We start from the raw sequence: 115,343 nt of genomic DNA on the forward strand, positions 1-115,343 counted from the left end.
TAAACAAAACATTAATAGTTCTAAAACAATTCACTTGTTATTTTAAATTAATAAATTTGTGTTTTACAACACTTAATAATTCTATGAAGAAATTTTTTAAAATTTTAGCAGTTATACTTATTTTAATAATTGGATTTTTAACCATCTATTATTTTGCTAATAATGAAGATTTACCTGAAGGTAAAAAAGGAAAAGAAGCAGAAGCCTTAGCCATAAAAATGTTTAATGCAATAAATCATGAAGCTTTTGAAAATACCGAAATCATTGAGTGGAATTTTAGAAATGCTCATTTTTACAAATGGTTCAAACAGAAAAATAGTGTTGAAGTAACTTGGGATAATAATAAAGTGAATTTAAACACAAAAGATGCTTCTAAATCTGAAGTTTATGTAGATGATAAAAAATCAGACAATAAAGAATTAATTGCAACAGCACAGTCTTATTTTAATAACGATTCATTTTGGTTAATTGCACCTTACAAAATTTTTGACGCTGGCACAGAAAGAAGCATCGTAAATTATGAAGGTAAAGATGCTTTAATGGTAACCTACACTTCTGGAGGCTCTACTCCTGGAGATTCTTACTTATGGATTTTAGATGAAAACTATTTGCCTACTTCTTATAAAATGTGGACCTCAATTATACCAATTGGTGGTGTAGCAGCAACTTGGTCTAATCTAAAAAGAACTGAGGCTGGTATTTTACTGCCTAAAAGCCATACCTTGTCTTTATTTGGTTTAGAGATTCCTATAGGGAATGCTAAAGCCTACAATAAGCAAGCAAATGATTTAGCAAATAAAATTTTAACTGCCATAAAACACGAAAATTATAAGAACACTAAATTTTTAGAATGGAGTTTTGGAGGCAGAAGAAATTTTAAATGGAATAAAGAGAGCCATATTGTTGATGTTTCTTGGGAAGATTTTCGTGTGAACTTAAATCCTGAAGATTTAGACAATAGCACCGTTTACTTTGAAGGCGAAAAGCAAGAAGATACAGATGAAAAAATTGTGAAAAGAGCTTGGGATATTTTTAATAATGATTCTTTCTGGTTAGTTGCTCCTCATAAATTATTTGATGATGGTGTAATTAGAACTTTAGAATCTATTGATGGTGAAACAGGTTTAAGAGTAACATACACTTCTGGAGGAACAACTCCTGGAGACAGTTATGTGTGGCTTTTAGATGAAAACTTTATTCCTAAAAGTTATAAAATGTATTTAAAAAATGGCAGAATGAACGGTACACCTGCAACTTGGGAAAGTTGGATTACCACAGAAAGTGGTACCTTATTGCCTACAAATCATACTTTTTCTAATGGTGCTACTTTAAGCATGGGAGATGTAAAAGGTTATAATTAATGACATCAAAAATAATAGCAAACGGAATTTTAAGAGCATTGGGTATAATACTTGGTATTGTGCTGCTAATTCTCTTTTTAATAGAAATTCAATCTGTTATTACTTACATTATAATTGCAGCAGTTTTATCTTTAATTGGGCGTCCAATAATTTTATTTTTAAGAAAAAAACTAAAATTTCCAAATACGCTAGCTGTTGTAACCACAATGATTCTGATGTTAAGCTTATTAACAGGAATTGTAGTATTATTTATACCTCTTATTATAGAACAAGGTAAAAGTTTATCACTATTAGAGGTTGATCAATTGCAATACAATGTACAATCTATCTTTAATCAAATCACAGCCTATTTCTCATCTAAAGGTATAGATGTTTTAAAGGAATTAAAAAGTATCGACTTTGCAAATCAATTTAAAACGATTCCCAATATTTTTAATAGCATCTTAGGAACTTTAGGTAACTTAAGTGTTGGCTTATTTTCGGTTTTATTTATTTGTTTTTTCTTTATGAAAGATAGTAGATTGTTTAAAAAGGGAATATTAACCTTAATCCCTAATAATAGCGAAAATAAATTTTCTCATTCGTTAGAAGTTATAAATAACCTTTTATCGAGATACTTTATAGGTCTAATTTTTCAGATAACTATCTTATTCATCATCTATACAATTGTACTTTTATTTTTCGGAATTTCAAATGCAGTCGTTATTGCATTTTTGTGTGCTTTGCTAAACCTTATACCTTATGTTGGGCCAATTATAGGAGGTTTGTTAATGTTTACTCTATCTATGACCAGCAATATTGGTAATGATTTTCAAGCATTTATTTTACCAACATCTTTAAAAATTATGGTGTTTTACTTTCTAGCACAAGTATTAGATAATTTTGTAAGTCAGCCTGTGATTTTCTCAAAAACCACAAAATCTCATCCTTTAGAAATTTTTTTGGTAATTATTATTGGAGGCTTGTTATTTGGTGTTATAGGTATGATTACAGCTGTACCTTCTTACACTGCTTTAAAAGTTATTTTAAAAGAATTTTTATCTGAAAATAAGATTGTAAAATCCTTAACCAAAAACATTTAATTACTATTGAATTTAAATATCTTAGAGGAAAACGTACAACAATATATTACTGATAATTTAAAATCAGAGATTACAAAACTAATCTTAAAAGGAAGCCCATTTGAAGACATTTCATCTCAAGAATTAGCAAATCAGGTTATTGCAAAACAAAAATCCGAAAAGAAATTACCTACTTGGTTTAACACAAGCAAAATTTATTATCCTCCTAAATTAAGTATTGAGCAAACTTCATCAGAAATTACTGCTAAATACAAATCAGCAATTATAGAGGGATCTTCGATAATAGATATTACTGGTGGTTTTGGAGTAGACTGTTTTTACTTTGCTAAAACATTTAATAAAGTAACTCATTGTGAAATTAATGAAGAGCTATCTAAAATTGTATCACATAATTATAAAGAATTAGATGTTTCTAACATTACAACAATTGCAGGTAATAGTTTTGAATTTCTCAAAAATACAAAGCAACATTATGATTGTATTTATATAGATCCAAGTAGAAGAAGTGATGTAAAAGGTAAGGTGTTTTTGCTTAAAGATTGTTTGCCTTATGTACCTCCAAAAATAGATTTCTTTTTTACTAAAGCAAATAACATTTTAATTAAAGTATCACCAATCTTAGATATTACAAATACAATTAATGACCTAAAAAATGTAAAAGAAGTACATGTAGTTGCTGTAAATAATGAAGTTAAAGAGTTACTGTTTTTACTAGAAAAAGACTATAACAATACTATAAAAATTAAAACAATTAATTTTCAGAAAGACCAACTTCAAAGTTATGATTTTGCTTATAAAGATGAAGTACAAGCAAGTTATTCAGAACCATTAGATTATTTGTACGAACCCAATAGTGCCATTTTAAAAGCTGGTGCATTTCAACAAATTGCAAAGCATACAAATAGTTTTAAATTACATCAACATTCGCATCTTTTTACATCTAAAATGTTAATAACTTTTCCTGGAAGAGCATTTAAAATAGATACCATTTTAAAATACGATAAAAAGAAATTAAAGAAATTGTTACCAGAGAATAAGGCGAATTTTACGACTAGAAATTTCCCAAAAACAGTAGCACAGCTAAGAAAAGAGACTAAAATTAAAGATGGTGGAGCTATTTATGTGTTTTTCACAAAAATCAATAAAAGTGACCTAATAACTATTATTTGTAGTAAAATTTAAGCTAAAATTGTTAATTTGTTAACATTCCTTAATTTTTTTGTTCTTAATTGAAATAATTATTTATATTTGTAACCACTTTATGTGTTTTATTTTTAGGGGTATAAGACACTAAAGCCCAAGTCTCGATTTCGATATCGAGACTTTTTTTTTGCTAGTACTTTTTCATTAAGTTTGTATAGAAAGATATATTCTTCATACCTATGCAATCTACCCTATATCAAGGTCTAAAAGTTTCAAAATCAAACTACACAAAAGTTGATGATTTCCTTGTTGTAGAAGCTCCACTCCAAATTAATATCAATAACGAGCCATATACAGTAGTTATGAGAACTCCTGATGATGACTTTGAGTTAATTAGAGGCTTATTGTTTGCCGAAGATATTTACAAACAGAAAGCACCTTTAGCAATGAATATTCTTAAACAAGAAGATAATATTCCCAAAATAGTTGATGTTTCTATATCTAAAGATCATTTAGGCAAAGGTTATTTGAATAAAAGAACGTTACTATCTGTCTCATCTTGTGGTATTTGTGGTAAAAAGGAGTTAAATGACATTAAAGTAACTGGTAATAATTTAGAGAATAGGTATCAATTAACTGCGAATCAACTACATAAAATGTATGAAGTTATGCATACACTTCAAAAGACTTATAACAAATCTGGAGGAAGCCATGCAGCTGCATTGTATTCTAAAGACAATAATCTTCTTACATTAAAGGAAGATATTGGTAGACACAATGCTGTTGATAAAGCTATTGGCAATTTACTCATAAATGAAAACTTAAAAAAAGCGCATTACTTGCTTGTTAGTGGAAGAGTTTCTTACGAAATAGTCACAAAAGCTTTTATTGCAAAAATACCCGTAATTGTTGCAGTTTCTGCATGTTCAAGTTTAGCTGTAGATTTTGCCAAAGAATTTGGTATTTGCTTAATTGGCTTCACTAGAGAAAACAAACTAACCATCTATTCCAACACAAACGCAATTAATCTTTTAGCACATGATTAAAAAAACAAATGCTCAAAATCCAGAAAAATATACAGGAATAGAATTAAAAGAAATTCCTCATTCAGCAGTTGGCTTTAAGGCCATAAAATCTTCTATAAATCATGTAAAAAATGAAGCAGGACTATTTAGAGGAATGAGCTTATTAAAAAACTTAAATCAAACCTATGGTTTTGATTGTCCTGGCTGTGCATGGCCAGACCCTGATGAAAAAAGAGCCTTTCTAGCTGAATATTGTGAAAATGGTGCAAAAGCAGTTGCTGAAGAAGCAACAAGAAATAAAGTTTCCCCACTATTTTTTGCAACTTACTCAGTGAGTAATTTGGCCAAACTTTCTGATTATGAAATAGGAAAAAAAGGTCGAATTACACATCCTGTTTATTTACCTGAAGGCGCAAACCATTACAAAGAAATTTCTTGGAAAGATGCTTTTAAGCTTATTGCAAGTGAACTTAATAGTCTAGATTCTCCTGATGAAGCCATTTTTTACACCTCAGGAAGAACGAGTAACGAAGCTGCATTTTTATATCAATTATTTGTAAGACAATTTGGTACAAACAATTTACCTGATTGTTCTAACATGTGTCATGAGGCAAGTGGTGCAGCACTTTCTGAAACATTGGGTATTGGTAAAGGTTCTGTTACATTAGATGATTTTAATCATACAGATTTAATAATTGTAATGGGGCAAAACCCTGGCACAAATCATCCTAGAATGTTAACTGCATTAGGTGATGCCAAAAAGAATGGAAGTAAAATTATAACCATTAATCCTTTACCTGAAGTTGGATTAATGAATTACAAAGACCCTCAAAATCCTTTAAAATGGGTAGGTTCAGGACAAGATTTAACAGATTTGTTTTTACAAGTTAAAATTAACGGAGATGTAGCTCTTCTAAAAATCATTTTAAAATTAATGATTGCTAAAGAGGAAGAAGATACAGGTTCTGTTTTTGATTATAAATTTATAAAAGAAAAAACCCATGGAGTTGAAGCTTTAATAGACGATTTAGAAACCTATTCAATTGATTATCTATTGCCTCAAACAGGGTTAACTTTAAAAAAAATTAAAACGGCTGCAGACCTAATTATAAACAATAAAAAAATTATCATTTGTTGGGCAATGGGTTTAACTCAGCATAAAAACTCTGTAGACAACATTAGAGAAATTGTAAATATTTTACTTCTAAAAGGTAGCATTGGAAAAAAAGGTGCAGGAACATGTCCTGTGCGTGGACATTCTAATGTACAAGGAGATAGAACTATGGGCATTTGGGAAAAAATGCCAGATACATTCTTAGATAAAATTGATTCTGAGTTTAACTTTAAATCTCCAAGAAAGCATGGTTTTGATGTTGTAAATTCTATAAAAGCCATGCATCAAAAAAAGGCCAAAGTATTTTTTGGTATGGGTGGTAATTTTGTGTCTGCAACTCCAGATACAGAATATACAGCAGAAGGTTTACGAAATTGCAATTTAACTGTTCACGTTTCTACAAAGCTAAATAGAAGTCATTTAATTCATGGTAAAAAGGCTTTAATTTTGCCCTGTTTAGGAAGATCAGAAAAAGATTACCAAACTTCTGGAGAGCAATTTATATCTGTAGAAAATTCTATGGGAATTGTTCATAAATCTCAAGGCCATTTAGAACCTTGCTCTGAAGATTTGTTAAGTGAACCTGCAATTGTTGCTGGTTTAGCCAAAGCAACTCTAAAAAACTCAAAAGTAAATTGGGATGAACTTATATCTAATTATGATTATATAAGAAATAAAATAGAAGCTGTTATTCCTGGCTTTAATAACTATAATAAAAGAGTTCGAGAAGATGCTGGTTTTTACTTACCCAATAATGCAAGAGCAAATAACTTTAAGCCCACAGCAACAGGTAAGGCAAATTTTACGGTAAATGCTACTTCTGATTTAAAGCTTACAGAAGATCAATTTATAATGATGACTATAAGAACTCACGATCAATACAACACCACAATTTATGGTTTGAATGATAGGTATAGAGGAGTATTAAACGAGAGAAGAGTTATATTTATGAATAGTTCTGATATGGAAAAATACAATATTAAGAAATTAGACATCGTAGATTTAAGAAGCCACTTTGATGATGAAATTAGAGAAGCCAAGGGTTTTATAGCAATTCCGTACAACATTCCAAAACAATGTTCTGCAACGTATTTTCCTGAAGCAAATGTATTAGTACCTATACAAAGCACAGGTAGAACTAGTAATACACCAACATCAAAAACTGTAATTATTACAATCCATAAAAGATAAAATGAAGAAAATTCTAAGTTTATTTCTATTCCTATTTTTAAGTTATCATAGTTATGCACAAACTATTGAAATTCCTAAAAAACAAACTCAGAAAGCGTTTGCGAAATTAGATTTTTTGTCAATAAAAATGCCAGAAACTAGCATTCCTAATGAAAAAAACATGGGCTTTTCTGGTATTCATTATAATTTAATGTTGAACGATTGGGCTTATGCTGGTCTTGGTATTTATGGAGCTGTAACTGGTGAAAGAGGTGGCTTTTTTACTTTAGGCGTAAATGCAGGAATTAAAAAATATTTAAGTCCTAAGTTTTATGTTGATGCTGGTTTTCATTTTGGAGGTGGTGGAGGTGCTGCTGCTCCTGATGGTGGAGGCGCATTTATTTTACCTCACGCAAATCTTGGTTATGATTTTGAACACTTCTCTATAAATTCAGGTTGGAGTTATGTTGACTTTTTTGATGGTGGTTTAATCCAAAATCACCAAATTAATTTTAGTCTAGAAATACCCTTAAATTACGATTATGCCTCTTACAGAGCTTCTGAAACCGAATACAATTTTAACAGTCTTAAGCAGTCTGATTGGAATGTAAACTCAAAGAGAACCTCTTTAATGCTGCATTTAAATACCTTAAAAATAAAAGGAGAAACGCAAGGTATTAATAACGGAAAAACTATAAAATTAGCAGGTTTTGAATTAGGTACCTATTTCACCAAAAACTGGTTTGCATTTCTAAAAGTTGATGGTGCCTTTGATGGTATTAAAGCAGGTTATATGGATGTATTTTTAGGTGGTGGCTATCACCTATCATTCAATAACAACAGCACAAATATACTTGCCAAATTTGGAGCAGGTGCTGGTGGTGGAGGTGGAATCGATTCTCAAGGAGGTTTCTTAATTTATCCAGATTTATCTCTTGAACAACGTATTTTTAAAGACATCTATATCTCCGTAAATAAAGGGTTTGTAATGTCTCCTAATTCACATTTTTATACATCTTCACTAGGAGTTGGTTTAAAGTATTATGTGGAAAGAAATGGTACTAATTCTGATAAAAAATTCAGCTCAGGTAAATTTAAAGGACTAGAAATTATTACAAAACATGATATTTATTTCAATGCAGATAGAGATTCTAATCCTACAGAAGATTTACACCAAATCTCGCTTCAAATTAATTTAAACCTAAATAAAAACATATACATCACTGGGCAAACGTCATTTGCCAATTTTGGAAACGCAGGTGCTTATGCTGAAGGAATTGTAGGTTTAGGCGTACAAACTAATTCATTTATGAATGATAAAGTATCTATATTTCTACAAGCTTTGGGAGGAGCTGCTGGTGGAGGAGATATAAGTACAGGACAAGGATTAATTGTAAAACCAAGTGTAGGTTTTAATTACCAATTAAATGATAATTTAAGTTTTAGAAGTGCTGCTGGTTATGTAAAAGCTAAAGGTGGATCTTTAAGTAGTACAGCTTTTAATTTCGGATTAAAATATCATATATCATTTTTAAAAATGAAGAAGTAAAGTAAATCTAATTATGAAAAAACCTTTTTTAAACCTTATATTTTTTATCCTATTTCTAAATTCATTAATTATAGAAGCTCAAAACATACAAATTATACCTCAGCCAAACACCATTATATATGGTAAAAAATCATTTATAATAAATGAAAACACTAAAATTGTCTCATCAAATGATGCTAAATTGATAGAACAGGATTTAGCAAATTATATTAGAAATGAGTTTAATCTATCGTTAAAAACTGCCAAGCAAGGTTTTGCGAAAAAGAATTTCATCACTTTTAAAATAGATGAAAACTTGCAAAATGAGGCTTATGAATTAACTGTAGAAGATGATAAAATTACTGTTTGTGCTAAAAACAAAGCTGGTTGGTTTTATGGCAAACAGACCTTAATACAATTACTTTCTTACAACTCACATTATTCGAAATATGAAAATCAAATTAAAGTAAAGAGTATTAAAATAAAAGATGCTCCAAGATTTAAATGGAGGGCTTTTATGTTAGATGAAGCTAGATATTTTAAAGGTAAAGAACAAGTGAAATTACTTTTAGATGAAATGGCTTTTTTAAAAATGAATACGTTTCATTGGCATTTGGTAGATGATCAAGGTTGGCGAATTGAAATTAAAAAATATCCAAAATTGACAGAAATTGGATCTAAAAGAAAAAGCACACAAATTGGCCCTTTACAGTGGGAAAGCCCAATACAATCTGCAGAGCCTCATGAAGGTTTTTATACCCAAGAAGATATTAAAGAAATTGTGGCTTATGCCCAAGCAAGAAACATTACTATTGTTCCAGAAATAGAAATGCCTGGTCATTCAACTGCTGCAATAGCTTCTTATTCTTGGTTAGGAACTTCTAAAAAAGAAATAGAAGTGCCCATAAAATTCGGAGTTGGAAAAGATGTTTACGATGTTACAAACCCAAGAGTAACACAATTTCTAAAAGACGTATTAGATGAAGTTATGACATTATTTCCATCAAAAGTTATTCACATTGGTGGAGATGAAGTAAAATACAACCATTGGAAAAATTCGTCCTCTGTTCAGCAATACATGAAAGAGAAAAAATTAAAAACACCTGCTGATTTACAGGTTTATTTCACTAATTCAATATCTAATTACCTACAAAGTAAAGGTAGAAGAATGATGGGTTGGAACGAAATTATGGGGCATAATTTACATGAATATCAGGATGAAAATGACACCAAGACTTCTCAAAAATTAGCAAAAGAAAGTATTGTACATTTCTGGAAAGGAGATGTTGAGTTGGCAACAACTGCAGCAAAAAACGGGTATGAAATTGTAAACTCTTTACATTCTTCTACCTATCTAGATTATAGATATAAAAATCTCCCTTTATCAAAAGCATATGCTTTTAACCCAATTCCTAAAGATTTAGATATAAAATATCATAATAAAGTGATTGGTTTAGGTTGCCAAATGTGGGGGGAATGGATTCCTACAAATGGAGAAATGCATTATAAAGTTTTTCCAAGAATAGCTGCTTATGCAGAAATAGGTTGGACCGATTTAGAAAATAAAGATTTTAGTGCTTTTAAAATAAGTCTTAAAAATTTACAAGATAGATGGGCATCTAAAGGCATATTCTATGCACCTAATGAATTTGTAGAAAAAAAATAATTTAACTTGAAAGAAATAATTTCTATTGCTCCAGGAAGAACTTGTTTATTTGGCGATCATCAAGATTACATAGGGTTACCAATAATTGCATGTGCAATTGATAAACACATTACCATTAAGGCTGTTAAGAATAATAAAGAAAATTTTGTTATTGACTTGCCAGATATCAATCAAAAAAGAACAATTTCTATTCATCAACAACAAAACGAATTAGAACAAGGAGATTTTTTGCAATCTAGTTTACAGGTTTTAAAAAGATACAATTGCATACCCAATTGTGGCTATGATGTTTTAATTACAGGAACTATTCCAATAAATTCAGGAACTTCTAGTTCATCTGCATTAACAGTAGCTTGGATTCAGTTTTTATTAAAAGCATTTGGGCCAGAAGAACTTTTATCACCAGAAAAATTATCTCAATTAGCCTACGAAGCTGAAGTTTTAGAACTTAATGCTCCAGGAGGTAAAATGGATCAATACAGTATAGGTTTAGGAAATATCATTTATTTAGAAACGGGTGAAGATTTTTCTTATCAAGTTTTAAAAAATCCTATTCCTGGTTTAATTATGGCAGATTCTGGTGTACCAAAAGAAACCACTGCCCTATTACATCGCTTAAAAACTAATTCTTGGAAAGCCATTAAAGAGGTTCAAAAACATATTCCTCATTTTACCATAGAAACTGCAAATCTTGCGCATCTAGATGAATATTTTAACTATTTAAGTGATGATTTAAAACCCTATTTAGAAGCAGCTCTTGGCAATTACACTGTTACCAAAACTGCACTATTAGAATTTAAAAAAGAAAGGTTAAATCTTAATTTAATAGGTTCTTTAATGAATAAGCATCACTATTATTTAAAAGAGCTTCTCAAAATTACAGTACCTAAAATTGATAAAATGATAGATGCTGCATTATCAGCTGGAGCTTTAGGAGCCAAAATAGTTGGTTCTGGTGGTGGAGGAAGTATTGCAGTTATTTCTGATGAAACCAATAAAAATAAAATTATAGCAGCTTTGAATAATGCTGGCGCTAAAAGTGTTTACTTTGCTAACGTTGATCCTGGAGCAAGATTAATTAAATAATATGCATAACAATTTAATAATTTTAGCTGGTGGCATGTCTTCAAGAATGAAGAAGCCATCAACCTCAAAAAACATCAACAAAGAAAAAATTAACGAGGCTAATTCTCGAAGTAAAAGTTTAATTGGAGTTGGAAAAGAAAACAGACCATTAATGGATTACTTACTTTACAACGCTAAAAAAGCAGGCTATAAAAACATTTATATTGTTATCAATAAAAATGGGAATCTTTTCAAAACTTTTTATGGCACTAAATCAGCCAACAATGAATTTAAAGGATTAAACATTTCATTTCCGATTCAAAAAATACCAGACTTTAGAGAAAAACCTTTTGGAACAGCAGATGCAGTTTATCAAGCAATAGAACAATTTCCTAAATTAAAAAAAGAATCATTTACAGTTTGCAATAGCGATAATCTATATTCAATTAAAGTTTTAGAATTATTGAGAAATTCTGAAAGTGTAAATTCACTTATTTCATATGATAGAAAAAGTTTAGAATTTTCATTAGAAAAAATATACTCTTTTGCTATTATGAATTTGGATAAGCAGAATTACTTGAAAGATATTATTGAAAAACCCACAAAAGAGGAAGCTGAAAATTATCAAGACAAAGATGGCAAGATAAGAGTAAGCATGAATATCTTTAAATTAGATGGGCCAATAATTTTTGAGTATTTAAAAAATTGTCCCATTCATCCAAAAAGAAATGAAAAAGAATTACCAACTGTTGTATTAAATTGCATCAAAGATCATCCAAAGAGTTTTTTAACAATTCCTGTTTCTGAACATGTTCCAGATTTAACCGCAAAAGACGATATATCAATAGTTAAGAAATATATTGATGAAAATTACCCTACAAATTTAGCTTGGTAATTATGCTCTATCCAATAGCTGACCTTCTCCCTTTAATTGGATTGTAATCCGTGTAAATAAATATATAAGTTATTAACAATTAGTCTTTTGAATACCGTTTTTCTATAAAATATATTATATTGCAACACTTTTTAACCCCTTAACCCCTTAATTATGGATAAAGAAACCATAAAACAATTGTGCGTGCTTGCATTCACTTCAGTAATACTCTATTTCTCAGGATTTCATTTAATTTCTATTGGAAACTTAAAAAACCTATCAGATGGTTTTGTAGTGATCGTTTTCTTTTTAGCTTTTTTCCCTTTTTTGGGCAATTTTGCTTCATTAACGTTTAAATGTTTCAAAAAAGTTTTAGGCTAAGAATTTTAAATTTGTAACTATAAAATTATTTTTTGTACATTTACTTTAAATTGTAATCCCCCACAACAATGAGTAAACTTATCATTAAACAAGCGATAGTCGTTTTAGTTACAGCAACAGCCTTATATTTTTCTGGATTTCATTTAGCATCTAATGAAGGTATTGAGAATCTTTTAGACGCATTTATGGTTATGTTATTTTTCATAACCCTGTTTCCATTTATAATTAATTCAGTAAAATTAGTCTATAAATTTTTTAAATCGCTTTACAATATAATAGCAGTGTAGTTCACTAATAGTTATTTATTTAATCTAGAAGTGTTTAATAGTTTATTAGTAGAATTCACATAACTATTATAAAGCGAGTTGTATTTCACCAAATCATTAAATTGATATTTGTTGGTGTTATTTTTATGTAGTAAAATATCGCCATTTGTAAGCTCTGTAGTACTTCTTGCATCACTCAATTCAGGAATTTCTAATATAGCATCCTTATTATTTGCTATCACAATACTTTGAGATGCCAATAATTTGGTATTACCTGTCTGTCTGTCTAATACTTTAATATCTGCTTTAACAACATTATATCCTCTAGATTTTTTTTCAACTGTAGACTCCACATAAAACATAATTTTTGATGAAGGCCTACATTCAAAATATTCTTTATTTAAAGCTTCAATTACATCAATCTGATCTAGATTAATTCCGTTTTTAGAAGTTTTAGTTTCAATTGTAGTGAAGGAAAATATTCCAACAAGTAATAAGAATAGGGTTGAGATTTTTTTTATCGTTTTCATAAATAGGGTATTTATCTGCAACAAATTTACCCTATAAATTAGCTGAAATTAGAAATTTTCGCCAAGTGGCTTTTAAATGCAGTCGAATTGAGACGAATATAAAGATGAAGCTATTGAATAAAACAAAAAACCACACTATTTATAGTGTGGTTTAAGTGAGCCCTGAAGGATTCGAACCTTCGACCGCCTCCTTAGAAGGGAGGTGCTCTATCCAGCTGAGCTAAGAGCCCGTAGTTTTTATGTTTCTACGAAAACAAAGTCGGGGTGGCAGGATTCGAACCTGCGACCTCCTCGTCCCAAACGAGGCGCGATGACCGGGCTACGCTACACCCCGAGTGCAATTTGCGGAGAGACAGGGACTCGAACCCTGGCGACCAAAAAGGTCGACAGATTAGCAATCTGCTGCATTACCACTCTGCCACCTCTCCAAAAAATTCCACTATTAAATAGTTGAATTAAATTGCGAGTGCAAATGTAATATTAGAATTACAATTTACCAAGATTTTTTAATGTTTTTATTAAGTTTTTTTATTCTGGATATTCTACCCTTAAATGATAGATGTTCATCAACTTTTTCTTGATCACTTTTTTAATCAATTTAATTTCCCTGAAAGTAATATCTGAGTTTACAAATTGGTTATCGGACATTTGTTTATCAATAATTTTATCAATTAAATCGCTAATAGACTGAGCTGTTGGATTTTTGATACTTTTCGATGCGGCTTCTGCTGCATCACACATCATTAAAATAGCAGTTTCCTTAGAAAATGGTATAGGACCTTTGTATTTAAACTTTTCAATATCAACTTCGGTATCTGGATTTAGTTCTTGCTCTTTTTTATAAAAATAGTAAGTAGAACTTGTACCATGGTGCGTTCTGATAAAATCAATAATTCTATCTGGTATATTATTTTTCTTAGCTAACTCTACCCCTTTAATAACATGATCTGTAATTATTTTACTGCTATCTCTAGGTGATAAATCATTATGTGGATTTACACCTGTAGATTGGTTTTCTATAAAATACATCGGATTTAGCATTTTACCTACATCATGATATAACGCTCCAGTTCTTACCAACATGGAATTAGCACCAATTTCATTGGCTGCAGCCTCTGCTAAATTAGCTACTTGCATAGAGTGCTGAAATGTTCCTGGAGCTTCTTCATTCAATTGTCTTAAAAGCTTTGTATTGGTGTTAGAAAGCTCTAATAAGGTAACATCAGATACCAGTCCAAAAACCTTTTCATAAATATAAATTAATATAATTGAAAGAAATGAAAGCAATCCGTTCATGGCAAAAAGCACAAAATAATCCCAATTAATTTGAGATACATTACCTTCTTTAATTACTGAAAAGGCAAAGTAGGTTAACATATATATACCTGTTATTTGAGCTACAGATATAAATAGATTGGCTCTTTTGTATAGTTCAGAAACTGTAAGTATGGTTACAATACCTGCAATGATATGTAGATAAATAAACTCAAAACTATTTGGAACTATGTATCCCAAAAGCAACACTGTTAATACATGACTAAATAAACCCAATCTAGCATCAAAGAAAGCCTTAATAATAATTGGTAAAATACTTAAAGGAACTATATACAAATAATCGGAGTTATATTTAATTACCAAAGTTTGTATAAAAATTATGGCAAATACATTAAAAAAGATAAATGTTACTTTGTTGTTATTTTCATAAATTTCAATTCTATATTTATGTAAAAAAAGCAATAACATTAATAGGGCCAGAGATACTAAAATGGTATATCCTAAAACAATCCAATTGTAATTAGAATCTGTCCAGATTTTAGATTCTGATTCACTTTTTAAGGAATTTAAAATAGCCAACTTTTTACCCTCTACTATATCACCTTTTAAAATGATTAATTCACCTTCTGAAACTTTACCTTTTGTGTAAGAAATATGGTCAATATCATTTTGAATTATTTTCTCTGTAAACTCTTTATCATAAGACACGTTAGGTTTAATAACGCTTGCCAAAATATTTAGTAATAAGTTCTGGTTATAGGATAATTCTTTCGATCCAATTTCAGTATTAATCAATGCTAAAACTTCTTTTGAGTTGAATAGGTTTTTAAACAAAATATCTTGCACTTCATTTTCTTTTTTAAGTGCAACAATTTCATCTAACTCCGAAACTCTGTCTTCACTAATTACCTCTAAATATCCATAGTTATAAACCTCTTCAATAATGTTCTCTCCTACTCTTTTTAGTGATAATCTTTTGGCTTCTGTTAAGGAGTCATTCAATTTTAAACTTAAAATTTTATCATTAAACGAAGCCCTAACTTGGTTTACAACCTCTGCATCATATTGAAAATACAATTTGGCATTTACCTCTATTTGCTTTTTTTCAACGTTAATTTCTTCATCTGTTTTTTGTATAGCAAAATCGAAAGTAGCATATAAGTTATCATACTTCCATAGCTGACCATTGCTAAAATCATATTTAAACTGCCCCCCTTTTGGAAACAAATAAACAATGGCAACAGTAGTTATTAGAAATAGAATAACTTTATAAATAATTGTGTTATTTCTATATATTTTATTGATGAAATCACTCATAAGTAACAGTGTTATTATAACAAACTTACAGTAAAAAAATGAAGCCCAAAAATTAAGATTTCTTTTTGATTTAAAATGGTTATTTTCGCAAGACAAAGAAACGATTTAAAGAAAAAAATATATAGTATGAAAGAAGTAGTAATTGTATCTGTAGCAAGAACACCTATTGGAAGTTTTATGGGAAGTTTATCTTCTATTCCAGCTACAAAATTAGGTGCTATTGCCATTAAAGGTGCTTTAGACAAAATAAATTTAGATGCCAATTTGGTTCAAGAAGTATTTATGGGTAATGTAGTTTCTGCAGGTTTAGGACAAGCTCCTGCAAGACAGGCAGCAATTCATGCAGGTATTCCAGATTCTGTACCTTGTACTACAGTAAATAAAGTTTGTGCATCTGGTATGAAATCTATTATGCTTGCAGCCCAAACAATTGCTTTAGGTGATGCTGACATTGCTGTAGCAGGTGGAATGGAAAACATGAGTTCTATACCTCATTATCAACATGCTAGAAACGGATCTAAATTCGGACCAATTACTATGGAAGATGGCATGCAAAGAGATGGTTTAGTAGATGCTTATGAAAAGGTTGCTATGGGTGTTTGTGCAGATGAATGTGCTGCAGAATATGAATTCTCAAGAGAAGATCAAGATGCCTTTGCAATACAATCTTACAATAGATCTGCTGATGCTTGGGCTTCAGGTAAATTTGATGATGAAATTGTACCTGTTTCAATACCACAAAGAAGAGGTGAGCCTATTCTATTTTCTGAAGATGAAGAATATAAGAATGTTAAGAAAGAAAAAATACCTGCTTTAAGACCTGCTTTTACAAAAGAAGGAACTGTTACTGCTGCGAATGCATCAACAATAAATGATGGTGGGGCTGCTTTGGTTTTAATGTCTGCTGAAAAAGCGCAAGAATTAAATTTAACACCAATTGCAAAAATTAAAAGTTATGCAGATGCTGCTCATGAACCTAAATGGTTTACTACAGCTCCTGCAAAAGCATTACCAAAAGCATTGGCTAAAGCTAATTTAAGCATAGATGATGTTGACTATTTTGAATTAAACGAAGCTTTTTCTGTAGTTGGCTTAGCAAACATGAAAATATTAGGTATTTCTGATAAAAACACTAACGTAAATGGTGGTGCTGTTTCTTTAGGGCATCCTTTGGGTGTTTCTGGAGCAAGAATTGTAATTGCTTTAACTTCTATTTTAAAGCAAAATGACGCCAAAATTGGTGCAGCTGCAATATGTAATGGTGGTGGAGGTGCTAGTGCTCTAATTCTAGAAAGAATTTAATTTATAAAAGATAGTTTTTGTACGGAATTTGTAATTTAAGTATTGTTCCTTTAAGGAAAGAACCAACAGATCAATCAGAAATGGTTAGTCAGGTTTTGTTTGGTGAATTTTTTACAATACTTGAAAAAGATAAAAACTGGAGTAAAATTAAATTGGCTTTTGATGATTGTGAAGGTTTTGTTGACAATAAACAATTTCAGGAAATTGAATATGCTGAATATCAAAATTTACAAGAGGCTAAGCCAGTTTATTCTGGAGAGATTATCGATTTTATTTCAAATTCAGCTAGAGAATTCTTTACAATCCCTTTAGGAGCAAACCTGCCTAATTACAACAATGAAAGTTTTATTTTAAATAAAGAAAATTATCAATTTGAGGGTGCTATTTTAGACCAAGTAGCAAGTAAAGAAGAAATATTGCAAAAGGCGTACGTGTATTTAAACACACCCTATTTGTGGGGTGGTAAAACTCCTTTTGGTATAGATTGTTCAGGATTTACGCAAATGGTCTACAAATTATGTGGTTACAAACTTTTAAGAAACGCAAATGAACAAGCTACACAAGGTGAAGTTTTAAGTTTTATAGAAGAAAGTGAGCCAGGAGATTTAGCCTTTTTTGACAACGAAGAAGGTGAAATTATACACGTTGGTATAATATTGAATAATTATACTATTATCCACGCTCATGGCAAGGTTAGAATTGACACTTTAGATCACAGTGGAATTTTTAATGCTGACCTTCAAAAACATACGCATAAGCTAAGAGTAATTAAAAAGATTATCTAAAATAAAAAAAACCGAAACTTTAAAGTTTCGGTTTTTTTATACATTGAGATCGAAAATTACATTCCTCTCATTTTCTTATAGATTGGTCTTAAAGCATCTGCTTTCTCTTCCATTCTTAAAATATCATAAATATTTAAAAGAGATTTTACAGTATCTTCAGAACGACTAATACTATCAGCCTTTTCTAAAAAAGGTAAAGCTTCTCTATATAATTCTTTTTGCTTTCCTTGTAATTCATCATACTTTTTAAAGTTTGATAAATTTTCGTTCATTTCATCTACAATTGCCTGCTCACCAGATAAAATTGCAACAGCTAAATTCATATAAGCATCTCCATATTCAGGATCTAATTCAATTGCTTTTTTGTAGTAACCAATTGCTTCTTCTTTTTTACCTTCATTTTGATTTACAACTCCTAAGTTGAAAAATAATGTTGGGTTATTTGGATCTAACTCTATAGCTTCTTTCATTAAAGTTCCAAACTTCTGCATATCTTTCAGCTGTATATATAATTGAGCTTCATTTAAAATTAAGTTTAAATCTTTAGGATCGTTTTCTCTTGCTTTTTTGATTGCAACAATTGCTTCATCCGTTTTACCTTGAGCAATTAAAATGTAACCAATATTTTTTACAATATCTGCTTGTCTTGATTTTGTTGGCACATCTTCTGGAGCAATATAATCGCCAGATTTTACCATTAAATCTCTTTGCGTCTTTCCTCCTAGATTTTCTTTAACTCCTGTTTCTTTGTTAGTTGCCATATACTGCATAGTAACACCTGTATAACCTAACTCTTGAAGCTTGTTATAATAAGCTAAAGAAGAATCATAATCTTTTTGCAAAGAAGCACTTACTGCTGCATTATAAAGAAAAGTAGTATCTGAAGGACTTAGTTGATACGTTAAATAAAAGTTTTCAGTAGCAGTTTTATAATCTTTAGTTTCATTATAAGCTTTTAGTGCTTTTTGAGATACAAACTGAGTAAGCTCAATAACTTTATTTTTAGCTTCACTTGTATATCTAGATTTTCTAGTTGCTTTCTCAAAATCAAATAAATTATTGTAAGCTTCTACTGCCTTTTTAACATCAGTTTTACCATAAACTTGCCCTTTTAGAAAGTAATATTTTCCCTTATACTTATCTTCCATAGAACCTTCCATACTTTCTATAGACTGAATAGCAGTTCTAGCTGTAGCTATATCATTCTTTTTAAGTGCTTTTTCAGCAACTTTTAGTTCGTTTTTTTGCGCAGATACTCCAATCGTCATCAATCCTAAAGAAAGCGCTAATATTTGTTTTTTCATTTTGTTTCTGTATTAAATTTGTTTTCTATTCTTGATTATCACTTGTATTATTTTCAATATTCGTGCCATTTTCAGTTTCATCTGCAGACTCTTCTTCTGCTTCTTCTTCATGAACAACTTTGGCTACTGCAGCAATACTATCATCATCTTTAATATTAATTAAACGAACACCTTGTGTTGCACGCCCCATAACTCTTAAGTCTTCTACTGCCATTCTAATTACTAAACCAGATTTGTTAATAATCATTAAATCGTTAGAATCATCTACGTTTTTAATGGCTACTAAATTACCTGTTTTTTCAGAAATATTTAACGTTTTTACACCTTTACCTCCTCTGTTTGTAATTCTATAATCTTCTAGGCTAGAACGTTTACCATATCCTTTTTCAGAAACCACTAAAATGTTACTTTCCATATCATTTACAGCAACCATACCAATAACTTCATCGTTTTCATGTTGCAGAGTAATACCCCTTACACCAGATGCAGTTCTACCCATTGGTCTTGTTTTAGCTTCTTCAAATCGAATTGATTTACCTGAAGCTAGAGCTAACATTACTTGGCTATCACCAGTTGTTAATTTAGCTTCTAAAAGTTCATCACCTTCCTTAATAGTAATTGCATTAATTCCGTTTGTTCTTGGTCTAGAATATTGCTCTAAGGATGTCTTTTTAACTTGACCTTTTTTAGTGGCCATAATTACGTAATGGCTGTTGATGTACTCTTCGTTCTTTAAATCTTGTGTAACTAAGAATGCTTTAACTGAATCATCTTGCTCAATATTGATTAAGTTTTGCATTGCTCTTCCTTTCGTGTTTTTACCACCTTCTGGAATTTCATAAACTCGCATCCAAAATACTTTACCCTTTTGAGTAAAGAACATCATATATTGATGATTGGTACCTACAAATAGATGTTCTAAGAAATCCTCATTTCTAGTAGTAGCGCCTTTTTGACCTCTACCTCCTCTATTTTGAACTTTGTATTCATCTAGATTTGTACGTTTTAAGTAACCTGCATTAGAAATGGTTACTACCACTTTTGTATCTGGAATCATATCTTCAATACGCATATCACCACCAGCATACTCTATAGTAGATCTTCTTTCATCTCCATATTTCTCTTTGATGTGTAATAACTCGTCCTTAATTATTTGATAACGTCTAGGCTCGTTGGCTAAAATATCTTTTAAGTCAGCAATCGTAACCATAATTTCATCAAACTCAGCTCTTAATTTGTCTTGCTCTAGACCCGTTAATTGACGTAAACGCATTTCTACAATTGCCTTAGCTTGAATTTCTGTCAATTCGAAACGCTCAATTAAACTAGCTCTTGCTTCATCTGCATTAGAAGATGCTCTAATAATTTTAATTACTTCATCAATATTATCTGATGCAATTATTAATCCTTCTAAAATATGTGCTCTAGCTTCTGCTTTCTTTAATTCATATTCTGTTCTACGAACAACAACCTCATGCCTGTGTTCAACGAAATAATGAATAAGTTGTTTTAAATTTAATTGTTCAGGTCTACCATTAACTAACGCAATATTATTTACACTAAAAGAAGTTTGTAATTGCGTATATTTAAATAATTTATTTAAAACGATGTTAGGAATTGCATCACGTTTTAACACGTAAACAATTCGCATACCATTTCTATCAGATTCATCTCTAATATTGGCAATACCAGATATTTTTTTCTCGTTAACCAAGTCAGCAGTTTTCTTAATCATGTCTGCTTTATTCACTTGGTAAGGAATTTCAGTAACAATGATACACTCACGCCCTTTTACTTCTTCAATAACCGCTTTTGCACGCATTACAATACGTCCACGACCTGTATGAAAAGCATCTCTTACTCCATCATAACCATAAATAATTCCACCTGTTGGAAAATCTGGTGCAGTAACATGTTGCATTAACTCATCAATCTCAATATCTCTATTTTCTATATAGGCTACAGTACCATTAATAACTTCTGTTAAGTTATGAGGAGCCATATTTGTAGCCATACCTACTGCAATACCAGAAGCGCCATTTACCAATAAGTTAGGTATACGAGTTGGTAACACAACAGGCTCCTGCAAAGTATCGTCAAAATTTAAAGAATGATCTACAGTATCTTTTTCAATATCTGCCAACATTTCTTCAGAAATTTTCTGCATTCTAACCTCAGTATAACGCATTGCTGCAGGAGAGTCACCATCTACAGAACCAAAGTTTCCTTGCCCATCAACCATCATATAACGCACACTCCAATCTTGTGCCATTCTTACCATAGAGTCATATACAGAAGTATCTCCATGAGGATGATACTTACCTAAAACTTCACCTACAATTCTTGCAGATTTTTTATACGCTCCAGTTGCCTTAATTCCTAATTCGTGCATACCATATAAAACCCTTCTATGAACTGGTTTTAAACCATCTCTAACATCTGGTAATGCTCTAGATACAATTACAGACATTGAATAATCAATGTATGCAGATTTCATCTGTTCTTCTATGTTAATTGGAATTAACTTTTCGCCTTCTGCCATATATATTTTATTATTATTTAATCAAAAATTTAAAACAAGGCAAGATACTGTTTCTAATGCTTTTTACAAAGATTATAACGTCTCTAAACCCTCTTAGTTATCAACATTTTTTGATAATTTTTAACACTATTATACTTGTTTGATTTCCAATTGTTTTCTACCTTGTAATGGTAGTCAAACTGTCAGTTTTAAAGCATTGGCATCTTTTTTGTAATAATCTCAAAAAAAAAGGACTAAATTTACAACACATCAATTTTAGATAGAAAGAAATATGGACGATAATTTTTCACCAAAAGTTAGAGATGTAATCACTTTTAGTAAAGAAGAGGCTTTAAGATTAGGGCACGAATTTATTGGAACTGAACACCTTTTACTAGGATTAATAAGAAAAGGCGAAGGTAAAGCTATTGAGATATTAACAGCGTTTGATGTTGATTTAACTTTGCTAAGAAAAAAATTAGAACAATTAAACCCTGCAAACCCAACGTTTGTAGAGAGTACAGATAAACCTAGCTTGCGTTTAACAAGACAAGCTGAAAAAGCGTTAAAAACAACTTTTTTAGAGGCTAAGTTATATCAAAGTGATGCTATAGATACAGCACATTTATTGTTGTGCGTTTTAAGAAACGAAAATGACCCAACAACTAAATTAATTCAGAAATATCATGTAAACTATGATGAAGCAAAAGCTTTATACAAACAATTACATGTAGACGAAGTTGATGCTGATTTACCAGTAAACCCTATTGCAGAAACACCTTCTGATGATGAATATGCTTCAGAAAAATCGAATCCTTTTGATCAGCCCCAGAAAAGCAAAGCTTCAAAAAAATCTAAAACTCCAGTTTTAGATAATTTTGGTAGAGATTTAACAGATTTGGCGGAAAATGGGAGGCTAGATCCTGTTGTTGGGCGTCAAAAAGAAATAGAGAGAGTTTCTCAAATTTTAAGTCGTAGAAAGAAAAACAACCCAATGTTAATTGGAGAACCAGGTGTTGGTAAATCTGCTATTGCAGAAGGTTTAGCTTTACGAATTGTAGATAGAAAAGTATCAAGAATTTTATTTGATAAGAGAATAGTATCTCTAGATTTAGCTAGTTTAGTTGCTGGAACAAAGTACAGAGGTCAGTTTGAAGAAAGAATGAAAGCCTTAATGAACGAATTAGAAAAGAATGATGATATTATTCTTTTTATTGATGAAATTCATACAATAGTTGGTGCAGGTGGTGCTACAGGTTCTTTAGATGCATCTAACATGTTAAAACCAGCTTTAGCAAGAGGTGAAATACAATGTATAGGTGCCACAACTTTAGATGAGTTTAGAACAAATATTGAGAAAGATGGTGCTTTAGAACGTCGTTTTCAAAAAGTAATTGTAGACCCAACCTCTGTTGAAGAAACTATTCAGATTTTACAAAATATAAAAGGGAAATACGAAGAACATCATAATGTAGATTTTACAGACGATGCTATTGAAGCATGTGTAAAATTAACTAATAGATATATGACTGATAGATATTTACCAGACAAAGCTATTGATGCTTTAGATGAGGCTGGATCTAGAATTCATATTACCAATATCGTTGTTCCGAAACAAGTTTTAGAGTTAGAATCTCAATTAGAAATAATTAGAGATAAGAAAACGAAAGCTGTGAATGGCCAAAAGTACGAAGAGGCTGCTAAGTTGAGAGATGATGAAAAGAATATGGAGGCTGCTTTAAACTCTGCTCAAAAACAGTGGGAAGATGATTCTAAATTAAATAGAGAAATCGTTACCGAAGATAATGTTGCAGAAGTAGTTTCTATGATGACAGGTATTCCTGTGAATAGAGTTGCAGAAGCAGAAAGCCACAGGCTACATGAACTACCTTCTTTAATTAAAGGTAAGGTTATTGGACAAGATGAAGCTGTTACGAAAGTTGTTAAAGCTATTCAAAGAAATAGAGTTGGTTTAAAAGACCCGAACAAACCTATTGGTTCATTTATTTTTTTAGGTCAAACTGGTGTTGGTAAAACACAACTAGCAAAAGTACTGGCTCGTGAATTATTTGATTCTGATGATTCTTTAATTAGAATTGACATGAGTGAATACATGGAAAAGTTCGCAATTTCACGTTTAATTGGTGCACCTCCAGGTTACGTTGGTTATGAAGAAGGAGGACAATTAACAGAAAAAGTGCGCAGAAAACCTTATTCAGTTATCCTATTAGATGAAATTGAAAAAGCGCATCCAGATGTGTTTAATATGTTATTACAGATTTTAGATGATGGTCATATTACAGATAGTTTAGGTAGAAAAATTGATTTTAGAAATACGATAATTATCATGACATCTAATATTGGTGCTCGTCAATTAAAAGACTTTGGTGGTGGAGTTGGTTTTGGAACTGCTTCTAAAAAAGAACAAGCAGACGCACATGCAAAATCGGTAATTGAAAGTGCATTGAAAAAATCTTTTGCACCTGAATTTTTAAATAGAATTGATGATGTAATTGTTTTCAACGCTTTAGAAAGAGAAGATATTCATTCAATTATCGACATTGAGTTAGACAAATTATTAAATAGAATCTCTGATTTAGGGTATACTTTAAATCTAAGCGAAAAAGCTAAAGATTATATAGCAGACAAAGGATTTGATAAAAAGTATGGAGCAAGACCTCTTAAAAGAGCTATCCAGAAATATATTGAAGATGCTTTGGCTGAAGAAATTGTGAATTCTAAATTAACTGAGGGTGATACAATAGCCATGGATTTTGATGAAGCTAAAGACGAGCTTACCATTAAAATTAAAAAAGGCAAGAAAAAACCTGAAACAAGAACAGAAAGTGAATCTTAAAATAAAAAATCCCAAATTGTAAAATTTGGGATTTTTTTTATGCTTGACCTGTTGGCCCAAAATTCATCGGAATTGGAGGTTGCTCATAATCTTTGATATCTCCATTTTGTTGCTCGAACTTTTTAATATTATCAGCTAACGCTTTAGATAATCTTTTTGCATGTTGTGGAGTTAATATAATTCTAGACTTCACTTTTGCCTTAGGCACCCCAGGCATTATATTTATAAAGTCTACAATAAACTCAGATATTGAATGATTTATAATTGCCAAATTTGAGTATGTTCCTTCAGCTACATCTTGGCCTAATTCAATATTTAATTGGCCGTCTTTATTATTATTTTCTTCCATCAGTTTTAATTATTTAAATAAAAGTACAAAAAATAAAAAAGTTGAATTGAATACTGTAAAATAATTACAATAAACAATTCAACTTTAAATTATAAACGTTTAAACGTTATGTATTAGAAACTTTGTTCTATTTCATCTTTTGGTCCAACAATTACTTTATCATAAGATCTCATTCCTGTACCTGCTGGTATTTTCTTACCTACAATTACATTCTCTTTCAATCCTTCTAAAGTATCTATTTTACCATTTACAGCTGCCTCATTTAATACTTTTGTAGTTTCTTGGAAAGAAGCCGCAGAAATAAATGATTTCGTTTGTAAAGATGCTCTTGTAATACCTTGTAATACTTGTTCTGCTGTTGCTGGTCTTGCATCTCTTGCAGTAACTAAGTTATTGTCATTTCTTCTTAATAAAGAATTCTCATCTCTTAATTGACGTGCAGTGATTATTTGACCTGGCTTTAAATTCTCAGAATCTCCAGCATCTTCAACAACTTTCATTCCGTAAATTGCATCGTTTTCTTCAATAAAGTCATTCTTGTGAATCAATTGATTCTCTAAGAAAAGAGTATCTCCTGAATCTATAATTTTAACTTTACGCATCATTTGACGAACAACAACTTCAAAATGTTTGTCGTTAATTTTCACACCTTGTAAACGATATACTTCTTGTATTTCATTTACTAAGTATTCTTGTACTGCAGATGGCCCTTTAATTCTTAAAATATCAGAAGGTGTAGTAGCACCATCAGATAATGGCATACCAGCTTTGATAAAGTCATTTTCTTGAACTAAAATTTGATTAGAAAGCTTTACTAAATATTTGCTAATCTCACCTGTTTTAGACTCAACAATAATTTCTCTATTACCTCTTTTAATTTTTCCGAAAGAAACAACACCATCAATTTCTGAAACTACAGATGGGTTAGAAGGATTACGTGCTTCAAATAATTCTGTTACACGTGGTAAACCTCCTGTAATATCACCTGCTTTACCAGATTTTCTAGGAATTTTAACTAATGTTTTTCCACTTTCTACAACATCTCCATCATCAACCATTAAGTGAGCACCTACTGGTAAACTGTAAGAACGTAATGCATTACCATCTTCATCTTCAATAATTAAAGATGCAATGATTTTTTTGTTCTTAGAATCTGTAATTACTTTTTCTTGGAAACCTGTTTGTTCATCAATTTCTACAGCATAGTTCATACCTTGCTCTAAATTGTCGAACTTAACTCTACCATTAAACTCAGAAACAATTACACCATTAAATGGATCCCATTGTACAATAACATCTCCTTTTTTGATTGATTTTCTATCTTTATCAAAAATGATAGAACCATAAGGTAAAATATTTGTACTCTGAGTGATATCAGTTTTCTTATCAATAATTTTAATTTCAGCAGTTCTCGAAATTACGATATCTACTTCATTACCTTCATTATCTTTACCAACTACAGTTCTTAAATCATCGATAACAACTTTACCATCAAATTTGGCAATTAACTTATTCTCTTCTGATATGTTACCTGCAACCCCACCAACGTGGAATGTACGTAATGTTAACTGTGTACCTGGCTCTCCAATAGATTGTGCTGCAATTACACCAACTGCCTCACCAATTTGTACTTTGTTACGCGTTGATAAACTTAAACCATAACATTTTGCACAAATACCTCTAGAAGATTCACAAGTTAATGCAGATCTTACTTCTACAGAATCAATACCTGATGCTTGTACAGCATCTGCTAATTGAGAAGTAATAGATTGATTTGCTTCTAATAATAATTCTTCTGTAACTGGGTGATAAACATCGTTTAAAGAAATACGACCTTCAATTCTGTCTGATAAAGACTCTACAATCTCATCGTTTTTCTTTAATGGAGCAACTTCTAAACCTCTTAATGTACCACAATCTTCTTCGTTAATAATAACGTCTTGAGATACATCTACTAATCTACGTGTTAAGTAACCAGCATCTGCCGTTTTTAAAGCGGTATCTGCTAATCCTTTACGAGCACCGTGAGTTGAGATAAAGTATTCAAGAATTGATAAACCTTCTTTAAAGTTAGAAAGAATTGGGTTCTCGATAATTTCTCCACCTCCAGCAGTAGATTTTTTCGGTTTTGCCATTAATCCACGCATACCTGTTAACTGACGAATCTGTTCTTTAGATCCACGAGCTCCAGAATCAAGCATCATATATACTGAGTTGAATCCTTGTTGGTCTTCACGTAAATTTTTCATAGACAATTCAGTTAATCTGTTGTTGGTAGAACCCCAAACATCAATTACCTGATTGTAACGCTCTTTCTGCGTTAACATACCCATATTATAGTTACCTACAATACCATCTACTTCTTTGTTTGCTTCATCAATCATGGCTTGCTTTTCTTTAGGAATAATAATATCACCTAATGAGAAAGACAATCCACCTTGGAATGCAAACTTATAACCCATATTTTTAATTTCATCTAAGAAAGCACCTGTTGTAGGAATATCTGTAGCTTTTAAAATACCACCAATAATTCCACGTAAGTTTTTCTTAGTTAAAACTTCATTTATATATCCAGCTGCAGCAGGAACTTTTTCATTAAATAAAACTCTACCTACAGTAGTTTTTATAATCTTAGTTACTTGCTCTCCATTTTCAATATCTTGAGTTCTAACTTTAATAGATGCATTTAAATCTACTTTTTCTTCATTGAAAGCTATTGTAACTTCTTCTGGAGAATAGAAAGTTAAGCCCTCTCCTTTAATTGGCATTTCTGGAGTAGATATTCTTTCTTTGGTCATGTAATATAATCCAAGTACCATATCCTGAGAAGGTACAGTTACTGGAGCACCATTTGCAGGGTTTAAGATATTATGAGAAGCCAACATTAATAATTGTGCTTCTAAAATAGCTTCTGGTCCTAATGGTAAGTGAACAGCCATTTGATCTCCATCAAAATCCGCATTAAATGCAGAACATGCTAATGGGTGTAATTGTATAGCTTTACCTTCAATTAATTTTGGTTGGAAAGCTTGAATACCTAGTCTGTGTAAAGTAGGAGCCCTGTTTAATAATACTGGGTGACCTTTAATTACGTTCTCTAAAATATCCCAAACAACTGGTTCTTTTCTATCAATAATTTTCTTTGCAGATTTAACTGTTTTTACAATTCCTCTTTCAATTAGTTTTCTAATTACAAATGGCTTGTAAAGTTCAGCTGCCATATCTTTTGGCAATCCACATTCAGACAATTTCATTTCTGGTCCAACAACAATTACAGAACGTGCAGAATAATCAACACGCTTACCCAGTAAGTTTTGACGGAAACGACCTTGTTTACCTTTTAATGAATCTGATAAAGATTTTAAAGGTCTGTTAGATTCAGTTTTTACTGCTGATGATTTACGTGTGTTATCAAATAATGAATCTACTGATTCTTGTAACATACGTTTTTCATTACGTAAAATAACTTCTGGAGCTTTTATTTCAACCAATCTTTTTAAACGATTGTTTCTAATAATAACTCTTCTGTATAAATCATTTAAATCTGAAGTTGCAAAACGTCCTCCATCTAATGGAACTAAAGGTCTTAATTCTGGTGGTATAACCGGAATTGCCTTCATAATCATCCACTCTGGATTATTTTCTCTATTCTTTTGAGAATCTCTAAATGCTTCAACAACGTTTAAACGCTTTAAAGCTTCTGTTTTTCTTTGCTTAGAAGTTTCAGTATTTGCTTTATGTCTTAATTGAAATGATAATTCATCTAAATCAATTCTAGCTAATAAATCAATTAAACATTCAGCACCCATTTTAGCGATAAACTTGTTTGGATCTGAATCGTCTAAATATTGATTTTCTTGTGGTAACTCATCAACAATATCTAAATATTCTTCTTCAGTTAAGAAATCCATTTTTTGTAATGGCTCTCCTTCCACATTTTTTGCAATACCTGGTTGAATTACTACGTATCTTTCGTAGTAAATAATCATATCTAACTTTTTAGAAGGTAAACCTAAAAGGTAACCCATTTTGTTAGGTAATGATCTAAAGTACCAAATATGAGCAACAGGCACTACCAAATTGATATGCCCAACTCTATCTCTACGTACTTTCTTTTCTGTAACTTCTACACCACATCTATCACAAACAATACCTTTGTAACGAATTCTTTTGTACTTTCCACAGGCACATTCATAATCCTTAACAGGACCAAAAATACGCTCACAGAATAAACCATCTCTTTCTGGTTTGTGTGTACGATAATTTATAGTCTCTGGCTTTAAAACTTCACCTTTAGAAACTTCTAAAATAGCTTCTGGTGATGATAAACCAATTGAGATTTTGTTAAACTTTTTTACAGTGTACTTTTCTTGTTTTCTTGCCATGTCTTTTAATAAGTATTCAGTTGGCAGTATTCAGTTTTCAGTAACGAATGCTACTGAAAACTGGTTACTGAAAAAATTTATTCTTCTAATCTAACGTCTAATCCTAAACCTTTAAGTTCATGCATTAATACGTTAAACGATTCTGGTAAACCTGGTTCTGGCATAGCTTCCCCTTTAACTATACTTTCGTATGTTTTAGCTCTACCCATTACATCATCAGATTTTACAGTTAAGATTTCTCTTAAGATACTTGATGCTCCATATGCCTCAAGTGCCCAAACTTCCATCTCTCCAAAACGCTGACCACCAAACTGTGCTTTACCTCCTAATGGTTGTTGTGTAATTAAAGAATATGGTCCTATTGAACGAGCGTGCATCTTATCTTCAATCATGTGCCCTAACTTAATCATATAAATGATACCAACTGTTGCTGGTTGATCGAAACGTTTTCCAGTTCCTCCATCATATAAATAAGTGTGTCCAAATCTTGGTACTCCTGCTTCATCTGTAATTTCATTAATCTGATCTAAAGATGCTCCATCAAAAATAGGTGTTGCATATTTAGTTCCTAATTTCTCACCTGCCCAACCTAGAACAGTTTCATAAATTTGACCAATGTTCATACGTGAAGGTACCCCTAATGGATTCAATACAATATCTACAGGTGTACCATCTTCTAAGAACGGCATGTCTTCTGCTCTTACAATACGTGCTACAATACCTTTGTTTCCATGACGTCCAGCCATTTTATCACCCACTTTTAACTTACGTTTTTTAGCGATGTAAACTTTAGCTAATTTTAATATTCCTGCTGGTAATTCATCTCCAACTGAAATTGTAAATTTCTGACGTCTTAAAGAACCTTGTAAATCATTAACCTTAATCTTATAGTTGTGAACTAATTCACCAACTAAAGCATTTAAGTCACTATCAGTTGTCCAAGAACCTGTTAAGTGAACATAATCGTCTACTGAGTTTAACATTTTAAGCGTATATTTTTTACCTTTTGGTAAAACTTCTTCTCCTAAATCGTTAAAGACCCCTTGAGATGTTTTTCCACTAATTAAAGTAAATAACTTCTCAATTAACTCGTCTTTTAAACCTTCGAATTTAGAAACAAAAGATTGTTCTAAAGTAGCCACTGCTTCTTTATCTCTAATTCTTTTGTTTTTATCTTTTACAGCTCTTCTAAATAATTTTTTATCAATTACTACACCTCTTAATGATGGAGAAGCTTTTAATGATGCATCTTTTACATCACCTGCTTTGTCACCAAAAATTGCACGTAATAATTTTTCTTCTGGAGTTGGGTCAGATTCTCCTTTTGGTGTAATTTTACCAATTAAGATATCACCAGGATTTACTTCTGCTCCAATTCTAATCATTCCATTTTCATCTAAATCTTTTGTAGCTTCTTCAGAAACGTTAGGAATATCATTAGTTAACTCTTCAGTTCCTAATTTTGTATCTCTAACATCTAAAGAATACTCATCAATATGAATAGATGTAAATATATCTTCACGAACTACTTTTTCAGAAATCACAATTGCATCCTCAAAGTTATACCCTTTCCAAGGCATAAAGGCTACTTTCATGTTTCTACCTAAAGCTAATTCTCCTTTTTGTGTTGCATAACCTTCACAAAGTACTTGACCTTCTTGAACTCTATCACCAGTTTCTACAATTGGCTTTAAGTTAATAGATGTACCTTGATTGGTTTTTCTAAATTTAATTAAGTCATAAGATACTTCATCAGAATCAAAACTTACTAGTCTTTCTTCATCTGTTTTATCATACCTAATTGTAATTTTATTTGCATCTACATAAGTTACTTCACCTTCACCTTCTGCATTAATTAAAATACGTGAATCTTTAGCAACTCTTCTTTCTAATCCAGTACCAACAATTGGCGATTCTGGTCTTAATAATGGCACTGCCTGACGCATCATGTTTGATCCCATCAATGCTCTGTTGGCATCATCATGCTCTAAGAAAGGAATTAAAGATGCAGAGATAGAGGCAATTTGGTTTGGTGCAACATCCATATAATCAATCACTTCAGGATTAACTACTGGGAAATCACCTTCCTCACGTGCAATAACTCTATCTAAAACAATGCTACCATCTTCTTTAAGTTCTAAATTAGATTGCGCAATTTTCTTACCCTCTTCTTCTTCAGCACTTAAATAGATTGGCTCTTCACCTTCAACAATTCCATTGTTTACTTTTCTATAAGGAGTTTCGATAAATCCTAAATTATTCACTTTCGCAAAAACAGAAAGCGAAGAAATTAGACCAATGTTTGGTCCTTCAGGTGTTTCAATCGGACATAAACGACCATAATGTGTATAGTGTACATCACGAACCTCGAAACCTGCTCTTTCTCTTGATAAACCACCTGGCCCTAATGCAGATAATCTACGTTTGTGGGTAATCTCAGCTAATGGATTTGTTTGATCCATAAATTGAGATAATTGATTGGTACCAAAGAAAGAATTAATTACCGATGATAATGTTTTTGCGTTAATTAAATCAATTGGAGTAAACACTTCATTGTCACGTACATTCATACGCTCACGAATTGTTCTCGCCATTCTTGCTAAACCAACACCAAACTGACCTGCTAATTGCTCACCCACAGTTCTTACACGTCTGTTAGATAAGTGATCAATATCATCTACTTCTGCCTTAGAGTTAATTAACTCAATTAAATATTTAATGATAGTTATAATATCTAATTTTGTCAATACCTTTTGATCTATAGGCTCATTTAATTGAAGTTTGGTATTCATTCTAAAACGACCAACTTCTCCTAAATTATATCTTTGTTCAGAGAAGAATAATTTATCGATAATACCTCTTGCAGTCTCTTCATCTGGCGGTTCTGCATTACGTAATTGTCTATAAATATGCTCTACAGCTTCTTTCTCTGAGTTTGTAGGATCTTTTTGTAAAGTATTGTGAATTATAGCATAGTCAGCCATATGATTATCTACTTTATGTAGTAAAATCGTCTTAGCTCCTGCCTCTATAATTTCATCTATATGTTCTTTTTCTAAAACTGTATCACGATCAAAAATAATTTCATTTCTCTCAATAGATACAACTTCTCCTGTATCTTCATCTACGAAATCTTCATGCCAAGTTTTTAAAACTCTAGCAGCCAATTTACGACCTAATACTTTTTTAAGACCTGCCTTAGAAACCTTAACTTCCTCAGCAAGGTCAAAAATTTCTAAAATATCTTTATCTCTTTCAAAACCAATTGCTCTGAATAAAGTAGTTACAGGTAATTTTTTCTTTCTATCAATATAAGCATACATTACTTGATTGATATCTGTTGCAAATTCTATCCAAGATCCTTTAAAAGGAATTACTCTTGCTGAATACAACTTAGTTCCATTTGCATGGAATGATTGACCAAAGAATACACCTGGAGATCTGTGTAATTGCGAAACCACAACACGCTCAGCACCATTGATTACAAAAGTACCTGAATTTGTCATGTAAGGTATTGTACCAAGATAAACATCTTGTACAATTGTTTCAAAATCTTCGTGTTCTGGGTCTGTACAATATAATTTAAGACGTGCTTTTAAAGGAACACTGTGTGTAAGACCTCTTTCTATACATTCTTGGATTGAATATCTTGGTGGGTCTACAAAGTAGTCTAAAAATTCTAATACAAATTGATTTCTTGTATCTGTAATTGGAAAGTTATCCATGAAGGTTTTGTATAAACCTTCTTCTCCTCTTTCTTCTGCCTTAGTTTGAAGTTGGAAAAAATCTTGAAAAGATTTTACCTGAATATCCAAAAAGTCTGGATATTCTTTAATCATTTGAGAAGTAGCGAAGTTGATTCTTTCAGTAGTGTTTTTCGTTGCCAAAAGAGAATATTTTTTTTGATTAAAATATGAATTAAAATAAAGAACGAATATATACACAAAATGGTTTAGGCCTAAAAACCTTAGTTCTTAGTACCTAAACCTAAATTTGTTTTCTCGATTTCGATATCACTGTTCGAAACTCGAGAAGTAAAAGCTTATTTAAGCTCTACCTCTGCTCCTGCTTCTTCTAAAGATTTTTTAAGACCTTCAGCCTCATCTTTAGATACACCTTCTTTGATTGGAGCTGGTGCGCTATCTACGATACCTTTAGCATCTTTTAATCCTAAACCAGTTAATTCTTTAACTAATTTTACAACTGCTAATTTAGAAGCACCTGCTGCTGTTAAGATAACATCAAATTCAGTTTGCTCATCAGCTGCATCATCACCACCACCTGCTGCTGGTCCTGCTACTGCTACTGCTGCTGCTGCTGGCTCAATACCATACTCATCTTTTAAAATAGTAGCTAATTCATTAACTTCTTTTACTGTTAAGTTAACTAATTGTTCTGCGAAATCTTTTAATTCTGCCATTTTAATTGTTTTTAAAATTTTGTGTTTTATTATAGTTTATTTGTGCGCTTATTCTTTTTCAGATAAAGTTTTAATAATACCTGAAAGTGTTTGTCCTCCTGATTGTAATGCTGAAATAACATTCTTAGCAGGTGACTGTAATAATCCAACGATTTCACCAATTAACTCTTCTCTAGATTTAATATCTACTAAAGCATCTAATTGATCATCACCAATGTAAATAGATTCTTCTGCAAAAGCTCCTTTTAAAATAGGCTTCTTAGATTTCTTTCTAAATTCCTTGATTAATTTTGCTGGTGCATTAGCTGCCTCAGCAATCATCATTGATGTATTACCTTTTAATGTTGTTGGAAGATCACCAAAATCTTTATCTGATGCCTCCATTGCTTTCGCAAGTAATGTATTTTTAACAACTGATAACTGAACTCCTGCTTTGAAACATGCTCTTCTTAAATTAGAAGTAGTTTGTGCATTTAATCCAGAAATATCTGCTAAATAAAGTGTATTTGTATCTGCTAATACTGCTGTTAAATCTTGTATTACTTGTGATTTCTCTTCTCTAGTCATAATTATAAGTTTTAACGTATTAAACAGTTTTCACTTCAACAGGTATACTAGGACTCATAGTACTAGACATAAAAACGCTTTTTACATACGTTCCTTTTGCTGTTGTAGGTTTCAATTTAATAATTGTTTGGATTAATTCATTTGCATTCTCTTCAATCTTCTTAGCATCGAAAGATACTTTTCCAATTGCAGCATGAACAATACCAGTTTTATCTACCTTAAAGTCGATTTTACCAGCTTTAACATCTGTTACTGCTTTAGCAACATCCATAGTTACTGTACCTGTTTTTGGGTTAGGCATTAAACCTCTAGGACCTAAAATTCTTCCTAATGGACCTAATTTACCCATTACACTAGGCATTGTAATAATTACATCAACATCTGTCCAACCTCCTTTAATTTTCTGAAGGTATTCATCCAACCCAACGTAATCAGCACCTGCTTCTTTAGCTTCTGCTTCTTTATCTGGAGTTACTAATGCTAAAACTTTTACATCCTTACCAGTTCCATGAGGTAAAGTTACTACACCTCTAACCATTTGATTAGCTTTACGCGGATCTACTCCTAAACGAATCGCTAAATCTACAGAAGCATCAAACTTTACATTAGTAATGTCTTTGACTAGCGCTGAAGCAGCTGCTAAATCATAAGATTGAGTATTATCAACCTTAGCGTAAGCTTCCTTTTGCTTTTTTGTTAATTTTGCCATTTTACTACTTTTTATAAAGTTATGCTGGTGCATTCCCTTTTACCGTTAATCCCATAGAACGTGCTGTACCTGCTATCATTTTCATTGCTGAAGTTACTTCAAAGGCATTTAAATCTACCATTTTGTCTTCTGCAATTACTTTAATCTGATCCCAAGTAACTGATGCTACTTTCTTCCTATTTGGTTCTCCTGAACCTTTTTTAATTTTGGCCGCTTCTAGTAACTGAACTGCTGCAGGAGGAGTTTTTACAACAAAATCAAACGATTTGTCTTTGAAAACAGTAATAACCACAGGTAAAACTTTACCTTGCTTATCTTGCGTTCTTGCATTGAACTGTTTACAAAACTCCATAATGTTAACACCAGCAGCTCCTAAAGCGGGTCCAACCGGCGGCGATGGATTCGCTGCGCCTCCCCTTACTTGTAATTTAACTACTTTACTAACTTCTTTTGCCATTTTAAAAATGTTTAATGATTTATTTTAAGTTGGAAGCCAAAAAATAAATCGATATATATCTGTGTAACAATTATATCTTTTCTACTTGCATATAACTTAACTCTAATGGTGTTTTTCTTCCGAATATTTTCACCATTACTTCAAGCTTACGCTTTTCTTCATTTACTTTTTCTATAGTACCATCAAAACCGTTAAATGGACCATCTACAACCTTAACAGTTTCTCCAACATTATAAGGAATTGCAATATTTTCATCCTGTACAGAAAGTTCATCTACTTTACCTAGCATTCTATTAACTTCTGACTTTCTCATAGGAACAGGTTCACCACCTTTTACCTCACCAAGAAATCCAATAACTCCAGTAATCGCTTTGATAACATGCGGAACCTCACCAGATAAATTAGCCTCAACCATAATGTAACCAGGGAAATAAACTCTCTCTCTATTCACCTTCTTACCATTCCTGATTTGAACAACCTTTTCAGTAGGGACTATAACTTGATTAACATAATCTGATAAACCTACTCTAGAAATTTCTGTTTCTATATAATTTTTTACTTTATTCTCTTGTCCTCCAATGGCTCTAACAACATACCATTTCATTACCGAATCAGCCATAGTTAATTATTAAAATAATTTAAAAAAGTTATCTAACCCTGTTTGAAAAACATAATCAATACCTGCAACAGCTAAAGCAAACACAATAGTAAATACTGCCACTGTAACTGTAGTTTTCTGCGCATCCTCCTTAGAGATCCATGTCATATGGTTGCTAAGCTCATCAAAAGAGTCTTTGATATATTGAATAAAGTTCATATTACTATATTTTTATTTGCACGGGCGGAGAGATTCGAACTCCCGACAGCTGGTTTTGGAGACCAGTGCTCTACCGCTGAACTACGCCCGTTTCTTATTCATTGATAAAGGTATTCCGTAAAAAACGGAATACCTTTATAATTTTGAAATAATAAAACTAATAAATTTATTAGTCTAATAATTCAGTTACTTGACCTGCACCTACAGTTCTACCACCTTCACGGATTGCAAAACGTAAACCTACATTTAATGCAATTGGTTGAATCAAGTCAACTGTGATTGTTAAGTTATCTCCTGGCATTACCATCTCAATACCTGAAGGTAAATTAATAGTACCTGTTACATCCGTAGTTCTAACATAAAACTGTGGACGATAGTTATTATGGAATGGAGTATGACGTCCACCTTCTTCTTTCTTAAGAACATAAACCTCTGCCTTAAACTTAGCATGAGGAGTTACAGAACCTGGCTTACAGATTACCATACCTCTTTTAATATCTTCTTTAGCAATACCTCTTAATAAGATACCAGCGTTATCTCCAGCCTCTCCTCTATCTAAGATTTGACGGAACATTTCGATACCAGTAATAGTAGATGACATTTTTTCAGCACCCATACCAATAATATCAACAACATCACCTGTATTTGCAATACCAGTTTCGATACGACCTGTAGCAACAGTTCCACGACCAGTAATTGAGAATACATCCTCAACAGGCATTAAGAAATCTTTATCAACTTCTCTTAACGGCTCTTCAATCCAAGCATCAACTTGCTCCATTAATTCTAAAACAGTATTAACCCATTTTTCCTCACCATTTAAAGCTCCTAAAGCAGAACCTGAAACTACAGGACCATTATCTCCATCATATTCATAGAAAGATAATAATTCTCTTACTTCCATATCTACTAACTCCAGTAACTCTTCATCATCCACCATATCAACTTTGTTTAAGAAAACAACGATACGAGGAATACCTACCTGACGACCTAATAAGATATGCTCTCTAGTTTGTGGCATTGGACCATCTGTTGCAGCAACAACTAAAATAGCACCGTCCATCTGTGCAGCACCTGTTACCATGTTCTTTACATAATCCGCGTGACCTGGGCAGTCAACGTGAGCATAGTGACGATTAGCTGTTTGATATTCAACGTGAGAAGTGTTAATTGTAATACCTCTTTCTTTTTCTTCTGGTGCATTATCAATCTGATCAAAAGATCTAGCTTCAGAGAATCCTGCATCAGCTAATACTTTAGTAATAGCCGCAGTTAAAGTTGTTTTACCGTGATCTACGTGTCCGATAGTACCAATATTTAAGTGTGGTTTCGAACGGTCAAAAGTTCCTTTTGCCATAATTATTGATTTTAATTCTTAGTTTAAATATATTTAGTGTCTAATAATACTTTTTAAATGAGCCAATGATGGGATTTGAACCCATGACCTCATCCCTACCAAGGATGCGCTCTACCAACTGAGCTACACCGGCTTTGTTGATCTTTTAGAGCGAAAGACCGGGTTCGAACCGGCGACATTCAGCTTGGAAGGCTGACGCTCTACCAACTGAGCTACTTTCGCAAAAATGTAAATTGTGGGGAGAGCAGGATTCGAACCTGCGAAGACATAGTCAACGGAGTTACAGTCCGTCCTCGTTGGCCGCTTGAGTATCTCCCCTCAAACTTACTATTTTAATGAACTTTTGTTTCTTTTATTAGAGCCGATGGAGGGACTCGAACCCACGACCTGCTGATTACAAATCAGCTGCTCTAGCCAGCTGAGCTACATCGGCTTTTAGTTGAAAAAAACAACCCGCTATTTCTAACGGATTGCAAATGTATAAAGTTTTTTTAAATTCCAAAACTTTTTATTATTATTTTTTTATTTTTTTATGAAATTAAAGAATCTCTTAATTTCTCTTTCGATTTCTTTAACTGCCTCTTTAAATTATCAACCGCTGAATTGATGCCTTCTTCAAAGGTTTTTGTTTCTCTTTTTACCATTAATTCACTTCCAGGAATATTAATTTTAACTTCTGTAATTTTATTTTCTTTATCGCTTGTATTTTGAACTTTTAGAAAAACTTCTGCATCAACAATTTTATCATGAAACTTTACAAGGCTCTCTACTTTTTTCTCAGCGAAACTGATTAACTTACTATCTGCATTGAAATTGACTGATTGGGTAAATACTTTCATAATCTATTCATTTTTTTTGCTCTTAGGATGAGCTTGGTTATACACTTGTTTAATCGCATCTAAACTATTGTGAGTGTAGACTTGAGTAGAAGCTAAAGAGGAATGCCCTAACAACTCTTTAACAGAATTTAAATCTGCCCCCTCATTCAGCAAATGAGTTGCGAAAGAGTGCCTCAGCATATGTGGACTCTTTTTTACTTTTGAGGAGACTTTACTAAAGTAGGAATTTATAACTCTATAAACAAGGGTTTCATATATTTTGTTTCCTTTCTCTGTAATGAATAAGTATTCCGAATTATTACTTATATTCTTTCTGTGACCCAAGTAAAGATTCAGAGTCTTTAAAACTGAATTTAAAATTGGCACCAACCTTTCCTTATTTCGCTTTCCTAGGACTTTTAAAACGTTGCTGCCACTATTTATGTCTTTTAATTGAATATTTATCAACTCAGCCCTTCTAATACCTGTAGAATAGAAAATTTCTACCATTAATTTATTTCTAATAGAAACAAAACTATTTTCTGTATTTGACTCCAATACAGTTGCTACCTCTTTTTGAGAAAAAGGCACCTGCACTTTTTTTGCAACTTTTAAGGCTTTATGCTTTTGCAGTGGATTACTTTTTATCTGCTCTGTTTTTTGGAGAAACTTATAAAATGATTTTAACGAACTAATTTTTCGGTTAATTGTTCTATTTGAAATCTCCTCTTCAACCAAACTTACAATCCAACTTCTTATTTGCGAATAATTTACTTCTAGCAAATCCTCTTGATCAAAATTTATTCGGATAAAACTTTTAAAAGAATTTAAATCTTTTTGATAGGCAATTACAGTATGTTTTGAGTAGTTTTTCTCATGAGATAAATAATCTAAGAAGGCTTTAATCAAAATTATTCTTTTTGTGTAGAGGATAAATTTACAAAAATAGAAGCATAAAAAAACTCGTATCAAAAGAATTGATACGAGTCTAGTTTTATTTGAGGTTAATTGACTAACCTACTTCTTCTTGTGTTCTTAATCTTTGAACGTAAGAAGCTTTTATTCTTTGAGCTCTTTTAGCTACTGAAGGCTTTGTAAAGTTTTTTCTGTTACGTAAGTTCTTCATCGTCTTTGTTCTGTCGAATTTTCTCTTATAACGTTTTAAAGCTCTATCTATATTCTCTCCTTCTTTTACAGGTATAATTAACATAAGTTGGCACCTCCCTTCATAAGTATCTTAAATATTTTAATTGCAGTTAAACTGCTGATTTGTAATTTTTGGACTGCAAATGTACTTATAAAAAATGAAATACAAATTTTTATATGACTTTATTTTAGAGTTGCAATTTGCGCTAGGGATTGAAATGGCATCCTTTTTTGTTTTTCTCAAAAAAGATATAATGAAAAGCCCGACCTTTAGGTAACGCTCTAATAAATAAAAAAGCACTCCTATTTTCTTTTACCAAAAATCTGAGTGCTTTCTTAATATTATCCGAAAACAAACTAGCTCACAAAAAAAACTATCTTGCTGGTTTATACTCCTTTTTATCAATTACCATTTTTGCGATAATCTTAGGATTATTTTCGCAAAAAGCTAATTTAAAATATTACGTTGCTGGTTTGTATTCCTTTTTATCAATTACCATTTTTGCGATAATCTCTTTTAAAATTTCTGATGTACCACCACCAATTGGACCAAGTCTACTATCTCTTAATAAACGAGCCATAGGATATTCTTCCATATAACCATAACCTCCTAACAATTGAAGAGCATCGTAAATAACTTCATCTGCTATTTTTGTAGACAGTAATTTAGACATACTAGCTTCTTTAACCACGTAAGTACCTTGATCTAATCTTTTGGTAATAGAATAGTTATACTCTCTACACATATCTACTTTACTCGCCATTTCTGCAACTTTATGTCTTAAAGCTTGAAACTTGTCTAAGGATTTACCAAATGCGATTCTTTCTTGCATATATTGCATTGCATAATCTACTGCAAACTCCGCTCTTGCATGTGCATTAACACCCATTATTAAGCGTTCTAATGCAAAATGTTGCATAATATAAGGGAAACCCAAACCTTCTTCTCCCATCAAATTTTCAGCAGGAATTTCTACATTATCAAAAGCGATTTCTCCTGTATCTGATGCTCTCCAACCTAATTTATCTAATTTGGTTGCTGAAATTCCTTTAGAATCTCTATCTACAACAAAAATACTTATTCCTTTATACTTATCTGAAGGATCTGTTTTTGCAGCTACAATTAAGTAATCTGAATAAACTCCGTTTGTTATGAATGTTTTAGATCCGTTTAAAATATACTTATTTCCTTGTTTAACAGCAGTAGATCTCATACCTGCTACATCTGAACCACCAAATGGTTCTGTAATACATAAACAGCCAATCTTATCTCCTTCTACACTAGGCACCAAATACTTTTCTTTCTGTTGCTGATTACCTTCTTTATTCAAATGTGTCATGGCTAAATATTCATGAGCCCACATTGCAGCAGCAAAACCACCTGAGTTAATTTTTTGTAATTCTTCTAGAAAAATCACAGTATAAAATAGATCTAAATCCATACCTCCAAACTCTTCTGGGGTAGACAAACCAAAGTAACCCATTTCACCAAACTTCTTCCAGATGAAACGCTCTATAGAACCTGTTTTCTCCCATTTTTCTATATGAGGCACAACTTCTTTTTGTAAAAAATCTTTGAAACTAGCACGAAAAGCTTCATGCTCTTCAGTAAAATACATACTGCTCATTTGAAGTGAATTTTTAATTATTATTCAGCTATCAAATATAAGACTATTCTATCATATTTATCTAAAGGAAACCCTTTGATATTTTTTAATTCTGATATGTTTTGAAGCTCTGCAACTTCATCTCTATAATTAAATATTTTCTTACACAACTCATAATCTATATACGGATTTTTGAGTAACTGCTTGAACTCAACAGTATTTACATTCTGTTTTTTAATTACAGGTAATTCAATTATTTTAAAAACGGCTAATACTTTATCTGCGATTTCTGGCTCTAAACCCCAAACTTCATACAATTGAGATGGGTATGAAAAACCTTGTAATTTAGAACGATACTTAATAATTCTTTCTGAGAATGATGGCCCAATTCCGTTTATAGACCTTAAATCTTCAGCTGTTGCTTTGTTTATATCATTAGTAGACAATTTGTAAGCAACTGTTTTATCAGTTGAATTAGCATTATTAGACCTATTTTTATTTTGATTTTGCTTTAGTGCGTTATTTCTTTTTACCACCCAATCTGGAAATTTAAAATAGGGTGAAATTTTGTTTAATAAGGAATCCGAAACTTTAGTAATCTTTTGAAAATCTTCTTTTGAATTTATAAATTTATTCGATTTTCTAAAAGCGTGCAACCTATCAATCTCTTCTAGAGACATGCCCAATTGTTCGCCTTTAAAATCTGAAATATAATTTGGATTAAAAGGATATATTTTAGGCTTTCTATTTTCAATTTCAACAATTTTTAAACTATCAATTCTATGTTGAAAAGCAATTAAATCATTATCATTTATAGTTACCTTTTCTTCAGACGAAAAAGGTTTAAAAAATATGAAGACCTGTAGAATTGCTATTAAAACAACTAAAAGAAAAATCCCATTTCTTTGGCTTTTGTTATACCAGAAATGGGATTTAAATATTTTCATAAAACTAAACCTTATGCTTCGCTACTTTTAATAGCATTCATGTATTTTTTTAGCTCTTCTTTTACTTTAGGAGCTAATATTATTAGACCTATCATGTTTGGAACCATCATTGCAAAAACCATAGCATCAGAGAAACCAATTACTGATCCTAAACTTGCTGCAGCACCAATTACTACGAATATACAAAAGATCACTTTATAGGTATATTCCATTTTTTTAGATCTACCAAATAAATAAACCCAACCTTGAAAACCATAGTAAGACCATGAAATCATTGAACTAAATGCGAACAATACAACAGCAACTGTTAATACATATGGAAACCATGATATAGATGATGCAAATGCACTTGACGTTAATAAAATTGCTTGAGCATCATTTGCTGGTGGATTTAATGGATCTACAAAACCAGTAATAATCAATACTAAAGCTGTCATTGTACAAACAACAACAGTATCTATAAATGGCTCTAATAATGCAACCATACCTTCACTTGCAGCATACTTTGTTTTTACAGCTGAGTGTGCAATAGATGCAGAACCAATACCTGCTTCATTAGAGAAAGCTGCTCTTCTAAAACCTTGAATTAAAACTCCAACTGCACCACCTGCAATTCCTTCAGGGCTAAATGCTCCATTAAAAATTTGACCAAATGCAGCTCCAATCATATCATAGTTTGCAAAAATTACAAATAATGCAGCACCTACATAAATAGCTACCATGAAGGGTACAATTTTATCTGTAACTTTAGCAATTTTCTTAATACCACCAATAATTACAATACCTACTAAAACAGCCATGATTAAACCAAACAACCATCCTTTACCTGCTAAAACAGACTCATTACCTCCTGTTATATTTTGTACTAATTGAAATGCTTGATTTACTTGAAACATATTACCACCTCCAAATGAACCACCAATTACGAATATGGCAAATGCACCTGCTAAAATTTTACCTAATACTTTAGATTTTAAACCTTTAGTTAAGTAATACATTGGTCCACCATAAACGGTTCCATCTGCAGCAATATCCCTATATTTAACCCCTAAAGTACATTCTACAAATTTAGAAGCCATACCTAAGAAACCAGCAATTATCATCCAAAAAGTTGCTCCTGCTCCACCAATTGAAACTGCAATTGCAACTCCAGCAATGTTACCTAAACCAACTGTAGCAGAAAGTGCTGCTGTTAATGCTTGGAAATGAGAAACCTCTCCATCATGACCTTCAACTCTTACAGTGTCAGGGTTATCACCTGTATCTGTGGTAGACACATTACCATCTACTTCTATTGCTTTTGCTTCACCTTTTCCTTCTAAACCATCGTATTTACCTCTTACAATATTTACAGAAGTAAAGAAACCTCTAAAGTTGATAAAATTGAAATAGAAAGTAAAATACATAGCTCCTAATATTAGAGGGAACAATACCCAATAAATGCTAATTGTATCTGTAAATGGAATTTGATAAAAAATAAAGTCTACGAACCATCCTGTTGCGCTACCAAAAGCTTCATCAATTTGCTGATCTAAGCCTTTTTCTTGGGCGATTGTAAATAATGGAACTGCTAAAAAAAGTAATGAAAGAAATTTTTTCTTCATAATATATCTATGTTAGATTTTGAATTAGTAAGGCGCAATATCTTAAAAAATTGAAGTTTTGACAACTTTTATACGTTAAATATGATTTTTACATTAAGGTTTCTTTAAATCTCTGTAAATCGTCTTTAAATGTCTTTGGATAGAAGTTGAGTTCTTTATTTGTTTTTGATAAATCAAACCCTGTTTTAATTGGTCTATTTGCAGTTTGATTTAATGTTGCAGTAGAAATTGATTTTATATAAGAATCATCTAAATTAAAAACTGCTGCAATTTGCTTTGCAATATCAAAAATACTTAACAATTCTGAAGATGAGATATTAAAAATACCTGTTGCATTCTTATCCATAGAAATTTTACAAGCCAAAGCTAAATCTTCTACATAGGTTGGGGTTCTATATTGATCATCTACAATAGTTATTTCTCTTTTGTTTTCTAGAGACTCTTTAACCCAAAGCACAATATTACTTCTGCTCATATCAAACACTTTACCATACACCAAAATGGTTCTTAAAATGGTATAATTAATGTTCGATTTTTCTAAAACCTGTTCTGACTTTAATTTAGACAAGCCATAATAGCTTAATGGATTAGGTTCATCTATTTCTTTATACCAACCTTTTTTACCATCAAAAATAAAATCTGTAGAAATATGAATTAAATGCGCACTTAATTCTTGACAAATAACTGCCAACCACCCTACAACCTCAACATTTAAAATATCACATTTTGCTTTATCATTTTCACACGCATCAACTTGAGTCATTGCAGCTGTATTTATGATATAATCTGGCTTAATTTTTAGTAGTTCTTCAGTAAGCTGACTTTTATTGGTAATATCTATTGAAATGTATTGAAAATCATTTCTACCACTTCTATTCACTCCTCTAGAAAAACCATAAACATCATATTTATCATTCTCCTTCAGCAATAAATTTAAAAGAGATTGACCCAATAAACCATTACTGCCTGTTATTACAATTTTAATCATTTAAAACAATTCTCTTAATTTCATTATTTGTTCTGGCCTACCTAAAACAATTAGGTGAGCACTATCAACCAAAACAGTAGATGCTTCTGGGTTTATCACATAATCTTTATCTGGATTTCTAAAACCAATTACTGTACACCCTGTTTGCCTTCTTAAATCTAAATCTAATATTGTTTTACCTCTATATTTTTGTGGCAAATCATCTACAATAATCTCTTCTAAATTAGCAGTTGTTTCGCCTTCAATTGTTAATCGATCTACAAACTCTATTACATCTGGAGTAGTTACTAAAGAAGCCATATGATCTCCTCCTAATTTATCTGGCATAATTACATTATCTGCACCTGCAATTTTAAGTTTACTATAAGAACTTTCATTCGATGCTCTACTAATAATTTTCATTTGACTATTTAATTGCCTTGCACTCAGCACCACAAATAAATTATTTGCATCTGAAGGTAAAGCCGTAATTAAATTATCTGCTTCTAAAATACCAGCTGCTATTAAAGTTTCATCTAAAGTAGCATCACCTTGAATACATAAATGCCCAGCAGCTTCAATTTCTTCAACAAGTTCTTTGTTTCTTTCGACTACAACAAATTCTTTATTGTAATTCATCAATTTTACAATGGCTTGTCTTCCATTTCTTCCATAACCACAAACAATTGAATGTCCTGTTAATTTCGTTATTTTTTTCTCCACTGTTCTATGTTTAAAATAATCAAATAACTTACCACTTACCAAATATTCAGAAAAAGTAGATACTGCATAACCTAAAATAAAAATACTTGTTAAAATTAAGAAAATGGTAAATATTTTATCTTGAGGTGTAAAAGGTTTAACCTCACTAAAACCAACTGTTGTTACAGTTATTACAGTCATATACAATGCGTCTACAAAAGAATATTTAGACAAAACCATATAACCAATAGTTCCTGTACCTAAAACAGATAATATTAGAAAAACAATTCTATTGATTTTTGAATCTAAAACACGCATAATTATAAATCGAATACAGAGCTTCTTTTTGTATAAATTAAATCTTTTAATTTCATTGCAAAAGCAAAGGTTAGATAAAACCCAAAAGATAAACCTACAGTAAAAAACGTAACATAGATAAAATAGATACGTACGTTTTTAGCACGCATTCCTAATCTATCTGCTAATCTTTGAAAAAAACCAAAACCATGTCTTTCAAAAAAATGACGAATTGTATGTATAAACTTGTTGTTTTTCATTTTAATGCAAGATAACAATTCTAATGATTTTTGTTCTTCAGTTTTAAATTAAAAATGCTTAGGAATCCTTAACTTTGTTGTTTTGCAAAAAACACCTTATTTGAAAGATCAAGAATACATAGAAGTTTACGGAGCAAGAGCACATAATTTAAAAAATATTGATGTAAAAATTCCTAGAGAAAAACTGGTTGTAATAACTGGTTTAAGTGGTAGTGGAAAATCATCTTTAGCTTTCGATACAATTTATGCTGAAGGTCAAAGACGTTACATAGAAACGTTTTCTGCTTATGCACGTCAATTTTTGGGAGGTTTAGAAAGACCTGATGTAGATAAAATTGATGGCCTATCTCCAGTAATTTCTATAGAACAAAAAACAACAAATAAAAGTCCAAGATCTACTGTTGGTACCATTACAGAAATTTACGATTTTTTAAGACTTCTTTTTGCAAGGGCAGCAGATGCCTACTCTTACAACACTGGAGAAAAAATGGTAAGTTATTCTGATGAGCAAATTAAGCAATTAATTACTACTGATTTCGCCAACAAAAAAATTGCAGTTTTAGCGCCATTAATTAAATCTAGAAAAGGGCATTATAGAGAACTTTTTGAGCAAATATCTAAACAAGGCTTTGTTAGAGTAAGAGTTGATGGTGAAATTAGAGAAATAGAAAAAGGCATGCGTTTAGACAGGTACAAAACGCATGATATAGAAGTAGTAATCGATCGTCTTTTGGTGAATGAAAAATCAGAAAAAAGACTAGAAGAAACCATAAAAACAGCATTGTATTCGGGTAATAATATAATGATGGTTATTGATGTTGATGATGAAAAACCTCGTTATTTTAGTAGAGAATTAATGTGCCCAACAACAGGAATTGCATATCCAAATCCTGAACCAAATACATTCTCATTTAACTCACCTAAAGGTGCTTGTGCTACTTGTAATGGCCTAGGCACAACTCAAGAAATTAATCTTAAAAAAGTAATTCCTGATGATAATATTTCTATTAAAAAAGGTGGTATAGCTCCTTTAGGAGAACAAAAAAGCAGCTGGATTTTTAAGCAAATTCAAAATATTGCAGAACGTTATCAATTTAAATTAACAGATGCCATTAAAGATATTCCTGAAGACGCTTTAAACATTATTTTAAATGGTGGCAATGAATCTTTTAATATAGAATCTAAAGTTGCTGGAGTTACCAGAAATTATAAGATTGATTTTGAAGGCATTATTTCATTCATAGATAATCAGTACAATAATGCTGAAAGCACCTCTATAAAACGTTGGGCAAAGGGTTTTATGGATGAAGTTACCTGTAAAACTTGCGAAGGCAAACGTTTAAAAAAAGAAGCGCTACATTTTAAAATTACTGATAAAAACATTAGTGATTTAGCCCAATTGGATGTTACAGAATTGGCTAAATTATTTGAAAATATAGAACAATTTCTTTCCGAAAAACAAAACACAATTGCATCAGAAATACTAAAAGAAATAAGAACTCGAATTCAGTTTTTATTAGATGTTGGTTTAGATTATTTAACTTTAGACAGAACATCTAAATCACTTTCTGGTGGTGAAGCACAAAGAATAAGATTAGCTACCCAAATTGGTTCACAATTGGTAGGTGTACTCTATATTTTAGATGAACCAAGTATTGGTTTACATCAAAGAGACAATCAAAAACTAATAGACTCTCTTGTAAAATTAAGAGATGTTGGTAATTCTGTTTTGGTAGTTGAGCATGATGAGGATATGATGAAAAAAGCAGATTATGTTTTAGACATTGGGCCTGGTGCAGGAAAGCATGGAGGAGAAATTGTAAGTATTGGCACTTATGAAGACATCATAAAAAACGAAACATTAACCACAGATTATTTAACAGGCAGAAAAAAAATTGAGGTTCCTAAAAAACGTAGAGAAGGAAATGGAAAATCTATCACACTAAAAGGTGCTTCAGGTAACAATTTAAAAAATGTTTCTGTTGAGTTTCCTTTAGGGAAAATGATTTGTGTTACTGGAGTTTCTGGTAGTGGAAAATCGACTTTAATTAACGAAACCCTCTACCCTATATTAAATGCGCATATTTATAGAGGAGTTAAAAAACCTATGCCTTTCAAAAAAATTGAAGGCTTAGAACACGTAGATAAAGTAATTGATATAGATCAATCTCCAATTGGTAGAACACCAAGATCTAACCCAGCAACATACACAAAAACTTTTGATGAAGTTCGTAGCTTGTTTGCAAAAACTCCAGAAGCTGCCATTCGCGGTTACAAACCAGGTCGTTTTTCATTTAACGTAAAAGGTGGTAGATGCGAAACTTGTCAAGGAGGAGGAGTTAGAGTTATTGAAATGAACTTTTTACCTGATGTACAAGTTGAGTGTGAAACTTGTCAAGGAAAACGATTTAACAGAGAAACTTTAGAAATACGTTACAAAGGAAAATCAATTTCTGATGTTTTAGAAATGACCATAGAAGATGCTACAGATTTCTTTAAAAACATTCCTAAAATTCATAGAAAATTAAAAACAATAAAGGATGTTGGGCTAGGTTATATAACCCTTGGCCAACAATCAACAACACTTTCTGGTGGTGAAGCTCAGCGAATTAAGTTAGCATCAGAATTATCTAAAAGAGATACTGGAAACACTTTTTATATTCTTGATGAACCTACTACAGGATTACATTTTGAAGATATACGTGTTTTAATGGATGTGCTTAACAAACTAGCTGATAAAGGAAACACTGTACTTATTATAGAACATAATTTAGATGTAATTAAACTAGCAGATTACATTATTGATGTTGGTATGGAAGGTGGTAAAAAAGGTGGTAAAATTTTAACCAAAGGTACTCCAGAACAAGTTGCAAAACACAAAACAAGCTACACAGCTAAATTTTTAAAGAAGGAATTAAATTAAACTTTTAAATAAGCTTTAATTAACTAATTTAGCAAGCCTTAAAAAAAAAGACTTATGAATAACGACGATAGAAAAATAAGAGAAAAACTTCAACAAAAAACTTGGAACGAAATTAAAACCAATGACTCTTGGGCCATTTTTAAAATTATGGCTGAGTTTGTAGAAGGTTATGAACGTTTAAGTAAAATTGGGCCTTGCGTTTCCATTTTTGGATCTGCAAGAACAAAACCAGACCATCCTTATTATAAGTTAGCAGAAGAAATTGGTTTTCAATTAACGCAAGCTGGTTTTGGAGTGATTACAGGTGGAGGACCAGGAATTATGGAAGCTGGTAACAAAGGTGCCAATAGAGGTAAAGGTCTTTCTGTAGGTCTAAACATAGAATTGCCTTTCGAACAACATGATAATCCATGGATAGATCCTGGTAAAAGTTTAGATTTTGATTACTTCTTTGTTCGTAAAGTAATGTTTGTAAAATACTCTCAAGGTTTTGTAGTAATGCCTGGTGGATTTGGAACTATGGATGAACTTTTTGAGGCAATCACTTTAATACAAACTAAAAAAATAGGTCGTTTTCCTATTGTATTGGTTGGTTCTAAATTTTGGAGTGGCTTATTAGATTGGATCAAAGACACATTAATTACAGAAAAAAATATAGGATTAGAAGATTTGAGTTTGTTTAGAGTTGTAGATACAGCAGAGGAAGCTGTAGAGCACTTTAATAAATTCTATGCTAAATATAAGTTGAAACCAAACTTCTAAACCCATGTTTCTAAAGAAGCATCTGCTTGTTTTATTTGTTTGTTTTGCATCACTTTTAAACGGTCAAACAAACATTAAAGCCATGTTTTACAACACCTTAAACTATAATTCAGACACACAAAGTCAGGAACGTACTCCTTATCTAAAAACCATTTTAGATGATTTGCAACCAGACATTTTTATGATTTGTGAGTTAAAGAATGAAATAGCCTCAAACTATATGTTTGACAATGCTATTTTACCTTTTAATGCTAACTTTAAGAAGGCAGAATTTAAACCAAGTGAATCACCAGCAACAGGTCTTTTACAAATGATTTACTACAATTCTAACAAACTAGAATTAGAGTTTAATGAGGTAATTCCTACAGGTATCAGAGACATTAATCATTATACTTTTATTGTAAAAAGCGAAGATGACAATAATGAAAATGTAAGAATTGAAGTTTTTGTAACGCATCTTAAAGCCTCTAGAGGGTTTGATAATATGGAGAAAAGACTAAATTCTGTAGAAAATTTCACAAGAGAATTAGACAGATTACCTAAAGATAGTTTTGTGTTATTTGCTGGAGATTTTAACTTTTACACAAGCAACGAGCCTGGTTTTCAAAAAATTATTGACGAGAATAATTCGATTCAACTAATCGATCCTATAAATAGACTTTGCCCATCTTTTCCAAATGATGGTGTAGATTATTTTAATGAAAACAATTTCGACTCAACTTATTTCTGGAACAACGAATCTTTTGCTGATGTGCACTCTCAATCTACGAGAAATGGCCAAGTAAATGGCGATGGCTCTGGAGGTGGAATGGATGATAGGTTTGATTTTATAATGATGTCTAAAAATTTTACCACTAGCTCTACTCTTTCTTACAAACCTGATAGCTATAAAACAGTAGGCAACAACAGTAATTGTTACAATTCATTTGTCAGTAATTCAACTTGTACAGGCGAATTTTCTCAAAATCTAAGAAATGCATTGTACTTTTTTAGCGATCATTTGCCTATAACTTTAGAAATGGAATTTAATCCAAGTGCTTTAAGTGTAGAACGTAATGAAGGCGTTAGCTTTTTAAGCTCAAATATTGTCAAGAATAACCTTCAATTCAATGTATCTGAAAAAGTAAATCGAATTTTTATTTATAATCAACTTGGTCAGAAAATAATTCATTTAAAAAATGTAAATTCGAAAACTTTAAAAATTGATACTGAAACCCTTAAAAAAGGGGTCTATTACATTAAAATAGACAACTATAAAGTTCAGAAATTTATAAAAATTTAATTTGAAACAAGTTTTTAATATCTTATTTGGCATTTTCTTTTGCGTTGCATGTTTTTCGCAACAGAATGCTATTAAGATTAAAGCTTCTTTAAATCCACTTGAAAACCAAATACTTGTCCAGCAAGAAATACTTTTTTATAATAGTTCAGATTCAATTTTAAGTAATATTTACCTTCACAACTGGGCCAATAGTTTTAGAGATAGAAAAACTCCACTTTCTAAAAGGTTCATCAAAGACTACAACAAAAACTTATACTTTGCTCCTGCCTACAAATTAGGTTACAGCAACATTAAAAACTTAAGCGTAGACTTCGAAAACATCTTTTTTAAAGAGGTAGAAGATAGAGCAGATATTCTTAAAATAGAATTATCAAAACCTTTAAAACAGAATGATACTGTAAAAATTAACATCACTTACACGATTAAAATTCCAAGTGCAGAATTTACAGGTTATGGAAAAACAGAAAATGGTTATCATTTAAGATTTTGGTATATAACTCCAGCAGTTTATCATGAAGGTTGGGAACTTATGAGCAATTTAAATATTGATGATTTGTACGAAAAAGCAACAGATTTTGATATTCAAATGAGTGTACCTAAAGGTTATGTTTTAGAAAGTACTTTATACCAATACAAAACAGAAAAGGAACGTACAGACGATTATTATTTAATAGGCAAAAGCAAAACTGATGTTATTTTAAGTATTAATAAAAAGAAAATTTATACTGTATATAAAACAAATAACATTAATGTTTACACAGATATTTCTGATGATGATATCACACAAAAAGTATCTACAGAAATCTTAAACAAACAGTTAAAATTCATAGAAAAATTTTTAGGCAAATATCCTTACAATGAAATTTATATTGATAGAATTACACAGAGCAAAGACCCTGTTCACGGGTTGAGCCAATTACCAGATTTTTTAAGTCCATTTCCAGAAAATTTTAAATGGGATTTCACTTTATTTAAAGCCCTTAGTAGAAAATTTATTGAGAACACTTTACTGTTTAACAAGCGAAAAGATTACTGGTTTTTAGACGGTTTGCATAATTATTTAATGTTAGAATATATAGAGCAAACCTACCCAAACACAAAACTTTTAGGACGTTATTCAGATTATTGGTTTCTAAGATCTTTTAATTTATCTAAATTAGAGTTTAACGATAAATATCCTTTAGTATATCAATTTAGTTCAAGAAGGTTTTTAGATCAAGCACTTACAACATCAGCAGATTCTTTATCAAATTTTAATAGAAAAATAGCAAACAGATACAAAGCTGGTTTGGCTTTTAAATATTTAAAAGGTTATTTAGGAGATAGCTTATTGAACAGCAGTATTAAAGAATTTTATCAAGAAAACAGAAATACAATTGTTGCTAGTTCTGATTTTAAAAAATTGATAAAATCTAAAACAGACAAAGAAATAGATTGGTTTTTTGCCGATTTTATCCAAACAAATAAAAAGATAGATTACACCATTAAAGATGTACAAATTAAAGACGACAGTATAGCTGTTTCTATTAAAAATAAAAGAAATATTACCACACCTGTTTTATTATACGGTTTAAACGATCGTGAAATTAAATATAAAAAATGGGTAAATGATATTGACAAATTAGACACTGTAAATATTCCTAAAGAAGGCATAAATAAAGTGGCCTTAAACTATGAAAATTATTATCCAGAATTAAACACCTTTGACAACTGGAAAAGTCTCGAAAATAAAATCTTTAACAAACCATTAAAAATGAGTTTAATTAAAGATGTAAATGATTCTTACTATAATCAAGTTTTTTACCAACCAAGCTTTGGCTATAATTTTTATAATGGAATTATTCTTGGTGTAAAACTACACAACAAGGCTTTAATTAAACGTAATTTCGAATTTGCATTTAAACCTTCTTATGCTTTTAAAAGCAATAGTATAATTGGTTCTTTTTCTGGGGTATATAATCAATATTTCGAAAAAACCAAGATTTACAAAATTATGTATGGTATTTCTGGTGTAAATTTAGATTATGCACCTAACTTAAGTTACCAATCTTTGCTTCCTTTTGTGAATGTTATATTTAAAAGAAAAAGTTTACGAGATGCAACATCAGAATCGATTAGAGCAAAATTAGTGCATATTGATAAAGAAATTCCTGAAGGACAAATTAGAACAAACGAAGATAATTACAGTGTTTTTAGTTTGCGTTACAATTATGTAAATCCAGATATTATAAAAGAATTTAGATATGATTTTGGTTTAGAAGTAGCAGCAAAATTCTCTAAATTAACTGCAGATATTAGGTACAGAACTTTGTCATCATCAGACACACAACTAGACTTTAGAGTCTTTGTGGGTGCTTTCTTAAAAAACAATTCAACTGGAGATTACTTTAGTTTTGGTTTAGACAGAGCTAATGACTACTTGTTTCAGTTGAACTACTTTGGTAGATCTGAAGATACAGGAATTTTTAGTCAGCAATTTATCATTGCAGAGGGTGGTTTTAAATCTGTATTACCAGTTAGGTTTGCCAATCAATACATGATGGCTTTCAACTCGAGTTTTGGTATTTGGAAATGGGTTGAATTTTATAACGATGTAGCCTTTTTAAAAAACAGAGACAATCCCTTATATTTTGGTTACAATAATGGTATCCGTTTGAACTTTATACATAATATTTTGGAAGTTTATTTTCCTATCTACTCTAACAATGGCTGGGAAATTAGTCAAGAAGCCTATCCTCAAAAAATTAGGTTTACACTTACAGCCAACGTAAACCAGATTTACAATTTCTTTAGAAGAGGATTCCTATAATAACAAACAAAAGAGGTTTAATTGTATAATTCTCAACAAAACCTAGTTTTATCTCGTCCATTTTAACATATTCTTAACCAAATCAAATATTTTTAAATATCAACTAAAAAAACTATCTTTGCATTCGTAAAAAACTAAAAATATATGTCAACTAAAACTGCTACACAGAGTTCTCAAGAAATTTCTTTCAGTGATTTTAAAAAAGAAGTATTGCAAGATTATAAAATTGCAAAAATTAGTAGAGAATGTAGTTTGTTAGGAAGACGTGAAGTACTTACAGGTAAAGCTAAGTTTGGAATTTTTGGAGATGGTAAAGAAGTACCACAATTAGCCATGGCTAAGGCTTTTCAAAAAGGAGATTTTAGATCTGGTTACTACAGAGATCAAACTTTTATGATGTCGATTGGTGAGTTAAGTGCTCAGCAATTTTTTGCAGGTTTATATGCACATACAGATATTGAAGCAGACCCAATGTCTGCAGGTCGACAAATGGGTGGGCATTTTGCAACACACAGTCTGCAAGAAGATGGTAGCTGGAAAAACCTTACGCAACAATACAATTCAAGTTCAGATATTTCTCCAACTGCAGGCCAAATGCCTCGTTTATTAGGTTTAGCACAAGCCTCTAAAGTTTATAGAAATGAAAAAAGTGTAGCTCATAATACTAATTTTTCAAATAAAGGAAATGAAGTTGCTTGGGGTACAATTGGTAATGCAAGTACAAGTGAAGGTTTATTTTTTGAAACGATTAATGCTGCTGGTGTTTTGCAAGTACCAATGGTTATGAATGTTTGGGATGATGAATATGGTATTTCTGTACACGCAAAACATCAAACTACGAAAGAAAGTATTTCTGAAATTTTAAAAGGATTTCAGAGAGATGAGAAAAATAAAGGTTATGAACTTTTTGTTGTAAATGGTTGGGATTATGTTCAATTGATGGATGTATATCAAAAAGCCTCTAAAATTGCAAGAGAAGAACATGTACCAGTATTAATTCATGTAAAAGAATTAACACAACCACAAGGTCATTCAACCTCTGGTTCTCATGAACGTTACAAAGATCAAGACCGTTTAAAATGGGAAAAGGATCATGACTGTTTAACTAAAATGCGCGAATGGATTTTAGATTTTGAACTAGAAACAGAAACTGGAGAAACATTACGTTTTGTAGAAGGTGAAGAAGAATTAATCATTCTAGAAAAAGAAGCTAAAAAAGAGGTTACCAATGCAAAAAGAAATGCATGGAATGCCTTTTTAAATGAAATAAAATCAGAACTTTTAGAAGTTTCAGACATACTAAAAAGAGTAGCTGCAAAAAGTGTTAATGAAAACTTTATCAACAAGTACATTAACGATTTAAATGCAATTACAGAACCAACTAGAAAAGATGTTTTATCTGTAGCTAGAAAATGTTTATGGTATGTTAGAGATGAAGATATTGCTGCTAAAATAGAATTGCAAAACTTTATTAAAGATGCATTAACTCAAGCTCATGATAAATATTCATCTCACTTATTAAGTGAAACAGAAGCAAGTGCTTTAAAAGTTTTAGAAGAAGCACCAACGTATGCTCAAGAACAAAATCTAGTAGATGCTAGAATTGTTATGAGAGACAATTTTGATGCCATTTTAACCAAGCACAAAGATGTTCTAATCTTTGGTGAAGATGCAGGTTTTATTGGTGATGTTAATCAAGGTTTAGAAGGTTTACAGGAAAAATTTGGAGACATTAGGATTTCTGATACAGGAATTAGAGAAGCTACCATTTTAGGCCAAGGAATTGGTTTGGCAATGAGAGGTTTAAGGCCAATTGCCGAAATTCAATATTTAGATTACCTTTTGTATGCACTTCAAATAATGAGTGATGATTTGGCTACTTTACGTTATAGAACATATGGTAAGCAAAAGGCACCATTAATTATAAGAACAAGAGGTCATAGGCTAGAAGGTATTTGGCATGCAGGTTCACCTATGGGTGCTATTATTAATAGCTTGAGGGGTATTCATGTTTTAGTACCAAGAAATATGACTAAAGCTGCAGGATTTTACAACACACTTTTAGAAGGTGATGATCCTGCTTTAGTAATAGAATGTTTAAATGGTTATCGATTAAAAGAAGAGCTACCAACAAACTTAGGAGATTTTAAAACTAAAATCGGAGTTGTGGAAACCATTAAAGAAGGTAAGGATATTACAGTAGTATCTTATGGTTCAACTTTAAGAATTGTAGAAGATGCAGCTAAAGATTTAGCACAAGTTGGTATAGATATCGAAATTATAGATGCACAAAGTTTATTACCTTTCGATTTAAATCACGATTGTGTAAAAAGCCTTGCAAAAACTAATAAATTATTAGTGGTTGATGAAGATGTACCTGGAGGAGCTTCAGCATATATTTTACAAGAAATTTTAGAAACACAAAATGGATACCAATATTTAGATAGTAAACCTGCTACATTGTCTGCAAAAGCGCATAGACCAGCTTATGGTACAGATGGTGATTACTTTTCTAAACCATCTTCAGAAGATATTTTTGAAAAAATTTATGCTATTATGCATGAGTTTAATCCTAATAAATTCAAGAGTTTATATTAAGCTTTCAATTATAAAAGAAATCCCAATCAGCAATGATTGGGATTTTTATTTTAACAGAATCTATATTCCATTTCTTTTTAGTTTTTCTTAATTTAGAAAACTTAAATTCAAACTAAACTTTCATGAGAAAACTACTACTATTTTCTTTGATTTTAACCTTCTCTTTTCAAACTGAAGTTATTGCTCAAAAAAAGAAATCAAGAAAAAAACAAACTGAACAAGTTGCTCCAAAACCGAAAAAGAATAAAAAACCAAAATATTCAGATTTTGTAAAATCAAGCACAAAAACCGATGATGGTTTATTTAAAGTACATAACAACAATGGAAAATTTATGTACGAAATTCCAAAAACTCATTTTGGAAAAGAAATGTTATTGGTTACCAGAATTAAAGATATTCCTGCAGGTTTAGGTGGTGGTTATGTAAACGCTGGTTCAAAAATAAATACACAAGTTGTAGTTTGGGAAAAATTCCAAAACAAAATTTTATTAAAAGTAAAGTCTTATAATGCAGTTGCAAATGACTCTTTACCCATTTACAAATCTGTAAAAGCTAACAATTTAGAACCTATAATTTATGCATTTGACGTTAAAACAGAAAATACAGATTCTACATCAGTTTTAGTAGATATAACTAAGTTCTTTACTTCAGATATTAAAGCAATTTCTGCTTTACCTGCAAGATATAGAAGAACGTATAAAGTGAGAAGATTAGATGCGTCTAGAAGTTTTATCAACTCAATTAAAAGTTACCCAAACAATATAGAAGTAGTGCAAGATTTTACTTTTGATGCAGATGCACCTCCTAGCAATTCTAGAACGAATACTATTACAATTCGTGTAAATCAATCTATGATTGTTTTACCAGAAGATAAAATGATGCCTAGAATTTACGATAAACGAGTTGGATATTTTTCTATTGGAAATGTAGATTACAGCTCTGAAGCTTTAAAAGCAGATTCCAAAAGATATATTAGAAGATGGAGGCTTGAGCCAAAAGATATTGACGCTTATAATCGTGGAGAATTGGTAGAGCCAATTAAACCTATTGTATATTATTTAGATCCTGCAACTCCAGATAAATTAAAGAAATTTATTAAGCAGGGTGTAGACGATTGGCAAAAAGTTTTTGAAACAGCTGGGTTTAAAAATGCAATTATGGCTAAGTATGCACCAACTAAAGAAGAAGATCCAGAATTTAGTATGGAAGATGTTCGTTATTCATCTATTAGATATGTTGCCAGTACAACTAGAAACGCAACAGGGCCAAGTGTTTCTGACCCAAGAACAGGAGAAATTTTAGAGAGCGATATTATTTGGTATCACAACCATTTACGCTCATATAGAAATAGATATTTATTAGAAACTGGGGCTGCAAACCCTTCTGCAAGAACTTTAGATACACCTGAAGAAGAAATTGGTGAAATGATGCGTATGGTAATTTCACACGAAGTTGGTCATGCACTTGGGTTACCTCATAATATGGCAGCTAGTTATGCATACCCTGTAGATTCTTTACGTTCTGGAAAATTCACACAGAAAATGGGAATTGCTGCTACAATTATGGATTATGCTCGTTATAATTATGTAGCACAACCTGGAGATGAAAACATTAGATTTATTCGTCAATTAGGACCTTATGATCATTATGCCATCAATTGGGGGTATCGTAAACTTTCTTGGGCTAAAAACCCAGAAGATGAAGTTAAAACTTTAGATAAATGGATTGAAAGTAAAGCTAACGATCCTATTTACAGGTTTGGTGGTCAACGTTTTGACCCATCAGCACAAACAGAAGGTATAGGAAATGATCAAGTAAAGGCATCTACTTATGGTATAAAAAACCTTAAAATAGTTGCTAATAATCTACCTGCTTGGACCTCAAATCAAACCAATAACTATGAAGATTTATCAGAATTGTATGGTGAATTACTGGGTGTTTGGAGCAGATATGTAGGGCATGTTTCTGGAAATATTGGAGGAATTTATGAATACAATAAAAAACCAACCCAGAATGGTTTTGTATACAAATCGGTTTCTAAAGAAAAACAAAAAGAAGCCATGGTTTGGTTGCAAGAAAATGCATTTCAAACGCAAGATTGGCTGCTAGATGATAAAATCTTAGCAAACATTGATGAGAGTGGTTATACCAACAGAATGTTACGTTTACAAAACAGGCAGCTAAATGGTTTATTAAACAAATCAAAATTAGAAAGAATGATTGATGCTTCTGTTATTGAACCTACAACATACCAAGCGATTGACATGATTAGAGATTTAAGAAACGGAATTTTTAAAGAAGCAAATTATACAAGAAATGTAGATGTGTTTAGACGTAATTTACAGAAATCGTTTATTGACAGAATGAGCTACTTACTTAACTCTAAAAACGCACAACATGCAGATATTAATTCTATTGTTAGAGGTGAATTAGAATCACTAAACTTTCAATTAACACTTGCAAAAAACAGAAAGGTGAATAGAATTACCAGATACCATTATAGAGATTGTATAGCAAAAATTAAGGAAGCTTTAAATCCTAATTAAGCATTAACTTCTTAACAAATTATTACCTATTGCACAGTTTAAGCATTGCTTTTCTGTGCAATAGTTGTTTTTAAGCTGCAGTAATGCCTGACTTTCCATAGCATTTTTAGCAGTTATTCCTAAATCAGAAAACTTATAAATGATATTATTCTTCTCAGACGATACTTGTTGAATTAAACTTAAAAAAGTTTCCTCATTAACCTCTCCTCTATTTTTTAAATAAACAAATTGTAAAGGAACAATCGTATTTATTAAAATTAAATCGATAAAAGACTTGGTTAGTTTCTTAGCTGATTTTTTTGATGAAGTTTCAAAAGTATAATGCACTTTCCAAAAATCATCTAAATTGAAAGAGAACAATTTGTAAAAATCTTCTTTTTTATCAATATTCATTAGCTTAGAAAATAAATTCTGATGTTCAGAAAATAAGGCTGCCAATTGTGCAATTCTGATTGTTGGAAAATTTGAAGGCCTCATTCTAAAAAATTGGAAAATATTACTGGTCTTAGGTGTTAATTGAAATTTGTGTTTTAGATAATTAAATTCTACTACTAAAGATTGGTAATATTCATTTTCAATATCTTTAGTTAAAAATCCTGCCATTCCAAAAAACAAAGCAGTAAGACTTTTTTTATTATGTGCCACTTTTCGAATTATGGAAAAATGAACAGATTTTGCCAAATCTAAAAAAGCTTCACCATTAATTTTAAGACCAAAGTTTTTAGCTATTAATTGAAATAATACTGCTTCATAATCAAATTTAAGATCAATTAATAACGCTTCTATTCCAATTGCCTTTTGCTCTAACCTTTCAAAATACAAACGCTCCAGCCAATTTTTTACTAAAAAAGAATCAAGTGTTTGCAATTGACTTTCACAAGGAATCCAATACTTGTTCGTATAAAGTAAATTATTATAATTCTTCAATACTGAATTGGCAACATAATCTTTAAGTGCTAATGTAGCTAATGGTGCATTATTTTGAGTATATATAATCGCATCATTTTCCCAAACCACATGTAAAATAACTGCATCATAATTAGCATCTGTTTCATGTTTATGCAAATACCAATCTGAAGCTTTTACAAGCATTTCCACATTACCAGCCCACAATTGACTATCAATAATTAATTGAGCATTTAAAAAATCTGGACCTTCATTTTTATTTAAAGTTCCTGCCTTTTTTATCTCAATTAATTCATTTTGTGCTGTGTATAATTTAGAGTTAGAGAAAAGTTTGTATTGCCAAACGTAATACAAGAATTCTTCTTTCATCGCTTTTTATTTTCAATGTACAAAAAATTTATAAGCTCATAAATTTAAGCAATGATTATAGCAAAACGTATTGCGTTTTATGCACTATTTTTGCAGTCTAAATAAAAAAGATGAACACAATAGAAAGTTTAAATTGGAGATATGCTGTTAAGAAATTTAATAAAGAAAAATTTCTTAGCCAAAAGCAAATAAACCTTCTTAAAGAAGCTTTTAACCTAACAGCTACCTCTTATGGCTTGCAGCCTTTAAAGCTTTTGGTCATAAAAAATAAAGAAATTCAAAAAGAATTGGTTGCGCATTCATGGAATCAACCACAAGTTTTAGAAGCCTCTCACCTATTGGTAATTTGTATTCCTACTAATTTTTCGAAAAATGAGGTTGAAGGCTATTTTAATTTAGTTCAAGAAGTTAGAAATACACCTATTGAAATTATAAAACCATTTAAAGAATTCTTAACAGCAGAGATTGATAAAAAATCGCAAGAAGAATTATTAAGCTGGAACAAAAATCAAGCTTATTTAGCCTTAGGTAATTTACTTACAGTTTGTGCTTTAGAAAAAATTGATGCTTGCCCAATGGAAGGTTTTATACCCGAAAAATATGATGAAGTTTTAGGCTTACATGAAAAAAACTTAACATCAACCTTAGCGTTACCAGTTGGTTTTAGAGCAGATGATGATTATATGAAAGACCTTAAAAAGGTGAGAAAAAATACTGATGATGTTGTCATAGAATTTAACTAAAATAGCTAGCCTTCTTTATAAAGAAGGCTTTTTTTTGGCCCGTAAAAAGCGTATTTTTGAGGTCTAAAAATAGAAACATCTTTATGAACCAAGATATCAGAAATATAGCACCAGAAATAGTATGGAATCACTTTGCAGATTTAAATGCAGTACCAAGACCTTCTAAAAAAGAGGAACGAGTAATACAGTTTATGGTAGATTTTGGTAAAAGTTTACAACTTGAAACCTCCGTAGATAAAGTTGGTAATATTATTATTAAAAAACCAGCTACTTCTGGCATGGAAGATAGAAAAGCTATTGTAATGCAAGGTCATGTAGACATGGTACATCAAAAAAATGCAGACACTAATTTTGACTTTGAAAAAGAAGGTATTAAAATGTTTGTTGATGGTGATTGGGTAAAAGCTCAAGGAACCACTTTAGGTGCAGATAATGGTTTAGGAGTTGCAGCAATTATGGCTGTCTTATCATCTACTGATATTGCACACCCTGCAATTGAAGCGCTTTTTACTATTGATGAAGAAACTGGGATGACAGGTGCAATGGGTTTAGAGGCCAATGTTTTAAAAGGTGAAATTTTATTGAATTTAGATACTGAAGAAGATGATGAAATTGGTATTGGTTGTGCAGGTGGTGTAGATGTTACAGCAACTGGTAATTATACTTTAGAGCCAATACCAGAAAATACTAAAGCATTTAAAATTGAAGTAACTGGCTTAAATGGTGGTCATTCAGGCATGGATATTATTAAAGGCTTAGGTAATGCCAATAAAATAATGAATCGATTATTTTTTGATGGGTATGAAAAATATGGATTACGAATTGCTAAATTAAATGGGGGTAGCTTACGTAATGCAATTCCTAGAGAAAGTTTTGCAACTATAGTAATTGACAAGGCATCAGAAAAATCATTTTTAGAGGAAAGCAAAGAATTGATTGCTAAAATTAAAAATGAGTATGCATCGTTAGAAGAAAGCTTGAGCATCGATATTTTAGAAACTGAAATGCCAGAGAATATTATGGATGTTCTTTCTCAAAGCAACTTGGTTAAAGCAACTTACGCTACTTTAAACGGAGTATATAGAATGAGTCCTGATGTTGAAGGATTAGTGGAAACTTCTAATAATGTCGCTAAAATTACAGTAGAGAATGGCGAAATTAAAATTTTATGCCTAACAAGATCCTCTTCAGAAAGTAATAAATGGGACTTAGCCAACGCTATAAGATCTGCCTTTGAACTTGCAGGTTTTACAGTAGATTTTTCAGGTTCATATCCTGGTTGGTTACCAAACATGAAATCATCAATTTTAAAAGTGGTTGAGAGTACATATAAAAAACTATTTAATGAACAACCAAACGTAGCTGCCTGTCATGCAGGTTTAGAATGCGGAATTTTAGGTAAAAATTACCCAGAAATGGAAATGATTTCATTTGGACCAAATATAAAAGGAGCTCATTCTCCAGATGAAAGAGCACAAATTTCATCAACACAAAAGTTTTGGAAATTGTTAATTGAAGTTTTAAAAAACATACCTAAAAAAGGCTAATTTAAAATAGTCTTGTGCTAAAATTAGGTTTAGATGATAAATTGTTTAAAAACTTTAGAAAAAGAGGTTTAATGAACTAATTCACAAAGAACTAGTCTTTTATAGTTTTGTTAACATCTTTCATTTAATTTAAACAGAAAAAAATGTAATTTTACTCTTCAGTCATAACCACTTTTCATGGGAAAAATTATAGCTATTGCAAATCAAAAAGGAGGTGTAGGTAAAACTACTACAAGCGTAAACTTAGCAGCTTCTTTAGGTGTTTTAGAAAAAAAAGTTTTACTGATAGATGCTGACCCTCAGGCAAATGCATCTTCTGGTTTAGGTATAGATGTAGAAGCTGTTGAGTATGGAACGTATCAAGTTTTAGAACATACAATTTCTGCAAAAGACGCTATTGTAAGTACAAGTTCTCCTAACGTAGATATTATTCCTGCTCATATAGATTTAGTAGCTATAGAAATTGAATTGGTAGACAAGCAAGAGAGAGAATACATGCTTAAAAAGTCTATTGAAGCACTTAAAAATGAGTATGATTATATCATAATTGATTGTGCACCCTCTTTGGGCTTAATCACTTTGAATTCATTAGTAGCTGCAGATTCTGTTATTATACCTATTCAATGTGAATACTTTGCATTAGAAGGTTTGGGTAAATTACTGAATACTATTAAAAGTGTTCAAAAAATACACAATGCAGATTTAGATATAGAAGGTCTACTTTTAACCATGTTCGATTCGCGTTTACGTTTATCTAACCAAGTTGTAGATGAAGTTAGAAAACATTTTTCTAGTATGGTTTTCAATACAATTATTAGAAGAAATACACGTTTAGGAGAAGCACCAAGTTATGGTGAAAGTATCATTGCCTATGATGCAACTAGTAAAGGTGCAGTAAATTACTTAAATTTAGCACAAGAATTATTAAAAAAGAATTCATAACATGGCAAAAGCAACCAAGAAACAGGCTTTAGGAAGAGGATTATCTGCTTTGTTACAAGAAAGCCCTAATATAAATTCTGCATCAGACAAAAATGCAGATAAATTAGTGGGTAATATTATTGAAATAGAATTAAGTGCTATTGAAGTAAACCCATATCAACCAAGAACTTATTTTGATGAAGAAGCCTTAAGAGAACTTGCAAGTTCAATTAAAGAGCTGGGTGTAATACAACCAATTACAGTAAGAAAGTTAGAAGGCAATAAATTTCAACTAGTTTCTGGAGAACGAAGATTTAGAGCCTCAAAATTAATAGGTAACAAAACAGTACCTGCTTACATTAGAATTGCAAACGACCAAGAAATGCTAGAAATGGCATTGGTAGAAAATATTCAGCGTAAGAACTTAGATCCTATTGAAGTAGCACTTTCTTATCAAAGATTAATTGATGAAATTCAATTGACACAAGAAGAGTTGAGCACAAGAGTTGGTAAAAAACGTTCTACAGTAACTAATTATTTAAGACTATTAAAATTAGACCCAATTTTACAAACGGGTATGAGAGATGGTTTTATATCAATGGGTCATGGACGTGCAATGATTAATGTAGATAATACAGAAGATCAATTAGCCATTTATGAAAAAATTCTAAGAGAAAAGTTATCTGTTAGACAAACAGAAGAACTCGTTAAAAGTTTAAAAACAGGTAAAGTTACCAAACCTAAAAAGAAGACTATACCTGCTTTTGTGAAGAATAATAAACAAACGTTTAATGACTTTTTTGGTCATAAGATTGATATTAGTGTAGGTTCTAATGGTAAAGGAAAAATTACAATTCCCTTTCATTCGGAAGAAGATTTTAATAGAATTAAAAAATTACTAGAGTAAGTGTTTCTCAAAAAATCGATACTTTTTTTTGCTATTGTATTTTTTTCTGTGAGTTTGTATTCACAGAAAGATTCAATTACAGATGTAACAAAAATTCAAGATTTAAAAATTAAAGGTAACATTAATACTTCTCAAGGCATGTACGATCCTTTAGCACCCTCTAAAGCAGCTTTTTATTCTGCTATTTTTCCTGGTTTAGGTCAAATTTATAACAAGAAATACTGGAAAGCCCCCATTGTTTGGGGAGCCATGGCTATACCTGTGTACTATTATCAAATTAATAATAGAGATTATAGAAGATTTAGAACTGCATACAGATTAAGGCAAAATGGTTTAACAGACGAGTTTACTATAGATGGCGTAGAAACAGTATCTACAGAAACTTTAGAAACAGCACAAGAACAACTTAGTGAAAATAGAGATTTCTCTTTATTATCAGGTATCGTTATTTACATATTACAAATTGTAGAAGCAAGCGTTAATGCACATTTAATGCAATTTAACACGGATGATAATCTAACTTTTAAACCAACCTTGATTCAAGATCCAATTTCTTTTGATGCACCCACAGTTGGTTTAACTATTAAATATAACTTTTAAATGAAGATTGCACTATTAGGCTATGGAAGAATGGGTAAAGAAATTGAGAAAATTGCAATTTCTAGAGGACATGAAATAGTAATTCGTAAAGAAGCAGATACAGAAATAGATATTACTGAAGCTGATGTTGCTATTGATTTTAGTGTACCAACTTCTGCCTTTGAAAATATTACAAATTGTTTTAAAAGTGGAGTTCCTGTGGTTTCTGGCACAACAGGTTGGTTAGATAAATATGATGAAGCTCTTACAATTTGTAAGGAAAATAATGGTGCTTTTATATATGCTTCTAATTTTAGTGTTGGTGTAAATATCTTCTTTGAATTAAATAAGCAACTTGCTAAAATGATGAGTAACATAGAAAATTACTCTATTGCTATGGAAGAAATTCATCACACCAAAAAGCTAGATGCACCAAGTGGAACCGCAATTACTTTGGCAGAAGGTATTATAGAAAACACCTCTAAAGAAAACTGGGACTTAGATAAAGCATCATCAGAAAATAATATTCCAATAGTTGCCAAAAGAATTCCAGAAGTTCCTGGCACACACTCAGTTTGGTATAATTCCGATGTTGATAGTATTGAGATAAAACATACTGCTCACAATAGAAAAGGTTTTGCTCTAGGTGCTGTAGTTGCTGCAGAATGGCTTCTTGGTAAAAACGGAGTATTTACAATGAAAGATGTGTTAAACATCTCTTAAATACTGTAACTTTTTTTATTATTTTGCGCCCTATAAAACATTAATAGTCCTTTCTTTTTTAAAGAAATAAAATATACGTTATGACATTTACACAATGGTTTCTATTTTTCTTAGCTGTACAATTAATTCATTTTTTAGGAACTTGGAAATTGTATGTAAAAGCTGGTAGAAAGGCTTGGGAAGCAGCAGTACCTGTTTACAATGCTGTAGTATTAATGCAAATTATTAATCGCCCAAAATGGTGGGTAATTTTATTATTTATACCTATTGTAAACTTATTAATGTTCCCTGTAATTTGGATTGAAACTATAAGAACTTTTGGTTTTTACAAGAAATTAGATTCTCTGCTGGTTATAGTTACATTAGGTTTTTACATTTATTACATCAACTATGCTGCAGAAGCTAATTACAATGCAGAAAGAAGTTTAAAACCAAGATCTGAATTAGGAGAATGGATAAGCTCTATAACATTTGCCATTATTGCAGCTACTTTAGTGCATACTTATTTTATGCAGCCTTTTACTATACCAACTTCTTCTTTAGAGAAATCATTATTGGTAGGAGATTATTTATTTGTTAGCAAATTTCATTATGGGGCAAGAGTACCATCTACAGTTATTGCTGCACCTATGGTTCATGATTCTCTGCCATTTACAGGTACAAAATCTTATTTAAATAAACCTCAATTACCATACACAAGATTACCAGGTTTACAAAAAATTAAGAATAATGATATTGTTTGTTTCAATTGGCCTGCAGATTCATTAGCTACAATGTGGGGTGATACTTCAGGTAAATTCACTTACAAACCTTTTGATAAAAAGACAAATTACGTAAAACGTTCTGTAGGTATAGCTGGTGATTCCTTAGAAATGAGAGATGGTTATATTTACATTAATGGTAAAAAGAACGACCTGCCTTATAGAGCAAAACTTCAATTTTACTATACTTTCGAAAGTAAAGAGCCTATTAGTCAAAGTACGTTTCCAAAGTTTTTATTAGATAAAGAAAGAACAGGTGTTTATAAAATTTTATCTGAATATTGGAACAATGACAAAGTTCAGAAAGCCATAAAAGAAAACGGAAGTTTATCTAAAATTGGAGAAGATTCTTTATACACAGAAGTTGCAGGAGGTATAAATCCGCAATTTGCACAGCGCTTAAAAATGATTAATGTCGAGAATAAAATCAACATTAATATGACAGCTGAAGAAGTAGAAAGGCTTAAAAACTATTCATTAACAGTATCTATAAAAAAGGTAAATCATGGTGCAGATAAAGCAATATTTCCTCATGTTGAAGAATTAGGTTGGAGTCAAGATAATTTTGGTCCAATATACATCCCTAAAAAAGGAGCTACTGTAGCACTAAATTCAGAAACAATTCCTTTTTATGAGCAGATTATTAAGAATTACGAATCGAATGATTTAGCTATTAATGGAGAAGATATTTTTATTAATGGAGAAAAAGCTACTAGCTACACTTTTAAACAAGATTATTACTACTTAATAGGAGATAACAGACACAACTCTTTAGATGCTCGTTATTGGGGCTATGTACCTTTTGATCATGTTTTAGGAAAACCAGTAATGATTTGGTTTAGTTGGGATGCAGATGCACCTTCTTTCGCTGCAAAATTAAAGTCTATTAGATGGGACAGAATGTTTACCACTGTGCATGGAGATGGAGAGCCTGTTTCTTACAGATACATTGTCTTTGCTTTAATTGCATTATACATAGGTTATAGTTTTTATAAAGGAAAAAAGAAAAAGACTGAAAAGTAAAATTACTATAACCCTTTTAACACTTACTGACCAATGTCGTTATTCATTCCTACCTATTTCTCACCTATTTCTCAATATTCAGAAATAATTAAATCGAATGAAATAGTATTTGAAATGGAGGATAATTTTCAGAAGCAAAGCTATAGAAACAGATGTTATATCTACAATTCTAATGGTAAACAATTATTAAGCATACCAGTAAAACACATCAACAAAGAAGGTCGTAAAAAAACCAAAGATACTCTTGTAGAAAATGATTTTCCTTGGCAAGACCATCATTTCAAATCATTAAAATCTGCTTATAGAACATCACCTTTTTTTGATTTTCTAGAAGATGATATTGCACCTATTTTCTATAAAAAATATAAATATTTACAAGATGTGAATATAGACACCTTTTTGTTTGTGAAAGATACATTGCAATTAGATCAAACTTTTAAGAAGACTAATTCATATCAAACAGAAAGTGTTACTAGGGATTTTAGGGTTCTTGCCGATAGAAAACATCAACCTAAAAAAACGATTGAGCCCTACATACAAATGTTTGATGACAAGCATGGGTTTCTGCCAAACTTATCAATATTAGACCTAATTTTTATGGAAGGCCCGAACGCAATTAGTTATTTGTAATTGCTATTCATTTTTTTATTACCTTTAAGAAAGCTTAAAATAGTATGGAATATCTTAAAAATGCTTTTCTTAGAATTCACCCAATACCAGAAGAGAGTTTAGAAAAATTAATAAGTATTGCCTCTATTGAAACTTATGAAAAAGGGTATTTACTTGCAGAAGTAAATAAGTTTACCAAAAATTTTTACCTATTAAAAAAAGGATTAGTTAGCTCTTTTTACTCAGATCAAAGTAGCAAAAAATACATTAGAACAATATTTACTCCAGGCTCTACAACTGGGTGTTTGCGCTCTTTAATAGAGAAAACACCATGTAATTTAACTTACGACTGCTTAACTGAATGTGAAGTATATAAGTTTGATTTTCAAAAATTTGAGGATTTTGCAAAAGATGATATCCATTTAACAAACTTGTATAATAAAGTCTTAAAAAATTTATATCTACAGCTAGAATCTAAAATTTATGATTTAGCTGTACTTAATGCTACAGAGAGATATTTAGATATGAAAAAAGAAATTCCTAATATAGAAAACCTTATACCTCAATATCAAATTGCATCTTACCTAAATATTACGCCTGTGCAATTAAGCAGAATTAGAAAGGAAATATACTCTAAATAGCGGTTCTTAACATATGTTTAGATAAACTGGGATATTATTTGTTAAATTTGAGATAGATAATAATTAATGTCCCCCAATATTATTTTTGAAAAAAGGTTTATTTTTAATAAACCTTTTTTTTATGGTAAAATTTATAATTCATTACTCTTTACATTTCTTATTTCCTTTGGCTATAGCCTATATCTTCTTTAAAGAGAAATGGAAAACTGTTTATTTTATTTTTCTTGCTTCTATGCTAGTAGATTTAGATCATTTGTTAGCAAGCCCAATCTTTGCAGAAAACAGATGTAGCATCAATTTCCATCCTTTGCATACTTATTATGCAATGGCTATTTATTTTGTAGGCCTATTTTTTAAAAAAACAAGAATATTGGCAATAGCTTTGCTATTCCATATGCTTACAGATCTTATTGATTGCTATTTGTAAAACGATTGTACAATCTTGTAATATCATTAGAGATATTGAATTTAATAATTATAAAAAAGTAAATTAGAGTTATTAAAAGACTTTTTAGGGCAATATTGATTATTGGATGAATGGGAAAACCAAATAATTCAACAACAGGCACATTAAAATCCCAAAAATTGAATACCAAATACATCATTGCAATAATTAAAATCATAATGAAAGATTTATTGGTAAATGGAGTCATAGAAAATTTACTTTTCACAAACAATATCTTACCTGTATTTGCTGTAAAAATTACAATTAATGTTGCTAAAGCTAAACCATCTGTACCCATCTCTAAATCATAATAAAATAATTTATTTAAAAAGTAAACAGATAAGGCCATTCCTACACTAAAAGGTAAAGTTACTTTGTAGTACTTCGAATTATTAATAATAGCACCATTATTACCTAAAAATCCATTATACATTTTAAGTAAAGAAATCATAAATACAACTAATACACCACCTGCATATTCTTGAGGTAATAAATTAAATAATTGCTGAACATTTGTATTGATTATTACAAAAAAGAAACCACTTATTAAAAGTAAATTTATAGAGCTTTTCTTGTAAAGTGAAGCAACCTCAGCATGATTTTCTTCATTCAAAGTCTTTGATGTTAAAGGCTGTAAAATATTTAACATAGCTCTACTTGGTGCTTCTATAAACGAACCTATAAAAACAGCAACAGAATAATAGGCAGCTTTTTCTAAAGACTCTTTACCTGGAATCATAAATTTATCGATATCTAAAATGATAGCACCTGCACTACCTGCAAGAATAATATAAATAGAATAACGCATGATTTCATTAAAATTCTCTGGTCTTGAAAATGTGAACTTTGGAAAGTACAAACGAAATGCATAAAACATCATAACAAACATTCTTAGAAAGTAAGCAGCTGTTAAGTAATAAATGAATTCAGCTTTAGAGATGAACTCAAAATAAACAGCAAAAAGCAAAATCATTACCACTACCCTATTCCATAATTCTTTTAAAATGTTACCAAATACAGACTGAAATTGCACTTTAGCCCAAGCATAAAAAACTTCGAAATAAGCACAAGTAAAAGCAATAAGATAGATTACGAACGTATAATTTTTTATAATTGGATTTTCTTCTGACAAGTAATTGCTAATCTGTTCATAAAACGCATTACCTAAAAAACCCATAGGTAAAGCCACCAATAATGGTAAAAATAAAATTGCAGATAAAAACTTATCCTTTTCAACTTTTGTGTAATAACTCGAGAAAAATTTAACGATGGTATGATGTATACCTAATGCAATCAAAGGCATTAATAAGTTAGATGATGAGAGCAAGAAAGTAACTAACCCATAGTATTCATCTTCTAAAAAACGAGTGTATAAAAACAAGGTATTTATTCCACCAAAGACGAAGCCAAGGTAAATAAATAAGGTGTTTTTAAAAGATTGCTTTAATACAATTCCCATTTAAAGAGATTTTATAATTGTTGCTAGTTGCTCTGTGAGCTGTTTTCTATGAAATTGATCAATATTTTTAGAAGCTACTTTTAAATCATCCTTTAAATAATCATAATAAAGTGCTAAAATTTTATTCTTCAATGCCAGTTTATCTTCATAATTAAAAACCTCACCAGCCTTTGTATTTTCTAAAATTACAGACAGATCACCATTTTTTGGCCCAAGTGCTAAAATAGGTCTTTTTGCAGTTAAATATTCAAAAAGTTTTCCTGTTAAAATACCATTTGCATTTTCTACATTCGGAATCAATAATAATAAAACTTGTGATTTTTTTTGATATTGAATTGCCTTTTCATGAGATACGTAACCAATAAAATTTGCATTCTCTTTTAACTGATTTCGCTCTATTTCTTTTAAAACTTCATTAGAAATATCACCAATGAAATTCAATTCTAAATCATTCTTAAAATTCGCTTTTTCTAAACTAATTTCTTTTAATACTTCAAATAATATTTTAGGATTACTCTGCTTAGGTAGCAAACCAATATAAGAAATAGAAAATTTGGAATCTAAGATAACCTCAGTACTCTGCAGAACTTCATCATCAAAACCATTTGTAATTACTTCTACTCTTTTTGAATTAACTTCAAATTCCTTTTTTAAAGAATTACTAACTGTAATTACACAATCTGCATTTTGTAAAACCCTTTTTTCTAATTTTAAATGTTTCTTTTTGGCAAAGGAAAGTTGATTAAATTCTTTATTGTAATATAAATTTGTCCAAGGATCTCTAAAATCTGCAATCCATTTTAGTTTGTGTAACTTTTGCAGTTGTTTAGCAATAAGGTGCATGCTGTGAGGAGGACCTGTAGAAATTATTGCATCAACTTTATGGTTCTTTAGGTATTTATTTAAATACTTAACAGAAGATTTTACCCAAAATATTTTAGGATCTGGAATAAAAAAATTCCCTCTTATAAATGCTAACAACCCATTATTAGTACTATTGGAAATATCCTTTTTTTGTTGTTGCTTATTTTTCCAAAACAAAACATCAGTAGGTTCCCAAATTGGCTGTTTTAGAATGGTAATATTTTTAGGGATTTGTTTTTCTAAAGAAGCATCTGCTTTTGGATAATTCGCGTTTTCTACTGTATAAATTATAGGTTCAATGTCAAAATTTTGTAAATACTTTACAAATTTTAACCAACGTTGAACGCCAGAACCACCTGCAGGAGGCCAATAATATGTTATAATTAATACTTTCAATAAAATTTAATCTATGTATAAACTTAATAATTTAATACTTTCTGCTTCCCAATTTTCATTTTTTTGCATTACTGCATTAAATGCATTTTCTGTTTTTAATTGATATGTACTATAATTCTGATAAATATCCACAACTTTTTTAGCAAAATCATTGGTATCATTTGCTTTAAAAACAATACCTGCATCGTATTTATTTACGATTCTTTGCAAGGGTTTGCAAGAACTTACTAAAAGTAAGCTTTTACTCATCATAATTTGAAATAATTTATGTGGAATTGTATTATCTGTATGTTCGTTTGCTAAATGAGGAATAATGTTGATGTTGGTTTTTTGCATAATGGTTGAAACTTCATCAAAAGGCCTGTATCCAACAAAAACAACCGAATTCTGAAGATTGTGTTCTACAACCAATTGCTTTAAAGTATGCTCTACATCTACACTACCTTTTCCAATTAAAAACAGCTTCGCTTCAGGAATATTTTTAAGAATGTTTGGCATTGCTTCTATGGCTGTTTGCAAACCCCTATGAGGCCCAAATCCACCAACATAAGTTATAGAAAACTCTTTATCAGTAATAATGTTTTGAGCTACAGCATGCTTAAAATTATCAGCAAATTCTTTTTTCTCATGATTAGAAACCACCACTAATTTGCGTTCATCAATTCCGAAATTTGCAATTAATTTGGTTTTCATTTCTTCAACCACACAAATAACTTTATCATATTTTTTACAGTACTTTTCTTCTTTCTTAGACCATAATTTAGGGTTCATGAATAGCCTATTTTTGAACTGGATTAGTTTACTTTGTTTCCACAAAAACCAAGTTTTTAAAGCTTCTGGGTAATTTTCATGTAAATCTAAATAAATACGCTTTACGTGATTCTTAAACATAAAACCTGTACCTGCCAAGGGTAAATCATGCACATGTAAATACGCTATCTGATATTTCTGAAAAGCCAATTTTAATCCTTTATAAAAAAGTGGATTGATATTGGTTACACTTTCAATAATATCATAAATGCCTTTTTTTGAATTGGTATAATTAGTTCCAATTCTAAAAATAGTTACATCATTTATAATTTCAGATTGCACATCATCCTTTTTTCTAGGACAAACAACCAATACATTTTTACCATTTTCAGCTAAAGATTCTGCCTCTTTTCTTACTCTAATATCATTAGGATAAGCACCATCAACAATCATGCAGATATACTTCATTTTATAAATTCTGTATGGTTTCTAAAACACGTTTTGTAGCATTACCATCCCAAAATTTTGGAACCTCGCCATTTTTAAAAGTACCATTAGTAATAGCTAAAATAGTCTCTGCAATTTTTTGAGTATTAAAAGACAATAAAACATTGGTACCTTCCTCTAAAGTAGATGGTCTTTCTGTATTTTCTCTTAAAGTAATGCAAGGTATTTTAAGGTATGTTGTTTCCTCTTGAATACCTCCACTATCTGTAATTACACAAAATGAATATTTAATTAATTTTTGAAAAGCAAAATAATTTTGAGGTTCAATTATTTTTAATTGATTGATACTTTCTAATTCATTTATCAAATTGAACTTTTCAAAGCTATTCTTAGTTCTAGGGTGCATGGAAAAAACCACCAAATGCTTACTAGTAATGTTTTTAAATAAATCTATAATTTTTAATAAAGCTTCTTTTGTATCTACATTTCTTGGCCTATGCATGGTAACTAAAATATACTTACCTTTTTTCAACGCTATTTCTTCTAATATTGAAGATGCTTCAATTTCATTATTAAAATGAACCAAAGTATCTATCATTGTATTTCCTACAAAGGCAATTTGATTTTCAGCTTTACCAATTTGTTTAAGATTTTCTATTCCGCTTTTTTCGGTAACAAAACAAATATCTGAAATTTCATCAGTCAAAATTCGGTTTACTTCTTCTGGCATTTGCCTATCTAAGCTTCGTAAACCACTTTCTAAATGACCTAATTTAACTCCTAATTTATTGGCTGATATTGCTGCAGCTAAAGTAGAATTTACATCACCCACACATAGTAAAATATTTGGCTCATAAGATTGAATCACCTTTTCTAATGCAATAATAATTTCACCAATTAAGCTATTGGCAGATGTAGCTGAAACTCCTAAAAAATAATCAATTTCAATATTAAATTGCTTTAAAAAGACAGCAGACATTTTTTCATCATAATGCTGACCTGTGTGCGCAATTTTCACTTCTAAATCTGGAAAATTCTTTGCTACTTTTTTAAACTGTGTAATTTTTACAAAGTTGGGTCTAGTACCAACTACAATCAATATTTTTTTCGTCATCTAATTTCTTATTGCATGAACTGCATAATATCTTGGAGTAAATTTCCTTAAAATTGGCCTAAATCCTATTTTACTTATTGGACTTGTCCATTTTTCTTTTTCTTGAATCGACCACCCTGATTTTTCTAACAACCAATCAAATTGCCAATCTTCAAATTCGTGATAATGCCTATCCCACATATCCGTTTTACTTCTATATGCTTTGGCAAACCATAAATCTAATGGTATTGTTGCTATTAAAGTAGTAGCTTCTATAGCTCTCAATACATTAAAAGGAGCCAATAAATGCTCAAAAATTTCAAAAGCAGTTACAGCATCTACCTTATGCTCTTTTACAATTTCTGGTAATAAATCTAGATCTTCACCATTAGTATTTATCACAGTATAACCATTTTGTTCCATAATTTCAGAAAAAGGATTTCGTATTCCTAAATCTAAAATTGTAGCTGGTGCTGGTAAAACTTTTTGAAGAAATTCTAGTGTATGCTGATATCTTTTAGTTGGTAATTTACTGTACATTTAAAGTCGTTTTTTTCTTTTTACGATCATCATAAAATAACCAACCAATCGTAATTGCAATTAACAATCCATAAGAAATTAAAGAAACCAAGCTTCCTTTTTGAATTACTTTAGGTTCGAACTTAAATACAATTTGATGCTCACCTGCAGGAATTATCATTCCTCTTAAAACGTAATTTACTCTGTAATGTGGTGTTAATTCTCCATCAACATAAGCATTCCAGCCATCTTTATAATAAATTTCAGAAAAAACTGCAAACTGTTCTTTTTGTGTTTTTGAATTGTAAGTCAGCTTTGTAACATCATAACTTTCTAAAGAAATATTAGCTGTTGAATCTTTTTCAAAGTTAAACGAATTACTTTCCTCTAATTTACTTCGATCTATAACTGCAGCAGTTTTTGTATTTAAAGTATCTAAAGCATTCATTTCTTTATCTGCAGAATCTACAAGAACTACGTTATTTACAAACCAAGCATTACCAAAAGCGTCTTGATTTAATTGAGCTTGTGGTTGATTATTTTGATTGGCAACAATAAAATATTTAGTGTTTAACATATTTAAAACACGCATATTATTCTTTGCTATTTGGTAATCGAACAATTCTTTATACCTACCCATTTTTGCTGCATGATACCCTCCAATTGATTGATGAAAATAAGAGGTTGAACCATCTTGCATTGGGTCTATAGTAAAGTTTGCCACCCTATAATGAGATGTATCTTTTAGTATCTGTTTATCTGCATTTGTAGCTATAAATGGCTTTTCTACCTTTCTAGAAGACTTAAAATCAGATTCATTTACATATCGTTTGTCTACAGAAAGTAAATCAACCAAAATAAATACAACTAATGCAATTATTGCATACTGTTTTTTCAATTTATCTTTCAAAGTAAACCTTAAAATACCCGCTGTTAATATTACAAATATGATCGATCTAATAGAATCTACCAACAACATAGATTTTCTATCTGCGATGACCGCATCAATTAAACCTGGCAACTCATTATAATTAGAATCTCTTAATCCTTCAAAAGTTGAAAAACTCTGAGCCAACAAATAACCAAAGACAATTAAACCTGCAAATGTGAAGAATGCATTCTCTAAAGCTTTCTTTTTTTCTTTATTGGAAACTTCTTTTGAAAAGAACTGTTTTAATGCTAAAACTCCTAAAATTGGCACACATAACTCTGCTATTATTTGTATGGATGACACTGCCCTAAATTTGTTATATAGGGGAACATAATCAATAAAAATATTAGTTAAAATTTCAAAATTTCTACCCCAACTTAATAAAATAGAAAATACTGTAGCTGCAATTAACCATTGTTTTAGCTTACCCTTTACCAAGAAAATTCCTAGGAAAAACAAAAAGAAAATAACTGCGCCTATGTAAGCTGGAGCTTCTATTATAGGTTGATCTCCCCAATAAGTTAATACTGATTTTGAATAGTCATTAGCAACTTTTTTACCAGCTGTTTTTTCAATTAATTGATAAAAATTAGAATCGTTTCCCAACTCTTCTACTGTTCCTCCACCCATATATCTTGGAATAAACAAATTGAAAGTTTCTAATTTTGCATAGCTGTATTGTGTAATATAGTTTTTATCTAAACCTTGTTTTTCTACTTTTTTAGAACCGTCTGCATTTATTGTTAATTCAGATTTTCCTCTTGTACTATAATCGGTATACTCTTTCATTGCCATAAGTCTTGGAGCATTTGCACCAATACCTAAAATAACAGCAGCTATAATAACTGCAGCCTGTTTAATAAACGTTGATAATTTATCTTCTTTAATGGCATGAATTAATTCTACAATTCCCAGAATTAGCAAACAGAATCCTAAATAATAGGTCATTTGTATATGGTTTGCAAAAATTTCTAAAGCCATAGCTAAACCAGTAACAATAAAACCTAGCACAAATTTTCGCCTAAAAACAAGTAAAACACCTGCTAATATTAATGGCATATATGCAATTGCATGAGCTTTAGAATTATGACCAGGAATAAAAATGATTATCAAATACGTTGAAAAGCCAAAGGCTAATGCTCCTAGAATTGCCAATCTCCATTTTACCTTTAGAGCCAGCATTAGAATAAAAAAGCTCAAAAAATACAAAAATGTATAATCTGCTGGTCTTGGTAAAAAACGTAAAAGTTTATCTAACGATCTTACAAAATCATATGGATAATAGGCACTAATTTGATAAGCAGGCATTCCACTAAAAGAAGCTCCTGTCCAATAAGGTTCAGAATCATTTTCTGCTCTATAATCTACAATCTCCTTAGCCATACCTGTAAACTGAGTAATATCTGATTGCGATAATTTTTGTCCTTTTAAAACAGGATGAAAATATAATAGAGAAGCAACTATGAATAATACAATTGCAATAACGTATGGTAAAATCTTTTTTGGTTTCAAGCTTAAAATTTAATGTGATGTGTAAAAAATATGTAAACAGTAGCGCTATTCAATCTCTTCAAAATCTACATACTCTCCAACTGAATTTTTACTTTGTGATTGGTTTCTAGGTGCTTTATCTATAATCGTTTCACCTTCTCTAATATTACTTTTAGGTTGCTGCCCCCCAAATTGTTGCTCGGCCTTTTTCTGCATAGTATCTGCAACTTTACTCAATAAAAAAGGCGCTAAAAATTTGGCGATTACCTTAAAAGCATAGTAAAATAATAATATAAAAAAGATAGTTTTTAATAAACCCATTTAGTACATGCTTTAAATAAGAATCAAAAATAACAATTTGACAACAATTGTTGCGTTAACAAACTATAAAACTTTAACAATTGTAAAAAAGTATACATTGCTTTTTAAAATAGCAATTTTGTTCTATGTTTGTTTATCATATAAATTTAAAACTATTTTTTTGATGATGAGAAATCAAAAATCGAAATTCTTAATTTTCTTATTTCTTGTTAGCTTTTCATCAATTTATGGCCAATATACAAATGTTATAAACTCTAATAAACCAGGTTTTTCAGAAAGCCCTTATAGTGTTGGAAAAGGAGTTTATCAATTTGAAACAAACCTATTTTTCAGAAATACTTCTATAGAACCAACTTTTTCTACTCCAAGCTCATTTGGAATCGATTTATTATTTAGAACAAGTTTTTTGTCTGAAAAACTAGAGTTAAATACTCAGATTAGTTATCAAAGAGATGAAATTGCATTCAAAAATATTTTCACCTCTTCTTATTATACAAATGGCTTAGGTAGATTTACAATTGGAGCTAAATACCTACTTTTTCAGCAAGAATATGAAGACAAAACAAAAGAGGTAAGAAGTTGGAAAAGAAGAAATGCCTTCGATAAAAAAAGGTTAATACCTTCTGTAGCCATTTATGCTGGACTAAATACAGACATGGTTAATGATATTTACAAAACTGGAAGCATGTCTCCTAAAGCAGGTATCTTACTTCAAAATAATTTGAGCTCTGATTTTAATATTATAACCAATGTGTTTTATGACAAAATTGGAACTGATTTTGCTGAGTTTTCTTACATCTTAACTGGTACCATTAATATTAGCGACAGATGGTCTACATTTTTTGAAAATCAAACCATATTTCAAAAAGAACAAACAAACTCAAATTTAGGTACTGGATTAGCCTTTTTGTACAGTAGAAATTTACAAATAAATGCATCAGGAAGATTTTTGTTTGAAGGTAAATCTCAAGGCTTTTTTGCAGGACTTGGAGTGTCTTATAGAATAGACAAGCATAAAGATAGTTTTAAGGAGTTAGATGAAAATGGTAAGGAAATAAAAGACTCACCAATTTCTGAGTATAACAAAAGAAAGAATGGCTTTTTTAATAGGCTTTTTAGTATTTTTACCAAAGATAAAAGCAAGAAAAAAACTAGGAAAAGAGTAAAAAGAAAGAGAAACTAATAAAAGTAAGCATCATTAAATGATTAGCATAAAAGAAGTGACCACAAAAAGTGAAATGAAACAATTTGTTTTATTTCCTTTTTCTATTTATAAGGATAATGATTATTGGGTACCACCAATAATAAAAGATGAAATTGCCAATTTTGATGCTAATAAAAATCCTGTTTTTAAAAATGCAGATGCTCGCTTTTTTCTAGCCTATAAAAACAATAAAATTGTTGGTAGAGTAATTGCGATCATCAATTGGTATGAAGTTAATAAACAGAAAATAAAAAAAATGCGTTTTGGTTGGTTTGATGTTATAGATGACATTGAAGTAACAAAAGTACTTTTAGAGAAAGTAAACGAAATAGGGAAGCAAAATAATTTAGATTATATAGAAGGTCCTGTAGGTTTTAATAATTTAGATAAAACAGGGGTTTTAATTGATGGTTTTAATCATATTGGCACTATGATTACTTGGTACAATCACCCTTATTACAAAGTACATTTAGAACAATTAGGTTTTGTAAAAGAAAAAGAATATTTAGAAAATAAGTTCAAATTTGAAAATGTAGATGGTACTTACTACAAACGCATTAGTAACATTATACAAAGAAGATTTAAGCTAAAAGCTTTAGATTTTACAAAAACCAAAGATATTTTACCTTATGTTGATGAAATGTTCGAAGTTTTTGATGCAACCTATTCTAAGCTATCTACTTTTGTACCCATTTCTGATGCTCAAATAGCCTATTTTAAAAAGAAATACATCTCATTTATAAATCCTGAATATATAAAGTTTGTGGTTAATGAAAATGAGAAATTAATTGCTTTTGCTATTGTAATGCCTTCTTTTTCTGAAGCCTTGCAAAAAATGAACGGAAAACTTTTTCCGTTCGGTTTTTTACGATTACTAAATGCAAGAAAGCATTCTAAAGACGTTACTTTTTATTTAATAGGTGTACATCCAGACTATCAAAATAAAGGAGTAACTGCTGTAATTTTTGATCAATATGCTACAACTTTTAAAGAAAAAGGTATTGTTAATTGTATTAGAACACCTGAGTTAGAAGATAATGAAGCCATCAAAAAAATATGGGAAAACTTTAACCCCATCACTCACAAGCGCAGAAGAACTTACAGAAAAAATATCGTTTAATTTTAGAAGATTAACTCCCTACAATTAAAATATTATGCAACTATTTTACAATGCTGAACTGATCAAAGAAACTACTCAAATTATTTTTGATAAAATAGAAAGTAGGCATATTGTAAAAGTGCTTAGAAAAAAAGAGGGTGACATCTTAAAAATAACCAATGGTAAGAGTTATCTATTTGATGCCGAAATTACATTTGCAAGTGATAAAAAATGTATTGTACAAATTAAGTCTGCAACCGAAAAATTAAAACCTTGGCCTTACTATTTGCACATTGCAATTGCACCTACTAAAAACAATGATAGAACAGAATGGTTTTTAGAAAAAGCTACAGAAATAGGTATAGATGAAATTACACCAATTATTTGCAGTAATTCAGAAAGACGAGTTGTAAAATTAGAACGATTTGAAAAGATTATTCAATCTGCCATGAAACAGTCACTAAAATTTACACTTCCCAAGTTAAACAAAGCTATAAAGTTCAATGAATTTATTCAGCAAGACATACCAGGCTTAAAATGCATTGCGCATTGTGAAGATCAAGAAAAAAACTCTTTAAAATTAGTTGCAAAAAATACCGATAAAATTACCATACTTATTGGTCCTGAAGGAGACTTCTCTGTTGATGAAATTAAAAAAGCATTAAATGCAAACTTTACACCAATTTCTTTAGGTGAAAGTAGATTAAGAACAGAAACTGCTGCATTAGTCGCTGTAAATACAATTTCTTTAGTACAAGAGTAAAATCATTTTTGTTATCTTGCTTTTCTATTTAATTTAAATATGAAGCAACGCTTATTTTTACTTGCAACCATCTTAACATTTAGCATTTACGCTCAAGATGTTGCTATTTTAAAATATAATGGTGGTGGAGATTGGTATGCTAATCCAACAGCTATACCCAATTTAGTAGCTTTTACCAACCAAAATATAAAAACGAACATTTCTAAGAATCCACAAACAGTGGCAGTAAACAGCAATGATATTTACAATTTTCCTATTCTGTTTCTAACAGGACATGGAAATGTATATTTTTCAGATGAAGAAACTTCTAACCTTAGAAACTACCTAATTTCTGGAGGCTTTTTACATATTTCAGACAATTATGGTTTAGATAAATTTATTAGAAGAGAATTGAAAAAGGTATTTCCGTCTTTAGAATTTAAAGAAATTCCAAGCAATCATCCTATTTATAATCAGACCTTTAAATTTCCAAACGGAATTCCAAAAATTCATGAGCATGATAAAAAATCTGCGCAAGGTTTTGGACTGTTTTACGAAGGTAGACTTATCGTTTTTTATGATTATGAAACCGATTTAAGTGATGGTTGGGAAGATGAAATAATTCATAATAATCCTAAAAAGGTAAGGGAAAAAGCTTTAAAAATGGGATCTAACATTATAGAATATGCTTTTACAAACTAGTGCCAATATTAATATTGATGATATTAAAATTAACTTCGATTCTAGTGGGTTATGGGTTTTAAATATTGCTATTGCCATTATAATGTTTGGTGTTGCACTAGCAATTACTGTAGATGATTTTAAGAGATTACTAAAAAATCCAAAAATAGTTTTTGTTGGAGTCTTATCTCAATTCATACTCTTACCTCTGTTTACTTTTCTAGGTATTTTATTAATAAAGCCTCATCCTAGTTTTGCATTAGGAATGATGATGATTGCAGCTTGCCCAGGAGGAAATGTATCTAACTTTTTTAGCAAAATGGCGAAAGGAAATGCAGCGCTTTCTGTTAGTTTAACAGCATTTGCAACTTTAATTTGCATTTTTATGACACCCTTTAATTTACAATTTTGGGGTAGTTTGTATGAACCAACCAACGAAATATTAAAAACGGTAGAACTAAACTGGGTTGATTTATTAAAATTAGTCTCATTGATTTTAGGAATTCCCTTGCTGTGTGGAATGCTCATAAAACATTACCATTCTGAAATGGCAGGTAAAATAGAGAAAGTTTTAAAACCATTATCTATGCTAGTATTTATCGCTTTAATTTTTATTGCCTTTTCACAAAATTTAGATGTCTTTGTAAATCACATTCATCATGTTTTATTATTGGTGGTATTGCATAATATTTTTGCCTTTATTTTGGGTTATATTACAGCCAAAGCTTTCGGGTTAAACAAACAAGATTGTAAAACAATTTCAATGGAAACAGGAATTCAAAATGGTGGTCTTGGCTTGTTATTGATCTTTGGCTTTTTTGATGGTTTAGGAGGCATGGCTTTGCTGGCTGCTTTTTGGGGTATTTGGGATGTTTTCTCAGGAATGATTCTAGCTACCTATTGGGGTAGAGATAAAAAAGTATCTCTAAAAAAATCTTAAGTGAGAATTAGGGAATGCTCCTCACTTAAGAAAAAATGAATTGGGGGCATCAACTCTTGTTATTTAAATTTACAACTAAAGCTAGAAACTAATTATGACTTTTATCATGATTTAAAAAATACTTATGATTTTAAAAAAAATATGGTATAATTCAGTAAAACTATTCTTAAGAATAAGTTTGAACTTCTATGCTAAAGAAATTAAAATTATTGGCAGAAAAAACATTCCTAAAAAAGGAGCCATTTTATTCGCAATAAATCATCCTAATGCATTGATGGACCCTTTGTTTGTTACTACATTTAATCCAAGAGAAAATCATTTTCTAGTTAGAGCAGATGTCTTTAAAAAACCATTAATAAAAAAAGCATTGGCTTCTTTAAATCTGATGCCAATTTATAGAATTAGAGATGGTAGAAAACAACTTTCTAATAACGAAGAAATATTCAATAAATGTTTTAATATTCTAGCCAAAGAACAAACCTTAATAATTTTTCCACAAGGAGGTCATTCAAGAGATAGAAATATTAAACCATTAAGTAAAGGTTTTACCAGAATTGTATTTGGTGCCTTAGAACAGAATAAAAATCTCGAAATTAGTGTTATTCCAACTGGAATTACCTATCAAAATTCATCTACTTATCCAAGTAAGGTTTGTGTTCAATTTGGTAAACCAATAAATTCTAGAAATATTTATGATAACAATGAAAAAGCGAAAGCCATAAATATTTTAAAAGAACAAGTGAGTCATCAATTAAAAAAATTGACGGTTCATATACCTGATGATGAAAAATATAAAGAAACATTGCAAAAATTAAATGCGGCTAATGTAGATTTTACAGATGTTGAAAGTGTTAATAAAATGATTCAAAAGCAAGTTTTTCCTGAACCTATCAACAAAAAACAAAACTATCTAAAACCATTATTTTATTTAATTCTTGCAAATAGTATCATCCCTTATTTTATTTGGAAAAAATTCTCAAAAAATATTGGCGAAATTGAATTTGTAGACACTCTAAAATATGGTATAAATGTGGTCACTTTTCCATTATTTTATATCCTTCAAGCATTTATTATATCTTATTTTACACCATCAAAATATGCTATAATTTATTTATTTGCATCAGTTCTGTTAGTTTATAGCTATACGAAATTAGCGCCTGTTAATGCAGAAAAATAGAATTCTGAAGATTAGATTAAGGTTTTAAAAATTAGTGAGTATTAATCTAAAATAGCATCTTGAATAACTTGCTGAATATTAGTTCTCATATTCGATTTAATTAAACCTCTGTTACTCATATTAGGATAAGTTCTGTTAGATAAAAATACATATACAATTCCACTTTGTGGATCTGCCCAAGTATAAGTTCCTGTAAAACCAGAATGACCAAAACTTTCGTCTGAAACACAACCACAAGTTGCTTCTACTTTCGGATTCAATTGTGGCTTATCAAAACCTAGACCCCTTCTTACTTTTTTATCTTCATAATAACGTGTATTAAACTTGTCTATAGTTTCTGACTTTAAATATCTTCTACCCCCATAAAATCCTTTTTGAAGATACATTTGCATAACCTTAGCAACATCATTTGCATTAGAAAACAAACCAGCATGACCTGCTACACCTCCCAACATTGCAGCTCCCATATCATGAACATTTCCATGAATGACTTGATTTCTGTAATAATCGTCTTTTTCTGTTGGTATAATTTCAGATTTGTAAAACTTCTTCAAAGGCAAGTACGTCATTCTATCTGCACCCAAGGAGGCGTAAAACTCTTCATCTACTAACTTATTTAAAGGCTTATCATATTTGTCTTCTAAAGCTTCTTTAAACAAATAATAGCCCAAATCACTATACTTGTAACCTTCTCTATCTCTCTGCTCTACCTCTTTTATAAATTTATAAATACTGTCTTTATAAGAATGCTTTAAGTATAAATTTTCGGCTACTTTAACATCGTAATTTTTAGTTTTCCTTCTGCTGTAAAATTCTTCAGAATTTAAACCTGTTGTGCTATCTTGAGTTGCTTTATAAAAGGGAATCCAAGCTTTTAACCTAGCAATGTGAGATAAAATCTCTTTAACAGAAACATCTGCTTTATTTGTATTTTTAAAGCTTGGCAAAATTTCTTGTAAACTTGCAGAAAGCGGAATTTTCTCTTCTTCTTCAGCTTTCATAATTAATGGTAATGAGGCCAAAATTTTAGTTAATGAAGCTAAATCATATACATCTGAATTCTGTACTTTTCTTTCTTGCTTTTCTGTATGATAGCCATAGCTTTTTTGCAGAAAAACCTTACCATTTCTCGCTGCCAATACTTGAAAACCAGGTGCCATTTTTTTTTCTAAAATAACATTTGCTAAACTGTCAATTTCTTTCAATTTTATAGAAGACATATTTACAGCTTCTGGAATTGTATATTCCATTCTGCTTAAACTATACGTTTGCAAACCAAAGCCCTCTTTAAAATCATCTTTAATTGAAACTGGTAATTTTCCATTAGCAGCAAAAGCACCAAAAAGCATTTGTGCAGAGAGCTCTTGAGCTTGTTTACTATTTTGATACGATACTACAATTGCCTCAATATTGGTAAAACTTTTAATTTGAAGTAAACTATAAGGACTTGCAAATACATCTAAAATAACTTCTTTTTCTCTCGCAATTTCTTGCAACCATACCAATTCTTTGCTTTTAAACTTGTAACTTTTCCATGGATGATTGTTTGACTTATGAAACCCAATAATAACCTTATTGTAAGGGTCTAATCTCTTTTTTAAATCGCTTAAGTTTGTGGCAGAAATAACATCTATTTTTGTATAGTTTTTAAGCATTTTTAGAAAATCAACACCATTGGCATCACCCAATTTAACATAAGCTATTTTTTGTTTTTCTAAATTTGAGAAAGGAATGCTTTGATTTTCATTTTTTATAAGTGTAATTGAATTTTTTAATAATTCTCTATGTAATAATTCATCTTCTACTCTATTTAAATCATTGCGTAAATTTTCTAAAACTACTGGCTGATAATTGTTTAAGCCCATCCAATATTTAGCCTTTAAAATTTTACGAACAGAAAAATTTAAGCGCTCTTCTGTAAGTGTATTTAGTAATAGCGCTTGCTTAATAATATTTACAGTTGCTGGCACATCTTGTGGAATTAACAACATATCATTACCAGCTTGAATGGCTGCTAAATCTATTTCTGCAGAAGTTGCATAATCACTAGCGCCTTTCATATTTAAACCATCAGTAATAATTAAGCCATTAAAACCTAATTCTTGCTGCAACAAATTTGTAACCACATTTTTAGAAAGTGAAGTTGGTAAATTCGCATTAGATTCTAAACTAGGAATATTTAAATGCGCTGTCATTACACTACCTATTCCTGCATCAAAAATTTTCTTATAAGGATAAAGCTCTATAGAATCTAGCCTTGCTTTATCAAAATCTAGCAAAGGTAATGTGTGATGTGAATCTGCTGCTGTATCCCCATGACCTGGAAAATGTTTTCCATTAGCCATAACCTTATACTTTTGCATTCCTTGTGTAAAAGCAATTGCTTTTTGAGTTACATTTTCTTTACTCTCACCAAAAGAACGATTACCAATTATAGGGTTTTCTGGGTTTACATTAACATCTAAAACTGGTGCAAAATTAATATGGATACCTAACCTTTGGCAATGTTGCCCTAAATGTTCGCCAAATTCTTTTACTAATGAATCATTTCTAATAGCACCTAAAGTCATGTTCCAAGGAAATCTATAAGTATCATCTAAACGCATATCTAAACCCCACTCACCATCAAAACCAATCATCAATGGCAACTTAGAAACTGCTTGATATTTGTTGTTTAATTCAGCTTGTTTCTGTGGAGTTCCTTGCATAAAAATTAAATTACCAACATGATATTTAGTAATCATATTTGTAATAAAATCTTCGTGTTTTTGATCTAAATTAGAATAGGCTTGCACCATAAATAGCTGACCAATTTTTTCATCAATGGTCATGGAATTCATGATACTATCAACCCAAATTTCTTGGGCTTCATAATCATTAGTTAGTAAAGGATCTACTCTTTGCGATTGTGCTTGATAAGCAAAAACAATCAAAAATAATAGCACTATTCTTTTTCTCATATTCTTTTTCAACTTCAACATTTATACCAAAAAACGGTTATGCCAGCTATCTTTTGCTGGAACCTCCCAATTTTGTTCAAAATCTTCTTTTGTATTTACCATGTTATTAAATACAATAGTGTCTTTTGTTATTTTATTTTCTTTAGCATACTTCTGAAAATCAGATAGCTTCACTAAATTAATGGTGTCATTATCTTTGAATGTTACATTCATTTTATCCATTAAATCAATATTTAAATCGTTCTGCAACTGCTGTACAAAATGCACAGAACTATCTATAGAACAACCAGAAACATTGTTAAAACTTTCATCTACAGCCAATACTAAAAATTGATTGTATTTTATGGTGAACGATCCTTTTAAATTATCTCCATGCCTTGTCCAAGAATTAATGAACTGCTGTGTTTTGGTCGATAAAAAATCAACTTCTTTATTTGTAAATTCTCTGTTTGCTTGATAAATCCAAACTCGAGCATTTTTCGGTAAATTTTTATATTCTGTAAACATATTTTTTGCTTATTAGAATTTCGCTATTATCTTAAATTAAACTTCTGCTGTAAAGCTTTTAACTTGTCTTCATCAGACATAGTGTCTTTTGGTGCAGACATTCTTTCTTTTATTTGTTTTAATACCTTTTTGGTATATAGAGGAAAATCTGCATTTTGAATCCAATTATTGTACCCAGGATTTTCTGTCAACACCTCTTCTACTGTTCTTCCTTTATATTTTCCGAAAGAAAAAATCTCTTGATTCTCATCATTAAACAGAATAAAACCTGCAAAATCGGCTCTTTTTCCATGTGTTGAAAACTCACTTAGAGCATCTACAGAATTGCCTATATCATCGTATTTTTCCACTTGTGCCAACAGAATTTCGTAGGTAGCATTGGTATCTGCTTCTGCACCATGAGCACCTTCTAATTCTTTACCACAATAAAACTGATAACCAGCACTTAGAGTTCTTTGTTCTTTTTTATGAAAAATTACTTGAACATCTATGGCCTTTCTGTTTTGCATATCAAAATCGATTCCTGCACGCATTAATTCTTCTGCTAGCAAAGGAATGTCGAATCTGTTTGAATTAAAACCAGCCAAATCACAACCAGCAATCATTTCACTAACCTTACCAGCTAACTCTTTAAACGTTGGTTCTGTAACTACTTTTTCATTCGTAATACCATGAACGTCTGTTGCGCCTTGAGGTATTTCTATCTCTGGATTGACAAGCCATGTTTTACTTTCTTTATTTCCATTTGGAAACACTTTTAGAATTGAAATTTCTACAATTCTATCTGTGGCAATATTTACGCCTGTTGTTTCTAAATCGAAAAATACAATAGGTTTGGTTAAGTTTAAATTCATATGTAGGTTTGGTTAATTCTTAAATATTTATTTAAAAATTATCGTTTTAATGTTCTTATTCTTTATTTAATTCCGCTTTAAAACTATCTAACTTTTCTACTAATTTACTAGACAATTTAGGCGCTTTAAAATTACATTTCTCCATTTCTTTTAGTAATATTTCTGCAAAAATTAAACGAGCAGTTGGTTTATCATCTGCAGGAATTACAAACCAAGGTGCTTCTTCTTTAGAAGTGTTGTTTAAAACAGCTTCGTAGCAAGTTTGATATTCATCCCACAATTTGCGTTCTTTTAAATCACTAGGAGAAAATTTCCAGTTTTTCTCTGGTAAATTTAGCCTTCTCAATAGTCGGTTTTTTTGTTCATCCTTAGAAAGATTCAAGAAAAACTTTAAAACTTTTGTTCCGTTTTTTACCAAATGATTTTCAAATTGATTTATTCTGTGCATTCTATCTAAATAGAAATCATCATCTAAATCATCAATACTGCTTACAGATGGAATGTTTTCTGAAAAAATATATTCTGGATGTACCCTAGTTACCAAAACATTTTCATAGTGTGTTCTATTAAAAACACCAATTTTACCTTTTTCTGGCAGCGCTATGTAATGTCTCCATAAAAAATCGTGCTTTAGCTCTTGTTCTGTAGGAACTTTAAAACTATGCACTTCTACACCTCTTGCATTAACATCTTTAAATACTTCTCTTATTAAACTGTCTTTACCTGAAGTATCCATGCCCTGTAAACAAATTAGAAAGCCAAATTTGCCTTCTGCATACATGGTATCTTGCAATTCTGATATTTTTTTACGAAGCTTTTTTAAACTTTTTTTAGCATCAGTTATTACTTCTTTCGTTTCAAACTGATTTAGTTTAACAGTATTTTTTACTTTATATTTTTCTAGTTGCATTCGTAAATAAATTATTCTTTAAATATAAATAAATTAGTACTTCTAACCTCGTTTTTAGCAGATGGTTTTTAGGAAAAAGTCTTAATTTTTTCTTAATAAATTATCTCTAAAAATAACTAACTTTACAATCTTGATAACAAATTGATTAAAAAGTTTTTCTAATGAGATACCTTTCTATTTTTATTGTTTTAATGCTTTTTTCATGTGAAAGTGAAATTAGAGAAAAAGAGGTAATTAGTGTTGCAGGTAAAAATTTAAGGGCCATAAACCATACTTACTATAATTATTTGTACGATAATGAACCAGCCACAAGGACATATACTTCTAATTTAACCATAAGTGATGATAGAATTGTTGCTGTAAACAATACTGTGTTTCATTATTTTAATGATGATCCTACAAAAAACTACATATACACTACTAATTTAAATTACGTTTACAATTCTTTTAACCTAGTAACTGAAGTACAAACGGAAAGTTTTTCTGATTTAAATGCAAACGTAAAAATTGTAAATACTTATAATTTTCTTTACAATGCTAATAATGAAGTTATTGAAATAAATTATAGAAATAGTTTTGGAGATGTGCTAACCAAATACGTATTTAATTATGTAAATGATGCAATTAACAAACGAGTTGAATATTATGACAGTTTTGGTTTGGTATATTACAATGAAATAGAATTATTAAAAGATAATACTGGTAAAATTTACAAACAATCTTCTAAAGGGCCAATATTAACAACTACCAACATTGACGCACTTTCTGAAGTTGTTCAAGAAGCAATTTTTGACAGTTCTAATAACCTAGAAAGCCTTTCTATTAATGGTGAAATTTATAGTGATTTTGCTTACAGAAATAATGAAATTCCTGATTTTTTAAAAAATATAAATCTACCTTTTTTAGATGCTTTTCCTCATCATATTTTAATGAGTGATTTTAGCCAAATTGTGGCTACCAACAATACTTATTTTGTTCATGCTGAATTGGCCAAAGATGCTTCGTCTTTTGATAAGCAGTACAAGTATACCTTTAGTTTAGAAGAATACCCTTTAACTGTTGAAGTAACATCAAATAATATAACTATTGCTGAAACTGTTTACACTTACAACTAAATAATAGATGTTATAAGCCCTTCTTTATCATTATGATTTACCCTTAACTCTAAAGTATTTAGATTTATATATAGAGAGGCTTTTTCGTTTGCTAAAGACCAAGTAATATCTATTACATCATCACTTTTTGAATTTATATTTATTGTTCCTGAAAATACGTTAGATGTATTTCTAAATCGAATTAGGTCTAGTTGTTTTAAAACGACCTCTTTTTGCAAACCTATGTTGATTTGATCTAAGGATAAGTTAGTTCTATTAATTTCTTTATGACCTCCACTTCCTGCTTTGTCTGCAGCTTCATAATCATTTTTACCTGCAAATAAATCTAAATACCAAACTTGAGGAATTCCAGGCATAAACATTTGAATTGCTCTTGCAATTAAAAGCTTAGTTTCATCTTCATTTAAAGCACTAAAATAAGTAGCATTTACTTGATAATAAGATATTTTATTGCCTTCTGCATCATATAAATTTTTAACCCTACCTCCTCTATTTAATATGGTTGTCATTACATTCTCAATTTCCTCATCTTTTAAAAGTCCTTGGTTATAATCACCTTCAACCTCTTTACCTTTTAAGTCTAAAACTGGTATTCCATCATGACAACCTAGCATATTCACAGTTTTATAGTTTTTGTCAATAATTTCATGAATCCATTTAAATAAGGCTCTATTATTCTTAGATTCTATGGTATGAATGGTTAAACCTGGCAGGAAAAAATCGTAGATAAAGTAACCTTCTTTTGCTACTTCTTCATGCAATTTTACCCCATATTCTGCATGAATTTCAGGCAATAACATTAAGTTATAATCATCTGCAATAGTTTTAATTTTACGTAAATAATTCCAAGTTCCTGGCTTATTAAAAAAGTTAGTTTCACCTACTTGTTTGTGTAAATACGCAAAAGCATCTAATCTTAAAATTTTTCCTCCAAAGTTGCTTACCTTTTTCAGAGTTTCTTGATAAAACTCCCAAACTAAATCAGATTTTGCATTTACATCCATCTGACCTAAAAAGGTCGAATTCATATAAACATGATGTAAAAGTTCTTGTTTAAAGTTATCGAAAGAACCAAAGTTTATGGTCTCTAGATTCTCTCCATCCTCAATTGCTTGATTAATATCATTCAACAATTGATCTACTTTAACATTACTTTCTTGAACTATGTTTTCGAGATCTTTTAGTTTGATAGGATTTGGAGTAATTTTTTGATAAAAGGTATTCCAATAAGGTTTTAGAGATCCATCAGGAAATGGAACTTGCAAAACTGGTAAGCCAGATTTTCGCATAAAAAGCTTATCTAAATATTCCTTATCTGGAATCATGATTCCATTTTCATCTAAAGACCCTTTACCTTCCCAAAAGGTATTCCAATTGATAAAAAAATCTTTGTATTTAGAAGCTTCACCTTTTTCAATTAAATCTTTAAATTGAGGTGATGCAACTGATAAATGATTTAGAACTATGTCGAATTTTAATTCGATATTTAATTGCTTTAAGTCAACTAAATCTTCTTGAGAAACCAATTCATCATTTAAATTATAATCGATGATAGAGAACCCTCTATCTAAATCGCTATTAAAAAAAGTAGGCAGCACATAGAATAAAGAAAAAACATCTTTAAACTCTGGTCTTTGAAAAAGTTTTACGATATCACTAAGTTTAGTACCTATACTATCTGGATATGCATTAAACATTACTCCATTAGAAATTGCTTGATCTTTCATACAATAATTATTCTTTCAAATTAATTTCTTCTGGCAATCTGCCAACATTCTGAAGTTTTAAAGCTGCCAAATTTAGTGCGATTTTCAGGCATTTTTCGATATCCATTTTTTGAATATATGCATACAAAAATCCAGACCAGAAAGCATCTCCTGCACCTGTTGCATCTAATACTTTATCAATCTTTACAGCTGGCATTTCTATAATTTCCTTATCTCTTTGAGAAAGTTTTACGCCTTTACTACCTAAGGTTAAACAAATTAAATCTACACCAGCATTATGAAAATAGGTGAAGATTTCATCATGTGGCAGTATTTCTCCAAAGAATCTGCGCATATCATCTTCACTAATTTTTAGTAAGGGTTTATACTTGCAATAAGCTTGTATTATGTTTACAGCCTCCTCTTTATTATCCCATAATTTATTGGCAAAGTTTAAATCGATACTTAATTTACATCCTAATCTATAAGCTTCTTCTGCTTTAGCAATGATTGTAGTTTGCGCTGGTTTTTTACTTAATGCAAAACAAGTTGTGTGAAAAACTTTAGCCGATTTTAATGCCTCTGTGCTAATTTGCGATTCTGTTATAACACAATCTGCTTCTCTAAACGGTATAAAATCTGGAGTTCCAGAAGTTCTAGACACAAAAATAACAGATGTAGGCTTGTCTTTTATAACTTGAACATAATCTGTTTTAACATTAGCCGCATTTAATTTATCTAAAACGTAATCTCCAAAACCATCTTTACCAACTGTAGAAATGAGGAAGGTATTTAAACCTAACCTAGCAGTGTTCATAGCAACGTTTGTGGGTGAACCTCCAAGATACCTATGGTAATCTTTGGTTTCGTTAATCTTCTTTTCAGATTGATGCCCAATAAAATCGATTAGCACCTCTCCTACACATAAAATATCAATAGACTTAGACAAAATAATACGTATTTAGTTTCGTCTAAAACTACAATACATTATTATTTATGAGATAATGTTCTGAAAATAATTAACGTTTAACCTTACGAAATGGTTTTCGTAAATGTAAAAATCAAGTATTTTTTGAAATAAAATATTAAATGGTATTTTTTTCTATCTTGTAATTCTAATCAACTAAATTATATTGAATGTTATCAATAATTACTTTTATTGGCTTTACAGCCCTGGTTGCTTTTATAGCCTGGTATGCTACAAGAAAAACAGATGAAACCACTGCAGATGGTTACTATTTAGCAGGCAGAAGTTTAGGTGCAATTACAATAGCAGGCTCATTATTACTAACCAATTTATCTGCAGAACAAATAGTTGGTTTAAATGGTGCTGCTTTTAAAGAAGGATTAATGGTTATGGCTTGGGAAACTTTGGCAGCTATTGCAATAATTTTTGCAGCCATTTTTCTACTACCAAAATACATGAAGTCTGGTATTACCACTATTCCAGAGTTTATTGAAACAAGATTTGACAAGCAAACTAAGGGCCTTTTATCTCTTTTATTTTTAATTGCCTATGCTATAGTATTGTTACCTACTATTTTATATTCAGGGTCTATTGCTTTTAGTACTATGTTTGATTTACCTGCAGTTTTTGGTATTTCTGAGTGGAGTGTAATTTGGGTTTGTGTATGGAGTATAGGAATAATCGGAATTTTTTACGCCATTTATGGAGGTTTGAAAGCAGTTGCTGTTTCAGATTTGATAAATGCAATAGGACTTTTAGTTGGTGGACTCTTAATACCCGTTTTTGGATTATTATTAGTTGGTGATGGCAGTATTGCTGATGGATTAGAAATGTTATGGAATAGCAATCCTGAGAAATTTAATATGGAAGGTGCTGTAGATTCTTCTATACCTTTTGGCACGCTATTTACAGGTATGATGTTGGCTCAAATTTATTATTGGGGAACAAACCAATCTATTTTACAGCGTGTTTTTGCTGCCAAAAGTTTAAAAGAAGGCCAAAAAGGAATGATGTTGGCTGCTTTAATAAAATTTGTAATTCCGATTATAGTAGTAGTTCCAGGTATTATTGCTTTCCATATTTTTGGAAATGAGTTGGGTAATCCAGATCAGGCTTATCCTGCATTAGTTAAAAAAGTATTACCCACTACTTTTGTTGGCTTTTTTGCAGCAGTATTATTTGGTGCAGTATTAAGTTCTTTTAATAGTTTATTAAATAGTAGTGCAACTTTATTCGGTTTTGACTTGTATAAAATGTACTTTAAAAAAGATGCAACAGAGCAAGAAACTGTAAAAGCAGGTAAACGATTTGGACTTTTAGTAGCTGTAATTTCTATGACAATTGCACCCTTTATAGTGCATGCTCCAGATGGTTTATTTAGTTACATACAACAATCTTTAGGTAGTTTAAGTGTGCCAATTCTAGCTGTTGTAGTAGTTGGTGTTTTTTCTAAGAAAGTACCTGCTATTGGAGCTAAAATTGTTTTAACTATTGGTGTTGGTTTGTATTTAGTGAGCCTTTTAATCTTAGAACCATTATATAGAAATGCTGCTGTAGAAGAAGCTATGGCTCAAAATATTACAGATGCTGCCCAACTAAGCATTATTAAAGCAGAGGCTTACCCTCATTATTTGCATGTAATGGGCATTTTATTTGTTTTTAATGTGTTGGTAATGTTTGTATCTAGCAAAATTAAACCTAAAAAAGACGCTTATATACCTAAAGTTACAGATTCTTTAGACGTAACTCCTTGGAGATATACCATTATTTTTGGAGTTATAATTGCAATTCTTGTTTTAGGAACTTACATCATTTTCTAAACTAAAAGTCATGAAAAAAACTTGGTGGAAAGAAGGTATTGTTTATCAAATTTATCCTAGATCTTATAAAGACAATACAGGTAATGGTGTTGGAGATATTCTAGGAATAATAGAAAAGTTAGACTACATAAAATCTTTAGGTGTAGATATTATTTGGCTATGCCCTGTTTATGAATCTCCTAACGATGATAATGGTTATGACATTTCTGATTATAGAAATATTTCTGATGAGTTTGGAGGTAATGACGCCTTTGATAGTTTGCTAAAAGAAATGCATAAAAGAGATTTAAAACTAGTAATGGATCTAGTTTTAAACCATAGTTCTGATGAACATAAATGGTTTAAAGAATCTAGAAAATCTAAAGACAATCCTTATCGTGATTATTATTTTTGGCAAGAGGCTAAAAACGGCAAGGAACCAAATAATTGGAAATCCTTTTTCAGTGGCTCTGTTTGGCAAAAGGATGATATTACAGATGAATATTTTCTGCATCTATTCACTAAAAAACAACCCGATTTAAATTGGGAAAACCCCAAAGTTAGAAAAGAAATTCACAATATTGTTGAATTTTGGTGTAAGAAAGGAGTCGATGGTTTTAGAATGGATGTAATTTCTTTAATTTCTAAACAAACCGATTTTCCTGATAGTCATGTTCCAGATAATTATGGAGAAACAATTAAAACTTATTATGCAAATGGACCAAAAATTCATCAATATTTAAATGAACTAAACCAAAAAGTTTTGTCTAAATATGATATTATGACTGTTGGCGAAGGCCCAGGAATTGATTTAGAAACAGGGCTAGATTATGTTCATGAGGATAGAAATGAACTGAACATGATTTTTCACTTTGGTCATATGTTTATAGACAATGGTGTTGGTGGCAAATACGATCCTATTGAGGTTTCATTACCAACATTTAAAAAAGTCTTTAATGACTGGGATGCTAAAATTTATCCTAAAGGTTGGGGTAGTATATTCTTAGGCAATCATGATTTTTCTAGAATGGTTTCACGTTTTGGTAACACAGAAGAATATCATAATAAATCAGCTAAATTATTGGCGCTATTATTATTTACCATGAGAGGAACAGTATATGTTTATCAAGGTGATGAAATTGGCATGACAAACGTAGCTTATCCTGATATTAGTTATTACAATGATGTAGAAACCTTAAATAGCTACAAAGAGGCATTGGCTAAAGGTAGAGACATGGATGCTTTTCTTAAATTAGTACATAGGCAAAGTAGAGATAATGCAAGAACTCCTATGCAATGGAATTCCTCTAAAAACTCAGGATTTTCTGATGCTGAGCCTTGGTTAGAAGTCAATTCTAATTACAAACAAATCAATGTAGAAAATCAAGAGAAAGACAAAGATTCTATTTTACATTTTTATAGAAAAATGAGCGCATTTCGTAAAGCAAACAAAGTAATGGTTTATGGTGATTATGAGTGTTTGAATGAAGATGATACCAACCTCTATTTTTACAAAAGATATAATGATGAAGAAACTTACATTATACTATTAAACTTTAGTAATAAAAAACAACCTTTAGATTTCGCAAAATATGATTTAGCGAATACTGATCTTGCTTTATCTAATTATTCAGAAAATTTTGATGCCTTTTTACAACCTTGGGAGGCTCAAATTAGAAAATATAAATCTTAAGTATTTAATCTTTTTTTGAACTCATCATCAGCTTTACTGTAATTAGAGCAACTACAATTGTAAGAACTAAAAGCGTTAGAAAACTTATTTTTAAATTAAAGGTATTAGAAATATATCCTAAAACTACTGGCCCTAAAAGAAAACCACCAAAACCAATTCCTGAAACCACAGAAATACCTACAGATGCTTTTACACCATCAATTTTACCAGCAACTCTAAATACTTCAGGAATAATTACAGATAATCCTAACCCAATTACACCAAAACCAATTGCTGTTATCATAAAGTTAGTTGTTAATACACAGCTATAACCTGCAATAGCAAAAAGACTCCCTAAGAATATAATTTTTACAGATCCTATTTTTGCACTTATTCCATCACCGAAAAAACGACCAATAGTCATCATAATAGAAAATAGCAAAAAGCCAATTCCAGATAAACTCGTATTTTGAATATTTACAATTTCTAATAAATAAATACTGCTCCAATGTTCAATTGCACCTTCACTACTCATAATAACCAAAGCAATAATTGCAATAGGTATTACTGGCTTTAATACTTTAAAAGAGAAGCTATTATTTTCTTTAGTTTGATCTGCTTCATTGATAAATACATAATTTCTAAACAGAAATAGGTTCACGAGAATTATTGATGCTGCAATTAAAATCATATGATAGAAAGGCACATTAATTATACCAATTAAAATACTACCAATTGATGCCCCAATTACGCCACCCAAACTAAAAAAACCATGTGCTGAAGACATAATGTTTATATTGTCTCTCTTTTCAATTTCAGATACTAAGGCATTCATTGCTATATCTGTAATTCCAGAAAATATACCCACAATAAAAAGTGAAATACATAGGGCAACATAACTCGTTACAAAAACAGGTAAAGTAAAAGCTAAAGCAAAAATGACTATTCCTAAAAAAGTTAGTTTACCTAAGCCTATCTTCTTTATTAATAGGGGTACTAAAGGTAAAAAGGATATGATACCCAGAGCAACACAAAATAATGCAAAACCAATTTGAGCATCATTTAAATTTAGATTTGCTTTTACATTGGGTATGTAAAGCACCCAAGTACCAATCATTATATTTAAAGAACAAAAAACCCAAACTACTGAGAAATATCTTTTGTTCGTAAGAATGAGTTTTAAAGAATTCATCTAATTATTTATTTATAGAAATTGTTTTTTCATCTACTCCAACTCCTTTTAAAATTAAAGAGTTCCATTCTTTTGGCAACTTTACTTTTAACTCTTCTACACCTTTTTCTGTAATGTCTAAACCTCCTAAACCAAATAAAACAGATTGCAGCATACCACCTGCTCCTGTAGCAAAATACGGATTTGTACCACCAGCAGTTTCAGCTAAGACTCCAAAAGGAGCCAACTCATTTGGCTGATAACTTTTCTCAAATAAATTATATGATTTTTTCACATCACCTAACCTAGCATACAATACAGACAAAATTGCATTACCCATTGCTGGTCCTGTTTTAGACAATTTAGGTTCGTAATATTCTAAGTCTTTTAAAATATTTTCTTTATCTGTTACTACTTTTAAAGGATATGCCAATAAATTAACATCTGCCTGCTTAATAATTACTCCATCATAGGTTGCGTTTTCTTTTGTTGTGCCATCAGGAAATTTTAAAATAGGAATATTTTTAGCTACATGTCTCCAATCAGGATTTGGAGTTTTACCCAAGGCTTCAGAAGCTTTAGATGCATATTCTAAAACCGTTTTTACCATACCATTTGTAAAGGCATTGTTGTCTATATTTTCTTCCCACTCATTAGCGCCAATTACATTTTTAATTTCGTAATTGTTTACGCCATTTCTTTCTACTCTACTCGACCAAAAATCGGCAACTTCTTTTAAAACTGGGTATCCTCTTGAAGCCAACCATTCTTTGTCTTTTGTAACTTGATAGTATTTATAGAAAGCCCAACCTACTGTAGCTGTAATATGTTGTTGAAATGGGCCAGTTAATGCCCAAACAGGAGTATCTTCTGAACCATCTTCTGCAGATTCCCAAGGAAACATTGCCCCATCATAACCATGCGCAAATGCATTATCTTTTGCTGCTTGTAGTCTTTCAAACCTGTATTCCAAAAGTGATTTTGCAATTTCTGGTTGTAACACCAATAATGGTGGATACATCCATAATTCTGTATCCCAAAAAACATGACCATTATAACCTAAACCAGATAAGCCCATAGGTGATAATGAATAAGCTGTACCTTTTCTGGCAAAGCTATACAAATGATATAATGCAGACCTAACTGCTTTTTGTGATCTTAAATCGCCATCAATTTCAATATCACTTTTCCATAAGTTTTTCCATGCATTTTCATGAGCATTTTCAAGACGATCTATACCCTCTAATCTTGCAAAAATAGTTAACCTCTCTACTTCATTATGAGGATCGTTATTGTGCACAGAAGACATACTACTACCCACTAAAGCAAATCTATAGGTTTCACCTGCCTTTAATTTTTTCTTAAACTTCATTAAGTGCATGTTGTAATCCCAATCTTCGTGAATAATTTTTGGTTCATTTCCATGATCCTCAGGAAAAATGAAAGAAGTTGATGTGGCTACTTTTTTTCTTCCAGGACTAAAAGCTACAGAAGACATTAAAGGAATTAAAACATGAGGTCTATCTATTTCTGCATATAAATTGCGAACATCTTGTAAATGATCTGGAGCAGAAATAAAGTTAATTGGCACAATTTCTACATCTTTTTTTGCAGTAATCTCTACAATACCCATAGAATTGAATGGTAAATTTCTTAGTGACATCATTTCTTGCTTAACACTAATTTTATCACCTACATTAAAAGTAGTAATTAACTTAGCTGTTTGCATGTTTAAAGTTTGCCTGTAATCTGATATTGTATTTTTAGAAATACGGTTTCCATCTACCTCTAAATGCATATTCATATGACTAAAGGTTTTTAAAATATTACTTACCCTACCTCTTTGATAATAGTCGTAAACGCCATTAAGAATAACTTCATTTACTTTTAAAGGTTCTGGAGATGAAACCATACCTACCATTCCATTTGCAACCGTTATTCCATAGTAATTATTGGCATCAATATTTTTACCTACAATATGCCAAGGAGATTGCTCTAAATCTTGTGCTTGCAAAATTGAACAGTACAAAATACTTAAGATGTAAAATTTTATTTTCATGATTATTTAATTTTAATTCTTGGGATTTCGTTCTTTTAAAGCAAGCGTTCTATAAGTACTTCCCCAATTATTGTTATTTACGTTATTTGGATGACCATCTTTGGTTAATAATGCATCTTGATCATCTTCATCGTACTTCCATAACCAAGCCGTTAAAGAAACTCCAGACTCACTTAAAAGATTTAACATGATACTTGGATTCATAAGCACACCTGAATTTACAGGAGCTATTTCACCAAAAAATATAGGTAACTGCTTATTTTCTAGAGCCAAAAGTCGTTGAGAAATATCGTCTTCAGATTCTAACAACCATTTTTCATAGGCATGAATATCAAACAAAACATTTGTTTTGCCACTTAAAAACGAATTACCAACATTGAGTAAAACGCTTTCATCTTGACCTTGCTCTGCACACGGAATTAATACAATATTCGAAGATTTACTACGAACAAGATTATACAATTCAGTCATGTCGTTCATCCAAATTTCATCTGTATAACCATCTGCTCTGTCAAAACGATAGGGTTCATTCCAAACTTCAATCCAAACATCATCGTCATTCTGAAAAGTAGCAGCCCATAATTCTAATTTTGCTTTAAACTCGTTATAAAAAAAAGTTTCAGTAGGCCTTTTGCCTGTAAATAAATGATCAGGTGTTCCATCCCAACCAAAAGGACATAAAATAGTAATTAAATTATTAGCTCTATTTTCTGCGACAATAGCTTCTAAAGAATGTAGCCATTGATTGTTTGCGTCTAGAATTGGTGCACCATTAATAGGGTTTTCTTTAACATTACCTATAAATTCTCTTGTAATGTCTAAATTCCAAGTTTGTAAATCTTTGCTACCCACACCAAAACTTTGCAAAGTGTTTGCCCCTATTAATTGCAAGTTCTTTCCATTTAGCAAGATTTTATCGTCAGAGATATTATACCCCTCAGATATACCATTATCAGTTGGTTCATCTTTACTACATGCAAAAATGACAAATACAATCAAACTTATCATAATGATATATTTTGTAATGCTATGTAGTTTAGAAAAATTCATTTTACACAATTAACTAAGATTTTTAAAATAGTTTATCTGGTGCTACTAATTTATTTAAAGATGAAATATTAGCTTCTGAAAGCAGTGATAAACCAAATTGAAAAGAAGCGTTCATCCAACCAAAACCTTCTTGGGTAATGTACTCAAAATCGGTACCTACATTTCCATATTCTGCAAACACTTTGTGAGTTGCAGCTACAACATCGTACTTTTCAGGTATTGTACCATTATAATTTACTGCATTGATGGTTATCATATACAACCATCTATACACTAATTCTTGTAATTCGTTTTGAAAATCATGGGCTTTTAGGCCTTTCCAAATCATCATTTGGTGAGGAGCCCAACCATTAGGATAATCCCATTGACGTTGAATTGCATTTTTAGGTAAGTTAGCATTCATGGCTCTTGAAGTACCTGCAATACCACCTGATTCTCTTAGTTGACTCATTAGAGAATGAACCATTTTTGGAGCATCGTTTTCGTGAATACCTGTCCAAAGAGGAACAAAATTAGAAGCACTTACAAAATGAGTTTGTAGTTTATTTTTAAAGTTATAATCAAAAAACTGCCCTTTTTCTTCATTCCACATCAAGGCATACATTGTTTCTAGCCTTTTCTCAGCCTTATTTTTCCATTCAGTAGAAGTGTATTTATCGAATTTATTATTAAAATAAGTAGCTATAATATGTGCAAAATCAGATTCGTATTTATACAGTAAACTATTGAGTGTTACCGTATTTAAATCTGCACAAACATTATCTAATCTCCATGATGTATCATGACCAGATTCACGTAAACTTCTATCATGTGTAAAATAGCTATCTAATTCTGATTCTTTAATTTTACCTAATTGATATTGCTCTATAAATTCTTCAATACTCAATCTATGTTTTTCAGCAAAACCAGCTAAGACATCATCAAAATGACCTTTTTCAGTTTCTGGAGGAATCCCTAAACCTTCTGCAAAATATCTATTTAAACCATTATTTGTTAATCGTTTACCTTGAATCATCCAAACAGTTTCGTATTCTTTAATTGCAGTTCTAAGATGACTCTCTAACCAATTAGTATTTTGTGTAACCTCAAACACCTCTAAAATTAAACTTGTGTAAAATGGGGGTTGAGTTCTAGTTAAATAATAACTTCTATTTGCATTTAAAATTTTACCATAATTCTCAATCTGATATTGAAAATTATCTGCCATTGCTTTTGCTAAATCAACTTTACCATCGCAAAGTAAACCAACAGCCTCAAAATAACTGTCCCAACCATACATTTCATTAAATCTACCTCCAGGAACTACAAATGGCACTGCTTTAATTTCGTTTTGATTTTCCTCTAATTTCAAGCTTAGTATGCCAGGTTTATTATTAATTGATTTTACAAATTCTGGAGTAATATTAACGGGTAACTTGGTTGTTTTAATTGGTAATTTATTTTCTAAACTTGTGTAGTATGTGTAAGCCAAATCATCTAAAAAAGGTACATATACTGGTAAAATACTTGCAGTAAGTTCATCATTTTTAGTATCAGTAATTAAGGCTTCAATACCTAATTCATCCATACTTCTTGTTAGGCCTTTCCAATAGAAATCTTTTATCATTCTAGAAATCCTATTCGCAGGTAATTCATTAATATTTTCATATTTTATTTCAGCAAAGGTTTTACCTAATTGCTTCTGAATTACTAATTCTTGTAATAAGTTTGATAAATGATAAGTACCCTCAATAACCATTGATTGGCCATCTTCTGAAATTAAGTTAAACGCCTTTGGACCTTGATCTTCAATGGTAATTTTTTTATCACCATCTGTATCTTCCTGATTCAACAGATTGTTAATATTATCTTGTATATGAACTTTAAAAGTCATTAGGCAACCACCGTTTTTTTCTTAGACATTCTATCTATCAATAAAACAAAAATGATTAGCAAAATCATTGGAATTAATAAAAAGTAAAATGCATTTGCACCACCAACAGTTTCAAATAATTCACCAACTACTCTAGAGCCAATTGTACCTCCTAAAGCAGAAAAAATGATGATTAGTCCAGACATTGCAGAATGTAATCTTTTGGGTAAAGAACTTAATACTGTAGAGTTTAATAGTGGATAAATTGGAGCTATAAACAAACCTATTAACGGCAAAATAAAACCTAAAAATGGAACATCACCAATGGCTGTAATTTCTACAAGATCTGTACTTTCTTTTAATTGAGGTAGTACAAAAAGTAAAATTGCCCCAGAAATTACAATGCAGATTACTACCAATATTACCCAAGAAATTCGTTTGGTTAAATAACCTGCTACAAATCGTCCTAGAGCCAAAGAGAGTGCAAAAATTATAGCCATTTGTACACTTAATTTTTCTGAGAAAAAGAAAATCTTTTCGTTAAAACGTGGAAGCCATGTCATAATTCCCTGCTCTATCATCACAAATAGAAAAGCAGAAATGATAAAGACTAAAACCAAAGGCACTATAATTAATTTAGCAGATGCTTTTATATCTTCTTGTAAACCATTTCCTGACGTTTCAACTTGATATTCCACCTTTGAAAAAAACAGGAATAAAAAAGAAATCAAAATTAAAAAACATAAAACGTAATAAACATTTAACCAGCTATTGGGATCATCTGAATAAAAGAATGGAAATAAAATATAGGCTAATGCAATACCAACCATGAAAAAGCCTTCTATAGAACTCATTAATGATGAATGTTCTTCTTTTGTTTCTGTAACCAACCCAATTAAGGAATACACAGATAATTTGATTAGTGCAAAACTAACACCAATTGATAAAAACAGGACTTTAGTATACACAAATGAGTTACCAAAAATCATTACTAAGCAACCAAAGAAAACAATTGCTAAAGCTGTTAACATTGCTTTTTTGTAACCAAACCTTGGTAAAAACGAGGCTATAAAAAAGGATACAATTGCAATTGGCAAATCTTTAAACGCCTCTAAAACCGAAGCTTGTGATTCAGAAACGCCATAAACATTTATAGATTTTGCGATAACAATACCAACACTATTTAAAAGAATAGCAAATACAAAGTAATTTAAATAAATTGAAATTTTGATTCCTAGATTTTTCATAAATTTCAGCTTTAATTATTCCTTAACTACTTCTGCATCATTATCAATTGAAGTTTTTGGAACATTTAAACGACTAGCTAAAAAAGCAGATATCACAAAAAACACACCTGCAAATAACATTGCATTAACTGCATTATCACCTAAGATATATTTATAGATTGGTCCAAAACTTAATGTTTGAATAAACATTGGAATTACAATCATCATATTTAAAATTCCCATATAAACTCCTCTTCGATCTTGAGGAACAATTTTAGAAACCATAGTATATGGAATTCCCATCATTGCAGCCCAGCCAATACCAAATAAAACCATAGGCACTAAAGCTAGATTTGGATCTGAAATATATGGAATTGCAAATAGCGCTATTGCAGTACCCAACAAACTTAAAGCATATATTTTTTTACCTCCAAATCTAAGAGTTAACGGCACCAATGCTAAAGCAACAAGCATTGTTACTGTATTGTAAGTTAAACTCATTTTTGCTGCTTGAGAAGCCGCTTCTGATGTTGTATAGCCTAAGGTCTTTTTAAAAAGTGGTGTTGTAAATTGCCAGTAAATAAATAACGCATACCATTGAAAAAGATAAACACCTCCAATTTTCCACATAAACTTTGGCATTTCTTTTACAGCATCTATAATCTCTGCAAATGGCTGTGTAATTCTTTGAGTAAAGGGCAAACCTTTAATCTTATTAATTTCTTCTAACTCTTCTTCTGCTGGCGGAATTTCTGGTGTTTTAAATACAGAGTATAAAATAGTTGTAAGTGATAAAAACGCACCTATAAAGAAGGAATAATACAACCACTGAGGAATTGTACCTGCTTCTTCTACAGATTCTCCTCCAAACCAATATTGAAAAAGAACTATAGAGCCATTGGCCAATAAAATTCCTGCTCCTACAAATAAACTTTGCATTTGATAACCCAAACTTAGTTGTTTTTCTGGCAATTTATCGCCCACAAAAGCTCTGTAAGGCTCCATAGCCATATTATTACCCACATCTAAAATCCATAGTAAACCAACTGCAAACCAAAGTACAGGACTATGAGGAAATGCAAACAAACAAATACTACCTAACAAGGCTCCTATTAAAAAGTAAGGTTTTCTTCTCCCCCATCTTTTAGACCAAGTTTTGTCTGACATAGCTCCAATAATTGGTTGTACAATTAAACCTGTTACAGGACCTGCAATATTTAAAATTGGAAGCATATCTTCTGGAGCTCCAAGGTATAAGAAAATGGGGTTTATTGCTGTTTGTTGCAATCCAAAACTATATTGAATTCCTAAAAACCCGACATTCATATTAAAAATCTGCCAGAAAGATAATTTTGGTTTGGCTAGTTTCATATTTTGTAATTTAATCTTTAAAATAAAAACCCAATTTGGCCTTTATAAACACTCATTATTTTATCAATAAAATTGATTTTTAGACAAGTTGTAAGTATTGGTTAATTAAGCGTGTATCAGCAATCTATTTAATTATTATTATAAATCAGAATTAATTAAAAATAAAATTAAATTGAAACACCGAAAACGATTTAGATGCTTTCTAAATCGTTTCAATTTAATATTTAATTTCTAAATAAACTAAAAAGGTCTTATTCATTTTTTACTGAATAAGACCTTTTCTAAATTATAAATTCTCTTATAACTTTAATTTGTAGCAGCTAATTTTTGAGTAATATAAGAACCTACATTTCTACCTTGTTCTACACCCACTTCTACAGCAGCTCTGTAATGAATACCTCCATACATTCTACTAATTGCAGCTTCATCTGCAGCATCTGCAAAAGAATCAAAACTTCTAATTGGTAATCCAAAAGGTACTTCTGTATCATCATCAAAAGCAAAGTTATCGCCAAAAATTGAGGTTAACACTGTTGAAGCTGCTCCTGACACTACAGAATGTCCACTTGTGTATTCTGGAAAAGGTGGTGTCTGTAAAATTGGCACCCAATCTGGATCTATATTTTGATTTATTAATGTTTCTGGACGAATTAAATTACTTCTGTATTTCTCATCCCAACAACTAATAAAAGCATCTGCTATAGCTAAAGAGGTTTTAGTGTATGCATTTACAGTTTCCATAAAATTTGCATCGGTTTTTCTTGCTGCAATTTTTACAATTCCAATCCAATGAGCACCTGGAGAAATTTTCTTTGTAGCAAACATAAAATGACCTCTAGTTACTGATACAAAAGGATTACAGTCCCAAAATTGGGCAATTGCAATCTCTTCTGATGTATCACCTTCTTTCGTAATTTCTTCGCTAATTGTATATACCTCTAGTAATTCTTTATAGAAATCTGAGTCTTTATCTAAAGAAAATTTTGGTGGTGGAATAGGCTTAAACTGGTCTGCAGTTTCTAACAGAAATGGTCTTATTTTATTCCAATGAGGTTCTATACCTTCCATATATGCAGGAGGTGTTGGTTGCCAACGAGAAGGATCGTCTGTATCTACAGTAAATTTTTCCATGGTTCTTGTTTCGCTATAATTGTCTTTATCCATCCAAGATTTTACATGTTTTACTACTTCTGATGCGTAATTTTTAGACGCAAGAAATTCTTTCTTATTACTGTTTTCCCACTTTGCAAATAAAGAATCTTTTACAATATCAATTTTATCTTCCGAAAAAACCAACATTTTGCTAATTTCCATATGAGCAATTAGTGCTGATAATTTTAAATTAATTGGGGCATCACTGTTTGCTTTAGGTATTGCTTTTAAACCAGTAACTGTATTTGCTAAAGATGAATATACACTATCTTTTTGTACCATAATTTCGTAAGCAGCTATATTTGGATAAGCAAAAACTCTACTTGCTACTGGTGGAGAAAAGATATCATGAATCATTATTTGAGATACTTGATCTACTGAAGCATGATAGTCTTCTGCTGAAATATTTATAGGTTCGTTAGAAGTATTACAGCTATGGAGAACTGCAATCACAAACACAAACTTTACTGTTTTTAAAACGTTTTTTAATAAATTACTCATACTTCTATTATACTTATTTATTAGTATTTGTAATGAACGATTGCCCATTATTAGATAGCACTAACAAACTATCTTTATTAATCGGAATAATTTTTCTACCACAGAAATTTCTTGGAAGTTGTAACGATTTATTCTGGTTAAAATCACCATTTACAAATTGAAACGAACCTCCTGAATTTGAACTACTTTTACCTAATTCTGTTACAAAACCATCAAAATTACCAGTATAATAAATATGATTTCCATTGACATAAAAATCTTCAATTGTGCTATACTGAGCTTCTTTTGGTAAAGGAATTTTTATAAATGATTTACCATCATTTATAAATGCCATAGAACGTAATTCAAAAAGAGTTTTAGTAGTTAAAATATCTTTTTCTTCTTTTAACTCTAAATCTTTAATAGAATTTACCTCTGCAAAAGTAGCATATTTTAAAAACTTTTTCTTGATTATTGGTAACTGCTGAATAAGTTTTTCTTTAGTTGCAAAAGGTACGTTTGTTCCAAAATAGTTGTAAAAAATGATTGGGTCTATTTTGTAGTTTTTGTCAAAATCATCTACATACATCGTTACTGGTTTTGCAACACTAGCCTTCCATTTAAAATTTTGACCTGTATTCCCTGCTAAAATATCTAAGTTACCATCGTTATTTAAATCTTTTAAATCAATAACATTCCACATTCCATTGGTGTTTTCTAAACCAAATTCTTTTGTTTTATTTTCTAAATTACCCTCTTTATTGATAGACCAAACAGTTATGGGCATCCAGTCTCCTGCAAGAATAAGTTCTACAAAACCATCATTATTTAAATCGGCCCATTTACTGTCTGTAATCATTCCGAATCTTTTCTTAAACTGAATTTCGAAATTGTTGTTTCCAGTGTTTTTTAAAATGTAGCTAAAAGGTGATAAACCATAAGCATTTGGAATAGATCTACTGCCTATAAATAAATCTTGTAAACCATCATTATTATAATCATAAGAAGAAACAGAACCACCATTTGTTGCCAAAAGTGTAGCATTCAATTTTGTAAAGTTGGATTTACCATCGTTAATATAAACTCTGTCTTCTAATAAAGGATCTCCCTCTTCATAATCACTTCCACCACTTAAAGCGTAAATATCTAAATCATTGTCATTATCTATATCTAAGGCAATTGCATCTACATCTTCGTACATAGCATCCTCTTTAAAGATGGGCAATTCTTTTGGAGTAAAATTTCCTTTTGCATTTTGCATAAATAATACTGGCTCTTGGTTTCTTGCACCTCCTATAAAAAGATCTTTTAAACCATCTCCATCAAAATCTGCTTGTACATAAGAAGGCCCTTCTGTAGACAGTTTTTCTGGAATTAAACCTTCTTTTTCATAATCTAAAAAAGTATTTTCTTTGTGCTGATACGAAAATTCTTGAGGTTGAGATTTATCAACTTTATTGTAAGCATAAGCTGATGTTTGCTTCTTTACAACCTCATGTTCTTTATTTACAGCAAGGTCTTTTAAGACGGTCTTAGTATTATCGTTCCAAATAATTTGAAGGGAGTCTATTTTTGCGATATCTGCTAAACCAAAATGTACTTTTCGAGTAGAACTAGATAAAAAGCCTTTTACAGTATGCTGTTCTTTGTAAAATGTTTTTCCATTTGCAAACAAATAAAGCTTAGTTCCATTTGAATTTAAACCTTTATTTTCCTCAAAAATATTTAAAGTAAGATAATTACTATTTTCAGATTTATTTTCTAAAATTGTTGCCTTTTCATTTATATTATTGACAACAATGTCTAAATCTCCATCCAAATCTAAATCTGAATAAGCAGCTCCATTAGAATAGGTTTCTGAGTAACTTTGTTTGCTTTTATTAAATTTTAAATCACCCTTATTTGTAAACAAAACATTTTGAAGTTTTAAGGTAGGCATTACATCTATTAACTTTTGCTCTAAAGTATCTTGCAAAGTTTCTGTATACTTTGCAAAATCGACATTACTTATGTAATTGATGTAATCTAAATCATTTGGTCTTTTGTATATTCCGTTTGTAATGTAAATATCATTTAATCCATCATTATTGTAGTCTAAAATAAGAGGAGACCAGCTCCAATCTGTAGCATGTGTATTTGTAAAAAGGGCTACATCTTTAAAATAAGTGTCATGATTTAATTGCAAATGATTTCTAGAGTATTGCTGCTGAAAACCAAAAGACTTTTTAATTTCATTTACTTTATCTGAATCTTCACCTCCAGATTTTAAAAATACATCTGCTTTGTAAGGCATCATGTCTAGAGTAATAATATCTGGTTTTGTATCATTATTTAAATCGCCAGAATCTACACCCATTGTAAATCTAGAAGTATGATTAAAATAGCTTTCACTAGATTCTGTGAAAGTTTTATCGCCATTATTGATGTATAAATAATCATTTTCATGAAAATCGTTCCCAACATAAATATCGATAAAACCATCTTGATTTACATCTGTTGTTGTAATTGCCAAACCATAACCCAAAGCACTGTTATAAATACCTGCGTCTTTGGTTACATCCTTAAATTTAATTTGACCTTTTTCTGATTGATTTTCAAACAAAATATCTCCAGCTAAAACATCACTTTTATTTCTTAACTCTTTATTACCATAAGAGTATGTGGAATGTACAGAATGATTTAGAAGATACATATCTACATCACCATCTTTATCATAATCGAAGAAAGAAGCTTGTGTAGAAAATCCAGAAAAATCTAAACCATATTCTTTGGCTTGCTCTTTAAAGGTGTTGTTTCCTTGATTAATGTACAGCTCGTTTTTAGCCTGTAAGCTTTTGTAATTACCCACTTTACAAACGTAAATATCTAGCAAACCATCATTATTAATGTCTACCATTGTTACTCCTGTAGACCAAGAATTTTCTTTACTAATATTACTGGCTAAAGAAATGTCTTCGAACTTTAAATTCCCTTTGTTCAAGTATAATTTATCTGCTTTTTGGTTGGCTGTAAAGTAAATGTCGTCTAAACCATCGTTATTAATATCACCCAGAGCAACTCCACCACCATTGTAATAATATAGATATTCAATAATATTTAAATCTCCTTTTGGTGATAAATCATTTGAAAAATCTACGCCAGAAAAGCTAGCTTTAACATCTTTAAATTTAGTGCCAAGTTGATTTTCTGAATCTTTATTCTCTTTATTTTGAGAACAGCCAATTAGAGCAAGTAACGTTATTAAACCTAATTTTTTAATCATAATTAATAGTTGTAAACGTTTATAGAATCATTATTTCTAGTGATAAATAATTGATTATTAATAATTTTAAAATCTCTTATTTGACCTTTTACCTTTAAACCTTTTCCAGACTTATATAATTCAAAATTTAGGTTTCCATTATTTTCTAGATAAGTACCAAATGAGGCATCATATCTACCAAATTCTGGTTTTACTCCATTTAAATTACCACCCAAAATAATATCTTGATCACCATCATTATCAAAATCGGATATTGCTATTGCATAAACTGGAGAAAGTTGTGCTTCTAAAGGTAAATTTAAAATATCGAAGGTAAAATCTCCTTGGTTGATTACTATTAAAGAATTTAATGTATTTGCCTCTAGCTTTGTGCTCTCTTGCAACTGTGTTTCTGTAAAAATATCTGTTATTGATGCGTTTTTAAATGATTGATAATCTGGATATTTCTTACTCAAATATTTTAGCTGATCTACTAAATTATGGCGAAGTGCATAAGGATATAATTTACCATCTTCACCTGTTAATGATAATATTGGATCTAAGAATCCATTTTTATCATAATCATTAACAAACAATTGAATAGGATTTTCTTTACTGGCCTTAAATCTGCTATTTAAACCATGATTTCCTAGTACCAAATCTAAATCTCCATCATTATCTAAATCTGCTTTTTCTAAAGTATTCCACCATCCTTTTAATTCTGCAAGTGGATGATTTTGCAACTTAGAGAATACGCCGTTTTTGTTCTGAAAAACATGAATTCCCATAAACTCGCCAACCACCACTAAATCTTCAAAACCATCTTTATTTATATCGATAAATAAAGCATCAGTAATCATTCCTAAATCCTTAAAGACGTTTGTGTTTGAATTTTCAAAATTTCCTTTACCATCATTTAGTAATAAAAAACCTGAACCTGGTATCCCATAAGAATTAGGTATTGCTCTTTCACCTACAAACAGATCTAAATCATTATCATTATCTACATCAGCAACTGTAACTGTACTAGAGCTATGGTAACCTTGTTTGGTAGGTAATTTTTGTTTTGATAAGGTGTAATTACCTAAACCATCATTTATATACAACTTATCTAAATAGTTTGCACTAAACTTTGTAGTTTCTATACCCCCACTACAAACATATAAATCTAAATCACCATCTGAATCTGCATCAAACAAAATGCTCTCTGCATCTTCTGCAGCTCTTTGTAGGTTGAAACTTTCGTTCTCTTTTTGCACAAAATTATTATCTTTTTGTAAAAATAGGGTAGATGCTTTTCCTTTAGAACCTCCTATAAAAATATCATCTTTACCATCGTTATTGACGTCTCCAACACTCATTTTAGGGCCTTCTGTACTTCTCATAAAAGGCAATAGACGTTCTACGTTAAAATCTACATAGTTATTTTCTTTATGTTTAAAATCTAAAACATTCTCTGCTTTCGTAAACAGGATATCATTAAACGTTGAAGGTGCTACTGCATCTGTAGCATCTTTTTCGAATAATGTTACTGTTTGATCTGCTTGCAAATCACTAACGAAAGTAGATTTACCTGAAGGCCAAGTAACGATTAATGACAATTCACCAGGGTTTATAAAACCAAAATTTGGTCTATTATCCATAGAAGACTGAAAACCTCTTACAGGTTGTTGCTCTAAAAAATAGTGTTCTGTATCGTTAATTAATTCTAACTTAGCTCCTATAGCATCTTTATTAGCTCCTTCTCCTTTTAAGATTACTTTTAAAAAATGCGTGTTCTCTACATTGTTTTGGTAAACAAACAATGGCATATTTACGTTATTCACAATAAGATCTAAATCACCATCATTATCTAAATCACCATAAGCTGCACCATTAGAAAAGCCTTTGGTATCTAAACCATTTTGTGTTAGTTCAAATTTTAAATTTCCCTGATTTAGGTATGCATGATTTTTTACCTTGTTAGAAGGAATAATATCAATTAGTTTTTTATAATCTACCTTGTCATTAGTAACGATAGATTGAATAATTTCTTGGTTTGATACGTATCTTAAATAATCTTGATCTGTAAGGTCTTTATAAATTCCGTTTGCGATAAATAAATCTTTTAAACCGTCATTATTCATATCAAAAAAGATGGCACCCCAACTCCAATCTGATGCTTCTACGCCACTAAATCTACCTACTTCATTAAAAGTTAAATCTGTATTATTCAGTTGTAACATGTTTCTGGTAAACTGATGATAATAATCGTTTTTTAGATTGTATTGGTATTTGTTCCAATCTTCAAAAGTGGTTACTGTTTTTAATCTTTCATATTCACTTGGTAACATTTCTGTTACAAAGATTTCATTAAAACCGTCGTTATTAATATCTGCAGCATCTGCACCCATAGATGCACCACTAATTGAATTAATTGAAGTAGTTAACTGCTCTTTGAAAGAACCATTTTGCTGATTGATGTACAAGTAATCTCTCTCGAAAAAATCATTAGAAATATACATATCTTCCCAACCATCATTATTAAAATCGCTAACTGTAATTCCTAAACCAAAACCAATTACACTGCCATAAATTCCGGCTTTTTCACTTACATCTACAAATTTTCCATCTCTGTTTTCGAAAAATTTATCACCTCCTAAAACATCTCTTTTTGGTCTTTCGTTTTTGGTAAGGTTAAAACTTCCAATAGCTTGATAAGAGTTATTTAAAAGGTATACATCTAAATCACCATCTTTATCATAATCAAAGAAAGATGCATGTGTAGAAAAGCCTAAATCTGCCAAACCATATTCCTCTGCTCTTTCTGTAAAGGTTAAATCGCCATTATTGATAAATAGTTCATTTTGTTTGTTATCTCCTTGAACATCACCAGAATTACAAACATAAATATCTAAAAAACCATCTGCATTAATATCTACCATAGAAACACCTGTAGACCATGCCTTTGTACCTACTATTTTAGCAATTTCAGAAATATCCTCAAATTGAAAATTACCTTTATTTAAGTATAACTTATTATCTGATAAATTTGAGGTTAAATACACATCTTGCAAACCATCATTATTGATATCACCAATAGCTACACCTCCACCATTATAAAAATTTCGATATTTATACACATTAAAATCATTCGTAGATTCTAAGTTATTTTCGAAATTAATACCAGTTACTTCTGGTGGTAATAATTTAAATTGTGTTATTTCTTTTTGCTCATTATTACAAGCAAAAATTATTAGTAGTAGAATAAATGGGAGTTTTCTTAACATTCTTTTATTTAACTAGTGAATTGTATTTGTATTCTAAATTTTCGATTAACACAGAAATATCTCTATCTGATTCTATTTTAACCTGAATTTGTCGGTTGCCATCTACTTTTACAATAGCATTGTTTTTGGTAGTGATAAACTCGTTTCCTGGATACCATTTTAGTAACGTATCTTTAACTACAGGTAATAATTTATCTGATTGTAAATCTTTATTCCAAGGAGCCCAAGCAGAATAAGAGAATTTCATATCCATAGCTGTAATTTTGTTGTACGCATTAAATCTTGCATAGAACAACATTACCATTCTTTTAGTAGCTTGTGTGCTATCTTTTGGCTCTAAAATAGTTTGTACATAATCATTATTCTGGCCATGAGTAGCAACACCTTCTTTATTCAATTGCCAACAAATATCATAAAATTCTTTTCTTGTTTGCCCAAACTTTAGGCCGTGAAAAATAGAATCGTATCTTTTATTACTCGCCAACTCTTTTTTAACCAGTTTTGTGTAATCTGATTGACAAGATTGGATTAGAAAAAAACTAAATATAAAAATTAGAAGTTTATAAATTTTAAATGTTCTCATTGTTCTATTTGCTATCATTTATCTTTAAAAACACTAAGTTTTCGTTGTTAATTGTGGTTAAAATATAGTTTTTATTATTAATTTTTGTTTTATGAAAATCTCTAATTTGGCCTTTTACATTCAGAGAAGTAATTTCTCCAAATTTTTTACCATAAACATCCCCTAACATCAACCAGCCATAAGATGCATCTTGACGTCCAAACTGTGGTTTTACCAAATACTGGTTTCCTCCAAATATAATATCTAAAACACCATCATTATTTGCATCCACAGTTTCAATTGCCTCAATATTTGAATATTGAATTTTACTTGGCAACTCATACATTGTAAATGTATTATTTTCATTTAAAAACAAAGCTGATTTTGTAAGCATAATATCTCTAACTATAGCTTGATTTAATTGCTCTTTGTTAAATATTGAAGACATGCTAGCATTTGCATAATCTTTATAATAACGAAGCTTGGGTTTTAAACTTACAATTTGAGAAATTAATTCATCTCTATCTAAAACTGGATAGTATTTGCCATTTTTTGCATAACAAATAATCTGCTCTACTTTTCCATTATTATCAAAATCGGACACATAAATGCGTAGCTTATTTTTTAGAAATGTATTATCTCCTTTATTACCTGCTATAATATCTAAATCGCCATCTTTATCAATATCTATAGTTTTCAGAGTTTTCCAAAAACCAGAATAACCATCTAAATTATATTCTTTTGTTTTGTTAATTAATTGACCATTGATATTTAGAAATACAGAAATTGGCATCCATTCTCCTGAAATTATCAAATCTTTTCTTCCGTCTTTATTAATGTCTTTCCACTCAGAATCTGTAATTAAACCAAGGTTATTCAATGCGTTTTGCTCTGAAATTACAAAATTATTATCGCCTTTATTTTCTAACAAATAACCATTTACAGGCACACCATAAGCTTCTACCCTAAAACGTTCTCCAACAAAAATATCTTCATCTCCATCATTATCAAAATCATAAACACTTACTGTAGATGAACTTATAGGTTGATTGAATGGTAATGCTTTTTTGGCTTTAATAAAATTACCTTTACCATCATTTATATACAAACGATCGTGCAACAAATAATCGAACTTGGAATACGCTTTTCCACCACTTGTTACATATAGATCTAAATCACCATCATTATCACTATCAAAAAATACTGCATCTGTATCTTCTGATGATTTATTTACAATAAAAGGTGCTCTAATAATTTGAAAATTTTCTGAATTTTGAGAAAGAAACAACTGTCCTAATTGCCCTTTTGCTCCACCAATATAATAATCTAACTTTCCATCTTTATTTACATCTGCGCTTGCAATGTTAGGGCCTTCATTACTGAACATCTCTGGCAAAAGTTGTTCTCTGTTAAAATCTACAAATTTATTTTCTCGATGTTTAAAACTAAAAATAGAATCGGTTTTTACGAAGTATTCTTCTTTTAAACTGATTTTAGAATCAACATCTTTAGTTTCTTTTTCTGGTTGTTGAAATGAGTATTGCTGATTGGTTTTTAATTTTTTATACTTAGAAATGGATGTATCAGGCCAAGTAATTACTAAACTATCAATAATATCTGTATCTCCTAGACCAAAAACTAAGTTTGTGGTTACCGAGCTTTGAAAACCTCTTGATGGGTAATTTTCTAAAACACTGTATTTATCGTCATAAAAAATTTCTGCTTTTGCACCAATTGCAAACTTGTTTGTTAGACCTCCTTCTAATTTTAGAGTGATACTTTTATATTTTGAACTATCTGTTTGGTTTTGATAAATAAAGGCTGGCATGTTTACATTATTTACAACTAAATCTAAATCGCCATCATTATCTAAATCTGCATAGGCACTACCATTGCTAAAACTTGGTTTGTTCAAGCCCCAATCATTGGTTTTATCTTCAAAATTAAAATCACCTAAATTTTGATACATAGAATTTGGAAGTGCTTGAGAGGGCATTAACTCAATTAAATTCTGAATTACATTACTCCCATCTTTAATCATTTCCTTAATTCGCTCTCCATCTTCCATGTAGTTTAAATAATCTCTATCTAATAAATCTTTATAAATTCCATTACTGATAAAAACATCTTTAAAACCATCATTATCTGCATCAAATAATAATGAAGACCAACTCCATTCTGAAGCTGCAACATTAGAGAATCTACTAATTTCTAAGAACCTTCCAGACCCTAAATTT

86 protein-coding genes and 8 tRNA genes (1 of these 94 running past the window's edge) are annotated in these 115,343 nt (G+C 30.7%); 38 read left to right on the plus strand and 56 right to left on the minus strand.

The features are described 5' to 3' along the window. Positions 1-83: 83 nt before the first annotated feature. The 10 genes from MED152_RS04650 to MED152_RS04700 all read left to right on the plus strand — a co-directional run bounded on the left by MED152_RS04650 (position 84) and on the right by MED152_RS04700 (position 12,696). Positions 84-1,361, plus strand: coding sequence for a hypothetical protein (locus tag MED152_RS04650; protein WP_015480710.1), 1,278 nt, complete (start codon positions 84-86; stop codon positions 1,359-1,361). Next, on the plus strand, positions 1,361-2,443 hold the full coding sequence (locus MED152_RS04655) for an AI-2E family transporter (RefSeq protein ID WP_015480711.1): 1,083 nt from the start codon (positions 1,361-1,363) through the stop codon (positions 2,441-2,443). Before MED152_RS04650 ends, MED152_RS04655 begins: the two co-directional genes overlap by 1 nt. A 6-nt stretch (positions 2,444-2,449) precedes the next feature. Next, entirely contained in the window at positions 2,450-3,625 is a 1,176-nt protein-coding gene (locus MED152_RS04660; protein WP_015480712.1) for a class I SAM-dependent methyltransferase, read from the plus strand. 200 nt (positions 3,626-3,825) lie between these two features. Then, on the plus strand, positions 3,826-4,632 hold the full coding sequence (gene fdhD, locus MED152_RS04665; protein WP_015480713.1) for a formate dehydrogenase accessory sulfurtransferase FdhD: 807 nt from the start codon (positions 3,826-3,828) through the stop codon (positions 4,630-4,632). After that, positions 4,625-6,916, plus strand: a complete 2,292-nt coding sequence (locus MED152_RS04670; RefSeq protein ID WP_015480714.1) for an FdhF/YdeP family oxidoreductase — start codon at positions 4,625-4,627, stop codon at positions 6,914-6,916. The genes fdhD and MED152_RS04670 overlap by 8 nt, the downstream gene beginning before the upstream one ends. Position 6,917: 1 nt before the next feature. Beyond that, entirely contained in the window at positions 6,918-8,444 is a 1,527-nt protein-coding gene (locus MED152_RS04675) for a hypothetical protein (protein WP_015480715.1), read from the plus strand. 13 nt (positions 8,445-8,457) lie between these two features. Then, on the plus strand, positions 8,458-10,089 hold the full coding sequence (locus tag MED152_RS04680; RefSeq protein WP_015480716.1) for a beta-N-acetylhexosaminidase: 1,632 nt from the start codon (positions 8,458-8,460) through the stop codon (positions 10,087-10,089). A 6-nt stretch (positions 10,090-10,095) separates the two neighbouring features. Further along, positions 10,096-11,175 (plus strand): mevalonate kinase, encoded by a 1,080-nt coding sequence (locus MED152_RS04685; RefSeq protein WP_015480717.1) that lies wholly within the window; start codon positions 10,096-10,098, stop codon positions 11,173-11,175. 1 nt (position 11,176) lies between these two features. Next, positions 11,177-12,049 carry a sugar phosphate nucleotidyltransferase gene (locus tag MED152_RS04690; RefSeq protein ID WP_015480718.1) on the plus strand — a complete coding sequence of 291 codons (873 nt, stop codon included), beginning with the start codon at positions 11,177-11,179 and terminating at the stop codon, positions 12,047-12,049. A 428-nt stretch (positions 12,050-12,477) separates the two neighbouring features. Then, positions 12,478-12,696, plus strand: a complete 219-nt coding sequence (locus tag MED152_RS04700; RefSeq protein ID WP_015480719.1) for a hypothetical protein — start codon at positions 12,478-12,480, stop codon at positions 12,694-12,696. 11 nt (positions 12,697-12,707) lie between these two features. Here MED152_RS04700 and MED152_RS04705 read toward each other — a convergent pair whose 3' ends face one another. From MED152_RS04705 to MED152_RS04725, 5 genes are all read right to left on the minus strand, one after another. Further along, a complete protein-coding gene (locus tag MED152_RS04705; protein WP_015480720.1) occupies positions 12,708-13,205 on the minus strand; it encodes a hypothetical protein in 498 nt (165 codons plus the stop codon). Between the two features lie 156 nt (positions 13,206-13,361). Further along, positions 13,362-13,435, minus strand: a tRNA-Arg gene (locus MED152_RS04710). Positions 13,436-13,464: 29 nt separating this feature from the next. After that, a tRNA-Pro gene (locus tag MED152_RS04715) sits at positions 13,465-13,539 on the minus strand. Positions 13,540-13,550: 11 nt separating this feature from the next. After that, positions 13,551-13,633: transfer RNA gene (locus MED152_RS04720), tRNA-Ser, on the minus strand. Between the two features lie 100 nt (positions 13,634-13,733). Then, a complete protein-coding gene (locus MED152_RS04725) occupies positions 13,734-15,797 on the minus strand; it encodes an HD family phosphohydrolase (RefSeq protein ID WP_015480721.1) in 2,064 nt (687 codons plus the stop codon). Between the two features lie 126 nt (positions 15,798-15,923). Here MED152_RS04725 and MED152_RS04730 point away from each other — a divergent pair, with 126 nt between their 5' ends. Both MED152_RS04730 and MED152_RS04735 read left to right on the plus strand, forming a co-directional pair. Beyond that, positions 15,924-17,099, plus strand: a complete 1,176-nt coding sequence (locus MED152_RS04730; protein WP_041383877.1) for an acetyl-CoA C-acyltransferase — start codon at positions 15,924-15,926, stop codon at positions 17,097-17,099. Positions 17,100-17,116: 17 nt separating this feature from the next. Continuing rightward, the gene (locus MED152_RS04735) at positions 17,117-17,884 is read left to right on the plus strand and encodes a C40 family peptidase (protein ID WP_015480723.1); all 768 of its coding nucleotides are present in this window, start codon (positions 17,117-17,119) and stop codon (positions 17,882-17,884) included. A gap of 56 nt (positions 17,885-17,940) precedes the next feature. On the opposite strand, the gene MED152_RS04740 is transcribed toward MED152_RS04735, so the two are convergent. Beyond that, positions 17,941-19,188 (minus strand): tetratricopeptide repeat protein, encoded by a 1,248-nt coding sequence (locus MED152_RS04740; RefSeq protein WP_015480724.1) that lies wholly within the window; start codon positions 19,186-19,188, stop codon positions 17,941-17,943. Positions 19,189-19,213: 25 nt separating this feature from the next. After that, positions 19,214-21,730, minus strand: coding sequence for a DNA gyrase subunit A (gyrA, locus tag MED152_RS04745; protein WP_015480725.1), 2,517 nt, complete (start codon positions 21,728-21,730; stop codon positions 19,214-19,216). Positions 21,731-22,001: 271 nt separating this feature from the next. On the opposite strand from gyrA, the gene MED152_RS04750 reads away from it, so the two are divergent. Further along, the gene (locus MED152_RS04750; protein WP_015480726.1) at positions 22,002-24,566 is read left to right on the plus strand and encodes an ATP-dependent Clp protease ATP-binding subunit; all 2,565 of its coding nucleotides are present in this window, start codon (positions 22,002-22,004) and stop codon (positions 24,564-24,566) included. Between the two features lie 37 nt (positions 24,567-24,603). Here MED152_RS04750 and MED152_RS04755 read toward each other — a convergent pair whose 3' ends face one another. The 24 genes from MED152_RS04755 to MED152_RS04870 form a co-directional block, all read right to left on the minus strand. Beyond that, positions 24,604-24,915 (minus strand): DUF3467 domain-containing protein, encoded by a 312-nt coding sequence (locus MED152_RS04755; protein ID WP_015480727.1) that lies wholly within the window; start codon positions 24,913-24,915, stop codon positions 24,604-24,606. 113 nt (positions 24,916-25,028) lie between these two features. Next, the gene (gene rpoC / locus MED152_RS04760) at positions 25,029-29,300 is read right to left on the minus strand and encodes a DNA-directed RNA polymerase subunit beta' (protein WP_015480728.1); all 4,272 of its coding nucleotides are present in this window, start codon (positions 29,298-29,300) and stop codon (positions 25,029-25,031) included. A gap of 77 nt (positions 29,301-29,377) precedes the next feature. Beyond that, positions 29,378-33,139, minus strand: coding sequence for a DNA-directed RNA polymerase subunit beta (gene rpoB / locus MED152_RS04765; protein ID WP_051058597.1), 3,762 nt, complete (start codon positions 33,137-33,139; stop codon positions 29,378-29,380). A 203-nt stretch (positions 33,140-33,342) separates the two neighbouring features. Next, positions 33,343-33,720, minus strand: a complete 378-nt coding sequence (gene rplL, locus MED152_RS04770; RefSeq protein WP_015480730.1) for a 50S ribosomal protein L7/L12 — start codon at positions 33,718-33,720, stop codon at positions 33,343-33,345. A gap of 48 nt (positions 33,721-33,768) precedes the next feature. Beyond that, positions 33,769-34,287, minus strand: coding sequence for a 50S ribosomal protein L10 (gene rplJ, locus MED152_RS04775; RefSeq protein ID WP_015480731.1), 519 nt, complete (start codon positions 34,285-34,287; stop codon positions 33,769-33,771). A 19-nt stretch (positions 34,288-34,306) separates the two neighbouring features. Then, positions 34,307-34,996 (minus strand): 50S ribosomal protein L1, encoded by a 690-nt coding sequence (rplA, locus tag MED152_RS04780; protein WP_015480732.1) that lies wholly within the window; start codon positions 34,994-34,996, stop codon positions 34,307-34,309. Positions 34,997-35,015: 19 nt separating this feature from the next. Beyond that, positions 35,016-35,453 carry a 50S ribosomal protein L11 gene (gene rplK, locus MED152_RS04785; protein ID WP_015480733.1) on the minus strand — a complete coding sequence of 146 codons (438 nt, stop codon included), beginning with the start codon at positions 35,451-35,453 and terminating at the stop codon, positions 35,016-35,018. A gap of 70 nt (positions 35,454-35,523) precedes the next feature. Continuing rightward, positions 35,524-36,072 (minus strand): transcription termination/antitermination protein NusG, encoded by a 549-nt coding sequence (gene nusG / locus MED152_RS04790; protein WP_015480734.1) that lies wholly within the window; start codon positions 36,070-36,072, stop codon positions 35,524-35,526. A gap of 9 nt (positions 36,073-36,081) precedes the next feature. Continuing rightward, complete coding sequence (gene secE / locus MED152_RS04795) at positions 36,082-36,270, minus strand: preprotein translocase subunit SecE (protein ID WP_015480735.1); 189 nt, start codon at positions 36,268-36,270, stop codon at positions 36,082-36,084. Between the two features lie 19 nt (positions 36,271-36,289). After that, positions 36,290-36,361 (minus strand) — tRNA-Trp (locus MED152_RS04800). A 78-nt stretch (positions 36,362-36,439) separates the two neighbouring features. Then, on the minus strand, positions 36,440-37,627 hold the full coding sequence (gene tuf, locus MED152_RS04805; protein ID WP_015480736.1) for an elongation factor Tu: 1,188 nt from the start codon (positions 37,625-37,627) through the stop codon (positions 36,440-36,442). Between the two features lie 60 nt (positions 37,628-37,687). Further along, a tRNA-Thr gene (locus MED152_RS04810) sits at positions 37,688-37,760 on the minus strand. A 16-nt stretch (positions 37,761-37,776) separates the two neighbouring features. Further along, positions 37,777-37,849: transfer RNA gene (locus MED152_RS04815), tRNA-Gly, on the minus strand. Between the two features lie 14 nt (positions 37,850-37,863). Next, positions 37,864-37,945, minus strand: a tRNA-Tyr gene (locus MED152_RS04820). Between the two features lie 41 nt (positions 37,946-37,986). Next, positions 37,987-38,060, minus strand: a tRNA-Thr gene (locus tag MED152_RS04825). A 97-nt stretch (positions 38,061-38,157) separates the two neighbouring features. Further along, positions 38,158-38,466: a ribosome-associated translation inhibitor RaiA gene (raiA, locus tag MED152_RS04830; protein WP_015480737.1), complete on the minus strand. Its 309-nt coding sequence runs from the start codon at positions 38,464-38,466 to the stop codon at positions 38,158-38,160. 3 nt (positions 38,467-38,469) lie between these two features. Next, positions 38,470-39,357, minus strand: coding sequence for a tyrosine-type recombinase/integrase (locus MED152_RS04835; protein ID WP_051058598.1), 888 nt, complete (start codon positions 39,355-39,357; stop codon positions 38,470-38,472). A 100-nt stretch (positions 39,358-39,457) separates the two neighbouring features. After that, entirely contained in the window at positions 39,458-39,655 is a 198-nt protein-coding gene (gene rpsU, locus MED152_RS04840) for a 30S ribosomal protein S21 (RefSeq protein WP_015480739.1), read from the minus strand. Positions 39,656-40,052: 397 nt separating this feature from the next. Continuing rightward, the gene (locus tag MED152_RS04845; protein WP_015480740.1) at positions 40,053-41,219 is read right to left on the minus strand and encodes an acyl-CoA dehydrogenase family protein; all 1,167 of its coding nucleotides are present in this window, start codon (positions 41,217-41,219) and stop codon (positions 40,053-40,055) included. Positions 41,220-41,239: 20 nt separating this feature from the next. After that, positions 41,240-42,145 (minus strand): helix-hairpin-helix domain-containing protein, encoded by a 906-nt coding sequence (locus MED152_RS04850; RefSeq protein WP_015480741.1) that lies wholly within the window; start codon positions 42,143-42,145, stop codon positions 41,240-41,242. Positions 42,146-42,156: 11 nt separating this feature from the next. Beyond that, positions 42,157-43,749: a sodium:alanine symporter family protein gene (locus tag MED152_RS04855; RefSeq protein WP_015480742.1), complete on the minus strand. Its 1,593-nt coding sequence runs from the start codon at positions 43,747-43,749 to the stop codon at positions 42,157-42,159. Positions 43,750-43,837: 88 nt separating this feature from the next. After that, a complete protein-coding gene (locus MED152_RS04860; RefSeq protein ID WP_015480743.1) occupies positions 43,838-44,737 on the minus strand; it encodes an SDR family oxidoreductase in 900 nt (299 codons plus the stop codon). Next, complete coding sequence (locus MED152_RS04865; RefSeq protein ID WP_015480744.1) at positions 44,738-45,736, minus strand: TrkA family potassium uptake protein; 999 nt, start codon at positions 45,734-45,736, stop codon at positions 44,738-44,740. Positions 45,737-45,738: 2 nt separating this feature from the next. After that, entirely contained in the window at positions 45,739-45,975 is a 237-nt protein-coding gene (locus MED152_RS04870; protein WP_015480745.1) for a PspC family transcriptional regulator, read from the minus strand. 100 nt (positions 45,976-46,075) lie between these two features. Between MED152_RS04870 and uvrA the strand changes: the two genes are divergently transcribed. The 6 genes from uvrA (at position 46,076) to MED152_RS04900 (ending at position 58,895) form a co-directional block, all read left to right on the plus strand. Continuing rightward, complete coding sequence (uvrA, locus tag MED152_RS04875; RefSeq protein ID WP_015480746.1) at positions 46,076-48,898, plus strand: excinuclease ABC subunit UvrA; 2,823 nt, start codon at positions 46,076-46,078, stop codon at positions 48,896-48,898. Positions 48,899-48,952: 54 nt separating this feature from the next. After that, positions 48,953-49,660, plus strand: a complete 708-nt coding sequence (locus tag MED152_RS04880; RefSeq protein ID WP_015480747.1) for a TIGR00730 family Rossman fold protein — start codon at positions 48,953-48,955, stop codon at positions 49,658-49,660. A gap of 4 nt (positions 49,661-49,664) precedes the next feature. Next, complete coding sequence (locus tag MED152_RS04885; RefSeq protein WP_148284797.1) at positions 49,665-50,942, plus strand: T9SS type A sorting domain-containing protein; 1,278 nt, start codon at positions 49,665-49,667, stop codon at positions 50,940-50,942. A 1-nt stretch (position 50,943) separates the two neighbouring features. Next, on the plus strand, positions 50,944-53,751 hold the full coding sequence (locus MED152_RS04890; RefSeq protein ID WP_015480749.1) for an aminopeptidase: 2,808 nt from the start codon (positions 50,944-50,946) through the stop codon (positions 53,749-53,751). Between the two features lie 144 nt (positions 53,752-53,895). Beyond that, entirely contained in the window at positions 53,896-56,349 is a 2,454-nt protein-coding gene (locus tag MED152_RS04895; RefSeq protein WP_015480750.1) for a thiamine pyrophosphate-dependent enzyme, read from the plus strand. A gap of 122 nt (positions 56,350-56,471) precedes the next feature. Further along, the gene (locus MED152_RS04900) at positions 56,472-58,895 is read left to right on the plus strand and encodes a zinc-dependent metalloprotease (protein ID WP_015480751.1); all 2,424 of its coding nucleotides are present in this window, start codon (positions 56,472-56,474) and stop codon (positions 58,893-58,895) included. 3 nt (positions 58,896-58,898) lie between these two features. Here the strand turns inward: MED152_RS04900 and MED152_RS04905 are convergent, their stop codons facing one another. Continuing rightward, a complete protein-coding gene (locus tag MED152_RS04905; RefSeq protein ID WP_015480752.1) occupies positions 58,899-60,170 on the minus strand; it encodes a DUF2851 family protein in 1,272 nt (423 codons plus the stop codon). A 110-nt stretch (positions 60,171-60,280) separates the two neighbouring features. Between MED152_RS04905 and MED152_RS04910 the strand changes: the two genes are divergently transcribed. The 10 genes from MED152_RS04910 (at position 60,281) to MED152_RS04955 (ending at position 69,051) form a co-directional block, all read left to right on the plus strand. Next, entirely contained in the window at positions 60,281-60,913 is a 633-nt protein-coding gene (locus tag MED152_RS04910) for an NAD(P)H-dependent oxidoreductase (RefSeq protein ID WP_015480753.1), read from the plus strand. Positions 60,914-60,996: 83 nt separating this feature from the next. Continuing rightward, the gene (locus MED152_RS04915) at positions 60,997-62,460 is read left to right on the plus strand and encodes an aminoacyl-histidine dipeptidase (protein ID WP_015480754.1); all 1,464 of its coding nucleotides are present in this window, start codon (positions 60,997-60,999) and stop codon (positions 62,458-62,460) included. 177 nt (positions 62,461-62,637) lie between these two features. Continuing rightward, positions 62,638-63,402 (plus strand): ParA family protein, encoded by a 765-nt coding sequence (locus MED152_RS04920; protein ID WP_015480755.1) that lies wholly within the window; start codon positions 62,638-62,640, stop codon positions 63,400-63,402. A gap of 1 nt (position 63,403) precedes the next feature. Next, positions 63,404-64,288: a ParB/RepB/Spo0J family partition protein gene (locus tag MED152_RS04925; RefSeq protein ID WP_015480756.1), complete on the plus strand. Its 885-nt coding sequence runs from the start codon at positions 63,404-63,406 to the stop codon at positions 64,286-64,288. Between the two features lie 48 nt (positions 64,289-64,336). Continuing rightward, on the plus strand, positions 64,337-64,888 hold the full coding sequence (locus MED152_RS04930) for a DUF5683 domain-containing protein (protein WP_238559159.1): 552 nt from the start codon (positions 64,337-64,339) through the stop codon (positions 64,886-64,888). Beyond that, positions 64,889-65,590 (plus strand): 4-hydroxy-tetrahydrodipicolinate reductase, encoded by a 702-nt coding sequence (gene dapB, locus MED152_RS04935; RefSeq protein WP_015480758.1) that lies wholly within the window; start codon positions 64,889-64,891, stop codon positions 65,588-65,590. It begins immediately after the preceding gene. Positions 65,591-65,670: 80 nt separating this feature from the next. After that, positions 65,671-67,374 carry a signal peptidase I gene (gene lepB, locus MED152_RS04940; protein WP_015480759.1) on the plus strand — a complete coding sequence of 568 codons (1,704 nt, stop codon included), beginning with the start codon at positions 65,671-65,673 and terminating at the stop codon, positions 67,372-67,374. Positions 67,375-67,407: 33 nt separating this feature from the next. Then, complete coding sequence (locus MED152_RS04945) at positions 67,408-68,004, plus strand: WbqC family protein (protein WP_015480760.1); 597 nt, start codon at positions 67,408-67,410, stop codon at positions 68,002-68,004. 44 nt (positions 68,005-68,048) lie between these two features. Next, positions 68,049-68,624 (plus strand): Crp/Fnr family transcriptional regulator, encoded by a 576-nt coding sequence (locus tag MED152_RS04950; RefSeq protein ID WP_015480761.1) that lies wholly within the window; start codon positions 68,049-68,051, stop codon positions 68,622-68,624. A 121-nt stretch (positions 68,625-68,745) separates the two neighbouring features. After that, on the plus strand, positions 68,746-69,051 hold the full coding sequence (locus MED152_RS04955) for a DUF6122 family protein (protein WP_015480762.1): 306 nt from the start codon (positions 68,746-68,748) through the stop codon (positions 69,049-69,051). On the opposite strand, the gene MED152_RS04960 is transcribed toward MED152_RS04955, so the two are convergent. From MED152_RS04960 to MED152_RS04990, 7 genes are read right to left on the minus strand one after another with little or no spacing between them, the layout of a single operon-like run. Continuing rightward, a complete protein-coding gene (locus MED152_RS04960) occupies positions 69,032-70,528 on the minus strand; it encodes a lipopolysaccharide biosynthesis protein (RefSeq protein ID WP_015480763.1) in 1,497 nt (498 codons plus the stop codon). The genes MED152_RS04955 and MED152_RS04960 overlap by 20 nt on opposite strands. After that, positions 70,529-71,788: a glycosyltransferase family 4 protein gene (locus tag MED152_RS04965; protein WP_015480764.1), complete on the minus strand. Its 1,260-nt coding sequence runs from the start codon at positions 71,786-71,788 to the stop codon at positions 70,529-70,531. A 6-nt stretch (positions 71,789-71,794) separates the two neighbouring features. Next, positions 71,795-73,006 carry a glycosyltransferase gene (locus tag MED152_RS04970; RefSeq protein ID WP_083903256.1) on the minus strand — a complete coding sequence of 404 codons (1,212 nt, stop codon included), beginning with the start codon at positions 73,004-73,006 and terminating at the stop codon, positions 71,795-71,797. A gap of 1 nt (position 73,007) precedes the next feature. Next, on the minus strand, positions 73,008-74,099 hold the full coding sequence (gene wecB, locus MED152_RS04975; protein ID WP_015480766.1) for a non-hydrolyzing UDP-N-acetylglucosamine 2-epimerase: 1,092 nt from the start codon (positions 74,097-74,099) through the stop codon (positions 73,008-73,010). Continuing rightward, positions 74,100-74,618 (minus strand): methyltransferase, encoded by a 519-nt coding sequence (locus MED152_RS04980; protein ID WP_015480767.1) that lies wholly within the window; start codon positions 74,616-74,618, stop codon positions 74,100-74,102. After that, positions 74,608-77,040: a YfhO family protein gene (locus MED152_RS04985; protein ID WP_015480768.1), complete on the minus strand. Its 2,433-nt coding sequence runs from the start codon at positions 77,038-77,040 to the stop codon at positions 74,608-74,610. Before MED152_RS04985 ends, MED152_RS04980 begins: the two co-directional genes overlap by 11 nt. A 45-nt stretch (positions 77,041-77,085) precedes the next feature. After that, complete coding sequence (locus MED152_RS04990; protein ID WP_015480769.1) at positions 77,086-77,340, minus strand: DUF4834 family protein; 255 nt, start codon at positions 77,338-77,340, stop codon at positions 77,086-77,088. Positions 77,341-77,503: 163 nt separating this feature from the next. Between MED152_RS04990 and MED152_RS04995 the strand changes: the two genes are divergently transcribed. The 6 genes from MED152_RS04995 (at position 77,504) to MED152_RS05020 (ending at position 83,183) form a co-directional block, all read left to right on the plus strand. Continuing rightward, positions 77,504-78,523, plus strand: a complete 1,020-nt coding sequence (locus MED152_RS04995; RefSeq protein WP_238559160.1) for a transporter — start codon at positions 77,504-77,506, stop codon at positions 78,521-78,523. Positions 78,524-78,542: 19 nt separating this feature from the next. Next, positions 78,543-79,664, plus strand: a complete 1,122-nt coding sequence (locus tag MED152_RS05000; protein WP_015480771.1) for a GNAT family N-acetyltransferase — start codon at positions 78,543-78,545, stop codon at positions 79,662-79,664. A gap of 34 nt (positions 79,665-79,698) precedes the next feature. Beyond that, the gene (locus tag MED152_RS05005) at positions 79,699-80,406 is read left to right on the plus strand and encodes a 16S rRNA (uracil(1498)-N(3))-methyltransferase (RefSeq protein WP_015480772.1); all 708 of its coding nucleotides are present in this window, start codon (positions 79,699-79,701) and stop codon (positions 80,404-80,406) included. Positions 80,407-80,445: 39 nt separating this feature from the next. After that, positions 80,446-81,087, plus strand: coding sequence for a DUF4159 domain-containing protein (locus MED152_RS05010; protein WP_015480773.1), 642 nt, complete (start codon positions 80,446-80,448; stop codon positions 81,085-81,087). Beyond that, positions 81,071-82,006 (plus strand): bile acid:sodium symporter family protein, encoded by a 936-nt coding sequence (locus MED152_RS05015; protein ID WP_015480774.1) that lies wholly within the window; start codon positions 81,071-81,073, stop codon positions 82,004-82,006. The genes MED152_RS05010 and MED152_RS05015 overlap by 17 nt, the downstream gene beginning before the upstream one ends. A gap of 124 nt (positions 82,007-82,130) precedes the next feature. Next, positions 82,131-83,183, plus strand: a complete 1,053-nt coding sequence (locus MED152_RS05020) for a lysophospholipid acyltransferase family protein (protein ID WP_015480775.1) — start codon at positions 82,131-82,133, stop codon at positions 83,181-83,183. 41 nt (positions 83,184-83,224) lie between these two features. On the opposite strand, the gene MED152_RS05025 is transcribed toward MED152_RS05020, so the two are convergent. Genes MED152_RS05025 through MED152_RS05040 form a run of 4 tightly spaced genes read right to left on the minus strand, consistent with a single transcriptional unit; the run spans position 83,225 to position 88,414 of the window. Then, on the minus strand, positions 83,225-86,143 hold the full coding sequence (locus MED152_RS05025) for a glycoside hydrolase family 3 N-terminal domain-containing protein (RefSeq protein WP_015480776.1): 2,919 nt from the start codon (positions 86,141-86,143) through the stop codon (positions 83,225-83,227). A gap of 21 nt (positions 86,144-86,164) precedes the next feature. Next, a complete protein-coding gene (locus tag MED152_RS05030; protein ID WP_015480777.1) occupies positions 86,165-86,650 on the minus strand; it encodes a hypothetical protein in 486 nt (161 codons plus the stop codon). 26 nt (positions 86,651-86,676) lie between these two features. Continuing rightward, positions 86,677-87,504, minus strand: a complete 828-nt coding sequence (locus MED152_RS05035) for a 3'-5' exonuclease (RefSeq protein ID WP_015480778.1) — start codon at positions 87,502-87,504, stop codon at positions 86,677-86,679. Positions 87,505-87,559: 55 nt separating this feature from the next. Beyond that, positions 87,560-88,414 carry a PPK2 family polyphosphate kinase gene (locus MED152_RS05040; protein WP_015480779.1) on the minus strand — a complete coding sequence of 285 codons (855 nt, stop codon included), beginning with the start codon at positions 88,412-88,414 and terminating at the stop codon, positions 87,560-87,562. A 161-nt stretch (positions 88,415-88,575) separates the two neighbouring features. Here MED152_RS05040 and MED152_RS05045 point away from each other — a divergent pair, with 161 nt between their 5' ends. Beyond that, positions 88,576-89,529, plus strand: a complete 954-nt coding sequence (locus MED152_RS05045; protein ID WP_015480780.1) for a hypothetical protein — start codon at positions 88,576-88,578, stop codon at positions 89,527-89,529. Here MED152_RS05045 and MED152_RS05050 read toward each other — a convergent pair. Beyond that, positions 89,526-91,256 (minus strand): glycosidase, encoded by a 1,731-nt coding sequence (locus MED152_RS05050; protein WP_015480781.1) that lies wholly within the window; start codon positions 91,254-91,256, stop codon positions 89,526-89,528. The genes MED152_RS05045 and MED152_RS05050 overlap by 4 nt on opposite strands. Before the next feature lie 7 nt (positions 91,257-91,263). Beyond that, the gene (locus MED152_RS05055; RefSeq protein WP_015480782.1) at positions 91,264-92,184 is read right to left on the minus strand and encodes a carbohydrate kinase family protein; all 921 of its coding nucleotides are present in this window, start codon (positions 92,182-92,184) and stop codon (positions 91,264-91,266) included. 188 nt (positions 92,185-92,372) lie between these two features. On the opposite strand from MED152_RS05055, the gene MED152_RS05060 reads away from it, so the two are divergent. Beyond that, positions 92,373-94,022 carry a solute:sodium symporter family transporter gene (locus tag MED152_RS05060; RefSeq protein ID WP_015480783.1) on the plus strand — a complete coding sequence of 550 codons (1,650 nt, stop codon included), beginning with the start codon at positions 92,373-92,375 and terminating at the stop codon, positions 94,020-94,022. A 10-nt stretch (positions 94,023-94,032) separates the two neighbouring features. Continuing rightward, the gene (locus MED152_RS05065) at positions 94,033-95,694 is read left to right on the plus strand and encodes an alpha-glucosidase (protein ID WP_015480784.1); all 1,662 of its coding nucleotides are present in this window, start codon (positions 94,033-94,035) and stop codon (positions 95,692-95,694) included. A gap of 4 nt (positions 95,695-95,698) precedes the next feature. Here the strand turns inward: MED152_RS05065 and MED152_RS05070 are convergent, their stop codons facing one another. From MED152_RS05070 to MED152_RS05120, 11 genes are all read right to left on the minus strand, one after another. Beyond that, positions 95,699-96,865 carry an MFS transporter gene (locus tag MED152_RS05070; RefSeq protein WP_015480785.1) on the minus strand — a complete coding sequence of 389 codons (1,167 nt, stop codon included), beginning with the start codon at positions 96,863-96,865 and terminating at the stop codon, positions 95,699-95,701. A gap of 4 nt (positions 96,866-96,869) precedes the next feature. Then, a complete protein-coding gene (locus MED152_RS05075) occupies positions 96,870-98,903 on the minus strand; it encodes a glycoside hydrolase family 65 protein (RefSeq protein ID WP_015480786.1) in 2,034 nt (677 codons plus the stop codon). 12 nt (positions 98,904-98,915) lie between these two features. Continuing rightward, the gene (locus tag MED152_RS05080; RefSeq protein ID WP_015480787.1) at positions 98,916-99,911 is read right to left on the minus strand and encodes a cellulase family glycosylhydrolase; all 996 of its coding nucleotides are present in this window, start codon (positions 99,909-99,911) and stop codon (positions 98,916-98,918) included. Positions 99,912-99,975: 64 nt separating this feature from the next. Next, positions 99,976-101,826, minus strand: coding sequence for an alpha,alpha-trehalase (locus tag MED152_RS05085; RefSeq protein ID WP_015480788.1), 1,851 nt, complete (start codon positions 101,824-101,826; stop codon positions 99,976-99,978). Next, positions 101,826-103,052, minus strand: a complete 1,227-nt coding sequence (locus tag MED152_RS05090; protein WP_015480789.1) for a sugar MFS transporter — start codon at positions 103,050-103,052, stop codon at positions 101,826-101,828. The genes MED152_RS05085 and MED152_RS05090 overlap by 1 nt, the downstream gene beginning before the upstream one ends. A 15-nt stretch (positions 103,053-103,067) precedes the next feature. Then, complete coding sequence (locus MED152_RS05095) at positions 103,068-104,402, minus strand: MFS transporter (protein ID WP_015480790.1); 1,335 nt, start codon at positions 104,400-104,402, stop codon at positions 103,068-103,070. Between the two features lie 306 nt (positions 104,403-104,708). Beyond that, positions 104,709-106,055 carry a vanadium-dependent haloperoxidase gene (locus MED152_RS05100; RefSeq protein WP_015480791.1) on the minus strand — a complete coding sequence of 449 codons (1,347 nt, stop codon included), beginning with the start codon at positions 106,053-106,055 and terminating at the stop codon, positions 104,709-104,711. Positions 106,056-106,068: 13 nt separating this feature from the next. After that, positions 106,069-109,296, minus strand: a complete 3,228-nt coding sequence (locus MED152_RS05105; protein WP_015480792.1) for a VCBS repeat-containing protein — start codon at positions 109,294-109,296, stop codon at positions 106,069-106,071. 2 nt (positions 109,297-109,298) lie between these two features. Further along, entirely contained in the window at positions 109,299-112,544 is a 3,246-nt protein-coding gene (locus MED152_RS05110) for a VCBS repeat-containing protein (RefSeq protein WP_015480793.1), read from the minus strand. A gap of 4 nt (positions 112,545-112,548) precedes the next feature. Continuing rightward, entirely contained in the window at positions 112,549-113,127 is a 579-nt protein-coding gene (locus tag MED152_RS05115; protein WP_051058599.1) for a hypothetical protein, read from the minus strand. A gap of 4 nt (positions 113,128-113,131) precedes the next feature. Beyond that, positions 113,132-115,343: the 3' portion of a VCBS repeat-containing protein gene (locus MED152_RS05120; RefSeq protein WP_015480795.1), read on the minus strand. It continues 1,052 nt past the right edge of the window; 2,212 of the gene's 3,264 nt are visible here — the last part of the coding sequence; its start codon lies beyond the right edge, outside the window; its stop codon occupies positions 113,132-113,134.

The organism is Polaribacter sp. MED152 (assembly GCF_000152945.2).
In the GTDB taxonomy this organism is placed as follows: Bacteria; Bacteroidota; Bacteroidia; order Flavobacteriales; family Flavobacteriaceae; genus Polaribacter.

Bases quoted from the DNA above. Each gene is read 5' to 3' on its own strand.
- MED152_RS04650 (WP_015480710.1), top strand. From the start codon at position 84: ATGAAGAAATTTTTTAAAATTTTAGCAGTTATACTTATTTTAATAATT.
- MED152_RS04655 (WP_015480711.1), top strand. From the start codon at position 1,361: ATGACATCAAAAATAATAGCAAACGGAATTTTAAGAGCATTGGGTATA.
- fdhD (WP_015480713.1), top strand. From the start codon at position 3,826: ATGCAATCTACCCTATATCAAGGTCTAAAAGTTTCAAAATCAAACTAC.
- MED152_RS04670 (WP_015480714.1), top strand. From the start codon at position 4,625: ATGATTAAAAAAACAAATGCTCAAAATCCAGAAAAATATACAGGAATA.
- MED152_RS04675 (WP_015480715.1), top strand. From the start codon at position 6,918: ATGAAGAAAATTCTAAGTTTATTTCTATTCCTATTTTTAAGTTATCAT.
- MED152_RS04680 (WP_015480716.1), top strand. From the start codon at position 8,458: ATGAAAAAACCTTTTTTAAACCTTATATTTTTTATCCTATTTCTAAAT.
- MED152_RS04690 (WP_015480718.1), top strand. From the start codon at position 11,177: ATGCATAACAATTTAATAATTTTAGCTGGTGGCATGTCTTCAAGAATG.
- MED152_RS04700 (WP_015480719.1), top strand. From the start codon at position 12,478: ATGAGTAAACTTATCATTAAACAAGCGATAGTCGTTTTAGTTACAGCA.
- MED152_RS04705 (WP_015480720.1), bottom strand. From the start codon at position 13,205: ATGAAAACGATAAAAAAAATCTCAACCCTATTCTTATTACTTGTTGGA.
- MED152_RS04725 (WP_015480721.1), bottom strand. From the start codon at position 15,797: ATGAGTGATTTCATCAATAAAATATATAGAAATAACACAATTATTTAT.
- MED152_RS04730 (WP_041383877.1), top strand. From the start codon at position 15,924: ATGAAAGAAGTAGTAATTGTATCTGTAGCAAGAACACCTATTGGAAGT.
- MED152_RS04740 (WP_015480724.1), bottom strand. From the start codon at position 19,188: ATGAAAAAACAAATATTAGCGCTTTCTTTAGGATTGATGACGATTGGA.
- gyrA (WP_015480725.1), bottom strand. From the start codon at position 21,730: ATGGCAGAAGGCGAAAAGTTAATTCCAATTAACATAGAAGAACAGATG.
- MED152_RS04750 (WP_015480726.1), top strand. From the start codon at position 22,002: ATGGACGATAATTTTTCACCAAAAGTTAGAGATGTAATCACTTTTAGT.
- MED152_RS04755 (WP_015480727.1), bottom strand. From the start codon at position 24,915: ATGGAAGAAAATAATAATAAAGACGGCCAATTAAATATTGAATTAGGC.
- rpoC (WP_015480728.1), bottom strand. From the start codon at position 29,300: ATGGCAAGAAAACAAGAAAAGTACACTGTAAAAAAGTTTAACAAAATC.
- rpoB (WP_051058597.1), bottom strand. From the start codon at position 33,139: ATGATTAAAGAATATCCAGACTTTTTGGATATTCAGGTAAAATCTTTT.
- rplL (WP_015480730.1), bottom strand. From the start codon at position 33,720: ATGGCAGAATTAAAAGATTTCGCAGAACAATTAGTTAACTTAACAGTA.
- rplJ (WP_015480731.1), bottom strand. From the start codon at position 34,287: ATGACTAGAGAAGAGAAATCACAAGTAATACAAGATTTAACAGCAGTA.
- rplA (WP_015480732.1), bottom strand. From the start codon at position 34,996: ATGGCAAAATTAACAAAAAAGCAAAAGGAAGCTTACGCTAAGGTTGAT.
- rplK (WP_015480733.1), bottom strand. From the start codon at position 35,453: ATGGCAAAAGAAGTTAGTAAAGTAGTTAAATTACAAGTAAGGGGAGGC.
- nusG (WP_015480734.1), bottom strand. From the start codon at position 36,072: ATGGCTGATTCGGTAATGAAATGGTATGTTGTTAGAGCCATTGGAGGA.
- secE (WP_015480735.1), bottom strand. From the start codon at position 36,270: ATGAACTTTATTCAATATATCAAAGACTCTTTTGATGAGCTTAGCAAC.
- tuf (WP_015480736.1), bottom strand. From the start codon at position 37,627: ATGGCAAAAGGAACTTTTGACCGTTCGAAACCACACTTAAATATTGGT.
- raiA (WP_015480737.1), bottom strand. From the start codon at position 38,466: ATGAAAGTATTTACCCAATCAGTCAATTTCAATGCAGATAGTAAGTTA.
- rpsU (WP_015480739.1), bottom strand. From the start codon at position 39,655: ATGTTAATTATACCTGTAAAAGAAGGAGAGAATATAGATAGAGCTTTA.
- MED152_RS04845 (WP_015480740.1), bottom strand. From the start codon at position 41,219: ATGAGCAGTATGTATTTTACTGAAGAGCATGAAGCTTTTCGTGCTAGT.
- MED152_RS04850 (WP_015480741.1), bottom strand. From the start codon at position 42,145: ATGAAAATATTTAAATCCCATTTCTGGTATAACAAAAGCCAAAGAAAT.
- MED152_RS04855 (WP_015480742.1), bottom strand. From the start codon at position 43,749: ATGAAGAAAAAATTTCTTTCATTACTTTTTTTAGCAGTTCCATTATTT.
- MED152_RS04860 (WP_015480743.1), bottom strand. From the start codon at position 44,737: ATGATTAAAATTGTAATAACAGGCAGTAATGGTTTATTGGGTCAATCT.
- MED152_RS04865 (WP_015480744.1), bottom strand. From the start codon at position 45,736: ATGCGTGTTTTAGATTCAAAAATCAATAGAATTGTTTTTCTAATATTA.
- MED152_RS04870 (WP_015480745.1), bottom strand. From the start codon at position 45,975: ATGAAAAACAACAAGTTTATACATACAATTCGTCATTTTTTTGAAAGA.
- MED152_RS04880 (WP_015480747.1), top strand. From the start codon at position 48,953: ATGAATAACGACGATAGAAAAATAAGAGAAAAACTTCAACAAAAAACT.
- MED152_RS04885 (WP_148284797.1), top strand. From the start codon at position 49,665: ATGTTTCTAAAGAAGCATCTGCTTGTTTTATTTGTTTGTTTTGCATCA.
- MED152_RS04895 (WP_015480750.1), top strand. From the start codon at position 53,896: ATGTCAACTAAAACTGCTACACAGAGTTCTCAAGAAATTTCTTTCAGT.
- MED152_RS04900 (WP_015480751.1), top strand. From the start codon at position 56,472: ATGAGAAAACTACTACTATTTTCTTTGATTTTAACCTTCTCTTTTCAA.
- MED152_RS04905 (WP_015480752.1), bottom strand. From the start codon at position 60,170: ATGAAAGAAGAATTCTTGTATTACGTTTGGCAATACAAACTTTTCTCT.
- MED152_RS04910 (WP_015480753.1), top strand. From the start codon at position 60,281: ATGAACACAATAGAAAGTTTAAATTGGAGATATGCTGTTAAGAAATTT.
- MED152_RS04915 (WP_015480754.1), top strand. From the start codon at position 60,997: ATGAACCAAGATATCAGAAATATAGCACCAGAAATAGTATGGAATCAC.
- MED152_RS04920 (WP_015480755.1), top strand. From the start codon at position 62,638: ATGGGAAAAATTATAGCTATTGCAAATCAAAAAGGAGGTGTAGGTAAA.
- MED152_RS04925 (WP_015480756.1), top strand. From the start codon at position 63,404: ATGGCAAAAGCAACCAAGAAACAGGCTTTAGGAAGAGGATTATCTGCT.
- dapB (WP_015480758.1), top strand. From the start codon at position 64,889: ATGAAGATTGCACTATTAGGCTATGGAAGAATGGGTAAAGAAATTGAG.
- lepB (WP_015480759.1), top strand. From the start codon at position 65,671: ATGACATTTACACAATGGTTTCTATTTTTCTTAGCTGTACAATTAATT.
- MED152_RS04945 (WP_015480760.1), top strand. From the start codon at position 67,408: ATGTCGTTATTCATTCCTACCTATTTCTCACCTATTTCTCAATATTCA.
- MED152_RS04950 (WP_015480761.1), top strand. From the start codon at position 68,049: ATGGAATATCTTAAAAATGCTTTTCTTAGAATTCACCCAATACCAGAA.
- MED152_RS04955 (WP_015480762.1), top strand. From the start codon at position 68,746: ATGGTAAAATTTATAATTCATTACTCTTTACATTTCTTATTTCCTTTG.
- MED152_RS04960 (WP_015480763.1), bottom strand. From the start codon at position 70,528: ATGGGAATTGTATTAAAGCAATCTTTTAAAAACACCTTATTTATTTAC.
- MED152_RS04970 (WP_083903256.1), bottom strand. From the start codon at position 73,006: ATGAAGTATATCTGCATGATTGTTGATGGTGCTTATCCTAATGATATT.
- wecB (WP_015480766.1), bottom strand. From the start codon at position 74,099: ATGACGAAAAAAATATTGATTGTAGTTGGTACTAGACCCAACTTTGTA.
- MED152_RS04980 (WP_015480767.1), bottom strand. From the start codon at position 74,618: ATGTACAGTAAATTACCAACTAAAAGATATCAGCATACACTAGAATTT.
- MED152_RS04990 (WP_015480769.1), bottom strand. From the start codon at position 77,340: ATGGGTTTATTAAAAACTATCTTTTTTATATTATTATTTTACTATGCT.
- MED152_RS04995 (WP_238559160.1), top strand. From the start codon at position 77,504: ATGATGAGAAATCAAAAATCGAAATTCTTAATTTTCTTATTTCTTGTT.
- MED152_RS05000 (WP_015480771.1), top strand. From the start codon at position 78,543: ATGATTAGCATAAAAGAAGTGACCACAAAAAGTGAAATGAAACAATTT.
- MED152_RS05005 (WP_015480772.1), top strand. From the start codon at position 79,699: ATGCAACTATTTTACAATGCTGAACTGATCAAAGAAACTACTCAAATT.
- MED152_RS05010 (WP_015480773.1), top strand. From the start codon at position 80,446: ATGAAGCAACGCTTATTTTTACTTGCAACCATCTTAACATTTAGCATT.
- MED152_RS05015 (WP_015480774.1), top strand. From the start codon at position 81,071: ATGCTTTTACAAACTAGTGCCAATATTAATATTGATGATATTAAAATT.
- MED152_RS05020 (WP_015480775.1), top strand. From the start codon at position 82,131: ATGATTTTAAAAAAAATATGGTATAATTCAGTAAAACTATTCTTAAGA.
- MED152_RS05025 (WP_015480776.1), bottom strand. From the start codon at position 86,143: ATGAGAAAAAGAATAGTGCTATTATTTTTGATTGTTTTTGCTTATCAA.
- MED152_RS05030 (WP_015480777.1), bottom strand. From the start codon at position 86,650: ATGTTTACAGAATATAAAAATTTACCGAAAAATGCTCGAGTTTGGATT.
- MED152_RS05035 (WP_015480778.1), bottom strand. From the start codon at position 87,504: ATGAATTTAAACTTAACCAAACCTATTGTATTTTTCGATTTAGAAACA.
- MED152_RS05040 (WP_015480779.1), bottom strand. From the start codon at position 88,414: ATGCAACTAGAAAAATATAAAGTAAAAAATACTGTTAAACTAAATCAG.
- MED152_RS05045 (WP_015480780.1), top strand. From the start codon at position 88,576: ATGAGATACCTTTCTATTTTTATTGTTTTAATGCTTTTTTCATGTGAA.
- MED152_RS05050 (WP_015480781.1), bottom strand. From the start codon at position 91,256: ATGAAAGATCAAGCAATTTCTAATGGAGTAATGTTTAATGCATATCCA.
- MED152_RS05060 (WP_015480783.1), top strand. From the start codon at position 92,373: ATGTTATCAATAATTACTTTTATTGGCTTTACAGCCCTGGTTGCTTTT.
- MED152_RS05065 (WP_015480784.1), top strand. From the start codon at position 94,033: ATGAAAAAAACTTGGTGGAAAGAAGGTATTGTTTATCAAATTTATCCT.
- MED152_RS05070 (WP_015480785.1), bottom strand. From the start codon at position 96,865: ATGAATTCTTTAAAACTCATTCTTACGAACAAAAGATATTTCTCAGTA.
- MED152_RS05075 (WP_015480786.1), bottom strand. From the start codon at position 98,903: ATGAAAATAAAATTTTACATCTTAAGTATTTTGTACTGTTCAATTTTG.
- MED152_RS05080 (WP_015480787.1), bottom strand. From the start codon at position 99,911: ATGATAAGTTTGATTGTATTTGTCATTTTTGCATGTAGTAAAGATGAA.
- MED152_RS05085 (WP_015480788.1), bottom strand. From the start codon at position 101,826: ATGACTTTTAAAGTTCATATACAAGATAATATTAACAATCTGTTGAAT.
- MED152_RS05090 (WP_015480789.1), bottom strand. From the start codon at position 103,052: ATGAAAAATCTAGGAATCAAAATTTCAATTTATTTAAATTACTTTGTA.
- MED152_RS05095 (WP_015480790.1), bottom strand. From the start codon at position 104,402: ATGAAACTAGCCAAACCAAAATTATCTTTCTGGCAGATTTTTAATATG.
- MED152_RS05100 (WP_015480791.1), bottom strand. From the start codon at position 106,055: ATGAGTAATTTATTAAAAAACGTTTTAAAAACAGTAAAGTTTGTGTTT.
- MED152_RS05105 (WP_015480792.1), bottom strand. From the start codon at position 109,296: ATGATTAAAAAATTAGGTTTAATAACGTTACTTGCTCTAATTGGCTGT.
- MED152_RS05110 (WP_015480793.1), bottom strand. From the start codon at position 112,544: ATGTTAAGAAAACTCCCATTTATTCTACTACTAATAATTTTTGCTTGT.
- MED152_RS05115 (WP_051058599.1), bottom strand. From the start codon at position 113,127: ATGAGAACATTTAAAATTTATAAACTTCTAATTTTTATATTTAGTTTT.